Below are 115,343 nucleotides of genomic sequence, written 5' to 3'. Positions count from 1 at the left end.
GACGACGACAGTGCTGCCGGCCTTGGCGCACACCTCGGCGATGCCTGCACCCATCGTGCCGCCGCCGACTACTCCAACTTTCTCCACGAATATGCTCCTTCGTCGCACTGTGAGCACTTGACGAGTCTCTGGACTCGTCAAGTGCTCACAGGGGGTTGTTACTTGCCGAGCAGCGCGCGGGACATCACGACGCGCTGAATCTGGTTGGTGCCCTCGTAGATCTGCGTGATCTTGGCGTCGCGCATCATGCGCTCGACCGGGAAGTCGGTGGTGTAGCCGGCGCCGCCGAACAGCTGCACGGCATCGGTGGTGACCTCCATCGCGACGTCCGACGCGAAGCACTTGGCCGCCGACGAGATGAACCCGAGGTTCTTCTCGCCACGCTCGGCACGTGCGGCCGACGTGTAGACCATCAGGCGCGCGGCCTCGACCTTCATCGCCATGTCGGCGAGCATGAACTGCACGCCCTGGAACTTGCTGATCGACTGGCCGAACTGCTTGCGGTCCTTGGTATATTCGATCGCCGCGTCGAGCGCACCCTGTGCGAGGCCGACGGCCTGCGCGCCGATCGTGGGACGCGTGTGGTCGAGAGTCTGCAGCGCGGTCTTGAATCCGCTGCCCTCGGCACCGATGATGCGGTCGCCCGGGATACGGCAGTTCTCGAAGTACAGCTCGGCCGTGGGCGAGCCCTTGATGCCGAGCTTGTGCTCGAGCGGGCCGACGACGAAGCCCTCGTCGTCCTTGTGGACCATGAACGCGGAGATGCCGTTGGCGCCCTTCTCCGGGTCGGTGACGGCCATGACCGTGTACCAGGAGGACTTGCCGCCGTTGGTGATCCAGCACTTGGAGCCGTTGAGGATCCAGTCGTCGCCGTCACGCTTGGCGCGCGTGCGCATCGATGCGGCGTCGGAGCCCGCCTCGCGCTCGGAGAGTGCGTACGACGCCATCGCCTCGCCCGACGCGAGCGACGGCAGCACCTGCTGCTTGAGCTCCTCCGAGCCCTGCAGGATCAGGCCCATCGTGCCGAGCTTGTTGACAGCGGGGATGAGCGACGACGAGCCGCACACTCGCGCGACCTCTTCGATGACGATGCACGTGGCGACCGAGTCGGCACCCTGTCCGCCGTATTCCTCGGGAACGTGGACGGCGTTGAAGCCGGAGTTCACGAGCGCCTTCAGCGCCTCCTCGGGGAAGCGCGAGTTCTCGTCGACGTCCTTCGCGTAGGGGGCGATCTCCTTCTCGGACAGCGAGCGGATCGCGGCGCGCAGTTCGTCGTGCTCTTCGTTCAGCTTGAACAGGTCGAAGTCCGGATTTCCGGCCATGATCGGGATTCACTCCTCGTTCGGTCGAGTGTCGGGCACCGCCGTCGTGATGACACCGAGTGCCAGGGTGGTTCGGGGCTCGCTGCCCGCAGTGGGCACAGTTGGGCCACTCTTCTTCAGTCAAGCACGGCACTGAGTGCCAGTCAAGTGGATCGCTGTCGAGGGTGACGCACGAGACGCGCCGCTGCCTGCACACCGAGGGCGGCGGGCACCAACAGGGCGACGCCCGTCACGTACGGCGCGGAGCCTTCGTCGAGCACACCCTCGCGCCGTAGGCGCGCACGCGCCCACACGCTGTACGGCCACACCAGCACAACCGCGCTGACCACCCCCGTCGAATACCCGCGCAGCACCACCGACGACGCGATGTGTGTGAACACGTGGCCGTGCAAGCCGGCGAGTACTGCCTGGAAGAATCGGTCGCGGCCGTCGGTGCGGGCACCCCGTGCCGCGGCGACCGCGACCACCGGCGCCATGAGGGCGATCGAGACCCGTGCGTCTGTGGCGTCCATCCGTACGTGCGGGGCGAGTGCGCGCAGCGGCCGCACCCGAGAGTGCGCGAGCAACTGTGCGACGCGCCTGCTGGTGTGCGGCATCGTCGCCGCTTCCTCGGCATCGTGCAGCAGCCATGTCGCGAACAGGCCCCATGCGGCGGCCCGGGCGGTCACGACTCGCCCCCGAGCCGCGACCGCACCGCTGCCGCGATGTCGTCGGGTGACGTGCCGGGTGGATAGCGCACCACGACGATCTCGGCCTCCGCTGCATCACCCGTGTCGGGAGCGACGCCGTACGTGCGGCGCAGGTCGAGGAGTGCGTCGGCGAGTGCGTCGGACGTCGCGTCCGGGTCTCCCTTGGTCATGCCCCGCAGCAGATAGTTGTGGCAGGCAGTGACTGCGGCCGCGAACCCGACGACGCGGACGACGCGCTCGCCGGGCAGTGCTCCGCGTAGATACTCCGTGAACAGCCGTTCGTAGCTGTATCCCGTGACGAGTTCGCGTTCGCGCAATGCCGCGACTCGCTGTACGACGCGGAAGCGGCGTACCGAGAGGTCTCGGTTGGCGCGGAAGTGCTCGAACACCATCTTCGCGGCGGTGCACACCGCGGTCCACGGATCGTCGTGCCCCACTGCGAGATACGAGTCCAGCTCGGCGAGCAGGTCGTCGTGATCGGCGAAGATCACGTCCTCCTTGGACCGGAACTGCCGGAAGAACGTGCGCCGCGACACCCCCGCGGCGGCGGCGATCTGGTCGACGGTGGTGGATTCGTAGCCGTTCTCGGCGAACAAATCGATCGCCTGGCGGACCACGTGCACCCGGAATTCGGGGTCCGGGCCTGCGCCCTCGGTCCGTTCGGTCATGCGGCAAGTATGGCACCGGCGGGACGGTCCACGTGCTCATGTCGCTCGCTGCGTCGCACCCGGGACCTTCGACCGCGCGAAGCCCGACGGGACAGCGCGTCGACGGGAGAGTACAGTGACTGGCCGGCCGAGGAGCGGTACACGCTCACGACGACAGGCGTCCGGCGAGGGAAGAAACGGAGGTGTGGCATCGCATGAGTAGCCAGCCTCCGAGTGCCTGCTGAAACCGCGTCTTTCCGTCCGGGCCACGGCTCGTGGGCGGTGTCGGGCGCGGTTTCACCGCGTCCGCTCCCCGTCCTTCCGAGACCGAAAGCCCGTGTGTCATGCGCGAAACCCGTTCCGTCCGTAATCTCCTGCCCCGCCGCGGGGCCGCCATCCCGCTTCGCTCGGCCGACCTGTCCGATCGTGTCGCGGCGCATCCGTCGCGTCGCGGCGAGTGCACTCCCGAGGAGTCGGTGGTCGACCTCGGCGTCTATCGCGGTGGCGTGCGGGTGTGTACTCCACCGTCGCTCGCCGACGCCTTCGCGCGCCGCGCCGAGCCGGGATCGATGGCATGGATCGGCCTCTACCGCCCGACCGACGCGCAACTGTATTCGGTGGCAGAGCATTTCGGCTTGCACGAGCTCGCGGTCGAGGACGCGATCAAGGCGCACCAGCGCCCGAAGCTCGAACGCTACGGCGACACCCTGTTCGTCGTGCTGCGTGCCGCGCGTTACGACGACGAGAGCGAACAGGTGCAGTTCGGCGAGTTGCACGTGTTCGTGGGCCCCGACTTCGTCCTCACGGTGCGGCACAGTGAATCTCCCGACCTGTCGGCGGTGCGCCGAAGGCTCGAGTCGGATCCCGAGCTGCTCGCGCTCGGCCCCGAGGCCGTGCTGTACGCGATCCTGGACACCGTGGTCGACGGCTACGCACCCGTCGTCGCGGGTCTGCAGAACGACATCGACGAGATCGAAACCGAGGTCTTCAGCGGCGATCCCGGGGTCTCCCGGCGTATCTACGAGCTCACACGCGAGGTGATCGAGTTCCAGCGCGCCACCAAGCCGCTCGCGGCCATGCTGCGGGGGCTCACGTCGGGCTTCGACAAGTACGGCACCGACGAAGAGTTGCGCCGGTACCTGCGCGACGTGGGCGATCACGTGACGAGCATCGTCGAACGCGCGGACGGCTTCCGGCAGTTGCTCGGCAACATCCTCACCGTCAACGCGACTCTCGTGTCGCAGGAACAGAACGAGGAGATGCGCAACCTCACGCGCGCGAGCTATGCGCAGAACGAGGAGATCAAGAAGGTGTCGGCGTGGGCGGCGATCCTGTTCGCACCCACTCTGATCGGCACGGTGTACGGCATGAACTTCGACTCGATGCCCGAGTTGCACTGGGCGGGCGGCTATCCGTTCGCGCTGTCGCTCATGCTGTTGATCTGTGTCGGCTTGTACGCGATCTTCAAGCGTCGAGGCTGGCTCTGAACGTCATTCGGCGTCGACGATGCACACGACGAATCGGCGGTCGACGTACTCGAAACCACCATCGGCCGGTCGCGGGCAGTCCTCGGCGGACGTCGTGCCGCTCAGGATGTCGGTGACCTCGACGCGGTCGACGGCGCTGCGGTCGGCGCAGTCGATGCGCCGCGGCTCGTCGCCGCCGAGATCCATGCAGCCGCCCGGCACCCAGTCGATGTCGAGGCACACCGCGCCCTGTTCGACGTCGAAATACATTTCGTAGTAGTAGGAGTCGGCGTCGGGGGAGCACTGGGTCTTCGACGGCGCGGTGGCCACGACACGGTAGTTGGCATCGGCGGCCCCGCACGGCGCCGATCTGATCTCGGCGGCCTCGGCGGCGCCGCCGAGGTGCACGCACTCGCCGACCGTGACGTCGGCGTCCACGTCGCCCGTGTCGTCGCCCAGCTGGTATTCGGAGAAAGGAACGTCCGCGCCGGTGGTGGGCCCGCGGTCGTCCGCTGCTACCGCGCGTGGCGTGATGGTCTGCCCGCAGCCGCTCAGCGCCAGGACCGCGGCAGCGGCGCATACCGCGGCCGCCGCGCGTCCGATCCGCACAGGCACGGTCGTCATCGCTGTTCGTCCTCCCGACACCGCCCTCCCCGACGAAGGACTGCCGCCACCCTAGAGGGCGGTGCGGCCGGGTACCAGACGGGAGGGTCGCGCGTTCGCCCGTGCGTGTCGGCCGGTGCTGTCACTATGGATTCCGTGGATCTCCCGGTGATGCCACCACTGCAACCGATGCTCGCGAAGGCCGCGCAGGCGGTGCCCGCGCAGTCGACGCCGCGTGACGCGTGGTCGTACGAGCCCAAGTGGGACGGATTCCGTTCCCTCGTGTTCCGTGACGGCGACGAGGTCGTCATCGGGTCCCGCGGCGGCAAGGATCTCGCGCGGTACTTCCCGGAGGTGGTCGACGCGGCGCGCGCCGAGTTGCCTGCGCGGTGCGTCGTCGACGGGGAGATCGTGGTGCCCAAGACGGTCGACGGCACCACCCGCCTCGCGTGGGAGTTGCTGTCGGAGCGGATCCATCCCGCCGCGAGCCGCATCCGGATGCTCGCGGAGAGCACGCCCGCGCAGTTCGTCGCGTTCGACCTGATCGCGTCGGGCGACGCGGACCTCACGGCCGAGCCGTTCGAGCGGCGCCGCGCCCTGCTGCTCGACACGGTGGGCACGGGGCCGGTGTGTCACGTGACGGCGGCGACGCGCGACTCCGACCTCGCGATGACGTGGTTCGAGACCTTCGAAGGCGCGGGTCTCGACGGTGTCGTCGCCAAGCGTCTCGACGGCCCGTACGTGCCGGGCAAACGCGAGATGGTCAAGCTCAAGCACGCGCGCACCGCGGACTGTGTGCTCATGGGCTATCGCCTGCACAAGAACGGGCAGGGCGTCGGCTCGCTGCTGCTCGGACTGTACTCGGGCGAGCAGCTCGTCATGGTCGGGGCCGCGTCGGCCTTCACCGACAAGCGCCGCCGCGAACTGCTCGCCGAACTGCAACCGCTGCGCGTGGGCGACGACGTCGTCGCGGCGGGCGAGCCGTCGCGGTGGCGGGCGGCCGGCGACCACAGCTGGGTGCCGCTGCGCCCCGAACGCGTCCTCGAAGTCGCCTACGACCAGATGGAGGGCATGCGGTTCCGGCATTCGGCGCGATTCCTGCGCTGGCGGCCCGACCGCAACCCCGACGAATGCACGTACGACCAGCTCGAGGTGCCGGTGCGGTACGACCTCGCCGACGTCCTCGCGGGAGGTGGCTGACATGGCCGAAGCCGAAGAACTCGACGTCGACGGCACCCCGGTGCGGTTGTCGAATCCGGGCAAGATCTACTACCCACGCCTCGGGCCCGACGGCGGCAGCAAACGTGATCTCGTCGAGTACTACCGCACGGTGGCCACCGCGGGCGCGCTGACGCGGGCGCTCGCCGACCGGCCGACGCACCTGCAACGGTTCCCCGACGGGATCGAAGGCGAAGAGGTCTATCAGAAGAGGGTTCCTGCCAAGCGTCCGGAACACGTGCAGTCGTGTGTCGTCACCTTCCCGTCGGGTCGCACGGCCGACGCGCTGCGCGTCACGTCGCCCGCCGACATCGTGTGGGCCGCCAACCTCGGCACCGTCACCTTCCACCCGTGGGCGGTGCGCTGCCCGGACGTCGACCGTCCCGACGAACTGCGGCTCGATCTCGATCCGCAGCCCGGCACGGATTTCGCCGACGCGCGCGCCGTCGCACTCGACGTCGTGCGCCCGTTGCTCGCCGAGCTCGAGCTCACGGGCTATCCCAAGACCTCCGGCGGCCGCGGCCTGCACGTGTACGTCCCGCTCGTCGCCGACCACGATTTCGTCACCGTGCGACGAGCAGGTATCGCGCTGTGCCGCGAGATCGAACGCCGCAGCGACGGCCGCGCCACCACGGCGTGGTGGAAGGAGGAGCGTGGCGAGCGGCTGTTCCTCGACTACAACCAGAACAATCGCGACAAGACGATCGCATCGGCGTACTCGGCACGCGCGACGCCCATCGCGACCGTCTCGACACCCGTCACGTGGGAGGAGCTGCCCGACGTCGACCCGGACGACTTCACGATCGCGACGGTGCCCGGCCTGCTCGCCGAGCGCGGCGACCCGATGGCGCGGATGCGGGAGACGCTGTGCAGCGTCGAGGCCTTGCTCGAGATGGCCGACCACGACGAAGCCGCTGGTCTCGGCGATCTGCCGTACCCGCCGAACCACCCGAAGATGCCGGGCGAACCCAAACGGGTGCAGCCGAGTCGCGACCGCGACCGCAAGCACCCCACGTAGGCTGCGAGGCGGGTCGGGGTCGGTGCGGGAGTGACGGGAGTGACGGGCGTGAAGCGTGTGACGAGGATGGCTGCGGTCGTCATGGCGGCAGGAGCCGCGGTTCTCGGATCGAGCCTGTTCGCCGCGCCGAGCGCGGAGGCCGCGGTGTGCATCGCGCGGCCCACCACCGACACCACGATCGTCGACGGCCCCGACGCGTGCCGGTCGGTCGCGGACATGTCGAGCGGGGCGGCCGCGTTCAGCGCGGGTGGGGTCGCTGTCGCCGACGCGGCGGGCCGCGGCACCGGTCTCGGTGTCGGGGTCGCGGGTGGCGTCGGCGCGGCCGAGGTGCGCGACGGCACGCTGGTCGCGGTGGCCGTCGGGCCCGCGAGCGTGTCGATCGGGTCCGTGACGGAGCCGCTGTTCGGCGTGGTCGCGAGCGGTCCGTCGGGCCAGGCGCTGGTCACCGACGACCAGGCCGAGTGCGCGGGCACCGGCGTGGCGGTCGCGTGGAATGTCGCGACCGGAGCGGCGTGCGCACACGACGGGTTCCACACGTGGGCGGTGCCGGGGCGTTCGTGACACGCCGCGAATCGGCCGAAAACGGGCTGTTGGCAGAAATGTGAAACACGTTATAGTTTTCGCATGGTGTACGTGATCACACAGCCGTGCTGCAACGACGCGTCGTGCGTCGACGTCTGCCCGGTCAACTGCATTCACCCGAGCCCGGACGAGCCCGAGTTCGCGACCGCGGAAATGCTCTACATCGACCCCGCGACGTGCATCGACTGCGGTGCGTGTGTCGACGAGTGCCCGGTGTCGGCGATCAAGGCCGACAACGAACTCGACGAGGGCGAAGACGTATACCTCACGGCGGCCGAGGAGTTCTACGACCGCCACCCGATCGGCCCCGACTGGCCCGAACCGCCGACGACGGCCAAGATCCCCGCCGACCTCGGCACGCTGCACGTCGCGATCGTCGGCTCCGGACCGTCCGCGTGCTACGCGGCGATGGAACTGGCGTCCAAACCCCGCGTCGAGGTCGACGTCTTCGACCGGCTGCCGACGCCGTACGGCCTCGTGCGCGCGGGCGTCGCCCCCGACCATCCCGGTACCAAGGGCGTCACCGACCAGTTCCGGTCGGCGCTGCGCCGCAAGAACGTCGCCTGCCACTTCGGCGTCGAGGTCGGGCGCGACGTCAGCCACGACGAACTGCTCGCCCACCACCATGCCGTCGTGTACGCGGTCGGTGCGTCCAGCGACCGGCAACTGGGTGTGCCCGGCGAGGAACTCAGCGTCGCTGCCACCGAGTTCGTCGCGTGGTACAACGGCCACCCCGACTACGCCGACCGCACCTTCGATCTGTCGGGTGAGCGCGCCGTCGTCGTCGGCAACGGGAACGTCGCGCTCGACGTCGCCCGCATCCTGCTCGCCGAGCCCGACGAACTCGCTCGCACCGACATCGCCGACCACGCCGTCGAGGCATTGCGCGCGAGCAATATTCGTGAGGTCGTCATCCTCGGCAGGCGCGGTCCCGCGCACGCGGCGTTCACCACGCCCGAGATGATCGCGCTCAGCCGCATGGTCGACATCGTGGTCGACCCCGCCGAAGCCGAGCTCGACCCGGTCAGCGCCGACGAGCTCGAGAAGGCCGAACCGTGGATCCGGCGCAAGGTGTCGATGATCCAGGGTTTCGCCGAGAATCAGGTCGACCCGTCGCGCAAGCGCATCGTGCTGCGCTTCCTCGCGTCGCCCACCGAAATCCTCGGCACCGACGCCGTCGCGGGCGTGCGCGTGGGCCGCAACCGACTCGTTGCGGGCGACGGTCAGGCGCTCGTCGCCGAACCCACCGGCGAGTCCGACACCCTCGACGCCGGCCTCGTGCTGCGCTCGGTCGGTTACCGCGGCGTCGCGGTGCCCGGTGTCCCGTTCGACGAGCGTCGCGGTGTGCTGCCCAACGAGCACGGCCGCGTCGTCGATCCCGACAGCGGCGAGCCGGTGCGCGGCGTATACGCGGCGGGCTGGATCAAGCGTGGCCCCTCCGGAGTCATCGGTACCAACAAGTTCTGTTCGGCGGAAACCGTGTCGATGCTGATCGACGATTTCGTGGCGGGCAGGCTCGACTCACCCGGCGACAGGGAGGGGTGGCCCACGCTGCTCTCCGAGCGCGCCCCGGAGGCCCTCGATTTCGCGGCGTGGGAGCGTATCGACGCCGCCGAACGCTCGGCCGGGGCCGATACCGGCAGGCCGCGTCGGAAGCTCGTCAGCATCGCCGAGATGCTCGCGAGCACACGTAGCTGACCGCTTGCCGGGCAGGGGGCAGCTGCCGTCTGCTCGGCGCACTGTGGCTTAATTGCAGACAAGTGCAGTGCGCGTATGGACGTCGGGGACGCGCGGGCAGAGACGTCGAACGAGAGATGTGGCCATGAGAAGTGGTGCCCGTAGCAAGAGCGGTGTGCGTGGCGGAGGCCGTCCCCGGCGAGTCGCGGTGTGCGTCGCGGTCGCAAGCCTGGCCGCCGCCGCGTTCGCGGCCCCCGCGGCCGCAGCTCCGTTGTTCCCCGGCGGCCCCGAGATCCCGGCCCTGCCGTCCGTTCCGGGTTTGCCCGGCGTGCCCGCCGAGCCGACGATCGGTCCCGCGAACTTCGCGCCGCCGTCGGTGAGTCCCGGCAACGGCGACGTCGTCGGAGTCGCGCAGCCCGTCGCGATCCGTTTCACCGACCCGATCGACGATCGTGCGGTGGCCGAGAAGGCCATCCGCGTCACGGCCGAGCCGCCCGTCGACGGCTCGTTCTACTGGATCAACGACTCGCAGGTGCGTTGGAAACCACACGAGTTCTGGCCGGCGCACACCACCGTCACCGTCGACGCGGGAGACACGCACGTCACGTTCTCGATCGGCGATGCGGTGGTCGCGACGGCCGACGACGAGACGAAGCAGATCACCGTCACCCGCAACGGCGAGGTGGTGCGCACGATGCCGACGTCGATGGGCAAGGCCGGACACGAGACACCCAACGGCACGTACATCGTGGGCGAGAAGTACCGAGACATGTTCATGGACTCGTCGACATACGGTGTCCCGGTCGATTCGCCCGAGGGGTACCGCACGTTCGTCGAGTACGCGACGCGCATGTCCTACAGCGGCATCTTCGTGCACGCCGCACCGTGGTCCGTTGCGCAGCAAGGCTATTCGAACGTGAGCCACGGTTGCCTCAATGTGAGCACCGAGGACGCCGAGTGGTTCTACGAGAACGTCGGCAAGGGCGATGCCGTCGTCGTCCGGGGAACCGCGGGTGGCACGCTCAGCGGTAGCGACGGGCTCGGCGACTGGAATCGCTGACCGCGCCCCCTCGTGAGCACTTTGCGAGTCCAGGCACGCCTGAAATGCTCACGAGGGGAGGGGGCTACCAGATCTTCACTCGCTGCCCCGGCTCCAGGTAGAGCCCGTCGCCGGGTTCGAGTGCGAACGCCGTGTGGAACGAATCGAGATTGCGCACGACGCCGTTGCAGCGGAACTCGGGTGGCGAGTGCGGATCGACGGCGAGCCTCCGGATCGCCTCGGCGTCACGCGCTTTCGTGCGCCACACCTGAGCCCATCCGAAGAACACGCGTTGCAGGCCGGTGAGCCCGTCCAGCTCGGGTGGCTCGGTACCTTCGGTCGCGATCTCGTACGCCGACACCGCGATCGACAGGCCGCCGAGATCGCCGATGTTCTCGCCGATCGTGAAACTGCCGTTGACATGGTGTCCGGGAAGGGACTTCGGCTCGAATGCGTCGTACTGTTCGATCAGTGCGGTGGTCCGCTTGCCGAACTCGGCACGATCGTCGTCGGTCCACCAGTCGTGCAGATTGCCGTCGCCGTCGTACTTGGCACCCTGGTCGTCGAAGCCGTGCCCGATCTCGTGGCCGATGACGGCGCCGATGCCGCCGTAGTTCGCGGCGTCGTCGGCGTCGGGATCGAAGAAGGGTGGCTGCAGGATCGCGGCCGGGAACACGATCTCGTTCATACCCGGGTTGTAGTACGCGTTGACGGTCTGCGGCGTCATGAACCACTCGTCGCGATCGACCGGTCCGCCGAGCTTCGCGAGATCGCGGTCGTACTCGGCGGCGTAGCCGCGCCGGTAGTTGCCGACCAGATCGTGCGCGTTGATCTCGACGGCCGAGTAGTCGCGCCACTTGTCGGGGTACCCGATCTTGGGAGTGAACTTCTCGAGCTTCTCCAGTGCACGCGTGCGCGTGGCCGGGCTCATCCATTCGAGATCGGAGATGTTGCGCCGGTACGCCTCGATCAGGTTGTCGACGAGCTGCTGCATGCGGACCTTCGAGTCCGGCGGAAAGTGCTCCTCGACATAGAGTTTGCCGACGGCTTCGCCGAGCAGCGTCTCGACGAGCGATACGCCGCGCTTCCAGCGTTCGCGGTTCTCCTCAGTGCCGCTGAGCGTCCTGCCGTAGAACGCGAAGTTCTCGTCGACCAGTGCCTCGGTGAGATACGGCGCGCGCGAATGCACCACGCGCCACGACGCCCACGCCTTCCAGTCGTCGAGCGACCGGGATGTCCAGAGCTGAGCGAAGACGTCGAGGTAACTCGGTTGGCGCACCACCACTTCCGCGAACTGGTCGGCGGTGGCCTCGGCGCCCGCGATCCACTCGCCCCACTCGAAGCCGGTCGGCAGCTCGGCGAATCGCACGAGGTTGTAGGTGAGGTCGGCGTCGCGGCGCTTGACGACGTCCCAGTGCCCGGCCGCGAGCTCCTTCTCGACCGCGAACACGGTGTCGGCGTCGTAGTCGAGGCCCGCGAGCGCGAACATCTTCGCGATGTGCGCGACATAGGCGTCGCGGATCTCGGCGTAGTCGTCCTCGCGGTAGTACGACTCGTCGGGCAGCCCGATGCCGGACTGCGCCAGGTGCATCAGATAGCGCGCCGAGTTCTTCGAGTCGGTGTCGACGTAGTGTGCGACGCCCCCACCGACGCCGGTGCGCTGCAGCGACCCGAGCACCCGCGCGAGCGCCGCGGTGTCGGCCGCGCCCCGGATCGCGTCGAGCTCCGCCGCGATGGGGGACGTCCCCAGCGACTCGACCTCGGCAGCGTCCATGAAGCTCGCGTAGAGGTCGCCGATCTTGCGTTCGACCGTGCCCGACGGCGTCGCCTCCTCCGCGGCCCGGACGATGATGTCCTGGACGTCCTGCTCGGCCCGGTCGTAGAGCATGCGGAACGCGCCGTCCACCGCGCGGTCCGCGGGAATCTCGTAGTCGGCGAGCCACCGGCCGTTGACGTGCTCGAACAAGTCGTCCTGCGGCCGGGCGGCGTCGTCGACGTGGGTCAGGTCGATACCGGAGTTCGTGACGGTGGTCATGGCTCCATCCTTACACCGCCCTCGACCTTCGTGCGTCCGTGCGCGGTTATCGCAGTTTGATGCTGCCGCCGTCGACCATGAGCGTCTGACCGGTCATGTAGCTCGCGTCGTCGCTCGCGAGGAAGACCGCGACGCGTCCGATGTCGTGTTCGGGATCGCCGAGCCGATGCATCGGTGTCTTCGAGAGCATCGGCTCCTCGACCTCGGGATTCGCCGCGATGTACGCCTGGATGCCCTCGGTGAGCGCGAGCGGCGAGATCGCGTTGACGTTGATGCCGTCGGTGGCCCACTCGTTGGCCGCGACGCGCGAGATCGCGCGGATCGCTTCCTTCGCCGCCGCGTACGAGCCCTGCGTCGGCAGGCCGTCGATACCGGCACCCGACGCGAAGTTGATCACCGACCCGTTCGTCTCCTTCAGCTGCTCGTAGCAGGCCTGCATGAGCCACAGTGTCGGGTAGAAGCCCGTGCCGAACGACAGGTCGAGCATCTCCTGGGTGACCTCGATCAGCGGGGCCTGCCGCGACGCGTGCGCATTGTTGACCAGCACACTGACCGGGCCGAAGGCCTCGTTCGCGGCATCGCGGATACGCGACGCGTTCTCGTGCTTCGAGATGTCGATGCCGAGATACCGCGCTTCGCCGTCGAATTCGGCCTCGAGTGCCCGGCCGGCCTCGTCGTTGATGTCGACGACGAGCACCCGGGCTCCCTCCTTGACGAACGCGCGGACGATGCCGCGCCCGATTCCGCCCGCGCCACCCGTGACGACGGCAACCTTCCCGTCCAGCCTCATCATGCCCCTCTCGTTCCGCATCGACTCCTTGCCCGTCAGTGTGCGCCTGTCGCGGGGCGTCCGTTGCCACGATGCCACTGGATGGGTGCGACGCGTCGGCGGCGAGCCCCACGGCCCGTGGTCGACTCCTGCGCTTCCCGGTCAGTGGGCGAAGACCCTCTTTCCCGATGTGTGGTCCAGGACACTCTCACGATGTCCCATGACTGCACTCACGGAGCGGGCAGTCGACAACTCGACACGGACAACTCGACACGAAGGGATGTGTGATGACGGAACCGTCGGGCGTGGCCCACCGCACACCGACCGAACGCCGCGCGCTGCGCAGGGTCGCGTTCTCGAGTCTGCTCGGCACCACCATCGAGTACTACGACTTCCTGCTCTACGGCACGATGGCGGCGGTCGTCTTCGGCAAGGTCTTCTTCCCGTCGTCGGATTCGGCGCTCGGCACGATCGCCGCATTCGGCACGCTCGCCGCCGGGTACGTCGCGCGTCCGCTCGGGGGTGTGATCTTCGGCCACTTCGGCGACCGCCTCGGCCGCAAGTCGATGCTCATCGTGACGATGACCGGGATGGGCATCGCGAGCGCGTTGATCGGGGTGCTCCCGACGTACGAGAGCGTCGGGATCGTTGCACCGATACTGCTCGTGACGCTGCGTGTGCTGCAGGGCATCGCGGTGGGCGGCGAGTGGGGCGGCGCAGCACTCATGGTGGTCGAGCACGCGGACCCGCACACGCGTGGCAGGTGGGCCGGGATCATGCAACTCGGCACCCCGTTCGGTTTCCTGCTCTCGACCGGGGTCGTGTCGCTGATGACCTCGTTGCACCCCGAGGCGATGCTCACGTGGGGCTGGCGCGTTCCCTTCCTGTTCAGTGCAGTCCTGCTCGTCATCGGCCTGTACGTGCGTCTGCAGGTCGTCGAGAGCCCGATCTTCGAGGAGGCGGCAGAAAAGCACGAGCAGCGGCGCGTGCCTGCCCTGCAGGTGCTCGCGCGACCCGGGCGCGTGCTGATCGCGATCGCGGCGGGCGTCGGACCGTTCGCGCTGACAGCGCTCACGAGTTCGCACATCATCGCGTACTCCACCAGCATCGGCTACGAGACGGCCGACGTGATGAACTGCCTGATCGCGGTCGTCGCGGTGTCGATCGTGTTCATTCCGCTGTTCGCGGCGTTGTCGGACAAGCTGGGTCGGCGCCGCGTCATGCTGTTCGGCTGCGTCGGCACCATCGCGTTCGCGTTCCCGCTGTACATGCTGGTCAACACCGGGACGATCGCCGGTCTGCTCGGTGGCCTGATGTTCGCTCAGTTCCTGCAGAATGCGATGTACGCCCCGTTGACGCCGCTGCTTTCCGAGCTGTTCCCCACTCGCATCCGCTACAGCGGGGTGTCCATCTCCTACCAGTTCGCGTCGTTGATCGGTGCCGGGTTCACCCCGCTGATCGCGAGCAGCCTCGTCGCCTCCTTCGGCGGCTCGAGTGTGCCGCTGAGCCTGATCGCGGGCGTCACCGCCTTGGTGAGCCTGCTGGCCCTCGCGATCACCCGCGAGACCACGGGCAGGGCGCTCGACTGGGAGGAGGGGGCGGACACTGTGAACGCTCCGGCCCGGTCCGACACCGTGAAGCCGTCGCGAGCATGACCGGTGGGGTGGCGAACTAGGCGCCCTCGCGCCGCCGGACCATCTCGGCGATCCAGGTCGGCGCGTACGGAGACGTGCAACCGGGCGAGGTGGGGTAGTCCTCGAGGACCCGCAGCTCTTCGCCGATCGCGATCGCCCGGGACCGGTGCTCGGGGTGGTGGATTCCGATCGTCGCGAGGCATTCGTTCATGGCCCACTGCAGCGGGTCGGGCGCGTCCTTCATGCCGTCCTCGATCGCGTCGAGCAGGCCCGGCAGGTCGAGGCCGTCGGGAGACTTCGCGACGCGCGTGCTCGTGAGCGCCCATCCCGCCGCGGCGACCGCCGGGTCCGGGTCGTCGAACCATCGGATGCGCAGGTTCTCGGCGTGCGGACTCTTCTTCACGACGTAGCCGGTCAGCCAGTCGCGCACCTTGGGCACTCGGGCGTCGCGGAGCATCGCGTCGAGCTCGTCCTCGGTGAACGCCTTGGGCCGGGCGACGAGGATCGCGACGAGCCGTGCCGACGCGTCGCCCGTCTGCCACAGCTCGCGTGCGAGTTCGTGCTGCGTCTTCAGCCGCTTCGCGACCGCACGCAGCTTCGTGAGATTGACGCCGTGGTCGTCGCCGTGCCGTTCGTTGACCGCGCGGATCTTGGGATCCTCCAGCGCGGCCAACTCGGCCAGTACGTCGTCGACCGTCGTTGCCGGTGAGCCTGTGGGCACACTCGTCTCCTCTACACGTCGATACCGAGGTTGACAGCCGCAAGATACCCGTCGGCGGTCTTGCGCACGGTCAGCAATCCTTCGTCGTGGTAGATCGAGTCGGTGTCGTTGGTGGTGTCGCGGCCGGTGTGCTCGCTGTACGGCGCCACCTGGTACGCCTCGTCGATCACCGATTCCTCGAAGAACAGCTGCGTCGTCAGCACGGTCGTCTTGTCGACGTGCACCTTGAGGTGGATGTGCGGGGTGCGGCCCCTGTACCAGCCGGGGAAGATCGTCGTGAACTGCGCGACGCCGTTGCCGTCGGTGGCCTGCGCGCCGCGCAGATACGTGCCGTCGTCGGTGGTGGTCGCTTCCTGTTCGCCGACGCTGTAGGAGCCGTCCGACGTCTCGCCCGAGCCCGCGCCGTCAGGCCCGCCCATGCCGCCGGGCGGCATACCTTCCGGCGGTTGCCCCATGCCTTCCGGCGGCTGCCCGCCCTGCGGCGGCTGCCCGCCCGGTCCGCCCGGTCCGCCGCCCGGATTCGCGGCTTGCGAACCCGATTCGAAACCCGAGTACACGCCGCCTGCGTCGCAGTGCCAGATCTCGACGACCGCATTGGTCACGGCGGTCCCGGTGCCGGGCGCGCATCCGGTGACGTCCTGCACGCGCAGCGCGAGTTGCAACGTCGTGCCGGGACGGTCCTCGCGGATGTCGCTGCGGATCGAGTCGACGTCGAAGTAGTACGGGCCCTGCGTCTCCTCCACGGCCATGACGCACTGCGGCGCCTCGTCGAGCAGCGCGAGGATGTCGTCGGGTGCGGTGCCGGTCGCCGCCGCCGTGGCCGTCGGCGACGTGGAGGCGGTTGCGGTGGTCGAATTGCCGTTGTCGCCGCCCGCACATGCGGCGAGGAAACCGCCGAGCCCGATCGTGCCGCCGATCGACAGCGCGCGGCGCCGGCTGACCCGCCGCCTGCTGGCCAGTACTTCTTCGTTCATGGAGCCTCCTCGTGACGGTGCGATGAAGCCAGCATGAGGGAGCATCCTGCGCGGCGGATGGAAGTCGGCTGTGAAACGGCTGGGAAGGAAGGGAAACGGCTGGGAACGAGGGAAGGTCGTCAGCCCCCGAGCCGTGAATGCATCTCCCACACGAGGATCTCGGCACCCGCCTCGGTGCTCACCTGTTGGCCGCCGGACGCGGTGAGCCGCACCGCATCACCCTCGGCGAGCGCGCCGACGCCTTCCATCACGACGCTGCCCTGCGCGACGAACACGTGTACGTAGGGCGCGGTGGGCACCGTGACCGGTGCGCCGGGCCGCAGCCGCGCGACGTGCAGGGACGCGTGCGTGTTGTTGATCCGGATCGCGGAGTGGTCGCGGTGCTCGGGCCGTCCCGACGCGACCGGCACAAGCCCGCCCTTCAGGATCTCGTCCTCGATCTCGAGCTGCTCGTAGCCGGGTGTCGCCCCCGCGTCGTCGGGCACGACCCACATCTGTACGAAGCGCACGGGGTCGGTGCCGTCCTCGTCGGGCCGCAGGTCGCGCTCGCCCGAGTGCGTCAGGTGGTCGTACCGGAAGGCATCGTTCTTCTCCGAGTGCAGGATGCCGGTGCCCGCGCTCATGCGCTGCGCGAGGCCCGGGTAGATGACGCCCGCGTGACCCATCGAATCCTGGTGCACGAGCGAACCGCGCAGCACCCACGTCACGATCTCCATGTCGCGGTGCGGGTGCGTGTCGAAGCCCTGCCCGGGGCGGACGGTGTCGTCGTTGTTGACGAGCAGCAGCCCGTGGTGCGTGTTGTCCGGGTCGTAGTGGTGGCCGAACGAGAACGAATGCTTCGAGTCGAGCCAGTCGATCTCGGTTTTCAACCGGTCTCCCGCGCGCCGCACGTCGACGGTCGGAGTGGTCAGCGCAGCCATCGGAAACTCTCCTCGTGAACGTCCTGTCGGGTCTACGACCAGGGTAGAGAGAATCGCTCACCGACGCGGCGGCGCCCAGACGCCCACGAACGACCCGCACGTGACGACGCGTCCGTGCACGCGGTCGAGGACGCCACGGGCGATCCCGGAATCGTCGACGACCTCGGTGCCCGCGAACGCGGTGCGACGCCCGCCGGTGCCGTCGTGCCCCGCACTGCCGTCGTGGGCGATCGTCTGGAAGAGCACGAGGAAGTCGTCGTCGAGAGCATCGGCCGCCGCGTCGAACCGGTCCCGTGAGTCCGCGACGAGCTCGCCGGTCAACGGCCAGTCGAGCGGGAACGGGTTGCGAACACCCAGCGCGGGATACACGAATGCGTTGTCGGGCAACACCGCGACGCGGTCGGCGGGATACCGCTCGACGCACCGCGCGAGGTCGCCGACGTAGTCGGCCGTCTCCGGCGACGTCCGCACCCAGCGCATCGACGGGATCGAGGTACCGAGATCGGCGGTGAGCTCGTCGTACGGCCCGTCCCGGTACGAGTGTTCGGCGCGCTGCACGCCCATCCACGCGAGCGTCACGACGCACACGGTCACGGCCGCAACCACCCCGGCGGCACGGGGAGCGCGCACCGGCGGCATCTCCCGCGTCAGCACGTCGACCGTCAACAGTGCGAGGCTGCCGCCGAGGAGCGTCGGCGAGTCGTAGCCCCACGACAGCGACGCCATGACGCCGAGCGCGAGCAGCCCCGCGGCGCGCCACGGGACGCGCCGGCGGGCGAGCGCGTGCACCGCCACGACCACCGCAAGCACCCACCACAACGTGATGCCCCAGTCGCCCGCGCGTTCGAGCCGGCCCGTCGCGATCACGAGCACGACGGCCGCGCACCCCGCCACGACTGCGGCCGCACGTACCGCCGGCCGGCGCACCGTATGCGCGAGCACCGCGGCCACCGCCACGACCGCGAGCACCGGCAGCGCACCGGGGACCCCCGTCACATCCAGCAGGCGCAGTCCGACGTCCGAGGACGCGCCGCCGAGTTGGGCGAGCATGTCGTGGACGCCACCGCCCGCGGCGACCACCGCGACATAGGCCGCAGGGACGGCGAACAGCACCGCGACGTCGGGGATCAGCTGCGCCGGGCGCCGCCTGCGCACGACGAGCACGACGAGCGTGATCAGGAGCGCGGGCACGAACGACTGTTTGACGATCGCCGCGACACCGATCGCCGGCAGGCCGAGACGCACCACGACGTCACGGTCGCGGCGCATGCCGACGTCGAGCGCCCACCAGCCGGCCGCCACCGCGAGGATGCCGTCGACCGTGTGCCACGCATTCATCGGGAACTGGTGCAGGTTGACCACCGCGGCGGTCGCGACGACCGCGGTACGCGCGACACCCCACCGAGTGGGGCCGACGCCGCTCGTCCATGCCGCGAGCAGCACGGTCGCGGTGACGAGTTGCAGCGTCGCGACGAAGATCGAGGACACCATCAGCGGCGCGGGCAACGCGAAATCGAGCGTGTGCAGATACGCCGAGCCGAGCGGGCGTGCCGACACGACGTCGCTGTGGGGCATTTCGCCGTGCAGGATGCGCCACGACTGCGCGAGCACGAATCCCTGGTCGGTCGGGTCGAAACCGAAGCGTTCGACGAAGGCGGTGAGCGCCGCCGACAGTGCGACGACCCAGCCGACCTGCGCCGCCACGCGACGCCCCGAGGGGTGAACCGCGGCCGGGCGTGCGGGAGTGGTGTCGCGCTGAGCTACCCGAGAAGACGCCACCGATCCGAGTGTCCTGCACCTCGCGGCCCGCGTCAGGCGGTTCACACGAGGTGTCGGTTTTCGCCGAGACGATCCCTACCCGGGGCGTCGCTGACAGCCGTGAGACAGACCCCCTGGTAATTTCGGCTGCGAACGCCCGCCTGCCGAGCATCGACACCCGGGGCGCACGGGAACCGAGGAGACAGCGTGAGGGGGCACGACTCGCCGCCGTCGGACACTCCCGAGGCAGGACACACACGGAAATCTCCGCGGCTCCGGACGCTGCTGATCGTGCTCGCCGGTTGGGCCGCGCTGTCGGTCGTTCTGCTCTTCGCGACTGTCGATCCGCATCTGGACGGGGCAGGCATTCTCGCCGGGGGAGCGGATTTGTACGTGTACCGCGAAGGTGCCTGGCGGACGCTGCACGGGCTGCCGCTCTACACCGAGCGGTTCGTGCTCGACCTGCTGTACACGTATCCGCCGTTCTCCACATTGGCGTTCATTCCTGTCGAGCGGATTCCCGGCGTCTACGTCGATCAGGTCTGGATGATCGTCAACCTCGGGACGCTGTATGCCTGTGTCCTGGCGAGCTGGCGGATGCTCGGTTACCGGCTGACCGCGTCGGTCTGGGCGGTGAGCGCGCTGCTCGCCGCCATGTGCCTGTTCCTCGAACCCGTGCGCACCACGCTGTTCTACGGGCAGATCAATCTGGTGCTGATGTTGTTGGTGCTGTTCGACTTCACTCGCCGCGAGCGAGGGCCGCTCCGGGGCATCGGTATCGGGATCGCCGCCGGGATCAAGCTCACGCCCGCGTATTTCGTGGCGGTGTTCGTCGCGCTGCGTCAGTGGCGTTCGGCGGTGACGGCGGTGGCCGTGTTCACCGCCACGGTCCTGTGCGCCTGGATCGTGGTGCCGGACTCGTCGTTCCGGTACTGGACCACCACATTCTTCGAGTCCACGCGCATCGCCGAGGACACGCACCCGTCGAACCAGTCCCTCCGCGGTGTCGTCGCCCACCTGACGGGCGCCGCCACGCCGCTGTGGTTGTGGCTCCTGCTCGCGGGCCTGGCGACAGCTGTCAGTCTGGTGGTCACGGTCCGGCTGTACCGCAACGGGGAGAAACTGCTCGCCGTCACCCTGTCCGGGTTGACGGCCGCGGCGGTGTCCCCGTTCTCGTGGAGCCATCACTGGGTCTGGTTCGTACCGTTGACGGTGTACCTGGTGCACCGGTCGTTCACCAGGCCGCGGTGGTGGGTGGCGGTCGTGCTGCTCTGGGTCGCGGCCGGGGCGTGGCCGTATCACTGGAGCGAGACCAGCGTGGTGATCGGGCTCTTCCTGTTCCCACCCGAGTGGCCGGTGATGCCGATACTGACGAACATCTACGCTCTCGTCTTCGTCGTCGTACTCGTCGGCGCGGCGCGGCGCGCGTTCGGCAGGAGGCCACCACGATCCCCGGAGGCGGCACGGGACGAGGACGGCGGTGACGACGAAGGCAGCACCGACGGGGAAGCCGGTCTCACGGCGGCGGCGGTCTGAAGGTGGCCCGCCGCCGACTCGCGGCGCGCACCGCGTGCTCGGCTAGGGTGCGGCACAGCAGTTCCACGCGACGTACCGAGGAGAACACGCATGATCCTGAGCCTGGGCGACCAGAAACCCGACGTCGACGACACCGCGTGGGTCGCCGACTCCGCGACGGTCGTCGGCCGCGTCACGATCGGTGCGGGCGTCGGCGTGTTCTATTCGGCCGTCGTGCGCGGTGACATGGACGCGATCGTGATCGGCGACGACAGCAACATCCAGGACGGTGCCGTCCTGCACGCCGATCCGGGCAAGCCGCTCACGATGGGCAAGCGGATTTCGGTGGGACACAACGCCACCCTGCACGGCTGCACGATCGAGGACGACGTGTTGATCGGTATGGGGGCCACCGTGCTCAACGGCGCGAAGATCGGTGCAGGCTCGCTGATCGCGGCCGGTGCCCTCGTCACGGAGGGTGTCGAGGTGCCGCCGGGCTCGCTCGTCGCGGGCGTGCCCGGAAAGGTGCGCCGCGAACTGGGCGACCCCGAGCGTGACGGCATCGTCCTCAACGCGCAGGTCTATCGCGAGCTCACCAAGCAGCACGCCACCGACACGCACTCCTGAGACACGCGCCCGTCCGGCCGCCCGCGGCGATAGCGTGGACGGATGACCGTCGAGGAGATCACGGGAGACGGCGTCCACGGCTGGCTGCACCGCCCGGACGGCGACGTCCTCGGTGGGCTCGCGTTCGCGCACGGTGCGGGCGGCGATGCGGGAAGCGCACTGCTCGTCGCGCTCGCCGAAGCGTTCGCGGAGCGCGGCGTGCTCACCCTGCGCTACGACCTGCCGTACCGGCAACGACGGCCCAAAGGCCCACCGCAGCCGGCGCGCGCCGAGGCCGACCGCGCGGGCGTCGCCGCCGCTCTGGAGGTGGTGCGCGAGCTGTTCGACGGGCCGCTCGTCGCGGGCGGTCAGTCCTACGGCGGCCGACAGACGTCGATGCTCCTCGCCGAACAGCCCGGCCTGATCGACCGACTGACGCTCACCGGCCTGCTGCTCACGTCCTACCCCCTGCACGCGCCGGGCAAGCCCGACAAGCAACGCACGGAGCATCTGCCGGACCTGCGCGTGCCGACGGTCGTCGTGCACGGGTCGAAGGACACGTTCGCCACCACCGACGAGATCGAACGTGCGCTCGCGCTGATCCCGGCACCCACGACGCTCGTCGACATAGCGGGCGGCAGACACGATCTCGCGCCCGGCAAGTCCGACGTCGTCGCTCGAGCCGCCGAAGCGGGTCTGCGCCTGTTCGAGTGACGCGTCAGGCGGGATGCCCGGGCGTCAGGTCGCTGATCGCGGCCGCACCCAGCAGGGTGCCGGAATGCCGCACCTCCGCCTCGATCGGCTGCAGCAGACAGCCCACGTGATCGCCGAGCGGGACGCGTTCGAGGATCGCGCCGCAGAACCATCCCGCCACGTCGTCGAGGATCGGGACTCCACCTGGCCCGGGGCGCCACCTGCACTGCGCGAACTTGTCCATCACGTCGCCGGTGTGCGCGCCGAACAGCTCCGCGAGCTCGCACTGGTCGTCGCGGAGCACGTGCACCGCGAGATACCGTGCCTGCGACGCGACGGTGAACGTGTGGTTGGCCCGTGAGATCGCCGCGAGGAACCGGTGCGGGCCGATGCTCGCCGGCATCGCGTACGTCATGACGCACCCGGCTCGATGTGTGCCGGCGGCGGTCGTCACGATGTACACGGGCGAATCGAGCATGTCGGTGATGCGCTGGTACTCGTCCTCGGCGGGTCCGTGCGCGGTCATCGCGCGGCCACCCGAACGGGGCCGCGTACAGCCGCGGGATAGGTTCGGACGATGAGCGACGACGCACCCCGCTGGTTCACCCGGGCACTCGCAGCCGATGTCGACACGGGAGAGGTGGAGGTCGACGGCGCGACCGTCCGATATCGCGCGTGGGGCCCGGTCGGCGCACCCGGCCTCCTGCTCGTGCACGGCGGTGCGGCCCACAACCGCTGGTGGGACCACATCGCGCCGTATCTCGCGACCGGGCGCCGCGTCGTCGCACCCGACCTCACGGGCCACGGCGACAGCGACCACCGCGGCGCGTACTCGCTCGAGACCTGGGCCGACGAGGTGCTCGCCGCGGCCCACGCAGGCGGCATTGCCGGCCCGCCGACCGTCGTGGGGCACAGCATGGGCGGACTCGTCGCATATGTCGCGGCGCGCACGGTGGGCGAGCAGCTCGGCGGCGTCGTGATCATCGACTCTCCCGTCTTCGGGCGCACCCCCGAGGACGAGGCTGCGCGGAACCATCGGGCCTTCGGCCCGATCAAGGTGTACCCGGACCGCGACGACGCAATCGCCCATTTCCGCTTCGTGCCTGCGCAGGACGCCGCGGTCCCTGCGGTGTTCGCGCACGTCGCGGAGACCTCGCTACAGGCCGTCGACGGTGGATGGTCGTGGAAATTCGATCCGACGATGATGGCGCGCTCGGGCGACGACCACCTGGGCGAGGCGGGCGCTCGCTGCCGGCTCGCGTACTTCCGGGCCGAGCACGGGATCATCGGCGACGACGCCCTCGCCGAGATGCGCACCCGCTTCGGGCCCGCCGCGATCGTCGCGGAACTGCCCGACGCCGGGCATCACGCGATGATCGACCGGCCGCTGTCGCTGATCGCGGCCGTGCGCACGGTGCTCGCGGCGTGGGACGCGGCCGACGCGACGTCCTGACCGGACAAGGTAGCGCGCAAGCCCGGTCCTTCAGGGCCGGGTTAGCGCATCAAGTGTGTCGGTGGTCAGGAATAGGGTTTGCCTGTGCAGTTGCGATACCAGTTCCGCGTCTATCCGACGCCGGGCCAGCAGGACATGCTGGCGCGGTCGGTCGGGTGTGCGCGGGTGGTGTTCAACGATGCGCTGCGCGCACGACAGGATGCGTATGCGGCCGGGGTGACGCTCTCGGATACCGATGTGCAGAAGCGGGTGGTCACCGAGGCGAAGAAGGCCCCGGAGCGGGTGTGGCTTTCCGAGGTGGCGTCGGTGGTGTTGGTGCAGGCGTGCCAGGACGCTCGGCGCGCGTCCCGGAACTGGTTCGACTCGATGTCGGGGAAGCGTAAGGGCCGCAGGGTCGGGGCGCCGCGGTTCCGGTCCCGCAAGGACAATCGGCAGGCGATCCGGCTCACTCGCAACGGCTTCTCGATCCGCCGGAACCGGAAGCTGTATGTCGCGAAGGTCGGCGAGCTGAAGGTGGCGTGGTCGAGGGATCTGCCGTCGGTGCCGTCGTCGGTGACGATCATCAAGGCCTCTGCGGGCCGGTACTTCGCGAGTTTCGTCGTCGAGGTCGACCAACAACCACTGCCGGAGATCAACACCGAAGTGGGTATCGACTTGGGGCTCGCCACGTTCGCTGTCCTGTCGGATGGCAAAACGATCACGTCGCAGAAGTTTCTGCGACGCGCCGAGCGCAAGTTCCGCAAGGCTCAGCGGACCCTTNTTCGCTGTCCTGTCGGATGGCAAAACGATCACGTCGCAGAAGTTTCTGCGACGCGCCGAGCGCAAGTTCCGCAAGGCTCAGCGGACCCTTTCCCGCAAGGAGAAGGGCAGCAACAACCGGGCCAAGGCGCGCCTGCGTGTCGCCAAGGCGCACGCCCGGGTGGCCGATTCGCGTCGCAACTTCGTGCACCAGCGGTCCACGGCGATCATCCGCGACAGCCAAGCGGTGTTCGTCGAGGACCTGGCGGTGTCCGGGTTGGTGCGCACTCGGTTGGCGAAGTCGGTGCACGACGCGGGATGGGGCATGTTCATCCGGATGCTCGAGGAGAAGGCCGCCCGGTATGGGCGGACGTTCGTGAAGGTGGATCGCTGGTTCCCGTCGTCGCAGCTCTGCTCGGCGTGTGGAGTGGTCGACGGGCCGAAGCCGCTCTCGATTCGAGAGTGGACGTGTGCAGCGTGTGGTGCGGTCCACGACCGCGACCTGAACGCCGCGAAGAACATTCTCGCCGCAGGACGTGCGGAGAGGTTAAACGCCTGCGGAGGGACCGTAAGCCCTGCCGCGTAGCGGAAGGCAGGTCCCGGTGAAACAGGAACCCACCGAAGCGGCGCACCGTGCCGCTGTAGGAATCCCGGTCGTTCACGGCCGGGAGGACGTCAATCTGCCGTCCTTGCGGCCGTCAGCGGCTGCGTACCGCGGCGACGAACTTCTCGATCAGTGCGACGTCCTTGACGCCGCGCGCACTCTCGACGCCGCTCGACACGTCGACACCCCACGCGCCGGTCGCGTCGAGTGCGGCGGCCACATTGTCGGCGTCGAGCCCGCCCGCGACGATCCAGCGCCTGCCGGTCGGTGCACCGCTCGACCAGTCCCACGTGCGGCCCGCGCCCGCCACCGCGCCGTCGATCAGCAACTCGTCCGCACCGAAGGCGTCGTGCGCGTCGGGGCTGTGCGCGACGACGGCACGGACGACGTCGAAGCCCGCGTCGTGCAGCCGTGCGACATCGGTGCGGCCGGTCAGGTCGTGCACCTGCACCGTGCGGATTCCGGCGCGCGACGCGACGGCGACGATCTCGTCGACGCCGCTGCCCTTGAACACCCCGACGGCGCGTGTGCGCTCGGGCAGTGCCGCGACCAGCTCCGCGGCGTCGCCGGGATCGATGCGGCGCGCGCTGGCCGCGAACACGAAGCCGACGGCGTCCACCTCGAGCGCCACGGCCGCGTCGACCGACTCGCGGTCGCGTAGGCCGCAGATCTTGATGAACGTCACTCCTCGAGGGTACCGGCGTGCGCCTACCCTTCCGGTTGTGGACTGGCTCACCGCTCTCGACATCCTGTCGGGCCCCGTGCCGGTGGTCGTCGACGTGCTCGGCGTGGCAGGGGGCCTGTGGCTGCTGAGCGGGCGACCCCGGTGGTACCGGGTGAGGGTGCTGCCGGCGTGCCTGGTCGCGTCGGCAGCCGCGACGGCAGCGCTGTACGTGCTCGTCGAGAAGGTGCTGCGCCCCTTTCCCGACCCGATCGCGCCCCGCGTCTACGGGTGGATCGGTCTCGGGATTCTCGCGCTCGCGCTGACCGTCCCCCGTGTCCTGGTGGGGCGCCGCGTGCGGTCGGTGCTCGCCGCGGTACTCGCTGCGGCCGCGGTCGTCGCGTCGTGCGGGCTGCACGTGAACAAGGTGTTCGACGCGTACCCGACGCTCGGGACACTGTGGGGTGCCGAGGCATTCGACCGTCTCGCCCTGTCGGACGTCACGACGCGGATGCCGCAGACCGTGCAGGGTGTACCGCTCGAATCGGTGTGGTCTCCGCCGTCCGATCTGCGCGGCACCGGTGCGGTGGTCACCGCACCGATCCCCGGAGCGGTGTCCGGATTCGCGGCCCGCGAGGCCCAGATCTATTTTCCACCTGCATATTTCGCGGACCCGCGGCCCGAGTTGCCGGTGCTCGTGCTGCTCGCCGGGCAACCGGGCAGCCCCGACGACTGGCTCGTCGGGGGCAAGCTCACCCAGACCATGAGTGAGTTCGCGTCCCGGCACGCCGGTCTCGCGCCCGTCGTGGTGGTCGCCGACGGCACCGGAACGCAGATCGCGAACCCGCTGTGCGTCGACTCGCCGCTCGGCAACGTCGCCACCTACCTCGCGAAGGACGTCCCCGACTGGGTGGCCACCCACCTCCAGGTGGACACCGACCCCCGGGCGTGGGCGATCGGTGGCCTCTCGTACGGCGGCACGTGTTCACTGCAGATGGCCACGAACCATCCCGACGTGTACCCCACCTTCGTCGACATCTCGGGTCAGGAGGAGCCGACGCTCGGCGACCGCCGGCGCACCCTCGATGCGGCATTCGGCGGCGACGAAGCCGCGTTCGAGAGCGTCGACCCGCTGCATGTCATGGCACGCACGCGGTTTCCCGACTCGGCCGGCTTCTTCGTCGTCGGCAGCGACGACCGCGAGTACAAGGCCGGTATGCAGAAGGTCGCCGCGGCCGCGCAGGCCGCGGGAATGCAGGTCGAATACCGTGAACTGCCCGGTGGGCACAGCTTTTCGGTGTGGTCGGCGGGCCTGCGGGAGTCGATGGACTGGCTCGGTGCCAGGCTCGGGCTGACCGACTGAGAAACGCGCGTTCCCCGACTCACGTACGGTTCAGGAATGGCGCGAGCACGCCGAGTACCTCCGCCGAATGCGCAAGAGTCGTAGCATGATCGGCGCCCGGCACGATCGAGAGCACGGCATCGGGAATCGTCGTCGCGAGGTGCTCGCAGTCCGCGAGCCGCTGCCGGTCCCGATCGCCGACGAACACGAGCGTCGGCACGTCGATCGCGGCGAGCGCGTCGTCCGGTATCCCGGGTTCGACGTCGCTGCGGCTCATGTACGCCGCGAGCGCTCGGGAGTCGTTGGCACGGAATGCTGCTCGCGTGCCGGAGTCGATCGGAGCATCACGCACGAGTTCCCAGCGACGCAGGAACTCGTCCATCCCGTCGCGCGCGAGCGCCGCGGCCGCGCCGTCGAAGAACAGCGCGTCGAAGCTGCCGCGCTGCGGGCGGCTGCTCGCCCCGCCGAGCGCGAGGCTGCGCACCCGCTCGGGGTGCGCGACCGCCGTGGTGAGTGCGGTGCGGCCGCCGAACGAGTACCCGCACACGTGCGCGCGCTCGACATTCGCCGCATCCAGCACCGCGACGACATCGGCCGCCACGACATCCATCGCATAGCGTTCCTCGTCGTGCGGCTTGTCGCTGCGCCCGTGCCCACGCTGGTCGACGAGGATCAACCGGTAGGTCTCGCGCAGCGCGCGCACGTAGCCGAACGCACGCCAGACGCCGCGGCTGAGCGCACTGCCGTGCAGCAGCACAAGCGGATCGCCCGATCCGACCACGTCGTAGTCGATCTCGACGCCGTCGAGTGGGTTGATCGCGCGCATGCGACCAGTCTCCTCTCCGGCCGGTGTTCCCGCTGTCACCGGGCGGCTTCGGCCAACCCCTGCTCACTCAGCTCGAGCCCCCGAGTGACGCCGATGTCGGTGAGGAACCGCGGGTCGTGGCTCACGACGACGAGCGCACCCTGGTAGCCGGCGAGCGCATCGGTGAGGTGCGCCAGGCTGGGCAGGTCGAGATTGTTCGTCGGCTCGTCGAGCAACAACAGCCGAGGGGCGGGCTCGGCCAGCAGAAGCGTCGCGAGGGCAGCGCGCAATCGCTCGCCGCCGGACAGCGCCCGCACCGGCACGTCGGCTTCGCGGCCCCGGAACAGGAAGCGAGCGAGATGAGCGCGCACGTGTTCGTCGTCCGCATGCGGCGCCGCCCCGGCGACATTCGCCGCGACCGACGCGTCCTCGTCGAAGACGTCGAGGCGTTGGCGCAGGGTGCGCACCGGAACGAGCGCGGCACGCTCGATCGCGTCGAGCAGAGTCGTCTTGCCGATGCCGTTGGGCCCGACGAGCGCGACCCGTTCCGGGCCTGCGATGGTGAGCGACACCGACTGCCCGGTGCGCAGCACGCAGTCGAGTTCGAGCACGCGCGCACCCGGATGCACATGTGTGCCGGGTAGCACGAGCCGGATCTCGCGGTCGTCACGCACGGCGTCCTCGGTGTCCGACACGCGTGCGCGTGCGTCGTCGAGCTTCGCGACGTGGTTGCCGCGCAGCTTGCCCGCCGACACCTGCGCCTGCCGTTTGCGTTCGTTCATCACCGCCTTCGGTTCGCGGGTGTTCTCGAACATCTTCTTGCCGTAGCGGACCCGCCGGTCGAGCTTGATGCGGGCCTGTTCGAGCTCACGTTTCTGCTTCGCCATGTCCGACCTCGCCTCGCGCACCGCAGCGCGCGCGGCCTCCTGCTCGGCCGCGACGGTGGCCTCGTACGCGTCGAAGTTGCCGCCGAACATGCGGACCCGTCCGTCGCGCACCTCGGCGATCGAATCGACGATCGCGAGCAACTCACGATCGTGACTCACGACGAGCAGGACTCCATCGAACTGCCGCACGATGTCGTAGAGCCGCTCCCGCGCCGCGCTGTCGAGATTGTTGGTCGGTTCGTCGAGCAGCAGTACGTCGGGTCGCGCGATCAGCTGGGCCGCGAGGGCGAGCAGCACGGTCTCGCCACCCGACAGCGTGCCCACCGTGCGGGCGAGCGCATCGACGTCGGGCACCAGATGCTGCAGGCCCAGCCGGTGCAGTAGCGCCACCGACCGCTGGTCGACATCCCAGTCGTCCTGGACCACCTCGAAATCGGCATCCTCGCCGACGCCGCTCTCGATGCGGTGCAGCGCACGACGTGCCCGAGCGATGCCGAGGACGTCGTCGACGCGGCGCATCGTGTCGAGGGTGACGTCCTGTGGCAACAGTGCGACGCGCCCGGCCGCGCGGATCGAACCCGAAGCGGGGACCAGCGTGCCTGCGAGCAGGTGCAGCAGCGTCGTCTTGCCGGAGCCGTTGAGACCGACGACCCCCGTGCGGACGGCGGGGAACCGGATGTCGAGTGCGTCGAAGACCACGGTGCCGTCAGGCCACGAGAACGAGAGATGCGACGCGGTGAGCGAGGAAGAGGGCAGGGATGTGGACATGGCGGTCCTCCGGGAGGGTGCGAACGGATGTGCGCGACTACCTCGCAGAGAGCAACGGTCCGTCTCCTGACACTCGGGAACTGTCGACGTCCGACGGTAGTACCACCGCGGGCCGCGGGCAACGGATTTTCTCGTCACCCCCGCATCCGCGATCTCGGGCATCATCGAGAGCGTGCGCATCAAGGCAGTGACCCTCGTGACCGTGCTCGCCGCGACGCTCACCGCGTGTGGGCTGGGCGGACCCGACCAGCCGGACACCGTCGCCCAGCAGTTCGCGGATGCTCTCGCGGCCGAGGACGTGCCCGCGGCCGCCGCGCTGACGACCGACCCGCAGGCTGCGACCGACGCGATCACGGCATTGTTCGACGGCCTCGGCGACGGCGGCACCTTCACGCCCGCGAACCCGGCGGAGACGGACGGCGGCGGCACCGTCGACTTCGACGTCGCGTGGACTTTCGACGAGCCCCGGCCCGAGGATCAGGCCGAACCGGAGCAACAGGCCGAACCCGCGCCGCAGACCCCGCCGCGCGAATGGACGTACACGACGCGCGCCGATGTCGTCGAGGACGGCGACGACTGGCGCATCGACTGGGATCCCGCGGTGCTCGCACCGGGGCTGACGGCCGACTCGGCGGTGCGGTACACGCCCACCCAGGGCACGCCCGCGGCGGTGCGCTTCGCGTCCGGGCAGCCGCTCATGGAGCAGCAGACGGTCACGGTCGTGCAGTACGACCAGTCCGCCGATGTCGCGGCGCTCGCCGCAACGGTCCAGGGCGTCGCGCCGACGATCACGGCGGACTCGCTGCGCACGCAACTGGCCGAGCACCGGGATGCGCCCGCCACCGCGATCACACTGCGTGCCGACGACTTCGCACCCCTCGAACCGGCACTGAGCGCGATGCCGGGTGTCACGCTCGTACCGCAGACCCGGCTGCTCACGGTGGACAAGTCGCTCACCTCGCCCGTGTTCGGCGGGCTCGTCGAGGACTGGCAACGCAACAACGACGCGGCGGCGGGCTGGGCTGTGCAACTCGTCGGGCCGGACGGCACGGCGGAGACCGTCGCCGGTGCGGACCCGGAAACCGCCCCCGACACGGAGACGACGTTCGACGCGCAGCTGCAGAGCAAGGCGGAGTCCGCACTGGCGGGCATCCCGCAGGACGCGGCGATCGTCGCGCTGCGGCCGTCGACGGGCGAGCTGGTCGCGGCCGCGCAGAACGCGCCCGCCGATGCGCAGGGTGCGCTGGCGCTCACCGGGCTCTACCCGCCGGGATCGACGTTCAAGACGGTCACGACGACGGCCGCGCTCGAATCGGGTGCCGTCACCCCCGACACCGTCCTCCCGTGCCCCGGCACCGAGAACATCGAGGGCAGGCAGATCCCCAACGACGAGGAGTTCGATCTCGGCGAGGTGCCGCTGCACACCGCGTTCGCCCGCTCGTGCAACACGACGATGGGCCGGCTCGCCGTGTCGATGGCCCCGAACCAGCTGCACGACACCGCGCTGCAACTCGGCCTCGGTGTCGATTTCGTGACGCCAGGACTCACGACGGTCACGGGCTCGGTGCCGTCGGCCGACACGCCCGCCGCGCGCGTCGAGTCGGCGATCGGTCAGGGGCAGGTCACCGCGTCGCCGTTCGGGATGGCCGTCGTCGCGGCGTCGATCGCACACGGCTCGGTGCCCGCACCCACGGTGCTGCGCGGTCAGCCCGGCACACCGGACCAGACGCCGCCCGCCGTCGACCCCGCCGTGCTGTCGGACGTGCGGTCGATGATGCGTGAAACAGTCACGGGCGGAACGGCGACTAGTCTTCGGGACGTCCCGGATCTGCTCGGCAAGACCGGCACCGCCGAGGACGGAACCGGTTCGGCGCACGGATGGTTCGTCGGCATCTCCGGCGATCTCGCGTTCGCGGTCTTCGTGGCCGACGCGGACAGCTCGGGGCCCGCTCTGCAGGCAGCAGGGTCGTTCCTGAGATGACGCGGATCGCGCGGTCACGGTCGTGTGCTCGTCGTAGCTCAACCGTGACATCTTCGTAGGCAAAGCGCGCCCGCGCGGCACGGGAGGGGTAGCAAGATAGCCACCATGGGGTACCGACGGCAACGGGGGAACACGCGATCACGGCTTCGCCGCCGTCACGTGTTCGCACTGGTGTCGGTCTCGGTCACCGTTCTCGCGGTCGTCCTCGCGTCGTGCGTCGCGACCGCCAAGCCGGACACCGCCACCGCGCAGTCGGTCGCCGACGCATTCGTCTCCGCGCTCAACGAGGGCGACGTCGACGCGGCAGCCGAGCAGACGTCGTACCCGAACGCCGCCAAGGAAGCGATCGGGCAGATGTTCGACGGGCTCGACCCGAAGGACGCGACCTTCAAGGTCAGCCAGTTCATGGACCTCGGCACCACGACGAGTTTCTTCACGATGAGCGCGAACTGGAACTTCGGTCCGGGCCGCGACTGGGCGTACGAGGTGCAGGGCAGCCTGCGCAATCTGTCCGTGGGCTGGCGAATCTCGTGGGATCCGGCCGTCGTCGCCCCCAACCTGACAGGCGATCGCTCGGTGCGTTACGACCGCACCGACGCCGCGCCGCCCACCGTGCTCGACGCGGGCGGCGGCGTGCTCATGAACGAGCAGATCATCAACACGATCAAACTCGACCCGGCCACCATGCCCGACCCCGCCGACACGACGCGTCGGCTCGCGGACGTGCTCGCGCCGGTCGCGCCGATCATCAACGCCGAGTACATGACGAACGAGATGCGCGCGCATCCGGGCGAACAGGTCGAGGCGGTCAAGCTGCGCGACCAGGACTACAACTATCTCGGGCCCGAGAAGTTCGCGCTGCCGGGCGTGATCGTCGAACGCACGCCCACCCTCATCACCGCCGACCGACGCATCTCGACGCCGCTGGTCGACCCCTACCGCACGGTGTGGCAGGCCAACCGCGACGCGACGGCAGGCTGGGCCGTGCACACCGTCGGCACCGACGGCACCGTCATCCCCGAGGCAGGCTTCCAGGGCCCGCCTGGCCCCGACATCCGCACCACGCTCGACACCCGGGTGCAACTCGCGGCCACCGAGGCCGTCGTCACCGCGGGCACCCCCGCCGCGGTCGTCGCGATCCAGCCGTCGACCGGGGCCGTGCTCGCCGCCGCGCAGAACAACCAGGCCATCGAGAAGGGGCCCATCGCGTTCACCGGGTCCACGCCGTCCGGCAACTCCCTCGACCTCGTACGCAGCGCGGCCGGGTGGTCGCGCGGCGTCGAACCGAAGGACGTGTCGGTCGAGGACGTCGAGGTCACCGGGCACAGTCTCGGTCTCGGCCGCAACTACGACATCCCCGGTCTCGAACAGAAGACGGCGCAGTTCACGTCCGCGCGCGAAGGCATGGACCAGGCGATGTCGCAGCGCGACGACGACCTGCCGGCTGTCACGCCGTTCGGCCTCGCGGTACTCGCCGCGTCGATCGCACGCGGCGCACCGGTCGAGCCGCGGATCGTGCAGGACCAACCCGCCACCACCGACGTGCGGGCCGACGCGCTCGCACCGGACGTCACCGAGCGGCTGCGGGCGGCGATGCGCGAGAGCGCCGCGCGTGGTCCCGAACAGCTCCGCGCCTTCCCGGATCTGATGGGCGGCGGCGCGCAGCGCGACACCGACCGCTGGTACTTCGGGGTGCGCGGCGACCTCGCGTTCGCGGTCTTCGTCGAGAACGCCGACGGCGGCGACCGCGCGGTTCAGATGACCGACAAGTTCATGCAGGAGTTGTCGAAGCCCGCACCGTGACGGCAGCACTCGCGCCGGTAGGTTGATACGACGTGACGCTGCTGGACCTCGGTTTTCTCGTGCTCGCCGGCTATTTCGCGGGCCTGGTCGGGTTCGTCACGGGCCTCGCGTCGATCGTGTCGTATCCCGCGCTGCTCGCGGTCGGGCTCTCGCCGGTCGCGGCGAACGTCACCAACACGGTCGCGCTCGTCGCGGTCGGCGTCGGTGCGCTGGCGAACTCGACGCGCGAGGTGGCCGCGACCGGTCCACGGCTCGTGCCGTGGGCGGTGGTGTCGGCGGCCGGCGGCGTGGTCGGTGCGGTCTTGCTCCTCGTCGCACCGGAAGGCTCGTTCGAGGCGGTCGTGCCGTTCCTCGTGGCGTTCGCGGCGCTCGCACTGCTCGTGCAGCCCCGCATCCGGCGCCTCGCGGGCGGCGGCGAACTGCCTCGCTCGTTCCTGGTGGTGTTGTTCGCGGTCGCCGTGTACGGCGGGTACTTCGGTGCGGGCGCCGGGGTCATCTTCCTGGCCGCGATGCTGATCTTCACGTCCGAGACGGTGTGGCGCGCGACCGTCCTCAAGAGTTTCCTGCTGGGGATCGCGAACCTCGTGGCGGCGCTCGGCTTCGCACTGTTCGGCCCGGTGCACTGGGCTGCGGCGGGTGCGATGGCGGTCGGTGCGCTCGCAGGCGGCTGGAGCGGTCCGCCACTCGTCAGGCGGGTACCGCCGACGCTGCTGCGCTGGGTGATCGCGGCCGCGGGCTTCGGGCTGGCGGCGTGGCTGTGGCTGTCCTCGTGAGCACATCGCGAGTCCAGGTACGCCTTTTTCGCGCACGGTACGTCGTGGCGCCTCGGAAAGTCAGTGCACGCCGCGCATCATGCGGCGGATCCACGGTGACGCGACCGCGATGAGCACACCCACCACGATCGACGCGCCGCCGACCACGACGAAGTAGGTGACCTCGCTGTCCTCGTCGTAGTAGCCCGCGAGGGTGCCTGCGAACGACGTGCCGAGCGCGACGGACAGGAAGAACAGCGCGACCATCTGGGTGTGGAAGACCTTCGGGGCGAGCTTCGTCGACAGCGACAGCCCGACAGGGGAGATCAGCAGCTCGGCGATCGTGAACAGGAGCAGGATGCCGGCGAGCCCGAGCAGTGGCGCACTGTTGGCGCCGCCACCGGACATCGGCACGAACGCGAGGAACGCGAGACCCATCACCACGGTGCCGCCCGCGAACTTCATGGGCGACGACGGCTGACGCGGCCCGAGCCGCGTCCACAACGCCGCGAAGATGCCCGCGAACACGATGATGAACACCGGGTTGATCGACTGCACCCAGGTGGGCGGGAAGTCCCAGCCGAACAGGTCGCGATTCAGCCGCTTGTCGGCGTACACCGCGACGGTCGTGAACTGCTGTTGGAACAGGGACCAGAATGCGGCGCTCGCGACGAACATCGGGATGAACGCGATCACGCGACTGCGTTCGTCGCTGCTCACCCGCGTGCTGGTGAGCATCACCGCGATCAGCACGACCGCGCCGATCACGGTGAGCACCACGACGACGCTCGACATGTTCGACGCGGTGACCAGGCCGGTCAGGCATGCGACGGCGATGACGACGACGGCAACCGCGCCCACCGCGAGCGCGACGGTGCGTTCGCGGCCGGCGAGCGGGTTGGGCACGTGCGAGCCCACCCCGTGCAACTGCCTCCGACCGACCGCGTACTGCGTGAGACCGATCGCCATGCCGATCGCGGCGAGCAGGAAGCCCGCATGGAAGCCGATCTCGCTCTGCGCCCACCCGGTCAGCAGCGGTCCGACGAGCCCGCCGATGTTGATGCCCATGTAGAACAGCGAGAACCCGGCGTCGCGGCGCTCGTCGCCCGCCGCGTAGAGGTCGCCGACGAGGGAGGTCGCATTCGCCTTGACGCCACCGCTGCCGAACGCGACCAGCACCAGGCCCACCCCGACGCCCCACGCGCCGGGCAGCACCGACAGCGCGATATGTCCCGCCATCACGAGGATCGCGCTGTAGAAGAGGGTGCGCTCGGAGCCGAGGACGCGGTCGGCGATCCAGCCGCCGAGGATCGTCGACAGGTAGACGGTGCCGCCGTACGCACCGACGATGCTCGTGGCCGACGCCTCGCTGATCCCGAGGCCGCCGTCGGACGCCGAGTAGTAGAGGTAGTAGATGAGGATGCCCTGCATCCCGTAGAACGAGAAACGTTCCCACATCTCGACTCCGAACAGGTGCGTCAGCGCCCAGGGCTGGCCGAAGAAGCCGCGTTCGCGGACGTCCGGTCCGGTGCCGGACGGCGATTCGGGCTCGCGGGGAGAGTTCGCATCGGGCATGGGAAAACTGTGCCACCGCGCCCGGTGCCGGTGGGGACGATCGGCTACCGCGTGGCGCGGCGGCGCGCGAACGCGGCGGCCACCGCGCGCCAGCCGATCAGGAACAGCCCGGTGAACACTGCCGCCACGATCACGAAGCTGAAGGCCGTGCCCTGCCCGACGACGACACGCGCCAGCATCCCGACCACCAGCGTGCACAGCCACACGATCACACCGGTGGGCACGACACGCAGCGCGTCGAACTTGTCGCGGTACAGCGCGAACGTCGCGCCCCACCCGACGACGGTGCCGAGCAGGAACGGCCATGCGGTGGTCGCGAGCCCGACGAGGGCGTTCGCCTCGCCGTGACTGCGGCGGCCGATCGCCGCGAAGATCACGATCACGACGACGTCGAGCAGGAAGGCGAGGAGGCGCTTGTTCACGAAGACGAGCCTAGGCGTTGCGGGCCGGACGATCAGATGACGCCGAGCGCGGTCATCGCGTCGGCGACCTTGACGAAGCCGGCGATGTTCGCGCCGTGCACGTAGTCGCCCGGCATGCCGTACTCGTCGGCGGTCTCGATCGTGCGCTCGTGGATGCCGACCATGATCTTCGCGAGCCGCTGATCGGTGTACTCGAACGACCACGAGTCGCGCGACGCGTTCTGCTGCATCTCGAGGGCCGACGTCGCGACACCGCCCGCATTGGCGGCCTTGCCCGGGCCGAATGCGACACCCGACTGGCGGAAGGCGGTGACCGCACCCGGCGTCGCGGGCATGTTCGCGCCTTCGGCGACGATGCGCACGCCGTTGCCGATCAGCACCTTCGCGGCGTCCTCGTCGAGCTCGTTCTGAGTCGCGCACGGCAGCGCGACGTCGCACGGCACGTCCCACAGCGACCCGCCGTCCACGTAGGACGCGCTCGGCACCGCGTCGACGTACTCGGAGATGCGGCCGCGGCGGCGTTCCTTGATGTCGCGGACGATCTCGAGGTCGATGCCCTTGTCGTCGACGATGTAGCCGCCCGAGTCGGAGCACGACACGACGAGGGCACCGAGCTGCTGCATCTTCTCGATCGCGTGCACCGCGACGTTGCCGCTGCCCGACACGACGACGCGGCGGCCCTCGAGGCCGTCGTGCGCGGTGCGGGCCATCTCGTCGACGAAGTAGGCGAGGCCGTAGCCGGTCGCCTCGGTGCGCACCTGCGAGCCGCCCCACGCGAGGCCCTTGCCGGTGAGCACGCCCGACTCGTACGAGTTGGTGAGGCGCTTGTACTGGCCGAACAGGTAGCCGATCTCGCGGGCGCCGACACCGATGTCGCCCGCGGGGACGTCGGTGTACTCGCCGACGTGGCGGTGCAGCTCGGTCATGAACGACTGGCAGAAGCGCATGACCTCGGCGTCGGTACGGCCCTTGGGGTCGAAGTCGGAGCCGCCCTTGCCGCCGCCGATGGGCAGGCCGGTGAGCGAGTTCTTGAAGATCTGCTCGAAGCCGAGGAATTTGACGATGCCGAGGTTGACGCTCGGGTGGAATCGCAGGCCGCCCTTGTACGGGCCGAGGGCGCTGTTGAACTGGACGCGGAAACCGCGGTTGACGTGCACCTTGCCGTCGTCGTCCATCCACGGCACGCGGAAGATGATCTGCCGTTCGGGCTCGCACAGCCGCTCGACGAGGCCGGACTCGGCGTAGTGCGGGTGCCGGTCGACGACGATGCGCAGGGAGTCGAAGACCTCGGCTGCGGCCTGGTGGAACTCGGGCTCACCGGCGTTCCGTGCGCGCACCTGCTCGAAAACCGCTTCGATCCATTCGCGCCCGGTCATGCTGTAGGTCCACCTTCCACTCGGCTGTCACGCCTATTCCGGCTGTTGAGCCGTTAACACGTCGTTAACACTTCGACTATAGGGAGCGATCGTGCGCGGCGGTCACCCCGGTACCCGTAACGAGACAGGGCGCGACCGGAACCGGTCGCGCCCCGTCGACGTGAATGTGCAGGTCAGGCCTGCTGAAGTGCCTCGATCTCGAGAGTGATTGTGATCTTGTCGCCGACGACCGCCCCGCCGCCTTCGAGAGGCATGTCGATCGAGATGCCGAAGTCCTTGCGGTCGAGGACCGTGGTGGCCTCGAAACCGGCGACCGGGCCCTGGCCCATTCCCGCGTTGACGCCGTTGAACTCGAGCGACAGTTCGACCTGCTTCGTGACGCCGCGCAGCGTGAAGTCGCCGGTCAGGACGTAGTCGTCACCCTTGGGGGTGACCGACGTCGACGTGAAGGTCGCGGTGGGGAACTCCTCGACGTGGAAGAAGTCGGCCGACTTGATGTGTGCATCGCGGTCGGCGTTCTTGGTGTCGATCGAGTCGACGTCGATCCGGGCCGTGACGGACGGGGTGCCGTCCTCGGCGACGGTGATCGCGCCGGTGAAGTCGTTGAACGTGCCGCGGACCTTGCTGACCACGAGGTGGCGGACCGAGAAGCCGACGGTCGAGTGGACCGGGTCGATCGCCCACGTGCCGGGGGTGAGGTTCGGAAGGGTGGTGGTGGCGGTGGTCATGACGCTCTCCTGCGACGACGGCCGGCGAAAGTCCGCCGGTACTTGAACGTTCAATTTCAACTGCGTGCAACGGAGGCGTCGCCGGGATGCTTCCCGACGGTGATGTGATGTGGGCCACACAGCCGTCTCGGCCTGCACGGAGGCCGGACGAGTGCGGGTCATTCGGTCGCGGGGATCCCCGACGACTCGTCCCGGATGTCGTGCCGAGCCGACTCGTCCGGGACGTCCCGGACGTCCTGCCGCCCGGACGTCGGCGTGCGCTTGCGCCGCGGGAACGGTTCGACGCCGCGGCCGTACTCGAGTTCGATCGCCTCGTCGTCACGGTGCGTGCTGCGGTAGAGCACGAAGAACACGAGCCACCCGGCGACGGCGACGAGGATGTAGCTCGCGATGCGGTACACGAACACCGCGGCCAGGGCCTGCGGCGCCGTCGTGCCCGCGGCCGTGAGGGTCGCGATGAGTGCGCCGTCGACGAAGCCGAGACCGCCGGGCGCGAGCGGCACACTCGCGACGGCCTTCGCGGCGGCGAACGAGATGAGCAGGCCCGCGAACGACGGCTGCGCGCCGATCGCCCAGCACGCGAAGCCCAGGCATGCGAGGTCGGCGACGCGGTGCACCGCCGACCACCCGAACGCGATCGCCGAGTCGCGTCGACGCAGTTCGACCGACTCGAGCTGTTCGAGTACGGCATGCCACGCCGCCATGCCGTGGTCGGGGTCGTTGCCGCGGAGCGCGTTGTACCTGCCGAGGACCCAGCGACCGACGCGGTCGAGCGAATCGGGATTCTGCGACACGTAGCGCAACAGGAAGAACAGGGCGAGCGCCCCCGCCGCGGTGAGCAGCAGGGTCACCGGGCTCACCCGCGTGCCGACGGCGATCGCGCCGATGCCGCCGAGCGCAGCGAGGCTCGCGGTGGAGATGACACCGGACACCGCGAGCTGCCACGACGCGACGACGGGGGTCGCACCCCACTTGCGGGTCTGTTTGTAGGTGAACGCCGTGGAGAACACCTGCCCCGCGGGCAGCGTGACCGCCATCGCGGTGCTCGCGAACACGACCGAGGTCGACTTCGGGTGGCTGATCCGCAGCCCGCCCGCCGCGAGCAGTCGTTGCTGCACCGCGCCGAAACCGGCCAGCGACACGAGCTGTACGCCGATGCACGCCGCGACCCACCCCCAGTGGATCTCGGTGAGTGCACGCCACGACTCGTGCAGAGTCGGCCACAGGTATGCGGCTTCGGCGGCGAGCAGCGCGACGAGCGCACCGACGAGTACCCACCGGAACCACGACCAGCGGAAACCCTTCACACGAAACAGTCGGGCCCGCGATGTCGAGGGAGAATCCTCGACGGGGTCGGGAACCGATCCGGGCGCAGCCACCCGGCCAGCGTAACGAACGCCCGTATGGCTACCCGCGCATCGGGGCGGTGGGTGCTGTCAGGGATGCTCGATCGGCCACGCGAGATGGGTGTCGCGGCTGCGGCCCCGAAGCTGCACGCGGTCGCCCAGATTCCAGTGCGCCTGTTCGTCCTCGTCGGCGAAGTAGAGGGCGCTCGTCGACGCGAGGACTCGGCTCGGTTCGAGTTTCGCGAGCTCGGTGAGCCGGGACGCCTCGTTGACCGGGTCGCCGATCACGGTGTACTCGAAGCGCTCGGACGCGCCGATGTTGCCTGCCACCGCGAGGCCCGCCGAGACGCCGATACCGATGTCGAGGCCGACGATGCCGGCGAGCGCGAACCGCAGCTCGCGGGCCGCGGCGAGCGCGGCCGTCGGCGCGTCGGGCCGATCGAGCGGGGCGCCGAAGATCGCGAGCGCCGCGTCGCCCATGAACTTGTTGACGAACCCGTGGTGCCGATCGACGACGTCGACGACGACGCGGAAGAAGTCGTTGAGCATCGTGACGACCTCGCCCGGAGGCTTCTCGGCCGCGGCCCCCGTCGAGCCGACCATGTCGACGAACAGCACCGCGACGAAGCGTGTCTCGCCGCCGAGCTCGGTGCCGAACTGCAACGCCCGCCGCGCGACGTCCTCGCCGACATGTTGACCGAACAGTTCGCGCAGCAGCTTGCGCTCGTCGGATTCGCGCATCATCCGGTTGAAGCCCACCTGCAACCGGCCGATCTCGCTGCCGTCGAAGACTTCGACGCGCACGTCCGTCGCACCCCGCTGCACGCGTTCGATCGCCCGGCGCAGCTGGCGGATCGGGTCGGAGATCTGGCTCGCGGTGAGCATCGACAGCGCGAACGCCTGCACGACCGTGAGCAGCGCGATGAGCAGGATCGTCCACGCGAGCGCCTCGGGCGACAGCACGAGGTTGGTGGTGAGCTGCGTGACGCACAGCAGGATGATGCCGATGACCGGCATCAGCGTGCCGAGGCCCCACGTCATGCCCATGCGCGTACCGACGCCCGGCGCCATGGTGCGGTCGAACTGGCCCTCGCTGAGCGCTTGTGCCGCGACGGGACGCAGGATGCGTTCGCCGAGCATGTAGGTGAAGCCGAACGTGGTGGTGGCCGCCATGCCCACCGTGACGACGACCGCGATCGCGAGCGACGGCATCTCGGTGACCGTGAGCAGCGTGAAGATGACACCGCCGCCGATCCACAGTGCGAGGTGCACGATCGCCTGGCGCAGCGGCGCGTGCAGTGCGGACATCTGCTCGCTGCGGCGTGGCGGGCCGCCGCGCAACTGCCAGCGCACCACCGAGCGCAGCATCATCGCGGCCGCGGTGAGGCTGACGATGCCCGCGACCGCCAGGTACGCGCCGAAGATGACGACATTGCGGACGTGATCCGCGATGATCGCCTCGGACTCGGGGATGGGCAGGCCGTAGCGGATGAAGGCGAACACCATCAGCGCGCCGAACAGGTTCGCGACTGCCATGGAGAGCATGTACAACGGCCATCGGCTGCGGATGGTGACCGCGATGGCTCGGTATGATCTCCGCACGGCGTTCAATCTAGCGGTGGCCGAGGTCACGACGCTCATGCCGTTCCCACTTTGCCCGTCCGCGCACGGCCCCCGTGACGCGGAGACGCTCGACGAGAGAGTTCCGACGTGCCGTCAGTCCGACTCCGGCCCCGCGCACTCGCCGTCGCCGCCCTGCTGATCGCGGCGACGGGGACAGCCGGGTGCGCAGGCACCGACTCGACCCCTCCGACCCACTCGGACATTCCCTCATCTGTACCCGACACCGCCGCCGAGAGTGCGGTGCCGGCCGGTTCGGGGGAGACCGTGTCGCTCGCGGCAGGCGGGCAGGCGCGCGTGAGCCTGCCGGAGAGTGCCGGCACCGGCTACTCGTGGACGCTCACCGACATGCCTGCCGCGGTGCGAGTGGTGGACGAGCAGTACGAAGACTCGTCGACGGGCGCGGTCGGGGGCGGCGGCACGCGGGTCTTCGTGCTGACCGCGACGGAACCGGGCACCTACGAGGTGGTGGCGTCGCTCGCCCGTCCGTGGGAGCAGACCCCCGCCGAGACCCGCGCGATCGCCGTCGTCGTGTCCTGACGGCGCACGCCTCGCGTCGATCGGGGCGACGCGTGTCGGGTGCGCCACTATTGTTGTGCGTATGGAAGCGAGGAACCTGCGGGTGTCCGATGCCGAGCGCGAACACGTCGGCGAACTGCTGCAACGCGCGGTGGGGCAGGGCATGTTGTCGCTCGGCGAGTTCACCGAACGGATGGACACCGCCCTCGCGGCGCGCACCCGCGGCGAACTCAACGCGGTTCTCGCCGACCTCCCCGGCATGACGATCCAGCCCGAATACCTGCAGAACGAGCACGCCGCGCTGCAGCAGCAGCCGGGCGGCGTTCCCGCCGGGCCGTACCCGGACGCGTCGGCTCAGCCTGCGGGCACCACGATCCGCGGCCGGATGTCCACCATCTCGCGCAAGGGCCAGTGGCAGGTGCCGCCGATGTTCGCGATCGACACGCGCATGTCGAACGTCTCGCTCGACTTCACCCGTGCGGTCATGACGACGCAGGTGGTCCGCATCCGTCTCGACGACGCATTCGGCACCCTGTCACTCGTGCTGCCGCCCGAGGCCACCGCCGATCTCAACGGCATCGAGACCACCGGTGCGAACGTCGACAACAAGGTGAACACCGGCCCGCCGTACGGCCCGCTGCACATCGTCGTCACGGGCCGCACCCGATTCGGCACGGTCACCGCGCGCTACCCGTTCGGCACGCGCATGCGCTGGTTCATGCACGGCTGACGGGGCCGTATCAGCGCTGCCGCTTCTGTCGCGCGAGCAGTTCGCTCACGCTCACTGCGTTGGGGTTCGACGCGTGCCTGCCGGTCGGGTCGTCGTCCTCCGGTTCGGCCGCGCGGCGACGGCGTCGACGCGGCTCGTCGGCAGGCTCCTGACGCGCCGACGGCTGCTCGTCGTGACCGGGCCACGACGGTTCCGGGTGCTGCGCGTCCGGCCGCACCGGTTCGGGCCGCTGTGGTTCGGGCCGCTGTGGTTCCGGCCGCTGTGGTTCCGGCCGCGGGGCGTCGACCCTGCGCTCCGGCGCGGCGGTGGCTTCGCGGCGCGGCAGCGGCGGGCGGGCGACGTCGGCACCGTTCGGGACGCTGCCGTTCGGGACGCTGCCGTTCGGGACACCGCCATTCGTGGGGCCGACGGATCCGTTGCGCGGCCCGGGCGCGTGCGGAGTCGTGCCGTTGTGGCCGGCGCCGTTCGGGCTCGTGCCGTTGGTACCCCGGCGGACGGGGCGGGGCGTCGAATCGGTGTGCGGACCACCCGACGTTCCGCGGTGGCCCGTCGTCGACCGCAGGTCGGCGAGCCAGCTCTCGATCGGCCGCGACTCGGTGGGCGGGCCCGCGGGGCTCGCGGTCTCGTTCGGCACCGGCGGCTGCGGCCCCCCGGACTGCGGCCCCCCGGACTGCGGCCCCGACGGGTGTGGCCCCGACGAGTGCGGAACAGCTGGCTCGGCGGGTGCCTCGTCGAACTGCGCACGTTCCTCGGGGGCACGTGCGGGCCTGCCGGTCGCGGACCGTCGGGCCTCGGTGTCCGCGCGGGTCGCGCGGCGTCGTGCTTCCTGGGCCTGCTTCGAGCCGCCCGTGGTGGCGGCGAGGGGGATCGGTTCGGTGAGCGGTTCGTTGCGGCGAGCGGGCGCCGCCGCGCCGGGCCCGGGCGGAGCCGCGACGGGTGTGAGCTCGGGGACGTCCGCGGGTAGCAGCTCGCTGTCGAGGATCGGCTCGGCGAGACCGATGCGCTGCTGGATGCGCTTCATCCAGCGTGGTGCCCACCAGCAGTCGTCGCCGAGCAGCTTCATGACGGCGGGCACGAGACCCATGCGGATGAGCGTCGCGTCGATGATGAGTGCCGAGATCATGCCGTACGCGATGTACTTCATCATCACGAGCTCGGAGAAACCGAATGCGCCGGTGACGACGATGAGGATGAGCGCGGCGGCGGTGATGATGCGCCCGGTGTGTGCAGTGCCCACCCGCACGGCCTCGGTGGTACTCGCGCCCTGGGCTCTCGCTTCGACCATGCGTGAGAGCAGGAACACCTCGTAGTCCGTGGACAGGCCGTAGACGATCGCGATGATGAGCACGAGCACCGGCGACATGATGGGGCCTGGCGTGAAGTTCAGCAGGCTCGCGCCGTGCCCGTCGACGAAGACCCACGTGAGGATGCCGAGCGTGGAGCCGAGGCCGAGCGCGCTCATCAATGCGGCCTTGATCGGCAGTACGAGCGATCCGAACGTGAGGAACATCAGGATCGTGGTGAGGCCGACGACGAAGACGACCATCATCGGCAGCCGCTCGAGCAGCGCCGCGATGCTGTCGTGCTCGATGGCAGGGGTGCCGCCGACGAGCACCTCGACATCGTCCGGCGTGTCCATGGACCGCAGGTACTCGATCGTCGAATCGGACTCGTTGCGGTCGGTGAGGCCCGCCTTCAGGACGATGATGCCGTCCTTGGACGTGCCCTCGGGACTGAACCGTTCCACCAGGCCGGGCGCGCCGCTCGCTTCGCGGATGACCTGGTTGAGCTCCTTGTTGTCGGCATTCGACACCACGAGCTTGACGGGCTCGGTGCGCATGCCGGGGAACATCTCGTCGAACTGTTCCTGCGCGACACGGGTGTCGCTGTCCGGCGGCAGATAGGTCTCGTTGATGCCGCCGAACTTGATGCCGGTGAGCGGCGTGATGAGCAGCAGCAGGCCGATGACGATCGGGATCGTGACCTTGAGCGGGTTCTTCATGACCCACTGCGTCATGCGGGCCCAGCCGCCCGACTCGATCTCCTCGGTGCTCTTGGTCTGCCGGACGCGGTCGAAGCTGAGGGCGTCGACGCGTTTGCCGAGGATGCCGAGCAGCGCGGGCAGGATCGTGATCGAGCTGAGTGCCGCGAGGCCGACCGTCGCGATCGCGCCGTAGGCGACCGACTTGAGGAAGCCCTGCGGGAACAGCAGCAGGCCGCCGAGGCTCGCGACGATCATCGTCGCCGAGAACACGACGGTGCGGCCCGCGGTCATGACGGCTCTGCGCACCGCGGCAGGTGTGTCGTAGCCGTCGGCGATCTCTTCGCGGAAGCGACTGACGATGAACAGGCCGTAGTCGATCGCGAGACCGAGGCCGACGAGCGACACGACGGGCGCGACGAACGAGTTGACCTCGGTGAAGTTGGTGAACAGCCGCACGATGCCGTTGGCACCGACGACGGTGAGCCCGCCGATCACGAGCGGCAGCGCGGCCGCGACGACGCCGCCGAACACGAAGAACAGCAGGATACCGACGGCGGGGATCGCGAGGATCTCCATGCGGCTGATGTCCTCGGCCATCGTGTCGTTGAGCGCGCCCGCGACGGGTTGCAGGCCCGCCAACTGCACGTCGAGGCCGTCCGCGTAGAAGGCGTCCTTGACGTCACGGAAGTTCTGCGTGACCTCCGTGTCGTTGTCGCCTGCGATCGCGATCGACTCGATCCCGTACTGCTTGTCCGGGCTCGCGAACGCGGCGAGCTTGGGGGCGTCACCGACCTCGAAGAAGCCGCCGTTCGCCTTCAGGATCTTGTCCGGATGCTCCTCGACGACGCGCGTCAGGCTCTCCGAGACCTGGGCCTGGAAGTCCGGGTCGTCGACGGTCTTGCCGTCGGGCGCCTTGTACATCGCGAGGACGTCGCCCTGCGTGTCGCGTCCGAAGGTGGTGTCCGCCAGCTTGGCGGCGGCCACCGACTCCGAGCCCGGATCGTCCCACCCGCTCTGGCTCAGATGATCCTGCAGGGACAGGCCGTACGCAGCGAGCCCGAGCAGCGCCGCCACCATGACGCCGATGACGGTGAATCGAGCTCGGTAGACGAGGCTTCCCCAGCTGGCGAACACTGATCAACTCCTACTCGGCGGCAGTTTTCCGCCCGACGAGCAGGGCGGACAGCGGTCGGAACGGCTGCAACCAGGCGCCTTCGTCAGGCAGCGTGTCGAGCCCGATCCGCGGCAAAGGCTCCCGGAAGACGCCAGGTATGTCCTCGAGATCGACGAAATCGATCACATCGGACGTCACCGCCCAGCTGGCGTGCTCCCGGAAGCCCAGAACCTGGACCGGAATACCGGTTGCCGCGATCTCCTCCAACGGTTCGCGAAACGCTTGACCGTCGGCCGACGCCACCATGACGCCCGCCAGCCCTTCGCGACGCCGCAGCTCGATGTGGGCCAGCATGTCGGAATCGACATCGCTGTCCTCGTCGACCTTCGGCTTGGCGAACACCGCGAAGCCCACATTACGCAAGGCTTCGACCCACGGACGGACGACATCGGCGCTACCAGGGGCGATGTTGGTGAAGACGGTGGCCTCGGGCTCGAGATCGGTTAGTGTCGCCGTCCCGATCTCGGCTGTGCGGCCGAGGAGCCAGCGGCCGAGCGCGTCGAAACGCGGCCGGTACGCGGCGGTGGGGCGGCCGCCGAGGATCGCCCCGAGACCCATGTCGAGATTGGGCGCGTCCCACACCAGCAGCACCCGCTGCGCCGTCGATTCGGGTTCGTCGCGGAGCCCGGGGGTGCGCGGGTACCCGGGGCCGACCTGTTCGCTCACGCTCATGAGGCGATCCTGCCCCAGATCAGCTCGGTGACGCCGCGACCGACGTCGCGCGCCTTGCCTTCGAACTTCGTGACAGGACGTTCGTGCGTCATGGGCGACTCCCAGTCGAGTGTCGTCAGGCGCGGCTCGGCATTGCCGGCCTCGGCGATGGCCTCGGCATATTCGGCGTGGTCGGTGGCGACGTGCAGCACGCCCCTCTCCTTCAGCCGGTCGGCGATCAGCGCGAACGTCGCAGGCTGCAGCAGCCGCCGCTTGTGGTGGCGTGCCTTGGGCCACGGGTCCGGGAAGAACACCCGCACGCCCGTGAGGGACGCCGGCGGCAGCATGTTCTCGAGCACGTCGACTGCGTCGCCCCGCAGGATGCGGATGTTACGGATGTCCTCGCGTTCGATCTGCTGCAGCAGCTGTGCGATGCCCGGGCGGTACACCTCGACGGCGAGCAGGTTGACGTGCGGTTCGGCCTTCGCCATCGCGGCGGTCGCGGTGCCGGTGCCGGAGCCGATCTCCAGGATCAGCGGCGCGTCGCGCCCGAACCACTCGGCGGCGTCGAGGCGGTCGTCCGACACGTCGGCGCCGATCGTGGGCCACAACCGGTCCCACGCGCCCTGCTGTGCGTCGGTGAGCGACCCTCGCCGCGACCGGAAACTCGTGACGCGGGGATAGAGGCGGGAGCCGCGAGATTCGGGGCTCGGCCCGCCCTCGTGTCGAGCCTGGGTTTCCTGGTCTGCGTGGTTCACCGGACCATTGTCACGTATAGCCGCGAGTTCTCACACGCAGCTCTCGACCGGAGGTCGAGACTTCGGGCGGGTACTCCCTGGTCGGCGGGCACTGTGACGCTCCGCGCGTGAGGCAGGTCTGACACAATCTCACCGCGAAAGGGCCCGGAACACGGGCCAGGGGGACACGGGACGTGCGAGAGGGGGAGTCGGCGATGAGCGAGCCGGTGGGCGTCGTGTGCGAGCGGGCCGCGAGCGAACTCGACGCTCTCGCCGCTGCCTTGCCGGGTGCCGACGCGCACGCCGCGGCGCAGGCCGCGCACGTGCTGCGTGCCCCGGTGCGGATCCAGATCGCAGGCCGTGCGGGCGTCGGGCGCACGACTCTCGCCCGCGTGCTCGGAACCCGCCGCGACGCGCACGTCGAGGTGGCCGCGCCGGTCGACGCACCCGGTGCGCCCGATCCCGTGCTCGATGCCGAGGTCGTCGTGTACGTGTTCGTCGACGGTGTGCGCGACGCCGACCGCGCCGCGCTGCGGAAGCTCGATCCCGCGGGCGCGATCACGGTGCTGGGCAAGGTCGACACCATGCCCGATCGTGCCGCGGCCGATGCCGCCGCCGACGCGTGCCGCGCCGACGTGGGAATTCCCGGTTTCGCCCTCGACGCCCGCGGGGCGGGCACGAGCGCCGAGCGCCACGAGTCCGGCTTTTCCGCGGTCGCTGCCGCCGTCGACGTGCGAGTCCGGCGCGCGCTCGCCGCACGCGGTGCGCGGATCGTGCGGGAACTGCGCGCCCGCGCCGTCGCGTCCCGGGCCGGGCGGGACGCGCTCGAATCCTTCGTGGCGGGCGACAGCGCCGTCGAACTCGAGGCTGCCGACGCACGCGGTGCATTCGACACCGACGCGCTGGGGCGGGGGTCCGTGGGTGACGAGCCTTACGACGACGGCACAGCGGATGCGGCGCTGCGCCAGGCCGCATGGTGGCGTGCGCGGGACGCGTCGGCACGGTCGGCGGCCGACGCGATCGTGCGTCAGCGGGTGCGGCTGTGGATGCACCGCATCGCGCCCGCGCCGTCGGTCCGGGTGCGTGGGCGGTGACCGCCCTCGAACCGGTGCCGCCTCCTGCGGTGTTCGACGTCGTCGAAAGATGGAATCCGCGCGCCGCGCGCAGGCTCGCGCGGGGTGACGGCGCCGTCCGGCTGTTCGTCGCCGGGCCACCGGTGCCGTTCACGCACGAGTTGCGCCGCGACCTCGATGCGGCAGGTGGCCGGGGAGTCGAGGTCGTCGACACCGCGGGCCGCGCGGACGTCGTCGTCATGGCACTCGACGGGGGCTCGCCGCTCGGCCGCGAAGAACTGTCGATTCTCGACGCGGCCGCGCCCGCACCGGCGGACGTCGTCTTCGTGCTGACGCGCACCGAGGTGCACGCGAACTGGCGCGACGTCGCCGAACGCGACCGCGCTCTGCTCGCCGGGCACGACGCGCGCTTCGAGCAGGTCGAGCTGCACCCGTTGAGTACCGACTCGGCCGTCGAACGCGTACTCGCCGCGGTCCTGGCGTGCCTGCCCGGATCGGTCGACGACGTCGTCGACGCGACGCGCGCCGCGATCGAGCGGGCGGCACGGCACGTGCGGGCCGACACCGACGCGGCGGCGCTGCGCGACGAGCGGCGCGGTCTCGTCGCGGGCCGCGGCACCGGGCGCTCGGAACACGCGACGGCGCTGCGCAGCCGTGTCCAGATCGCGAAGGTGCGTTTGCTGCACGACGTCGGTGCGCGAGCCCGCACCCTCGCGGCCACCGCGCGTGCCGAGATCGACGGCGCCGACCGCGCGGAACTCGCGGGTTTCCCGAAGCGATGGAACGAGCTGGTCCGCGACGCGACCGTCGACGTCGACGCCGCCGCCACAGCGGGCCTCGCCGAACTCGGCGTGACCGCCGCGGGGTCCGGCCGGCCGCCGACCGAGGCCGAGCCGCCCGAGCCGCGGCATCGCGGCGTCGAGGACAAGCTGACGATCGCCGTCGGTGCGTCCGCGGGGTTCGGGCTCGGCAGGCTCGCGGTGTCGCCCCTGTCCCTCGTGCCGGTGCTCGACCTCGCGACGATGCCCGTCGCGCTCGCACTCGGCGCGTCGGCGGCATGGTGGATCTCGCGAGCGCGCGGCCACCTCGCCGACCGCGCGCACCTGCGGCAGTGGGTCGGCGACTCGTCGGCGCACGCGCGGTCGGAGTGGGAGCAGGCGGTGCTTGCGCGTCTGCTCGAGGCGGAGGCGACGCTCGCGGGCCGCGTCACGAATGCCGCGCGCGAGCAGGCGAGCTCGGTGTCGGCGCGCGTCGCCGAGATCGACGCCGAACTGCGCAGGCTCGAGTCGGTGCGTGCGGGCAAGCTCGCCGCGTGCGAGCGCGACCTGCACACGCTCGCCGCGGGCTGACGACCAGGGGGGCACGCCCGGCGGCACGCCGTGCCGGTATCGGTGGGCACGGAGCGTACTGTTCGGTAAGCTCCCGGATCGGTACGACCACACCGGGGCGCACGCCACACCGAAACAGCGAGAGGGAGACCGATGGCCACCACCGACGACTTCCTGCTCGCCGATCTCGCGGCCGATCCCGAACACTTCGGTCCCGACTCGGGTGTCGTCGGCCTCACCCACCCCACGCTCGACATCGACGGCGACGGCGCGCTCGACAGCGTGGTCGCCGAGGGCGAGCACGCCACGGTGGTGGCGACCGACGTCGACGGGGACGGCGACGCCGACCGCATCACGTTCTTCGCGGACGACGGCGCGTTCGACGCGTGGGAGTTCCACAGCGACGCGCAGGGCAACGCACATTGGGATCGCATCGACGAGGGGTCACTCGACATCTCCTGAGGAACCGTCCGACCTCGCCGCCGGAGGAGCCTCCGACATCTCCCGCGGAACACTCCGGGGTCCCGAACGGTTAACAAGAACGCATCGGATCAGTACAGTCACGATTCCGAACGCACCCGGTTGCCGCAGCAGCGAGCAGCCGGGTTAACCTCTATGAATAGGACACCCGGCGCCGAGTCTTCTGTGCGGTAGCGACGAGCCGTCGTTGCAGGAGGCCAGGCTGGACCCCGACCAGGAGGGGAAATCGGAGCTCGCGGCATCCGCTGACCTAGGCAGCGGCCGTCCGTCGTACTCCGATTCCGGCTCACCCCAGGAGAGTTTGATGACCTCAGCGACCATTCCCGGTCTGAACGGAACTGACGGCACGCCCCCCACGGAGCACAGTGAGCTGCTTGCCTGGGTACAAGAGGTTGCTGAACTCACCCAGCCCGACCGCGTCGTGTGGGCGGACGGGTCCGAGGAAGAGTGGGAGCGCCTCACGACGCAGCTCGTCGAGGCCGGGACGTTCACGAAACTGAACGAGGAGAAGAAACCCAACTCGTTCCTCGCGACGTCCGATCCGTCCGACGTGGCGCGTGTCGAATCGCGCACCTACATCTGCACCGAGACCGAAGAAGGCGCGGGCCCCACCAACAACTGGATGGACCCGGCCGAGATGAAGTCGATCATGACCGACCTCTACCGGGGCTCGATGCGTGGACGCACCATGTACGTCGTCCCGTTCTGCATGGGTCCGCTCGGTGCCGACGACCCGAAGCTCGGCGTCGAGATCACCGACTCCGAGTACGTCGTCGTGTCGATGAAGATCATGACCCGCATGGGCAAGGCCGCGCTCGCGAAGATGGGCAAGGACCGCCCGTTCGTGCGTGCGCTGCACTCGGTGGGCGCGCCGCTCGCCGAGGGCCAGCAGGACGTGCCGTGGCCCTGCAACGACACGAAGTACATCACGCACTTCCCGGAGACCCGTGAGATCTGGAGCTACGGCTCCGGCTACGGCGGCAACGCGCTGCTCGGCAAGAAGTGCTACTCGCTGCGCATCGCCTCGGCCATGGCGCACGACGAGGGCTGGCTCGCCGAGCACATGCTGATCCTCAAGCTCATCTCGCCGGAGGACAAGGCGTACTACATCGCGGCGGCGTTCCCGTCGGCATGTGGCAAGACCAATCTCGCGATGATCCAGCCCACCGTTCCGGGCTGGCGCGCGGAGACCCTCGGCGACGACATCGCGTGGATGCGCTTCGGCAAGGACGGCCGTCTGTACGCGGTCAACCCCGAGTTCGGCTTCTTCGGTGTCGCACCGGGCACCAACCACGCGTCCAACCCGAACGCGATGAAGACGATGGAGGACGGCAACACGCTGTTCACCAACGTCGCGCTCACCGACGACGGCGACGTCTGGTGGGAGGGCCTCGAGGGCGATCCGCAGCACCTGATCGACTGGAAGGGCAACGACTGGACGCCCGAGTCGGGCGAGAAGGCCGCGCATCCCAACTCGCGGTACACGACGCCGATGTCGCAGTGCCCGATCCTCGCCCCCGAGTGGGACGACCCGCAGGGTGTGCCGATCTCCGCGATCCTGTTCGGTGGCCGCCGCAAGACCACCGTTCCGCTCGTCGCCGAGTCGTTCGACTGGCAGCACGGCACCTTCCTCGGCGCCACGCTGTCGTCCGAGCAGACCGCCGCGGCCGAGGGCAAGGTGGGCACCGTCCGCCGCGACCCGATGGCGATGCTGCCGTTCATCGGCTACAGCGCCGGCGACTACATCAACCACTGGATCAACGTGGGCAAGAACGCCGACGCCGAGAAGCTCCCCAAGATCTTCTACGTCAACTGGTTCCGCCGCGGCGAGGACGGCCGGTTCCTGTGGCCCGGCTTCGGCGAGAACTCGCGCGTGCTGGAGTGGATCGTCGACCGTGTCGAGCACAAGGCCGGCGCGCAGACCACGCCCATCGGCTACGTGCCCACCGCTGCCGACCTCGACCTGAACGGTCTCGACGTCGACGCCGCCGATGTCGACGAGGCCCTCGCGGTCGACGTCGACGAGTGGAAGGCCGAGATCCCGGGCATCGAGGAATGGTTCGAGTTCCTCGGCGATCGCCTGCCGTCCGCGGTGCGCGACGAGTTCGAGGCGCTCAAGCAGCGCCTGGGCTGACCGCCTCACAACGAAGATCGGGCCGCGGGGAAACCCGCGGCCCGATTCGTCTTCTCAGGTGTTCTTCCAGGTCAGATCGTGTATCCGGCAGGCATGAGGATCGACTTGGTCTCGCAGAACGCCTCGAGGCCCTCGGGTCCGTTCTCGCGGCCGATGCCCGAGCTCTTGTAGCCACCGAACGGCGAGCCCGGATCGAAGGCGTACCAGTTGATCGCGTAGGTGCCGGTACGCACCTTCTTCGCGACCTCGATGCCGTGCGGCACGTCCGTCGTGTACACCGAGCCGGCGAGCCCGTAGTCGGAGTCGTTGGCGATCTTGATCGCCTCGTCCTCCGAGTCGTACGCGATGACCGACAGCACGGGGCCGAAGATCTCTTCGCGCGCGATGGTCATCGTGTTGTCGACGTCGGCGAAGATCGTGGGGGTGACGTACCAGCCGTCGCCCTCCGGACGCGTGCCGCCGAGGACGACGCGTGCGCCCTCGGACTTGCCCTTCGCGATGTACTCCTCGACGCGGTCACGCTGGCGCTCGTTGATCAGCGGTCCGAGCTGGGTGGCCGGATCCGACGGGTCGCCGACCGCCATCAGGCCCGCGGCCGCGACGAGCGCGTCCACCACCTCGTCGTAACGCGCACGCGGGGCCAGGATGCGGGTCTGCGCGACGCAGGCCTGGCCGGTGTTCATCAGGCCGGACATCGCGAGCATCGGCATCGTCGACGCGAGGTCGGCGTCTTCGAGGATGATCGCGGCCGACTTGCCGCCGAGCTCGAGCGAGCAGCGCTTGAGATTCTGCGCCGCGATCGCACCGATACGACGGCCGACGGCGCTGCTGCCGGTGAACGTGATCTTGTCGATGTCGGGGTGCGACACGAGGTACTCACCGGTCTCGGCACCGCCGGGCAGCACCGAGATGACGCCTTCGGGTACGCCGGCCTCGGCGAAGATCTCGGCGACGGCATGGGTGCTGAGCGGCGCGTCGGGAGCCGGCTTGAGCAGCACGGTGCAGCCGGCGAGCAAGGCGGGCGCGAGCTTGTTGACGGCGAGGAACAGCGGCACATTCCAGGCGAGGACGGCGGCCACGACGCCGACGGGCTCGCGCACCACGAGGGTCTGCCCGAACACGCCGGTGCGGGTCTGCTCCCACTCGAACGTGTCCGCGAGGCCGGCGTAGAAGTTCAGCGTCGCGAGTGCAGGCGTCTGCTGCATCATGTTGACCATCATCGGCGGCTGGCCCATCTCGGCGGAGATGAGTGCGCACAGGCTTTCGCTGCGCTCCTCGATCAGCTTGGCCGCCTTCGCGAGAATCTGGCCACGCTCGGCGTGCGTGGTGCGCGACCACGGGCTGTCGTCGAATGTGCTGCGCGCGATCGCCACTGCGGAGTCGATGTCGGCGTCGGTGGCGACGCGGCAACTGCCCACGACGTCGCCGGTGGCGGGCGAACGCACCTCGAGCACCTCGCTGCCCGCCGGTGCGGCCCATGTGCCGCCGATGTAGAGCTTGTCGTAGTCGGTCATCGCTTCCCATCCCCTTGTCGATTGCTTGGTCGATTGCTTGGTCGGTTGGTGAGTCGGTCGGTTGATGCGGGTGGCTGGTCAGGGTGCCGTGTCGGTGAAACTCTCGAATCCGGACGGCGCGTGTGGCCCGATCGCCGCCACCTCGAAAAGGCCCGTCCCGCCGAATGTGTCGTCACCGTCGCGGAGGGTGAACCGAGCCATGTTGTCGACCGGGCAGAACATGCGGAGCGTCGCGTCGATGTCGGCCACGGCGCGCCGCACCTCCTGCACGACGAGCGGGCCCTGCCACATGCCGTGCCGCCAGTCGGCCTCGAGCCCGTAGCCGGTGCCGATGCCGATGTAGTTGGGCAGCACGAGAGCGACGTCGACGGTGACGGTTTCGCCGGTCGGCCGGTGGAAGGACAGCGACGCGCCGGTCACGTCCCGGGTGCCCGGCGCGAACTCGAGCCGGTGCTCGGGACGTCCGAGCCATTCCGGTTCGCCGCCGTCGCGCGGGATGCGCACGGCCTCCTCGACGAGGCGCCTGCCCTGTTCGTCCTCCTGCAACACGACCGAGACCGTGAAGTCGTCGAACTGCATCACCGAGTAGATCCAGAAGAAGTTCGCGGGGCCGCCGGCGGCGCGGCGGCCGGGCGGCTCGGCTTCGCCGACCGGGCGCACTCCCCACGAGCGATCCCTGTTGCCGCGCAGCGACTGTGCGTCGAGGCTCGTGCCGTCGAGGGTGACCGTGCCGGTCCACGTGCCGGTCTGCACGAAGCGCATCGTGTCGAAAGTGACGCGCTCGAGTTCGCGCCGGAAGTGCCTCGGTTCGAGCGTCGCGGGGACGTTGCCGTCGAAGGTGAGATCGACGGACAGGCCGAGTGCGTCGTCCGGCGCGAGGACGACCCGGAGCCGTTGCAGCCCTTCGAGGATCTCGATGCGGAACGGCCCGACCGTGGTGGCCGAGCGGTCGGCGCCGAGGGCTGCCGAGGCACGGGCGACGACGTGGTCGTCGCCGCGGCGCAGCACCGCGAACGCGTCGGTGACGCCGAGATTGGGGTACTGCCCCATGCCGACGACGAGGAAGAACTCGGGGTCGTCGCCGGACGCGGGCAGCGGGTAGCAGTTGAAGTAGTAGCGATCGTAGAAGTTGCGGTCGGATGTCGCGACGCGGCGCACCGGTTCGGCGACCTGGTGGATCGGCAGGTCGTCCATCGGCGAGAGCGGGCCGGTCATCGCAGCTTCTCCCAGTAGTCGCCCGCGAGCATCTCTTCGAGACTCGCGCGGTGCAGGATCGCGTCGTCGGTGTCGGCGGGCGCGGTGGCCTGCCCGAAATGCACCGAGCGCGTGTGGATTCGGAGCATGATCGTGGCGTGCCGCAGTGCGGCGTACGCGACGTGGAATTCGAGATTGCGCGGTGCGTGGCCCGTGTACTCGGTGTATGTGGTGGCGACATCGGGCAGCCGCAGGAAGTCGGGCAGCCCGTCGAGTCCAGCAGTCTCGGCGAGGTCTTCGAAGAACCTGTGCAGGAAGATCATCCACGCGAGATCCATCTCGCGCGGGCCGAAGGTCGCCATCTCCCAGTCGAGGACCGCGACCGGGCGATGATCGCGGTACATGATGTTGCCGATCCGCGCGTCTCCCCACGAGAACACCGCGGGCGTCGTGTCGTCGGGCATGTTCGCGTCGATCCAGTCGAAACCGCGCTCGATCAGCGGCGAGCGCGGGCCCGTGCGGGTGGTCCACTCGTAGTAGTCGCGTTCGGCGCGCACGTGCCGCGCGAGTGCCTGCGATGCGGTGGCGTCGGCATCGGCGCCGGGCAGGAAAGAGAACGCCGTGGCGGGATCGGCGATCGCGTGCAGGTCGGCGAGGACCCGTACCGACGCGTCCTGCAGATCGCGACGAGCGTCGTCGTCGGCCTCGCTGACCCACGAACCGAAGTTGTAGGGCATGACGTCGGGCGGCGTGATCCCGTCGGCACGGGCCATGACGAAGAACGGAGCACCGAGATGCTCGGGATCGTCTTCCGACCAGTAGACGTCCGGCACCGGAACGCTGGTGCGTGCGCCCACCTCGCGCATCACCCGGAACTGGGTGTTCAGGTCGTACGACGGAAACACCGGCACCGTCGATTCGGCGGGCGCGACGCGCGCGACGAGCGGGTGGTCGGTGCCGTCCCACCGCGCGTCGAACAGCACGGTCTCGCTCGACATGCCGTTCGTGTCGGGCAGTCGGACGTCGGTGACGACGGGCGCGTCGGTGCGCGTGGCGAGCCACGCTTCGAGGCGGCGGCGCAGGTCGTCCGGATGACGCTGCGACACGCTCGGACGCGCGACCTCCGCGTAGTGCTCTCGGTCGGCGGGTGTCGTGCTCACGTCACCTCCCAGATCGATGCCTTGTGACCCAGAACACTAGAACACGTTGCAGATTTAGGGAAGGGGCTGCCCCGTCGCGAGGACTGCCGCGCCCGCGAGGCTCGCGTCGCCGCCCAACTCGGCGGGCACGATCCGCAGCGGACGCGTGAACGACAGTCGTGCGTGCAGACGCGCGGCCTCGCGCATCGGTTGCCACAGCCGCGGCCCGGCGGCCGAGAAGCCGCCGCCCACGACGACCAGGTCCACGTCGAGCAGTGCCGCCGCGGACGCGAAGGCCTCGCCCAGCGCGGTCCCCGCCCGTGCCAGCGCCGCCGTCGCCAGATCCCCGTCGTCGCGGGCGAGGTCGATCCCCGTCTCGCCCGGCCAGCCGCGCTCGCGCGCCCATCGCACCGACGCGGGACCGCTCGCGACCGTCTCGAGGCAACCCCGTCCACCGCACGTGCACGGGGAGTCCTCGCCGTGCACGACGACATGCCCGAGATGGCCCGCATTGCCGGTGCGGCCGAACACGGGACGGCCGCCCAGCACGAGACCGGCGCCGACACCGGTCGACACCACCACGGCGAGCAGATCGCGGGTGCCGCGGCCCGCGCCGTGCCGGTGCTCGCCGAGCGCCGTCGCGGCGCCGTCGCCCACGAGCTGCACGTGTGCGCCGCGAAACAGGCCGCCCGCCGCGTCGGTGATCGCGAAACCGTCTGCCCACTCGGGAATGTTGATCGGGGCGACCGTCCCTGCCGTGGTGTCGACCGGCCCCGCGGAGGCGATCGCGACGGCGTCGACGCGGCGGCCGTCGGCGACCTGGACGAGCAGTCGCGCGCAGGCATCCCACACCCCCGGGTGGCCGGACGGCGTCGGGACCCGCACCGGACGCGTCACCCGGCCGTGCTCGACCACGCCCGCCGCGAGCTTGGTGCCGCCGACGTCGAGTGCGAGTTGCACGCTCATGGAATCCGGGATACCACCCCGGGGGCCGGCCGAGTTCACACTTTGCGGAACACCAGCACCAGATTGCTCACCAGGAACTCGCGCAGCACCGGCACGCGCACCATCCACCACGCCCACCGCGGGTGGTAGCGCGGGAACGCAGCGACGAGTTCGCCCGATGCCGTCGACCGGGCCCAGCGCAGGCCGTCGGCGGCGCCCACCGGGAACAGGGACCTGCCGAAGCGGTTCTTCGGCTCGTGGCCGTGCACGCGCCGGTACCGCCGGGCCGCGTACTCGCCGCCGACGTAGTGCTGCCACAGCCCGGTCTCGTGCCCACCGAACGGGCCGAGCCACACGGTGTAGGACACGACGGTCAGCCCACCCGGCTTGGTGACGCGGAGCATCTCCTCGCCCATGTCCCACGGCCGCGGCACGTGCTCGGCGACATTCGACGAAAAGCACACGTCGACCGACGAGGTGCGGATCGGCAGTTCCATCCCCGATCCCCGGATCGAGTCGCCGGGTGCGCGGCCCGCGGCGTGCATCTCGGTGGGATCGGGTTCGACGGGCACGTACCGCGCGCCCGCGGCGCCGAACGCGTCGGCGAAGTATCCGGGACCGCCACCCACGTCGAGGACGGTCGTGCCGTCGAGCGTGGCACCGGTCAGCCCGGCGTACAGGTCGCCGACGAGTTCGACGGAGTCGCGGGCGAGCGCGCCGTAGAAGATCTCGGGTGCGCTCTGCTCGTAGCGGAAGTCGCCGAGCAGCGCGAACGACCGTTTCAGGGTGGCCCGGCGGGCGAACGGGCGGGCGACGGGAGGCACGGTCACGAGCGGCCACTCTAGTTGTGGCGAGTCTGTGGTTCGGACGAGGATGCTGACCCGTCGGTAACCGACCGTTAGTGTGGTGCCCGGACGTGTCCCGCCTCCCGGGCGCCGGTCCGTCGTCGTTGTCGTCACACAGGGAGTTCACGAACGTGCACGAGGTTCTGCTGCTGTGCTGGCGCGACACCGGCCACCCGCAGGGTGGCGGCAGTGAACGCTATCTCGAACAGGTGGGCGCCGAACTCGCCGCGCGCGGCATCCGCGTCACCTACCGCACCGCACGTTACCCCGGCGCACCGCGTTCGGAGACGATCGACGGGGTGCGTGTCAGCCGCGGTGGCGGACGTTACGGCGTCTACCCGCGCGCGTTGCTCGCGATCGCCGCCGGCAGGTTGGGCTTCGGGCCGCTCAAGGGGATCCGCCCGGACGCCGTGATCGACACGCAGAACGGCATCCCGTTCTTCTCGCGCGTCGTCGCGGGTGCTCCCGTGACCGTGCTGGTGCACCACTGCCATCGCGAGCAGTGGCCGGTCGCGGGCGCGCTCGTCGGACGGCTCGGCTGGTGGGTCGAATCGACGCTTTCGCCGCGCGTGCACGCCCGCAACCAGTACCTGACGGTGTCGCTGCCGTCGGCCGACGAGCTCGTCGACCTCGGTGTCGACCGCGAGCGCATCGCGGTGGTCCGCAACGGTGTGGATCCGACACCCACCGCCGACGCCGACGCGTCGCGCACGCCCTACCCGAGCGTGAGCGTGCTGTCCCGGCTCGTGCCGCACAAGCAGATCGAGGACGCGCTGGACGCGATCGCGTCGCTGCGTACCCAGGTGCGCGATCTGCACCTCGACGTCATCGGCGGCGGCTGGTGGGAGGACAACCTGCGCGAGTACGCGGCGGGCCTCGGTATCAGCGAGTCGGTCACCTTCCACGGGCACGTGAGCGAGGAACGCAAGCACGAGCTGCTCGCCCGCTCGTGGGTGCACGTCATGCCGTCCCGCAAGGAGGGCTGGGGGCTCGCGGTCGTCGAGGCCGCGCAGCACGGCGTGCCCACGATCGGATACCGCAGTTCCAAGGGGCTCACCGACTCGATCGTCGACGGCGTCACGGGGGTGCTGGTCGGCAGCGCGGCCGGTCCCGACGGCCCGGCAGGCCGGGCGGCGGACGTCGCGGAACTCACCGACGCGATCGGCGCGCTCCTGGGCGACACCGACGCGCGGCGCGTGCTGGGCGAGAAGGCCCGCGAGCGGGCCCGCGAGTTCTCGTGGCCGCAGACCGGCCGCGGCGTGCTGAGCGTGCTGGAACAGTCGGCGGCGGGCCGCTTCGTGTCAGGTCTGGTGTCGTCGGCCTTGCCTGCCCGTCAGGACTGATCCCGCCGCACCGCCGACCAGGACGAGCGCCCACAGCACGTGCCCCGATCCGACCGCCGCGCGCGCACTGCGCGTGGCACCGGTCTCGGGCACGTCGCCCGGCACCCGGTACAGCGTGAGGTCGTCGTCGGCGAACCGTTGCTCGAGGCCGGCGAGCGTGCGCGACGACTCGCCGAGCGGCCCCGGCGTGCCGTGCTCGACCAGCACCCAGCGCACCCCCTCGTCGGCGAGAGTGCTCGGGGACGCCCCCGCGAGCAGCGCCTCCTCGACCCGCGCGGCCCGCGCACCTTCACCCGCGACCGATCCGCCCGCGACCGGCAGCGCGCCGGTCTGCAGCACGTCCGACGGCAGCATGCGTGGCGCGGGATCGAGCACCGGGAACTCGCCCCACTGCCGGAACATGCCGCCGGGCAGCACCGCGACGTCCCCCGGTTCGTCGCGCACCGCGGCGGTCACGCCGTTCCATGCGGCCGGATACTGCACGGGCCGCAGCGTCCCGCCGACGCCCCACGCGAGGTCCGGCAGGGCGGCGACCACCGCGAGCGCCGCGACGGCGGACAGCGCGGGCCGGTACACGGCGCGCAGCGCGTGCACGCCCGCGGCAGCGGCGAGCGCGTAGAACGGCACCGCCAGCGCGACCCACTTCTGCGCGTCGCGCAGCAAGCCCGCGCCGGGCACGGACTCGACGGCCCACCGGCCTGCCGCGAGCCCGGGCGGGGTCGCGGCGAGCGCGACCCCGACGATCACGACGACCGCGAGCACCGCGAGCCCCGCGACGACGGGTTCACGCCTGCGCCGCCACAACGACGGCAACCCGCATGCGACGACGCCGAGCAGAACCGCCGTGCCCGCGATCGCGAACAGCGACGTGCGGGTCGCGGGTACCGCGTCGGCGTTCCAGATGCCGCCGAGGCCCGCGAGCGAGCCGAGCGTCGCCAGGCCGGGCTCGGCGCGGGCGGCGAATGCCGCCACTCCGGCGGGGTCGGACGTGCCGCCGCCGGCGACCACCGTCGCGGCGAGCCAGGGCGACGCGCTCGCACACCACAGCACGAATGCGGCGCACAGACCGCGCCACGAGCCGCGGGCCCGGAGGACTGTCGCGGCGACGAACACCGCGGCCGCGGCTGCCGCGACGAGCAGCGAACCCGTCGGCGTGAGCCCCGCCGCCGCGAAGCACACCGCGAGGCTCCACCACGCGCGCCGTTCGCCGCGCACCAGCGCGAGGACCGCGCACACCGTCCACGGCAGCGCGGCGTAGCCGGCGAGCAGGCTCCAGTGGCCCTGCAACAGTCGTTCCGCGACGTACGGGTTCCACAACGTCACGGTCGCCGCGACCAGTTGCGCGCCGACGCCGGCACCGCGCAGCACCGTGCGCGTCAGCACCGCGGCGCCGAGGCCCGCGAGGGTGAGTGCGACGAACATGATCGCCTTGACCACGATCCCGCCGTCGACGACGGTGCTCAGCACTGCGATCGCGGCGTCCTGCGGCACCGCGCGCGCCGCGGCGTCGGTCAGTCCGAGCGCCGAGTCGGTGACGTACGAACGGGGCGTGCTGACCGCGTCGCGCAGCAACAGGTACCCGGGCCCCAGCAGCGGTCCGAGGATCACGGCGGTGAGGACGGCGCTGTAGGCGGCGGCAAGCCACGACTGCCGGTGCGCGCCCGGCTCGCGGCGCACCTGTGTCTCCCGGTGCACCTCCATGGGCCGCCACCCTACGCAGTCCGCACCGCCCGGACCGTCGCGGCCCGCGGCGTTCAGCCGACATGGCGTCCAGCGTTCAGCCGACATGGCGTCCAGCGTTCAGCCGCCAGGGCACCCAGCCGGTCGTACGGCATGCGGCATCATGATCCCCATGGCACCCACGCGTCCTCCCACACAGTGAGCTCGCGCGTCGCACGTCCCGCCGTCGCAGGTATGACGATGGTCACGGCGGGGTCGATGACCGCCAATGTCGCGTCGTACGGGCTGCAACTCGTCGCGAGCTGGTGGCTCGGGCCTGCCGGCTACGGCGAGTTCGCGAGCCTCCTCGCGGCCCAACTCGTGCTCGCGGTGCCCGCGCTCGCGCTGCAGACGGTCGTCGCGCGCGAACAGGTGCACGGTGCGCCGGTGCCTGCGCTGCGCCGGCTCACCTACCGCACGGCGGCAATCGTGGGCGTGCTCGCGCTGGTTGCGGTGCCTGCGGCTGCGTGGGCCCTCGACACCGGCGTCGTCGCCACGGCGGCCGCGCTGCTGAGCGCGCCCGTGCTCGTGCTCCTGGGGGGCGAACAGGGACTGCTGCAGGGTCAGGCGCGGTTCGCGGGGCTCAGCGTGGTGCTCGCGGGTGCGGGTGTCGCCAAGGTCGTGCCTGCGGTGGTTCTGCTCGCCCTCACGTCGTCGGCGGGGCCTGCACTGCTCGCGAGCACGCTGGGCACCGCGCTGCTCGTCGTCCTCACCCGCGTGTTCGCGCACACCGAGCACGCAGGCTCGACGGCGGGCCACGTCGTCGGTGCGACGGCCGTGCTGCGCGCGTCGCAGGTGCAGCTCGCGCTCATCGCGATGTCGTCGGTCGACCTGTTGATCGCCCGCATCGTGCTCCCGGTCGACGACGCGGGGCTGTACGCGCTCGGCGCGGTCGCGACGAAGGCCGCGTTCTGGCTGCCGCAGGCCGTCGGCGTCGTGTTGTATCCGCGGATGGCCGATCCGGCGCAGTCCGGGCGTGCCGTCCGCTCGGCGCTCACCGTGCTGTGCGGTATCGGCGCGCTCGTCGTCGCGGGCGCCGCGATCGCGGCGCCGCTGCTCCCGCTCGTGGTGGGAGACGCCTATCGCCCCGTGCAGTCGCTGCTGTGGGCGTTCGCACTGCAGGGCGCGTGCCTCGCGGTCGTTCAGGGCGCGCTGCTGTCGGCCATCGCCGGTGGGCGCACGCGGCTCGCGGCTGTCGCGTGGGCCGCGCTCGCCGTCGAGGTCGCCGTCATGTTCGCCGTCGCGGGCACCGTGGGGCAGCTGATCGCGATCGCCGCCGTCGCGGCCGCGCTCACGGCGGTCGCGGCGAGCGTCCTCGCGCTCCGCGCGGCACGCTGACCCGCCCCCGTGAGCGATTTCGGCGCACCTGGACTCGCAAAGTGCGCACAGCGGGGTGGGTACCGAGCGGGCACCGAGCGACGACGAACGAGTCTCGAGTCCCCGGAAACACCGATGCCCCCGTCCCATGAGGGACGGGGGCATCGGTGAGTGCTGTTACCGGTCGCGATCGGGATCGGTACGCGGGATCTGCTGAGTCGTCTCGGAGTCGCTCGCACCGTTCCAGTCGCGCGGGATCTCGGTGGTCTCGGCGTCCGAGTCCGCGGAACCGTAGTTGCGGTCGGCGTAGTCGGAGCGGCCGAACTGCTCGGTGGGTGCTGCCGCGGTGTCGTCGCCACCGTTCGGCGGAACCGGGCCACCCGCGGGGACGGGCTCGCCGTCGCGGCCTCGGCCACTGCGCAGGCCGAGCACGACGCCGCCGATCAGGGCGATGACGCCGACGATGCCCGCGACGATCGGCAGCGTGCGTGCGAACGTGTTGAGCTGGTCGATGCCGTCGCGTGCCTGCTGCGCCTGGAACTCGATGGTCTCTTCGTTGAACGGCAGCGAGACGTCGAGCACGTCGATCTCGGGCCGCGCCTTATTGCGCGCGTAGTACTGGTGGATCTGTTCCTGGCCCTTGACGACGACGCCCGTCTCCGGCTCGACCCACAGGTCACGCGTGTTGGTGTACCAGCGGGTCATCGTGATCGGCAGCTCGCCACCCTCGACGCCCCACGCCGATGCTGGCAGCTGCAGCTTGTTCGTGGGAGCCGACGGATCGGCCTTCGACAGGTCGAACGGGCCCACTTCCTGGCTGTAGTGGTAGACCTTCAGGCCGTTGATCTCGGTCTCCTCGACGAAGTCGATGGGCGACGATTCGCGGGCGTTGAGATCCCAGTACGGGTAGGTCTCCTGCTTGGAGTCGAACGGGAACTTGTACTGAAGGCCGTCGCGCTCGACCTCGAGCGCGGGCGCGTCGGCGGACGTCTGCACCGTGCCGACCGGATCGTTCGTCGGCATCGACGACTTGCGGTCCATCGTGACGCGGTCGACCGACGCCGTCAGCAGGCCGGTGTCGCCCTGCTTGTCGGTGCGGCGCACCGTCTGGCCCGCCTGCACCGTGATGTCGTCGGCGTTCGACGGGTCCTCGGTGGTGACATAGCGCTGCGCGATGATCGGGACGTCCTCGTCGACCTTCGGGCCGGGCTCCTGGTCGGTGAGAGACTTGGCGTCGAGGACCTTGCCCGTACCTTCGGCGATCGTGGTGACCTCCAGGTCGAGCGGTGTCTTCGCGAGTTTGCCCTTGCTGTATACGGGTACAAGAATTGCAACGGCCAACAGGAAGACACCGAGGCCAACCAGGATCAGCGCGATTACCCGGCTCGGCCCAGAGCGCTCCGCCATGCTGTCTCTCCTTAACATCAGGGTTGTCGATATCGACGTTTCCTCACCGGCAGCCGGGCCGCACGGCTCGCATGGAGCCCACATCGACGCCACGTGAGGCAGAACACTAACAGCCGACAGGCTGCACGCTCCCTACCGGATAGTAAACGGACGAGCGTGACGATGGTGATCCAGCCGGGGTGGGCCCCGGCTGACCGGCGGTTACGGGCACACTGGTGCGGTGACCGCTACCGACGTCGTCGACGCCCGCGACGCGGGCCGCGTCCCCGCGGGGGCGCGCGAGTTCGTGCCCGCGCTCGAGGGGATGCGCGGTCTCGCGGCCCTCGGCGTCGTCGTCACGCACGTGGCGTTCCAGACGGCGACGCACGACCCCGCCGTCGTCGGGCGCGTCCTCGGCCGGTTCGACCTCGCGGTGGCACTGTTCTTCGCGCTGTCGGGTTACCTGTTGTGGCGGCCGCACGCCGCCGCGGCCCGCGGCATGGGCACGCCGCGTCCGATACTGCGCTACTGGCTCTCGCGCGCCACGCGAATCCTGCCCGCGTACTGGGTGTGCGTCACGCTCGTGCTGCTGTTCCTGCCGAACGCGAACGGCGGCAGCCTGCGCACGTGGGCCGCGAATCTCGGTCTGCTGCAGGTGTTCGTGCCGCTCACCCTCACCGACGGCCTGACACAGATGTGGAGCCTGTCGGTCGAGGTGGCTTTCTATCTCGTGTTGCCGTTCATCGCGCTCGCATTCGTCCGGCTGCGCGGGCCGGCCGCCCGATGGCGCATCCCGGTGATGCTCGCCGTGATGGCCGCGAGCCTCGTGTGGGGTTACCTGCCGATCCCGACGCCCGAGCACATCACGCACCACAACTGGCTGCCCGGCTACCTGCCGTGGTTCGGCGCGGGCATGGTGCTCGCCGAGCTGGTCGTGAGCGCGCCCGGATTCGTGCACCGCATCGGGTCGCATCGCGCGGTGATGACGCTCGTGGCGGCGGTCGCCTTCGGCCTCGCCGCCACCGAGCTCGCGGGCCCGCCGGGGCTCGCGGACCCGGAGCCGTGGCAGTACTCGATCAAGATCGCGCTCGGTGCGGTGATGAGCTTCACACTGCTCGCGCCGCTCGTGCTGGGCGAGGGCACGCACCGTTTCCTCGCGAGCCCGGCCGCGCTCGCGATCGGCCGTTGGTCCTACGGCATCTTCGTGTGGCATCTCGCGGTGCTCGCGGTCGTCTTCCCGATGTTCGGGGTGCGCGCGTTCGGCGGCAACTTCGTGGTGGTCCTGGCCGGCACGGTGGTGCTGAGCATCGCCGTCGCGTCCGCGAGCTACGCCTTGGTCGAGGAACCGGCCCGCCGCGCCGTCAACCGCTGGATCAGCAGGCGGGATGCGGGCGCGACGGCGACGCCGAGTGCGGCGAGCGCGACGAGCAACGGGAACTGAACCCAGAACGAGTGCCCGACGTACCCGTCGGACGACCGCCACGGACCGGTCGAGAGCACCGCGAAGCCGGCGCCCCCTGCGAGCCCGGTGAGCACGACGAGCCCTCGCGCCGCGACCGCCTTACCGCGGGTGCGGGCCACGAGCGCCGCGCCCGCGGCCACCACGAGTGTCGTCACGACCCCGGGGACGCCCGCGACGATTCCGGTCGTCGCGAGCACGCCGAGCAGTGCGACGAGAGTGCTGCGCCACGGCCGCGGCGCAGCGCCGTGACCGCGCGGCCTGCGCGACGGCCACAGCGCCGACACGAGCAGCGGGATCAGGAGCGCGAGACCACCGAAGACCGTGCCGCGATACCACGTGTCGGCCGTGTACTCGAGCGTCACGGTGCCGTGCGTGCCTGCGGGCAGCACCCAGCCCTGCTGCCAGCCGTCGACGACGACCGGTACGAGTTCGCTGCCGTCCGGTGCGGATGCCTTCCATCCGACATTGGTCGATTCGGGCACCACGAGCAGTTGGTCGCGTTGCGCGTCGACCGTCACCTCGCGGTGCTGGTTGCTCCACGTGGTGGTGTCCGCCGGGACACGCTGCGCGCCCGTGCCGGAGACGGCGCCGCCGTCGGGGCGAAGGTCGAGTGCGTCGACGAAGAATGCGGGCGTCGGGTCGACCGACACGTCGACGCGGCCCTGGGCGAGCGCGAGCGGGGCCGGATCGCACGCGGTGGCGGCGACCGGACGGCCCGCGAGGAGGTCGTCGACCGTGCCGCTCACCGACAGCCGCACGGTCTGCTCGCCGACCCGGAGCGTCGGCCCGGTCTCGCACGGCACCGTGACGACACGCGCGCCTGCGTCGGCACGCGGGCCCGAGCCCGCGACGGGCTGCCCGTCCGGACCGAGCACGGTGACCTCGGCGACGCCACCGGGCTGGCGCTCGTTGTAGCCGAACGGGTTCGGTCCCCACACCTCTTCCGACGACACGAGGCTGAGCACGATGCGCTGCGTCACGTGCGGCTCGAGGTCGACTCGGTCGTCCTCGACGTCGCGCACCTGCGTCCCGGAGCCGAGGTCGACCGCGACACGGGTGGGTGCGGCGGGCAGCTTGCCGAGACTCGGGGCGAGGTCGAGCGCGGCGACCTCGGTGGGTTCGGGTAGTTCGATCGTGAGGGTCGGCAGTGGTCCGCTGCCGCCGACGGTCTTCTGCTGCGCCGTCCACGCGGTGCGCACGTCGCCGTCCGTCGCGGCGAATGCGGCGCCCCGCAGGTCGGCGACGTCGCTCGGTCCGGTTGCGCTCGCGCGGGACGGATCGGCGAGCAGTTCTTCGAGGCGGGCACCCGCATGTGCGCGCACGGTCAGCCCTGGCGAGACCGTCGTCGCGTCGGGCACCGACAGCGTGCGTTCGAACGTGCCGCCCTCTTCCGGGGGCATCGGGAAGGCGCCGCCGCACCGCACCCGGTCGGGTGCGTCGGCACACGCGCGCCTGCCCGGGAACTCCTGCGAGAGGTGCCAGCCGTCGACGCGGGCGCCGTCGGGCGTCGGTGGCAGCGCCGTGCGGTGCTCGATCGGCACCATGACCGGTGCGGCCCGGTCCGAGAAGTCCTCGACCTGCACGTCGCTGATGCCGAATTGCACGCCCGCCGACCCGTTCTCGGTGCGCATCGCGGTGATCTGCACCCACGGCGTCGAACCGCCGGGCAGCGACACGGTGACCGGTTCGCCGGGCTTGTCGATCTTGACGGCGGTCGACCCGTTCGGTGTCGACACCTCCATCCACTTGACGGGTGGGCCGAGCGCGTTCGGGCTCGTCGTGATGTGCAGGAGCCCGCTGGGCACCGGATGGTCGAGGTCGACACGCAGCCACTGGCCGCGTGCGGTCTCGCTGAGATTGCTGAACCACCCGGTCGCGGGGTCGCCGTCGACGGTTGCCGCGGCGCTCGCGCCGGGTGCGGCGCCACCGAGCTGGGTCGCGTCGGAAGCCGAACTGGACGTCGTGATCGTCGCGCCGCTCCACTCGCCCTCGACGCGGGGAGTGTCCGGGACCGCATAGTCCGGGACCTCGTTGAACGTGCGGCGCGGTTCGTCCGGCGAGCGCAGCCCCGAGCTGTGGTTGTCGACCTGCCCGTAGTCCGTCTCGCGGTTGCGGGGAGTGTCCGTGACGAGGACGTCGTCGACGGGCAGTCCCGCGCGGGCCGCATCGGCGGCGGTCAGGACGGGACCGGCTATCGCGTCGCTCTCGTGCAGCCGCAGCAGCGACTCGGGCCCGCCCTGCACGCGCGCCACGTCCGCGAGCTCGCTCGTGTAGGGACCCACGGTCGCCGTCTCGCCGGAGACCGGATCGCCGACGCGATAGATCTCGACGGCCGGATAGGCGGGCCGCAGGTCGCCGTCCTCGACGACGTCGTGGGGTTCCTGTCCGTCGACGGGGTCCCCGAATTCGGCGACCTTCTCGAACCCGGGAGAACCGTTCACGGCCTGGTGCACGAGCATCGGCCGCGCCGACCGGGAGGTCTCCGGGTCGAGGTCGTTACGGACGACGAGGTAGGAGATGCCCTGGCCGAGCAGGGTGCGCGCGAGGCCGTCGGAGGGACGGCCGTCGACGAGCAGGCGCTGCACCGAGTCCATCGCCCGGATCGCGCCGGGCGGCGTGAGCGGCACCGAGTCGCGCACCGTCCACGGTGTCGACGCGAGCGCCTGCAGGGGTTCGTCGCGCGTGAGCCCCCACGTCTGGATGCCGAACGGCGCGCCCGGTGCGACGAGGGCGCGCTGGGAGGTCGCAGGAGAGTCGCCCGACGCGTGGTCCTCGAGCCACTGCGCCGCGTCGTGCCAGTGCTGGGGTACCTCGGTGTAGGTGCCGCGCGGCGCGAGCTTGCCGGTCCACACGAGCGACGTCGACAGCACGAGCGCGACGAGTACGAGCGTCGCGAAGGCCACCGACTTCTCGCGTTCGGGATGCGCGAGCGCGCTGCGCCACCGCTGTGTGGGCACCGAACCGGGCAGCGGCACCCGCGCGAGCAGGTGCGCGAGGCCGAGTGCGATCGGCAACCGCACGAGCGGTTCGAGCTTGTGCACATTGCGCAGCGGCGCGCCCGCTCCGTCGAGGAAGACGCGGACGCTCTCCGCGAACGGCCCCGCGAGCTCGCCGACATAGCCGATGGACAGGCCGGCGAGCCCCACGAACAGGACGAACACGAGCCGGCCGCGGGCGGGCATCGCCCGCATCGCGAGACCGGCCAGACCCGCCGCTGCGACGACACCCGTCGCGACCACCGCGGCGGGTTGCGTGACGAGCACCGCGCCCGCGATCCGTTCGGGGGACACGAACGGCGTCCAGCTGCCGGTGCCGCGCAGGATCTCGCCGAGAGAGGCCCACTGCGTCGTGACACCCGACGACTCGATGTAGTCGAGGAACGGCGGCGACACCGACCCGAGCAGCAGCAGCGGCACGATCCACCAGGCGACAGCGAGCGCGACGAACAGCGCCCACCACCCGGTGAACACCCACCAGCGACGGCTCGGGCGGTGCGCGAGCCACCACACGACGGCGACGAGGCACGCAGCGAGCGTCGCGACCGCGTTGACCGCGCCCATCAGTGCGACCGCGACCGCCGACCGCGCGGCGAGGCTGCGCATCGACCGGGGCGGCTCGCCCGGCCGCAGCGCCACGACGACGGGCAGCAGCACCCAGGGCGCGAGCATCATCGGGAGCGTCTCGGACGAGATCGAACCGAGCGTCGTCACGACCCGCGGCGACAACGCGAACGCGGCCGCGGCGACGACACGGGACGTGCGGCTGCCGACGCCGATCGCTTCCGCGAGGCGGACGATGCCCCAGAATCCGACGATCAGCAGGACAGCCCACCACGCGCGCTGGGTGATCCACGCCGGGATCGACAGCAGATCACCGAGCGCGAAGAACGCGCCGTGCGGGAAGAAGTAGCCGTACGCCTGGTTCTGCACCTGGCCCGTCGGGGCCTGGCTGCTCCACAGGTGCGCGGCACGCCCCAGGAAGCCGAGCGGATTCTCGGTGAGGTCGTACTTGGTGTCGGCCGCGATGCGGCCGGGTGACTGCGCGAACGAGACGACGAACGCGATCACACTCGCCGCGGCGAGCCAGCGCCTGCTCAGCGGGCGTCGGTCGATCCGAGCCCGCAGCGGGCGGGAGGGAACGTGTTCTGCGCCGTCAGCGGCTGCCGTATTCAACCTGGTTCAGCAGCGACGAGTCGGCGTTGCCGCTGCGGTCGATCTCCGGGCGGGTGTTGTCGGATGCAGCCGCGGTCACGCCGAAGACGGCGACGACGCCGAGGACCGCTCCCACCGCAGCGCTGACCACACCGGGCATCAGGAACTTCGGCATTCGTGTCTCCCACCGTATTGCTCATCGGCGTGCGCGGAGGAGCCGCGCACGAAATATCACGGCCAAGGTATCACCCGTTGACGAATCCGTGACTGCGCGGTGTGGCCCACGCCTCGCCCCGGCGCACGAAGCGAGGTGGTGGGCGGCAGGCGCAGGTGCCATCAGTCGTCGCGGCCCGGCGGCACGATCAGGACCGGCCGATGGCTGTGTTTGAGCACGTGGTCGGCGACGCTGCTCTGCAGCAGCGCGCGGAGCCCGGTGAGCCCGCGCGTGCCGCTCACCACCAGATCGGCATCGATCTCGTCGGCCGCTTCGACCAGCGCATTCCAGATGGTCGTGCTGCATTCGGTGCACTTGCCCTCGGCATCGAGGCCCTCGGCCCGTGCGAGTGCGACGCCCTCGTCGTTGAGGGCGCGGGCGTCGGTGAGAGCGACGTCCTCGGCTTCCTCGTCGGGCACCCATTCGGGCTGCAGTACGCCGGAGAGTCCCGACATGCGCGCGGCCTGGCGGACCATGGGCTCCCATGCGGTGACGACGACGACGCGACGGGTGCCGAGAAAACGGGCGGCGTACCGAACGGCGCGCTTCGCGTTGTCCGTTCCGTCGTAGGCGATCATCGCCAGATCGGCGGGCATGACGACACCTCCCGGTGGTTCCAGCCGGTGCGGCCGGTGGTTCGCGGCCGGCAGGGGAACCGGCCCGACGACACGCTCAGATTAACAACAGAAGGCCCGGTCACCAACGATCTCAGGCGCGCACGGCGAGCCGGTTCGGTCCGGCGTCGACGGTGTGGGCGGGGTGACGCGGGTCTCCCCGGCGCGGCGCGTCGTTATCTTTCCGATACCGTCGGAGTACATGAGGTTCAAGTACGCGCTCGCCCTGTCCGCGTGCGCCGGTCTGTTGGCGGGCTGTTCGGCAGGTGGCGCTCAGACGCCCGACCCGCAGCCTTCGTCCGACGCGCCGCCGTCGCGCACCGGCGACGCGGCGACCAGCGCGGCGGCCCCCGAGCAGTGCGGCGCCGACCTGCTGTCCTCGCTCACCCGGCGCCAGCAGCTCGCGCAGATGCTCACCGTCGGTGTCACCGACACCGACGACGCGGTGTCGGTGGTGCGCGACGAAGGAGTGGGCGGCGTGTTCGTCGGCAGCTGGACCGACGAGTCGATGCTCGCGAACCGCGAGGTGCCCCGGGTGCAGGCGGCGTCCGAGCTGCCCGTCATGGTGACGATCGACGAGGAGGGCGGACGCGTGTCGCGCGTCGAGGACCTACTCGGGGCCGACCCGTCGGCCCGCGAAGCGGCGCGCACGATGTCCGCGGACGAGGTGTACGAGATGGCGCTCGAACGGGGACGCGGACTCGCGAGCCTCGGTATCACCGTCGACTTCGCGCCCGACGTCGACGTCAGTGCGCAGCCCGACGACGCGGTCATCGGCGACCGTTCGTTCTCCGACGATCCCGCGCTCGTGACGCACTACGCAGGCGCCTACGCGCAGGGTCTGCGCGATGCGGGAATCTTCCCCGTCATCAAGCACTTCCCGGGCCACGGCTCGGGTTCCGGTGACTCGCACCGTGGTTCGGTCACGACGCCGCCGATCGACGAACTGGTCGAGAAGGACCTGCTGCCGTTCCGTGAGCTGGCTCATACCGGGGTCGGGGTCATGGTCGGCCACCTCGAGGTGCCCGGGCTTACCGAACCGGGCACCCCTGCGAGCATCAGTCCTTCGGCGATGTCGTTGCTGCGTAACGGTTCCGGCTACGGCGCCGACCCCTACGACGGCATCGTGTTCACCGACGACCTGAGTGGCATGCAGGCGATCACCGACCGGTACGACATCACCGAGGCGGTGTCGGCGGCGCTCGAGGCCGGGGCCGACTCGGCGCTCTGGCTCACCACCGAGGACGTGCCGCGCGTGCTCGATCATCTCGAGGCGGAGATGGACTCCGGCCGGCTCTCGCAGCAGCGCGTCACGGACGCTGTGACGAGTATCGCAAGGACGAAAGGGCTGTTGTCCTGCTAACGTCCTCTGCGCAGAATTTGTTGCGTAGGGGAGGTTTTCGTGTCGGTACGTGCAATCACGGCTAGCCGTGTCGTTGCCCGCGTCGCTGCCGGAGGAACGCTGGCGGCGGGTGCGCTCGTGGTGGGCGCGGTCGGGCTCGCGGCACCCGCGGCCGCCGTCACGGCCACCTGCCCGGAGGGTCACGTGTGCGCGCCGCAGCCGCCCGAGTGCCCGTACGAGTGGAAGTTCGATTGGGGCACCGGCACGTTCGCGTGGACTCAGAAGGGCTACTGCCTCGATCCCACTGCCGTTCCGGACGCGAACACGCAGGCCTACATGGAGCGTCAGTACGCGTACAACGCGGGCAATCCGTACTGAATCGTTTCTGCCCTCGGCGTCGTTCCTGCTCTCGGCGGCGACCGCACCCGTGCTGACCAGGCCTTTCCTACCGTAGGGTAAGATCGAGTGGTTCACTACGGTTTGGAGGGCGAATGGCAGGCGGTACCAAGCGATTGCCGCGCGCAGTCCGCGAGCAGCAGATGCTCGACGCTGCCGTCGCAGTGTTCTCCGAACGCGGCTTCCACGAGACGTCCATGGACGCGATCGCGGCCCGCGCCGAGATCTCGAAGCCGATGCTGTATCTGTACTACGGCTCGAAGGACGAACTGTTCGCCGCGTGCATTCAGCGCGAGGCCGCGCGATTCGTCGAGGCCCTCTCGCCCGCAGGCGATCCCACGCTCACGCCGCGCGAACAGTTGCGAGTCGCGCTCGAGTCGTTCCTCGGCTTCGTCGGCGAGAACCGCGATTCGTGGATGGTGCTCTACCGGCAGGCACTCGGGCAGCAGGCGTTCGTCGGCACGGTGCAGACCAGCCGCGACCGCCTCGTCGAGCTCACCGCGCACCTCATCGAGTCGAGCACCAAGGAGCCGTCGCCCGACCAGGACTTCCGCATCTTCGGTGTGGCCCTGGTGGGCGCGGGTGAGGCGGTCGCCGACCGGGTCGCGGGTGGCGAGATCTCCGTCGAGCACGCCGCCGATCTCCTCGAACAGCTCGCGTGGCGTGGCCTCGCGGGCAGCAAGAAGAAGTCCGACTGATCCCCGGCCGCAGGCCGCAATGTCACCCCTCGGCCGCAGGCCGCAATGTCACCCCCCGGCCGCAGGCCGCAATGTCACCCCTCGGCCGCAGGCCGCAATGTCACACCGTGTGCATCGAGCGCACACGGTGTGACATCGTGCCCGGCCGGCTGGGTCAGCGCAGCGTCGCCGTGAGGTGCGGATAGCCCTTCTTCGGGTGCCGCACAGCCAGATTCCACCCGTCCGACGTCTGATCGGCGTACAGGTTGAGGGTCGCAGGCAGGACGATCGGCTTGCCGAACCGCACGCTGTAGGTCACGGCATCGGGCACGCGGCCCTCGACGGTCGACAGCACCGCGGCGGCGGTCCACATGCCGTGTGCGATGGTCTTCGGGAATCCGAATGCCTTGGCGCCCAGGGAAGACACGTGGATCGGGTTGCGGTCGCCCGACACCGCGGCGTAGCGGCCGATCGTCGTCTGGTCCACTCGCAGGGTGCGCAGCGGAGGCGGCGGCAGCTCGTCGGCCTTGGGCTCGGGGCGCGGCGCGTCGGACAGTGACGTGCGTTGCTGCCGAAGGAAACTCGACGTCTGTCGCCACACGAGCTCGCGGCCGACGCTCACCTCGCTCACGACGTCGATGAGCATGCCCTTGCGGTGCTCACGCAGGTTCTCGGCGTGCACCCGCACATCCAGCGGCTCACTCGACGAGATGGGGCGCAGCTGCTCGATCACGTTCTCCGCGTGCACCGAACCGATCGCGGGGAACGGGAAGCCTTCGGACACCATGAGTTTCATGACCACGGGGAACACGAGCGTGAACGGATAGGTGATCGGCAGCGAGTCCGACAGCCGTAGCCCGGTCACCTTGGTGTAGCCGGCGAGGTTGTCGGGGTCGACGCGCAGCCCGTCCACCGCGATCGTGGTGGACGGGGCCGTGGTGCCGTGGGCGCCGACGACGGGCAGCGCGCTGCGCACCGCGCGCGCGTAGATGTCGAGCGTGCTGGGGAGCCGGTCGAGGTGGACCGTGTCGCGTGCCATCACGCGCCCAGGAAGCCCTGTCCGCACACGCGGACGATCTGGCCGGTGACGGCATTCGATGCGGGGCTGGCGAAGTACGCGACGGTCTCGGCGACGTCGACGGTCTGGCCGCCCTGCAACAGCGAGCTCATGCGGCGTCCGGCCTCGCGCGTCGCGAACGGGATGGCCGCGGTCATCGCGGTTTCGATGAAGCCGGGAGCGACGGCGTTGATGGTGATCTTCTTGTCGGCGAGCACCGGAGCCTCGGCCTGCACGAGACCGATGACGCCTGCCTTGGACGCGCCGTAGTTGGTCTGGCCGCGGTTGCCCGCGATGCCTGCGATCGACGACACGTCGATCACTCGGCCGTTCTCGCGCAGCACGCCCTTCTCGACGAGCGCGTTGGTGATGCGGTGCGGTGCAGCGAGGTTGACGCCGATGACCGAGTTCCAACGGCCCTCGTCCATGTTGGCGAGCAGCTTGTCGCGCGTGATGCCCGCATTGTGCACGATGATGTCGATGCCGCCGTGGCGTTCCGTGGCGTGCTCGGCCAGCTTGTCGGCCGCGTCGGGCGCGGTGACGTCGAGTGCGAGCGCCGTGCCGCCCACCTTGTTCGCGGTCTGCGACAGCGCTTCTCCCGCGGCGGGGATGTCGGCGCAGATGACGTGTGCGCCGTCGCGCGAGAGCACCTCGGCGATGGTCGCTCCGATGCCGCGCGCCGCACCGGTCACGACGGCGATCTTGCCGTCGAGCGGCTTGTCCCAGCTCGCGGGGGCGACCGAGTCCTTGTCGTCGGCGTGGATCACCTGGCCGTCGACGAAGGCGGACTTGGCGGACAGCACGAACCGGAGCGTCGACTCGAGGCCCGACGCGCCGGGGGTGGCGGCGGGCGACTGGTAGACGAGCTGGACAGTCGCACCGCGGCGCAGTTCCTTGCCGACGCTGCGGGTGAAGCCTTCGAGTGCGCGCTGCGCGATGTGTGCGTCGACGCTGCCTGCCTGGTCGGGCGTGGTGCCGACGACGACGAGACGCGCGCACGGTGCGAGGCTGCGCATGTGCGGCTGGAAGAACTCGAACAGCTGCACGAGGTCGTCGATCGTCTCGATGCCGGTCGCGTCGAACAGGAGCCCGCCGAGCTTGGTGTCGTGCGGCTGCGCAGCCGGGTAGTCGGACAGCATCTCGCGCAGCGGCTCGACGAGCCGTCCGCTGCCGCCGATCAGCAGCGGGCCGGGCAGTGCCGGCTCGCCTGCCCGGTAGCGGCGCAGCGGCTCGGGCTTGGGCAGGCCCGCCTTGTCGGCGAGGAAGCCGCCGGGGCCGGAGGAGAGGAATTGCGAGTACAGGTCGGGCGCTTGTTTCGCTGCCACGTTCCCACCTTTACGTTTCGAGACTGCGTGTGGTGTCGAGCGGAGTGGTGTCGACAAGTAACTTACTGCTGAGTAAGAATAGTAGCGGACCACGTGCCACACCACCCGCCTCAGTTTCGGAAACCGATGGAGACACCAGTGACCAGCAAAGCTCGCGCGACCACGAAGAACACGGCCTCCGCGGCCACGGGCAAAGCCGGCAGGCAGCTGCGTCCCGTCGCCATCGTCGGTGGCAACCGCATCCCCTTCGCTCGGTCCGACCGCAAGTACGCGCACGCGTCCAACCAGGACATGTTCACCGCCACGCTCGACGGCCTGGTGAGCCGGTTCAACCTGCAGGGCGAGCGGCTCGGCATGGTCGGCGGCGGCGCGGTGCTCAAGCACAGCCGCGACTTCAACCTGATCCGCGAATGCGTCCTCGGCAGTGCGCTCAGCCCCTACACCCCTGCATTCGACATGCAGCAGGCGTGTGGCACTGGTCTGCAGTCGATCATCGCGGTGGGTGACGCGATCGCGTCGGGCCGCATCGACTCGGGCGTCGGCGGCGGCGTCGACACGACGTCGGACGCGCCGATCGGTGTCGGCAACGACCTGCGCGAATTCCTGCTGTCGCTCAACCGCGCGAAGTCGACGGGCGAGCGCGTCAAGCTGCTCGGCAATGTGCGTCCGTCGATGCTCGGCATCGAGATCCCGCGCAACGGCGAGCCGCGCACGGGCCTGTCGATGGGCGAGCACGCCGCGATCACGGCGAAGGAGTTCGGCGTCTCGCGCCAGGCGCAGGACGAACTGGCCGCCGCGAGCCACCAGAACATGGCGAAGGCGTACGACAGCGGCTTCTTCGACGACCTGGTCACGCCGTTCCTCGGGCTCACCCGCGACGACAACCTGCGCGCCGACTCGACGGCCGAGAAGCTGGCCAAGCTCAAGCCGGTTTTCGGCACCAAGCTCGGCGACGCGACGATGACGGCGGGCAACTCCACGCCCCTCACCGACGGTGCGTCGGCGGTCCTGCTGTCGACCGACGAGTGGGCCGCCGAGCGCAGCCTCCCGGTGCTCGCGCATCTCGTCGATTCGGAGACCGCAGCCGTCGACTACGTGCACGGCAAGGACGGCCTGCTCATGGCCCCCACCTACGCCATCCCGCGCCTGCTGCAGCGCAACGGCCTCACGCTGCAGGACTTCGACTACTACGAGATCCACGAGGCGTTCGCGTCCGTCGTGCTCGCGACGCTGCAGGCGTTCGAGGACGACGCGTACTGCAAGGAGCGCCTCGGTCTCGACGGCGCGCTCGGCTCGATCGACCGCAGCAAGCTCAACGTGCACGGTTCGTCGCTCGCGGCGGGGCACCCGTTCGCCGCGACCGGCGGCCGCATTGTGGCGTCGCTCGCGAAAACGCTCGCCGAAAAGGGCTCGGGACGCGGCCTCGTGTCGATCTGCGCGGCAGGCGGCATCGGCGTCACCGCGATCATCGAGCGCTGACCTCCCGCATCGGACGCGGTTTCCGTTTCAGGACGGAAACCGCGTCCGAACTGCGGTTCTTCGGGGACCCGGCAACGAGGGGTGGCCGGGTCCCCCGCTTTTTTCCGTGAGGGTGTAACGCCTTGCGCGTCGCTCCGATACACCTCATAGCCCCGTGTTGCTGCCTGACCCCCGACCTGGCAGCAGCACGGGGCTCTTTCGTGTCGACCGGTATGGTTGCAGGCGGGGTGGGTTCCGTGAGGCGTGCCGTCTCGGCTGCACGCTGCGCGCGACCGCGTGTCGCGTCGCCAACCGACGATCCGCTGAGAGGTCCAGATTTTGACTGAGGACGACGGCGAGAGCCGCACGCCCGACAACACGCCGCGCGCGTCCGACGCGCCGCGCGACGACACCGAGGCGCAGACGCCGCACGAGGCCGCCGAGGCGCAGACCGAGCCGGTCCACCGCACCGAGCAGCACCGACAGTCCACCGGGGACGGCAGCGAGGACGATACCCGCGTCATTCCGGTGGTGCCGAGCGACGCTCCACTCGCTTACTCCGAAGCGCCGACCGCGGGCGCGCCGAGTGCAGGCGTGCCGGGCGCCGACGCGACCCAGCAGTACGCCGCGCCTGCCGAGCCGCAGACGCCGGACACGGCACCGGGCCGGCTCGGCGCCGCGCCGTGGGCCAAGGTCGCGGCCGTCGCGGGTGGTGTCGTGGCGCTGCTCGGCATCGGCTACGCGGTCGACGTCATCGCGTCGTCCGGCAAGCTTCCCCGCGGTGCCACGGTTGCCGGGGTCGACGTCGGCGGGCAGTCGCGCGAGGCCGCCGAGGCCACGCTGCGTGCCGCGATCGACCCGCGCGCCGACCAGCCGGTCGCGGTGCACGCGGGCGACGTCGACGGCGAGATCGTGCCGTCGGCCGCGGGCCTCGCGGTCGACTGGGACGCCACGATCGACCATGTGTCCTCGCAGCCGCTCAACCCGTTCACCCGTCTTGCGTCGTTCTTCACCACCACCGAGCAGGGCGTCGTGTCGTCGCGCGACGACATCGCGCTCGCCGCGTCGATCGACACGCTCCGCGGGACGGCCGACCGCGCGCCGCGCGAAGGCACCATCGTGTTCGAAGGTGCGAACCCCGTCCCGGTGTCGCCGGCCCCGGGCCAGAGCATCGACGCCGCAGCGGCCGCCGACGCCTTCGCCGACGAGTGGGCCTTCGGCCGCGCCGTCGAGCTGCCCGTCGAGTCGGTCGACGTCACCGTGTCCCAGGACGCCGTCGACCGCGCGCTGCACGACGTCGCGATCCCGGCCACGTCGGCCGACCTCGTCGCACACGGCCGCGACGGCCTCGAAGCCCGCATCCCACGCGAGCAGATCGGCGCGGTGCTCTCGTTCGCGCCGGACGGCGACGGTGGGCTCGCGCCGGCGTTCGACGCGGAGGCGGCCACCGGGATCCTCGCGCCGCAGCTGAAACCGAGCGAGGTCGAGCCGCGTGACGCGAAGATCGAACTGTCGGGCGGGGCGCCCACCGTGGTGCCGTCGATCGACGGCAACCTCGTCGCGTGGCCCAGGACTCTCGAGCAGCTGCCGCAGGCCGTCGTCGACACGCATCGTCTCGACGTCGTGTACGAACCGAAGCCCGCCGCCCTCACCACGGATGCCGCGAACAAGCTCGGCGTGCGCGAGGTGATCGGCGAGTTCACGACGGGTGGCTTCGCGGCGGAGTCGGGTGTCAACATCCGGCTCGCGGCGAGCGAGATCGACGGTGCGTTGATCAAGCCGGGAGAAACGTTCTCGCTCAACGGTTACACGGGTCCGCGCGGCACCGCCGAGGGCTACGTCGACGCAGGCATCATCAACAACGGCAGACCGGACACCGCGGTCGGCGGTGGCGTCAGCCAGGTTGCGACCACCCTCTACAACGCCGCGTACTTCTCGGGCATGGAGGACGTCGACCACACCGAGCACTCGTACTACATCTCGCGCTACCCCGAGGCGCGCGAGGCCACGGTCTTCGAGGGCGCGATCGATCTGAAGTTCCGCAATCCCTCCGACACCGGCGTTCTCGTGCAGGCGATCGGTGGCAGCTCGGAACTGACGATCCGGTTCTGGGGCACCAAGACCGTCGACGTGCAGTCGATCACCGGCGAACGCTCGAAGTTCACCGAGCCCAAGACGATCCGTCTGCCCGCGGGTCCCGACTGCGCGGCATCGTCGGGCGCGCAGGGTTTCACGACGAGCGACACCCGCGTTGTCTCGGATCATGCGACGGGCCGCGAGATCTCACGCGACACTCGCACCGTCCGCTACGACCAGCAGCCGACGGTCGTGTGCGAGGAGCCCGACAAGCCCGCCGCGGCAGCCGAATCCGCGTCGGAAACGACGTCCGCGGCACCGACGTCGTCGTCGGCACGACCCACCACGACACGCCGCTCGAGCCGCGACGACGGTGAGTAGCCGCGCCGCGTCATAGCCGGGTGTCGCCCACAGACGCACCCGTTCTTGCCACACGCACCCCGATTCGCCCGGCGAGTCGGGGTGCGTGTGCATAGCCGGGGTGCGTCTGGCGGAGGTTGTCCACAGATCGCCCGACGGGGGTGGTGCGCTGCGTCGGCGCCACGCATGATCTGCACGTGCATCCGATCAGGCGCGAGAGCGCGCTCGCAGGTGGGTTGTCCGACGCGGAGATCCGCCGCGAGTACACGCGGGGACGGTGGCGCAGGCTCGGGCACGGCGCCTACCTCGACGAGGCCGTGTACCGGACTCTCGACGTGGACGGCAGACACCGCGCCGCGATCGACGCAGTGCTACCCGCGATGTCCGGCGAGGCCGTCGTGAGCCACCAGTCCGCGGCCGTGGTGTTCGGCCTGCCGCTCTGGGGCGTGCCACTCGGCAAGGTGCACGTCAGCAGGCACCGCAAGGGTGGCGGGCGGGTCAAGAGGGGGCTCGTGGTGCACTGCACGGCGCTGGACGGCGACGTCATGTCCTTCGGCGGCGTCCGCGTCACGACACCCGCACGTACGGTAGTCGACCTCGCGTGCACTGTGCCGTTCGAGCAGGCGCTCGTGACGGCCGACGCCGCTGCGTCGCGTTTCGGTCTGTCACAAGCGGAGTTCGATCCCGTGCCGGCGGCGGCGAGGGGCAGACGGGGCGTCGCGGCCGCGCGTCGCGTCGCCGTGCACGTCGATCCCGCGAGCGAGAGCGTCGGCGAATCCCGTAGTCGGGCGCTGTTCGCGTCCCGCGGGCTGCCGCCACCTCGCACGCAGTGGGAGATCCGCGATCCTGACGGCGCGTTCGTCGGTCGTGTCGACTTCCTGTGGGAGAGCGCGGGCGTCGTCGGCGAGTTCGACGGGCGCGTCGAGTACGGCCGGTTGCTGCGTCCCGGCCAGGTACCGGGCGACGTCGTGTTCGCGGAGAAGGTCCGGGAAGACGCGATCCGCGATCTGGGCTATCGCGTGGTGCGCTGGACGTGGGCGGATCTCGACGAGCCGGAGCCGTTTCTCACCCGCCTCGCATCGGCTCTTGCGGGTATCCGCACCCGCACTGTGCAGCCGCACCCCTGATCGTCGACGGCCACGCGTGCGTCTGCACAGCAGGGGTGCGGATACGGGAAACGCCCCGGACCGTGACGGTCCGGGGCGTTCCCGCGTGGTGCTCAGGCGATCAGAATGCCGCTTCGTCGAGCTCCATGATGTCGTTGTCGATGTTCGCCAGCACACCCTTGGTGGCGGTGAGCTCGGGCAGGACGTTCTTCGCGAACCAGGACGCGACGGCGACCTTGCCCTCGTAGAACGGCTTGTCCTTGTCCGATGCGCCCGCGTCGAGGGCCGCGATCGCGATCTCGGCGCCGCGCAGCAACTGCCAGCCGACGAGCAGGTCGCCGACCGAGAGCAGGAAGCGCACCGAGCCGAGGCCGACCTTGTACAGCTCGGACGGCTGCTCCTGCGCACCCATGAGGTACTGGGTGAGCGTCGCAGCCATGCCCTGGACGTCCTCGAGCGCCGTGTTCAGCAGGGCACGCTCGCTCTTGAGACGACCGTTGCCCGCCTCGCTGTCGATGAACTTCTTGACCTCGCCTGCGACGTGCGCCAGCGCGACACCGCGATCGCGAGCGATCTTGCGGAAGAAGAAGTCCTGCGCCTGGATGGCGGTGGTGCCCTCGTACAGCGAGTCGATCTTCGAGTCGCGGATGTACTGCTCGATCGGGTAGTCCTGCAGGAAGCCCGAGCCACCGAACGTCTGGAGGGACTCGGTGAGCTTGCCGTAGGCCTGCTCGGAGCCGACACCCTTGACGATGGGGAGCAGCAGATCGTTGACGCGGTGCGCCATCTCGGCGTCGGCGCCCGACACGAGCTTGGCGGTCGCGGCGTCCTGGTGCGCGGCGGTGTAGAGGTACACCGAACGCAGGCCTTCCGCGTACGCCTTCTGGATCATGAGCGCGCGGCGCACGTCCGGGTGGTGCGTGATGGTGACGCGCGGCGCGGTCTTGTCGGTCATCTGCGTCAGGTCGGCGCCCTGGACGCGCTCCTTGGCGTAGTCGAGCGCATTGAGGTAGCCGGTGGACAGCGTCGCGATGGCCTTGGTGCCCACCATCATGCGTGCGTGCTCGATGACGTCGAACATCTGGCGGATACCGTCGTGGACCTCGCCGACGAGCCAGCCCTTGGCGGGCACGCCGTGGCCGCCGAAGGTGACCTCACACGTGGCCGAGACCTTCAGGCCCATCTTGTGCTCGACGTTGGTGACGAACACGCCGTTACGGTCGCCGAACTCCTCGGTCTCGAAGTCGAAGTGGATCTTCGGGACGAAGAACAGCGACAGGCCCTTGGTGCCCTGCTTCGCGCCCTCGGGGCGCGCGAGCACGAGGTGGAAGATGTTCTCGAACAGGTCGTCCGAATCGGCCGACGTGATGAAGCGCTTGACGCCCTCGATGTGCCACGAGCCGTCGTCCTGCTGGATGGCCTTGGTGCGGCCCGCGCCGACGTCGGAGCCCGCGTCGGGCTCGGTGAGGACCATCGTGGCGCCCCAGCCGCGTTCGACGAGAGTCGCGGCCCACTTCTTCTGCTCGTCGGTGCCGTTCTTGTACAGGACGTCGGCGAACGCCGGGCCCGCCTGGTACATGTGCGCGGCCGGCTGTGCGCCGAGGATCATCTCGCCGATGGCCCACACGAGGGCGCGCGGCACGGAGACGCCGCCGATCTCCTCGGTGAGGCCCATGCGGTACCACTCGGCGTCCCACATCGCGCGGAACGACTTCTTGAACGACTCGGGGAGCGTGACGGTGTGGGTTTCGGGATCGAAGACCGGCGGGTTGCGGTCGGCGTCGGCGAACGACTCACCGAGAGGGCCCTCGGCCAGTCGCGCGACCTCGCTCAGCATGTTGCGCACGGTGTCGGCGTCGAGGTCACTCCACTCGCCTTCGCCCAGCAGCTGCTCCAGTCCCAGGACCTCGAAGAGGTTGAACTCGAGGTCGCGGACGTTGCTCTTGTAATGGCCCATTTCTCAGTGATCTCCCGGTGAGAGGTGCGGTCTGTCCAACGAGTACCGCCCAAGTTTATTACTCGTCGGTAACATCTATCGATATTACGCCCGAAATCTGCGGGTGCCAAGAAGGGGGCCGTCGCGGGGCGGCGGCCCGCGTGGCGCCTCGTCGCGCGCCTCGTGTGGCGCGTTCTCGGGGCGGGCGCGTGGCCATGACGGATGTGATGAAAAATGTTGCAGCAAGGGAGATTCGAGTAAACATGTGGGCTCCCTCATGTTTGCCCGCGTGGGCAAGAATCATGAGGATTTCGTCAGGTTTGCGGTGGAGCTTATGGCGCTCTTCACACCGCTTCCCGAGCGCGTCGCGGGGCGCTGCAGTGGTGCCGCCGTGGACGCGCGGCAACACACAGGCCCGGCCGGGGATGTACTCCCCGGCCGGGCCTGTGGACTACTCGTACGACTTCTCGTCGACGGTGACTAGCGCGCGAGCGACGTGTGCATCAGCAGCACGTTGTAGTTGCTGTGCACCGTGGTGAGGAAGTAGAGATCGGGGCCCGACGACCACGGGTGGATGTACGCGCCGTACGCGCTGGGCAGCTCCCGCGTGTCGACGAGTACCTCCGGCGGGCCCCACGGCCCGGTCGGGCTGGGCGAGCGGCGCATGACGACCGAGTTGTTGTGGTCGGTGGTGAGCATCAGGTACTGGCCGAGGAACTCGTTGTAGGCCACCGAGATCTCGCCGACGCCCTGGTCGGTGACGGGCTTGGCGACGTCCGGGTTGCCTCGCTCCCACTTGCCGCCGTCCCAGTACTCGTAGGCACCGAGGTCGGACATCTTGTCGGCGGGCACACGCGCGACGTGGACCATGCTGCCGCGGCCGGACGGCGTGCCGTACTGGTAGACGTAGCCGCCGTCCTTCATGAACGCGCTCATCTGGAAGTTGGCGTTGCCGCCCGCGTTGGGCCGTTCCGTCTCGGGCGCGAGGGTCCAGTTCTCGCCGTTGTCGTGCGAGAACGCGAGCTGCGACCAGTTGGTCTCCCACGTGCCCGCAGGGCCCCAGTTCTTGACCGACATGACACTCATGACCTGGGTGTCGCCGACGGCGACGCCCGCGGTGGGGATCTTGCTGATCTCGACGCCCGGGATCTTGGGGCTCGGCAGCAATTCCTTCGACGCACCGAGGTCGTCGCGCGGCGTGGTGGTGAAGTTCATGCCGTCGGCGAGGTTGCCGTCATTGCTGCGGAACAGCACATTGCTCTTCCACGCCCACACACTGCCCGACAGCAGGTTGGGGAAGCCGAGGCCCGCGGAGTCGCCGAACGCGGTGAGCACTTCGCCCCGGCCGTTGTCCCACATGACGCCGAGGTCGGTGCCGAGGACGTTCGTGTCCTGCGTGTGATTGTCGGAGAGCATGCCCGTCATCTGTGACACGGCGCGAGCCGGGCCGGTGAGATTCGGCAGGCCCGTCGTGCCGTTGAGACCTGGGATGGGGTTGACGGCGTTCGGATTGGCCGATGCCGGATTGGTGAAGACGAGAAGTGCCGCACCGACTGCGGCAGCGACGACGACGGCTCGGGTTCGTTTCACCAGTGCATTTCCCATTCTCTCGGCAGTGTGCAGGGGGCCCGGACCGAAATCCCCACGGCCGGACCTGATTCTGCTTCGAAATCACGCATTCGAAACGTCGAAATAGTAGCAATACGTGACCGCGGGCACACAAAGATCCGTACCTGCGGGTCTGCTTTTCGTGAGACTCCACAGCGGCCGCGGTGCGCGCCCGGCCGTGTTACCGCTGGGTAGACGGCCCACCCTGAGGCCGCGGATCACGGCCGACGTACCGTGTCGGTAACGACGCGACCTCGGTGAGAGGCGCAGCACCGAGAGGGAGACCGAACGATGGGAACGCAGATCACGATGCCCGCCGGCGTCCGGCAGGCCGCGATGCTCGGACTCGGCGTCCACCGGCCCGAGCGGGTCGTGTCGAACGACGAGATCTGCGAGCTGATCGACTCGAACGACGAGTGGATCCGCACGCGCACCGGCATCCGCAACCGCCGCTTCGCCGAGCCGAAGGAATCGGTCATCGACATGTCCGTCCCGGCGGCGCAGAAGGCGCTGGAGGCGGCGGGCGTCGAGCCCGAGCAGATCGGCGCGGTGATCGTCGCGACGTCGACGTACGTGATGCAGACGCCTCCCGCCGCGGCCGTCGTCGCGGACCGGCTCGGCACGAAGGGCCCCGCGGCATTCGACCTCGGCGGCGGCTGCGCGGGCTTCTGCACCGCGCTCGCGCTCGCGTCCGACATGGTGCGTGGCGGGTCGTCCGACAAGGTGCTCGTCATCGGTGTCGAGCAGATGAGCGTCACCACCGACCCGTACGACCGCTCGACGCGCTTCATCTTCGGCGACGGCGCGGGTGCCGTCGTCGTCGGTGCCACCGACGCCGCAGGTATCGGCCCGGTGTCGTGGGGTTCGGACGGATCGCAGGCCGACGCGATCGTGCAGGAACCGGGCTGGCTCGATTTCATCGACAACCCGACCGGTCCGCGTCCGTTCATCAAGATGGCGGGCACTGCGGTGTTCCGCTGGGCGGCCTTCGAGATGGGCAAGGTCGCGCTCGATGCCGTCGAGAAGGCCGGGCTCTCGGTCGACGACCTCGACGCCTTCGTGCCGCACCAGGCCAACGCGCGCATCACCGAGGTCATCGCGCGCAGCATGAAGCTGCCCGAGACGGTGCCGGTCGCCGACGACATCGAGGAGACCGGCAACACGTCGGCCGCGTCCGTGCCGCTCGCGATGGAAGCGATGCTGCGCAAGGGCGAGGCGAAGGCCGGCGACACCGCGCTGTTGCTCGCGTTCGGCGCGGGCCTGTCGTACGCGGCCCAGGTGGTCACGCTTCCGCCGCTGCAGTCCTGATCGTCCCCGAACGGGCGGTTTCCCAGACGGTCACTCGACCGATGGCTGGGAAACCGCCCGTTCGGCGTCTACGACGACAGGAGTGGGAGCAGCAGGCTGCGCGCGAACTGCTCCAGGTGCTCGCGCGTCGCGAGGGGTACGAGCGCGTGCGGGGTCAGGATCACCGAGTGCGCGACGCGCACCAGCACCTCGGCCTTGCCGGGTAGGTCCCGCGTGTCGGTGAGCAGGCCCGCGTCGGCGGCGTCTTCGAGTATCGCGACGGTCGCGGCGATGGACGCGACGAGGATGTCCTGGCCGTCGACGGTGAGCCGCAGCAGCGAACTCTCGGGTTCGAGGGCGAGCATCCGGTTCCACACGGGGTGCTCGCGCATGCGCTCGACGGTGGTGGCGAAGACCGACCCGATCATGGTGTCCAGCGTGTCCGCCTGGTGCGCGACGGTCCGGATCTCGTCGATGAGCCGCGCCGCGCTGCGTGCCGACACCGCGTGTGCGATCTCGTCGCGGCCGCCTACACGTCGGTAGATCGTGACGCGCCCGACGCCCGCGCGGCGCGCGATGTCCCCGACGGTCGTGAGCTTGAGGCCGACGTCGGCGAACTGCGCTTCCGCCGCGTCGAGGATCGTCTCGACCTCGGGGGGATTGGACGCGCCGACGTGGAGCGCGCGGGACGCGTCCTGCGCGCCGGCACCGACTGACATGTGCTCAGCCTAACGGTCCCGGAGTGTCCGCCCGTCGAAACTCTGAAACACTGAAACATTGATACTCCCACTGTTTCGCAGTACCGTTCGATCATCGGCGTGGCCATGGGCCACCCGGCGTTCGCACCGACAGTCGCCACACGCTCGAGACGAGGGAGACGGGCATGACCACCGGAGTTCCGGCCACCTACCGCGACGAGGCGCTCGCCATCACGGCACGCAACGTCCGCTTCGACTGGGCGGGCGTGCCCGTGCAGTACATCCCCGGCGACGCGTACGCGACGCAGTTCTGGAACGTCATGCACCTCGTGCTGCCCGAGGGCGAGCGGGCGATGGCCGACGTGTTCGCGCGCGCCCTCCCACTCGTCGACGATCCGCGCCTGCACGAAGAGGTCGTCGGCTTCGTCGGCCAGGAGGCGACGCACGCCGGCGCACACGAGAGTTTCCGCAGGTACCTCCAGGCGCACGACGTCGACGTCGCGGCGCATGTCTCCCGTATCGAATACATCGTCGGCCAGGTGTTCGGCGATCACGGGCTCACCGGCCGCGCCGGCCGGTTCTGGTTGCGCGAGCGGCTCGGCCTGTACGCGGCTGCCGAGCATTTCACCGCAGTCGTCGGCGAATGGCTGCTCGACAACGAGCCGTTCGACCGCCGCGGCGTCGATCCCACGATGCTCGACCTGCTGCGCTGGCACGGCGCCGAAGAACTCGAGCACCGCAATGTCGCGTACGACGCATTCCAGTACGTCGACGGCAGTTACGCGCGCCGCGTGCGGACGGCGTTCGTCGCGTTCGCGGGCCTGGCCACGCTGTGGTTCAGCACCACCGCCCGGCTCTACCGCGACGACCCGGGCCGGACGCGGCGGTGGTGGCCGCTCGCGTACCTCGGGTCCGCTCGCACCTCGATGATCCCGAGCCTGACCTTCCTCGCGAAACAGATTCCGCCATACCTGCATCCGCGATTCCACCCGTCGTCGATGGGTGACATCGGCAAGGCGGTGCGCTATCTCGCGCAGTCGCCCGCGGCTCGGGCGGCGCAGTCGTGACCGCGACGACGGCGGGTCCGGCCCCGTCACGCACCCTGGGACTGCTGATGCAGGCTGCACGGGGATATTCACGAGTGTTCTCGGAAAGCCCGGTGGCACCGCTGTTGTCGAGACCGAGCCCGGTGCGGCGCACCGGCTTCGAGCGCGACGTCCGGGTCGAGCGGCGCGTCGACGAGGCGGAAGGCGTCGTGTCCCTCACGTTCGCCGACACGTCGGGTGGTGTACTGCCGCGCTGGGAACCCGGTGCGCATCTCGACGTCCGACTGCCGTCGGGCGCATGGCGGCAGTACTCGCTGTGCGGCGATCCGGCCGACGCCTTCCGCTATCGCATCGCGGTGCGCCGGATCGCGGACGGCAGCGGCTCGGGCGAAATCCACGACGCTGTCGGCGAGGGCGCGGTGCTGCGGATCCGAGGACCACGCAATGCGTTTCCGTTCGCGACCGCGCGGTCGTACGTGTTCGTGGCCGCAGGCATCGGCATCACCCCGATCCTGCCGATGGTGCGGGCAGCCACCGCGGCCGGGTCGCGATGGCGACTCGTGTACACCGGGCGCTCGCGTGCGAGCATGCCGTTTCTGGACGAACTGGGGGAACTCGGGGGCGACGTCCGCATCCGGCCCGACGACGAGTACGGCACGCCCACCGCCTCGGACCTTCTGGGCGACGTGCCGCGCGACGCGCAGATCTACGTGTGCGGCCCGCCGCCGCTGCTCGACGCGGCCCGCGCCCACGCCGGATCCGGTGCGCTGCACACCGAACGGTTCTCGCCGCCGCCCGTCGTCGGCGGGTCGCCGTTCGAGGTGCACCTCGCCCGCACGCGCACGACCGTGCGGGTCGCGCCCGACGAGTCGGCGCTCGACGCGATCCGTCGCGCGGTGCCCGGCACCGTGTACTCGTGCCGGCAGGGCTTCTGCGGCACTTGCAAGGTGCGCGTGCTCGACGGGGCCGTCGATCACCGGGACACCATGCTGCCGCCGGACGAGCGCGCCGATTCGATGCTCGTGTGCGTCTCACGCGCACGCGATTCCACACTCACGATCGATCTCTGAGGAAGGCCGGACATGACGACTCATCTGCGCGTCGGGATCATCGGCGCCGGATTCGGTGGGCTCGGCACCGCGATCCGGCTGCGGCAGGAAGGGATCGACGACTTCCTGGTCTTCGAGCGGGCCGACGAGATCGGCGGCACGTGGCAGGCGAACACCTATCCCGGTGCGCAGTGCGACATCCCGTCGATCCTGTATTCGTTCTCCTTTGCCCCCGAACCTCGGTGGAGTCGGCTGTACCCGCTGCAGGCCGAGATCAAGAGCTATCTCGAGATGTGCACCGACCGCTTCGGGATCCGGTCGCGGCTACGGCTCGGGCACGAGGTCACGCGCGCCGCGTGGGACGACGACGCGCAGCGCTGGTGCATCGACACCGACCGCGGGTCGTGGACCGCGGACGTGCTCGTCGCGGCGATGGGACCGTTCAGCGAACCCGCCGTGCCCAAGCTGCCGGGTCTGGACACCTTCGCGGGCACCGTCTTCCACTCGGCGCAGTGGAACCACGAGCACGACGTGACGGACCGCCGCGTCGGCGTCGTCGGTACCGGAGCGTCCGCGGTGCAGTTCATTCCGCGGCTGCAGCCGAAGGCCGGGCACCTGACGGTGTTCCAGCGGACTCCGACGTGGATCATGCCGCATCCCGACCGGCCGATCCACCGAGCGGTGCAGCGACTGTTCGCCCGCGTACCCGGGGTGCAGAAGGCCGCGCGAAGAGCACTCGATCTGGTGCAGGAATCGCTGGTGCCCGGCCTCGTGTACCGGCCCGCGCTGCTCACCGGCGCGGCGGCGGTCGGGCGCAGGCACCTGCGGCGTCAGGTGTCCGATCCCGCACTGCGCGAGGCGCTCACGCCGTCGTACTCGTTCGGGTGCAAGCGCCCGACCTTCTCGAATGCCTACTATCCCGCGCTCGCGGCGGACAATGTCGACGTCGTGACGTCGGGCATCGCCTCGGTCGAGGAGAACGCGGTCGTGACGGACGACGGCCGGAGACACGAGATCGACACTCTCGTGTTCGGCACCGGGTTCGAGCTCACCGGCAACAGCGGATTCGGCACACTCGTGGGGCGCGACGGCCGCACGCTCGCCGAACAGTGGGCGGGCGGTGAGATGAAGGCGTATCTGGGTACCACGATCGAGAACTTCCCCAACATGTTCATGCTGCTCGGCCCCAACTCGGTCGTGTACACGTCCCAGGTGGTCACCATCGAGGCGCAGATCGACTACGTGCTGTCGGCGCTCGCGGTGCTCGGCGAGCACGACCTCGGCAGCCTCGAGGTTCGGGCCGACGTGCAACAGGATTTCGTCGAGCGCACCGACGACGTCCTCGCGGGGTCGGTGTGGAACTCGGGCGGGTGCAGCAGCTACTACCTGAGCCCGTCCGGCCGCAATTTCACATTCTGGCCGGGCTTCAACGCGTCGTTCCGCAGACGCATGCGCGCCCTCGACGTCGCCGACTATCGCGTCCGGCCGCGCAGCCACGCGGATGCGGTGGTGCGCGGATGAGCCGGCGGTGGCCCGTCGCGGGCAGCGTCGTGCTGGTCACCGGTGCGGCACAGGGAGTCGGGCGTGCACTGGCGCACGAATTGCATGCTCGTGGTGCGCGACTGGTGCTGACCGACCTCGACGACGACGGGCTGGCGGCGGTCGCGGCCGAACTGAGGGGTGATGCCCTGACGGTGCCGGCGGATGTGCGGGACCGTGACGCGATGGCGAGCGTCGTCGACCGTGCGCTCGCGCGGTTCGGGCGGCTCGACGGGATCGTCGCCAATGCGGGTATCACTCCGCCGCCCGCCACCATTCGGCGCATCGATCCCGCCGACTTCGACCGCGTGATCGACGTCAACCTGACCGGTGTGCTCAACACCGTGCACCCCGGGCTCGACGAGGTGATCCGAAACCGCGGCCATGTCGTGGTGGTCGCGTCGGCGGCGGCGTTCTGCCCCGGGATGGGCGGGTCCGCGTACATGGCGAGCAAAGCGGCCGCCGAGCAGTTCGGTCGCGCCCTCGCGCTCGAACTCGCGCCGTACGGGGCGAGCGCGGGCGTCGCGTACTTCGGTTTCGTCGACACCGCGCTCGCCCGCGCGACGCTCGACCTCGACCCGCTCGGTGCGCGGGTCGGCGCGCTGTTGCCGTGGCCGTTCGCGCGCCGCGTCAGCGCCGAGCACGCCGCGCGCGTAGTGGTGCGCGGCCTCGACCGCCGCGCGGCACGCACCGTGACACCGCGAGTGTGGTGGGGTTATTCGCTCGCACGTGGCATTCTGAATCCCGTGATCGACGCGGTGGTCCGCCGTCGACGGTCCGTGCTCACGCTCGTCCGTGACCTCGATGCGCGCTCGGCAGCCGCGAAACCCGGATCCCACGAACAGGAGTCGGCATGACGCCCGGAAAGCACCGTCTCGCCCCCGTGGACGACGCATTCTTCGCACGCGCGCGCGTCGCCGCCACGGTCGTCACGGAGTTCTCGGTGCCCCGGGAGACCGTGTGGCGCGCACTCGTCGCCGACGACTCCGTGCAGGCATGGAGTCGCGTCGCGACCCGGGCACGCTGGCACGGCTCTCTGCGCGAGGTGGGCGCGGTCCGCGACGTCACCCTCGCGGGAGCGGTCACGCTCACCGAGGAGTTCTACCGGTGGGACGACGGGCACCGGCTCACCTTCGGTGTGCCGTCGGTCAACCTGCCGTTGTTCTCGCGATTCGGCGAGGATTTCGTTCTCGACGGCACTCCCGCGGGCTCGCGGCTCACGTGGACCGTGGCGACCGATCCGCGTGGCCCGCGGTTCGTCGACCCGGTTCTGCGGGCGATCCTCGCGACGAGTCTGCGTGATCTGTCGCGTGGTCTCGTGCGCGTCGTGCGTGACTCAGGCGACGGTGTGCAGAGCGGGCACGAGTAGTTCGTCGTCGGTCAACGCACCGTGCTGCCCGACGAGCGACGACATTCCCGGCTCGGTGCTGCGGCGCACCAGCGCGAGGCCGTCGCGGGCGACGACCACGAGATCGCCTATGCGCCTGACTGTCTCGGCAGAAACCGACGGCCCGTACAGCCCCGACGCGATCGCCTCGGCACGAGTCGTGATCCACACCCGGTCGCCCAGCGCGGCCCGCCACCGCGCCGCGACGTCGGCTTCCGCGCCGGACGCGACGTGCAGTGCGCGGCATCGCGGCTCGCCTGCCACGGCCTGCACGCCGTCGAGTAGGTCGGGCCGGTCGTCGAGGTCGATCTTGTCGTCGTCGGCGACGGTCACCATGCCGTGATCGGCCGTCACCAGCAGCCCGGTGCCGGTGGGCAACTCGGCGCGCAGCGTCGCGACGAGCTCGTCCACCGCGGCCAGTTGGTACCGCCAGCCCGCGGTGCCCGGGCCGTACACGTGGCCGACGGTGTCGAGCTCGCTCACGTAGGTGTAGACAAGACCCGGCGTGCGCGCCGCGTCGACCGCGTGCGCGACGAGGTCGCCGTACGCGATGCGGGCGCGGAACTCGGCGCCGCGCAGCGCCGCGCGGGTGAGGCCGCTGCCTGCGAAGTCGCCCGGAAGCACCGTCGTCGCCGCGACCCCGTGCGACACGGCCCGCTCGAACACGGTCTCGTGCGGCTGCACGTCCTCCGGCACGATGCGCGCGCGCTCGTCGCGGCCGCTCTCGCCGCGCCACGACAGCCAGTTGAGGACGTCGTCGGCCTCCGAGAGGTAGGTGCGGTAGCCGGTCACCCCGTGCACCCCCGACGCGGCACCCACACCGATGCTCGTGATGCTCGTGGCCGTCGTCGTCGGGAAGCCCGCCGCGATCGGCCCGCCGGCGAGCGCGGCGAGCGTGGGCGCCGCGTCGGCATGCGAGCGCAGCAGGTTCCAGCCGAGACCGTCGACGACGAGAACGACCCACCGCGACGCATCGGGTAGGCCGAGGGCGTCGTGCGTGCCGGGGACACCGAGGACCGCGAGCGTGGACGGCAGGACGTCGGCGAGGGTGGTGCGCGAATACACGTCCGGGTGCGGTGCGGCCATGACTCCACTGTATTGACCGATGCGGGGTCGCGCGGGCGTGTGGAATGCTCTCGGCAGTCGAAGTGGAGGGATGAGCGATGTCGGTCGGCCTCGAACGTCAGAACGTGATCTACCGGGACGGAGTCCACGGGAGGGCGCCGCGCGTCCCCACCGACTTCCCGTCACTCGAGCGTGCCGCGCGCAAGGTGATGTCGCGCAAGGCGTGGGCGTACGTGCACGGCGGCGCGGGCATCGGGCGCACGATGGACGCCAACCGCGCCGCCTTCGACCGCTGGCACATCGTGCCGCGGGTGCTGCGTGACGTGTCGCAGCGCGACATCTCGATCGACCTGTTCGGCCGGACCCTGCCCGCACCGGTGCTGCTCGCGCCGGTCGGTGCGAGCGAACTCGCAGGCCCGGGCGCCGACGTCGACATCGCGTCGGCTGCTGCGGAACTCGGTGTGCCGTACATCTTCTCGAACCAGGGCTGCACGCCGATGGAGGACAGTGCGGCCGCGATGGGCTCCGCGCCGCGCTGGTTCCAGCTGTACTGGAGCAAGGACGACGACCTCGTCGACAGCCTGCTGGCGCGCGCCGAGGCGATCTCTGCCGACGCCGTCGTCGTCACCCTCGACACCACGATGCTCGGCTGGCGCCCGGAAGACCTCAACCTCGGGTCGTTGCCGTTCGCGCGCGGGCAGGGGATCGCGCAGTACACGTCCGACCCGGTGTTCCGGCGCATCGTGCGCGAACGCGTCGCGGCGGCGGGGGAGAAGGCCCGCGACGAGGTGTCCGTCGCGGCGGTCAAAGCGCTCGTGTCGATGACCAGGCGCTTCCCGGGGCGGTTCCTCGACAACATCCGTTCCCCCGAGCCGCGCGCGGCCGTCGAGACGTTCCTCGACATCTATTCGCGTCCGTCGCTCGCGTGGAGCGACATCGCGTCCTTGCGTGAGCGCACGTCGCTGCCCGTGCTGCTCAAGGGCGTCCTGCACCCCGACGACGCGGTGCGCGCGCTCGACGCGGGCGTCGACGGCCTGATCGTGTCGAACCACGGCGGAAGGCAGGTCGACGGCGCGGTGTCGTCGCTCGACGCGCTCACCGACATCGCGCCCGTGGTCGGCGGCCGCATGCCACTGATTCTCGACAGCGGGATCCGCACGGGCGCAGACGTCTTCAAGGCGCTTGCACTCGGTGCGTCGGCGGTCACGCTCGGCCGGCCGCACCTGTACGGGCTTGCCCTCGCGGGCCGCGACGGTGTGCGCGACGTGACCGCGAATCTGATCGCCGAGTTCGATCTGACGCTGGGGTTGAGCGGGTTCACGTCGGTCGCCGAGATCGACCGCACCGCCCTCCGCTCGTGAGCACCCAGCGAGTACAGGTACGCCTCTTTCGCGCACAGCGGTGCGGGGCTTTACCCGAGCGACCCGATGCCGCTAGCGTGACGTGCATGACGACCGGGACGGCCTCAGGCCACGAGCGGACGGGTGACCCGGCGGGCACCTGAGCGCCCGCGCGCCTCCTGGCGGGACAGACCACATCGGCCCTGTTCCACCACAACACCCGGGAGGTTTCGTGCCTGCACAGTTCAACCACACCATCATCGCGGCCAGGGACGCCGCCGAATCCGCACGCTTCCACCGCGACATCCTCGAAGCCGAGGACGCGCCGTCGTGGGGAGTGTTCACCAACCTGCTGATAGGACACGGCGTGCTGCTGCAGTTCGCCGAGCCACCCGTCGAACACATCCAGATGCAGCACTATGCATTTCTCGTCGACGAGGACCACTTCGATCGTGCGTACCGGTTGCTGGTCGACCGGGACATCGCGCATTCGGCGGACCCCTTCGGCGAGCAGCCGGGACAGATCAATCACGGCCACGGTGGTCGGGGCGTGTACTTCCACGACCCGGCGGGCCACGGTATCGAGCTGCTCACCAGCCCCTACGTGTAAGGGGCGTTACTCGCACGCGATTCCGTCGCCGTCTCGGTCGAGATGAGTGCCGTAGCCGGGGTCGCCCGCGTGCACGGGTGCCGCGCCCGCGGCGCGCGCGGCGGCGCAGTTCGCGAAGGACACCGGCGCGGATGCGGCGGGTGCCGGTGCCGGTGCGGGTGCCGGCGCGGGTGCCGGTTCCTCGACGGGCGCAGGTGCGGCCGCGGCCTGGCCGCCGCAGTCGCCGAGGATCGCGGCGATCGCGTCGTGCTCTGCCTGCGTCACCCACAGCCCGTACGTGGACTTCACCGCCACCTGGTCGGCGACGTACGTGCAACGGAACGCCTTGTTCGGCGGCAGCCACGTCGCGGCGTCGCCGTCGCCCTTCCGCGAGTTGGTCGGGCCGTCGACTGCGCGCAGATTGCGCGGGTCGTTGGCGAGGTCGGTACGGGTCTGCGTGTCGAGCTGCTGCGCGCCCTTCTGCCACGCGTCGGACAGCGCGACCACGTGGTCGATCTGCACTGCGGTCGACGTGTCCTGCCCACGCACGAACGCGATCTCGGTGCCGGTGTACGGGTCGTGCAGAGTTCCGGTGGCGACGACGCAGTCGCGCGTGCCCGGCTTGTAGGTGACGTCGACGAGGTCGCGGCGCAGGATGTCGTTACGCGTGTCGCAGCCGTTGTGACCACCGCCGACGCGCACGTCGTCGGCCCACGCCTGTCCGAACAGATCGCGACTGTAGCCGGTCTTGGGCGCGCGGCCCTTGATTGCGAGCGTGTCCAGTTGCGTCAACGCGGCCGACGCGGCATCGACGGTGCCGACGTCGGTATCGGCGATCAGGTCGGGCGACGACGGCGCCGAGTCGCCCGGGGCGGCCGCGTCGCCCGTCTCCGCGGAGGCGACCGAGCCGGGCACCGTCGTGTCGGTCGCGGCGCCATTCGTGTCCGTGCCGCAGCCCGCGAGGGCAACGGCGACTGCGGCGGCGAGTACGCCCGCGCCGTAGAGACGTCGGCAGTGAGGGTGGGTGCCCCGGCGGTTCATGCTGTTCCTCTTCGGTCCGTCGCGCCTCCCGCATCGGCGGGCGCCTGTGCAGCGTACCGCCGGCGGATTGCCCGGACTTCCGGCTCCGCCTGTGACACGGTTGACAGACGGTTCCGGTCCGCGAGCTCGACGAGGGGGCTTCCATGTCGCACACGATCGTGATGACGGGCGCGAGCCGCGGGATCGGGCGAGTCGCCGCCGACCAGCTCCTGCATCGGTCGCGAGGCGCCCACCTCGTCGCCGTGGTGCGCGACGCCGCCGGGTTACGGTTGGGCGGCAACGCCTCGTCTGTGGTGGCGGATCTGAACTCGCTCAGCAGTATCCGTGCGGCAGCCACCGAGATCTGCGAGAGACTGGACCGGGGCGATCTGCCGCCGCTGAGATATTTCGTCGGCAATGCCGGCATCCAGCACACCGACGACCTCACCGCCGGACCAGACGGGCTCGAGTCGACGTTCACCGTCAACGTGCTCGCCAACCACATGTTCGTCCGCGCCTTCCGAGACCGTTTCACCGCCGGTGGCCGGATCGCCATCACCACCAGCGACACGCATTTCGGCGATCTCAGGCACAACATGGCGATGGTGCCTGCGCCTGTCTGGCGGGAGCCCGAGGTCCTCGCCCGCACCGCAGCCTTCCCGAGGCCGGAGACCACCCGCGCAGGCCGCACCGCGTACTCGACGAGCAAGCTGGCCGTCCTCTACCTGGTGCACGAGTACGCGCGCCGGCTACCAGCAGGCGTCGACGTCGTCGCCTTCAACCCCGGCTTCGTCCCCGGTACCGAACTCGCGCGCAATGCGGGAGTGATCGATCGCTTCCTGATGCGCAACATCCTTCCGCTGCTGACACATACCCCGTTCGGAAGCAGCCCCGAAGACGCCGGCCGCCGGCTTGCGGACGCGGTGCTGGGCGACGCCGTCACCGGCTCGTACATCGACCGGGACCGCCCGGCACGCTCGTCCCCCGAGTCCACCGACGTGCAGCGCGAACGGAAACTGTGGGAGGCCGTCGAACGCCTCGTCGCGTCGGACCCGGCGATGTGACCGGTGCCGACTCACGCGCGGTGGGCGGGCAGCAGTGCACGCACGGCGTCGATCGTGTCGGCTTCGCGCGGGTCCTTGTCGGGGCGATAGCGCAACACCCGCGCGAACCGCAGCGCGAGACCGCCGGGGTAGCGCGAGCTGACCTGCACACCGTCGAGTTCGATCTCGACGACCAGTTCCGGGCGCAGGTACACGGTGTGCGCGTCGCGATGCGACTCGTGGCGCGGGAACTCCTCGGTTTGCCACCGCAACAGTGCGTCGGTGAGCCCCTTGAACGTCTTGCCCACCATGATCGGTGGACCGCCGTCCGGATCACGTGCTCCCAGATGCAGATTCGACAGATAGCCGGTGCGGCGCCCGTAACCCCATTCGGCACCGAGCACGACCAGGTCGAGGGTGTGCTCGGGCTTCACCTTCTGCCAACTGCGTCCGCGCCGCCCCGCCGCGTACGGCGACGCGAGCGACTTGATCACGACGCCTTCGTGACCGTGTGCGAGAGCATCGCCGAGTTGCGCTTCGGCACCGGCGAGGTCGGGCGAGAGGGCTGTCGGAATGCGGTGCTGCGCGGCGACCGACTCGAGCGCGTCGAGGCGCTCGGTGAGCGGACGGTCGAGCAGATCGTTGCCGTCGAGGTGTAGGCAGTCGAAAAAGTATGGCCGTAAGAGCAGTTCGCGCTCGCTGGACGCGCCGAACCGGCTCATCGTCTCCTGGAAGGGGCGCGGCCGGCCCGCATCGGTGAGGGCGAGCGTCTCGCCGTCGAGTACAACGCTGCGGCACGGCAATGCCTTTGCGAGCTCGACGAGTTCCGGTACCCGAGAGGTGATCTCACGAAGAGTGCGAGTGAAGATGCGGACGTCGTCGCCGTCGCGGTGCACCTGGATGCGGGCTCCGTCGAGCTTGTACTCGACCGTCACCTCGTGGCCCAGTTCGTCGAGGGCGGCGGACGTCGACTCGGCCGGCGACGCGAGCATCGGCCGGATCGGGCGGCCCACCTCGAGTCGGAACGCCGCCAGGGCGTCGGCACCACCACTGAGCGCGGCGGCCGCGGTGACGGGCAGCCGGCCCGACAGCATGAACGCGCGCCGCACCACATCCAGCGGCTGCGCCGACGCCGCCGCGATGGCTTCGGTCATGATCCCCTCCAGCGCGCCCTGGCGCAGCTCGCCACCCAGAATCTGGACGAGAAAGCGCTGCTCGTCCTGGGTTGCGCGCGCGAACAGCGACTCGAGGAGGCCGCGGCGCGCGGCCGTCGAGCCCGACCCGGTGGTGACCGCGAGTTGCCCGAAGACACTGTCGATTTCCGGCACAGTGAGTGTCCCCGTCGCGCTCGGTGGGACGTCCGCGCCGGACAGAGTGCGCCAGCCCACCCCGATGCGCCCCTGCAACAGCTCGCCCGACAGCCACGCCACGACCGGCTCGACCTCGTCGGCGGCAGCGTCACGCAGCAGCCCGTCGAGCACTGCGACCTTGGTCTTGCGTGAACGGGTGGCCGCGACCGCGCCGGACGCCTCGACCACCCGCGACAGCAACATGTCTCGACCCTAGCCCCGGGATACGACAGAGTGTGGCGGGTTGCAGTGGGCGGATACTCACGATGCCCGACCGGCAGCCGCGATGTGACGGTGTGTGCGTTGGGTGCACGCGATGTGACATTGTGACCGCGGGGTGGGGGTTGTGTTGGGCGGCAGTGTGGTTGGCGTGGGTGTGGTTTCTGAAGATTGTTTCGCGGAACCGTTGACTTCGAATCTGTGTTCGAACTAAGGTTCGTTCATGGGGTCGGGGGAATCAGTAGTAGACGCATCTGGCGGTGAGCCGTGGCGGTCGAGGGACGCCGAGTTGCTCGCGGAGGCGGTCGAGTTGTCGCGGGTGATTGCGGGGTTGCAGGCGCGGCGTGTCGCGGGGAGGGGGGAGGTCGAGGTGCGCCGCGTGGCGGTCGAGGCCGGGTATCGCGACGGTGCGGCGTGGTTGGCAGCGCACACTCTGTTGGAGATCGGCGAGGCACGCGCAATCGTGGCCCTGGCGGGGTCGTTGTTGCGGGAGCCGGAGATCGCCGAGGCGGTCGCCGGCGGTTCGGTGTCGGCGCGGCACGCACAGATCATGTGTTCGTTCTTCGAGAGTCTTCCTGGCGGGTTCCCCAACGCAGTGGACGAGCCGGAGGCGTACGCCGAGGCGCGTCGGGAATGCCGCGAGGCGTTCTTCCTCGCCTCCGGCATCCGCGGGACAGTGGGTGGGATGCGGCGGGTGAAGGACCCCCTGGACGCGACGTTCGACACCGGCGAGGTCCGGCATTGTGAACGCACCGATCTGAATCGGTTCGACCTCTCACGGACATTGAACGGCCGGTATGTGTTGCGGGGTGATCTGGATGCCGAGTCGGGTGAGTTGCTGCAGGCGGCGTTGTCGAAGCTGTCGGCGCCGCGTCCTGCCGAGGACGGCACCCGTGATCCTCGGCCGCCGGCGCAGCGGCGTGCCGACGCCCTGACCGAGGTGGTACGCCGGTTCCTCGGTGCGGGGCTCACGGGTGACGAGGCCGGCGAACGCCCACACCTGACGGTCGTCATCCGGGAACGAGACCTCCGCGAACAGGGCGTGCACATTCGGTCGGAAGACGATGGACCCGAGGACACCAGAGACAGCGACAGACACAGCGGCAGACACAGAGACAGACACAGAGACGGCGGCGTACGTGTGCCCTGGACACCGTGGGGCGGAACTCTGTCGATCGCGGCTGCCCGGAAGACCGCGTGCGATTCCGACGTGACACCGGTCGTGGTCGACGACGCGGGGGTGCCGTTGTGGATGGGCCGCACCACCCGCCTCGTCACACAGTCCCAGCGTCGGGCACTGCGGGTGCGGGACCGTGGGTGCGCCTTCCCGGGGTGCGGGGCACCGACCGGGTGGACCGAAGCGCATCACGTCGTGCCGTGGATCGACGGCGGACCCACCGACCTCGACAACCTGGTGCTGCTCTGCACGCATCATCACCGGTTCGTGCATCACAGCGGCTGGAGGGTCGATATCCACGACGACGACAAGATGCCGTGGTTCACGCCACCACCGACACCGCTCGGGCCGAGTGAACCACTCCCGGCACACCGCAATTCGATACCGATGCTGGCATGAGGGGCAGCACCTGGGGTCAACCGAACACCGATTCCAGGATCGTCTGATGCGCCACGAACCATGCCGGCGACATCGCGTTGCCGAAGTCGCCGTGCCCGGCGAACGGCAGAATCTGCACCGACGCGGGATCGCCCGCGATCCGTGCGGCGTCGACGAATCGTGTGCTCTGGTCGGCAGGCACCGTCAGGTCGAGTGCACCGTGTAATGCGTTGACGCGCAGCCCGAGTGGCAGGTGCAGGATCGGTGATGCGACGGCATATCGGTCGGGCACGTCGGCGGGTGCACCCAGGAAGGCGGGCAGGAAGCGGTCGCCTGCCGAGTATGCGCGCGACAGATCGAAAACGCCTGCCATCGTCGTCAGGCTCACGGCGCGGATATTCGGTTGTGCCCCCGGCGCACTCGTCGGCAGGTTGTGACGCGACGCGACGTACGCCGCGAGCTGCCCGCCCGCCGAGTGACCGGCGAGGTGCACACGTGCCAGATCGAGGCGTCCGCCCGCCGCACCTTGCACGGTGCCGGCGAGCGCCTCGACGGCGTCGTTCGCGTCGGCAAGCGTCATCGGCCATCCACCCGCCCCGCCCGTCCGTCGGTACTCGATGTTCCACACCGCCACGCCACGGTCGACGAGCGACTGTGCGAGCGGCGCAAAGTACGTCAGGTCGCGCTTCTGGTGCCAGCCGCCGCCGTGGATCATCACGACGACCGGGATCGCGCGTGCACTCGTCGCAGGCAGGTAGAGGTCGCCGAACTGGTCGGGCTCGGTACCGTACGCGACGCGCACCGTGCTCGCGGGGACGACCGGCGCGGGCGTGGACGCGGCCGAACTCTCGGTGAGTGAGGCGCACCCGGACACGAGAGCGGCGGACATGAGCACAGCGCAGGTCGTCGTCAGCACGAGAGCGGCCCACCGCAGGCTTGTCATCGCTCGTGATGATGCCAAAATCGCGACGACCACGGTGAGTATTCAGCGTCGTGCGATTCGCCACTGCCTCGGACTACTGTGCGCGTTTTCGGCGTGCCGGGACTCGTGAAGTGCTCACAGTGCCCGCGAGCAAGCTCACGACACCAACACGACGTCGAGATTGCGCGGCCCGTGAACACCGGCCACGCGCACGAGTTCGATGTCGACTGTTGCGGACGGCCCCGACACGAAGGTCATCGGGCGCCTGCCGTCGAGCCGCGCGATACCGGCGGGCAGGTTGCGCACCACCTGATCGGCCGTCACGACGACCACCATCGAGTCGGGCACGAGCGACAACGCACGTCTGCCCTGTCCGGAGGACCCGTCGAGGACGAGAGTGCCCGAGTCGGCGACCGCAACGGCCGCGGTCGTGACGACGCCGTCGACGGCATCGAGCTCGCCGACGGTCAGCGGCGGTTCGTCGCGCACCCACTCGGCTCCTTCGGCGGGCAGGTGATCGTCGGGAAATCCGGGCGGCACGACGACCCGCCGCGCCCCGCGTTCGCGCAGCGCCGCCGCCACCGCTTCCCGGACGCCGTCGCCGGACACACGGCGTACGACGGCGTCGTAGCCGCCGAGGCGCTGTGCGAAGAGGTCGAGGACGTCGGCCGACCCGGTGTCGTCGCTCGGCGGCTCGTAGTCGCGGGGAATCGAGATCTCGGCGGGATCGGCCTGCGCCAGCGCTTTCCGTACCCGGCCGAGAATGATGTCGCGACCGGACTGCGCGGTGGTCGGCTGGTCGGCAGTCATCAGTGGTCGCCTCCCGGGACCTCGCCGGGGCGGTGCCCGTGGCGCGGCTTGTCGTGGTCGTCGCGTCCGCCGTCGGTGCGCTCCCACCAGCCGCGGAAACTCTCGGCAGGCGGCTCGCCGATGTCGCGCGTCGAGAACCAGCTGCCGAATCCGGGCACATTCGTGATTCCACGCTCGCCCCTGATCACTTTGTGCGACAGGCCTGCCAGCTTCTCACCGAGCCCGAGCCGACCGGGGGAGTCGAACATCGCGGCCGCGGCCTTCATCGCGACCCGTTCGGGTGACGGCGGGAAGGTGCGTTCGCGGTCGACGACGTCGGCGCGCAGTTGCACGAGCACCCGCGGAATGTTGATCTCCATCGGGCACGCCTCGTAGCACGCACCGCACAGCGACGACGCGTACGGCAGTTCCTGGTCGACCTTGTCGCCGAGTCCACGCAGCATCGGTGTGAGTATCGCCCCGATCGGCCCGGGATAGACGGAGCCGTAGGCATGCCCGCCCGCGCGCTCGTACACCGGGCACACGTTGAGGCACGCGGCGCACCGGATGCACCGCAGCGCTTGACGTCCCACTTCGTCGGCGAGAACGTCGGTGCGATTGTTGTCCAGCAGGACGATGTGGACGTTCTGCGGGCCGTCGCCGTCGTGTACCCCGCTCCACACCGACGTGTACGGGTTCATGCGCTCACCCGTCGCCGATCGCGCGAGCAGTTGCAGATAGATCTCGAGGTCGCGCCACGTCGGCACGAGCTTCTCGATGCCGACGACGCTGACCAGGGTCTCGGGCATCGTGACGCACATGCGGCCGTTGCCCTCGGATTCGACGAGCAGCAGCGCGCCCGACTCGGCGACAGCGAAATTAGCCCCACTGACCGCCATTTTCGCGCTCAGGAACTTCTCGCGCAGGTGCCTGCGTGCCGCGTCGGCGAGTTCGCGCGGCTCGTCGCCGAGGTCGTCGGGCGCGGGTCTGCCGAAGTTCTTCATGTTGCGGGTGAAGATCTCGCGGATCTCCGACCGGTTGCGGTGGATCGCGGGAACCACGATGTGCGACGGGATGTCGCCGGACAGCTGGACGATGAGCTCGGCGAGATCGGTTTCGTAGGCGTCGATGCCCGCGGCCGCGAGCGCTTCGACGAGCCCGATCTCCTCGGTGGCCATCGACTTCGCCTTCACCACCTCGGTGACGCCCTGTTCGATCGCGATCTCGGTGACGATGCGGTTCGCTGCATGCGCGTCGGGGGCCCAATGCACGGTCGCGCCCGCCGCGGTCGCAGCATCCTCGAACTGCTGCAGGTACGTGTCGAGATGCAGGAGCACCTCGTTCTTCGCGGCGGCGCCTGCGGTGCGCAGGGCGTCCCAGTCGTCTTTCTCGGCGACGAGCCGGTTGCGTTTGCCGCGAATCGTGTGCGTCGCGTGCTCGAGGTTGATGCGCTGCTGGCTGTTGCGTAGTTGTGCGGGTGCGGCTTCCGGGAACGGCGGCATCCCGAGGTACTGCTGCTGCGGCGGGATGACGGCGGCGGCGCGGTCGGCGGGGCCGGTGCCCGCGCGCGGCTTTTCGGCGAATGTGGTCATCGCGTGCCCCTCGCGTATTCCTGCACGGGGCGTTCGACGGTGGGGATCGGCTCGCCCGTGTCGTACGGCTCTTCTTCGGTGGACGCGAGGATCTCGGCGTAGTGCAGCGGCCGCAACCCGGCCCGCGACCGCGACAGGATGCCGCCCATGTGCATGAGGCACGAATTGTCGGCGGCCGTGACGATCTCGGCCTTCGTCGCCATGACGTTGGCGATCTTGTCGGTGCCCATCGCGGACGACGTGTCGCCGTTCTTGATCGAGAACGTGCCGCCGAAGCCGCAACATTCCTCGGCATCCGGGAGGTCGACGAGGTCGATCTCGGAGACATTGCGCAGCAACCGGATCGGCCGGTCGCCGATCTTCAGCATCCGCAGCGTGTGGCAGGTCGGGTGGTAGGTGACGGTGTGTGGGAAGTACGAGCCGGTGTCGGTGACGTCGAGGACGTCGATCAGCAGCTCGGACAGCTCGTAGACCCGCGAGCCCACCGAGTCGACGCGATTCGCGAGCGCCGTCGAGTGCTTCCGCTGCGCGAGGGCCGGGTAGTACTCCTTGACCATCGACGCGCACGACCCCGATGCGGCGAGCACGACGTCGTACTCGTCGAAGGTGTCGCAGAACCGTTCGGCGAGGGGGATGCAGTCGTCCTGGTAGCCGGTGTTGAAGTGCATCTGGCCGCAGCATGTCTGGGACGTCGGGAACACCACCTCGTGGCCGAGTCGCCGTAGCAGCCGCACCATGGCTTTGCCGGTCGTCGGATACATGACGTCGTTGAAGCATGCGATGAACAGGGCGATGCGCATCGGCGATCCTCTCGACCGGTGGTGCGAGTGGTGACGACAGTCAGTATGGCCCCGTCGACGGGCGGTGCATCGCGGTTTCGCGAGGCCCACCGTGCGTGAAAAGGGCGTGCCCGGACTCGTCAAGTGCTCACGAGACCCGTCGAGTGTTCACAAGGAGGCGGAGTTGAGCCGCGCCAGCAGCGTCGCGAGCAGTTCGATGTCGTCGGTCGGCCAGCCGGCGAGGCGCTCGCGCAGGCCGGCCTCGTGCGCCGACCGCGACGACCGGAGCGCACGCCTGCCTGCGTCGGTGACGTGCAGGCCCTGCGCGCGGCCGCGCTCGTGGACGGCCTCGACGAGCCCGCGCGAGCGCAGCCCGCCGAGCTGGCGCGAGATGGTCGAGCGGTCGAGGTGCAGATGCCGCGCGATGTCGGCCGCGGTGACTCCCGGGTGTTTGGTGACGAGGTCGACGAGCGAGTGGTCGACGAGCGTCAGGGTCGCGTCGCCACCGCGGGCGCGGACGGCGGCACGTCGATTGACGACGGCGAGCTCGCTGAGCACCGCCCGGATCGCGTCGCCGTGGTCGGGTGATTCGCTCGTCGCACGCCCGTCACCAGCAGGTTCACCGTCCATTTGCGCAGAATACCGCCGCGGCGAGTATGTTGCAGTTTGCAACATAGATCAGCGTGCACCGCCCGGAGGCTCGATGACCCAGCACGACACCGTCCGAACCCGCAGTCCGTGGGTGCTCTCCCTCGTCCGCAGTTACGGTTCGCACATCCTCGTGCCGCTCTTCCTCGCCGCGGGCATGGCGCTCGCGTACCTCGGCGCGTTCCACCACCCGCAGCCCCGGCACCTCGAGGTCGCGGTGGTCGGCGAGGGGCCGCAGACGCAGGTACTCGCGCAGACCCTCACCGACGGCTCGGACGGCGCGCTGATCGTGCACGCCGTCGGCAGCGTCGACGACGCCCGCGCACAGATCGCCGACCGCACTCTCGCGGCCGCCTACTCGGCCGACGCCGACCACGCCGAACTGCTCGTCGCGTCCGCGTCGTCCGAGACGACGGCGCAGATCGCGGGCCGCGTGTTCCAGCAACTCGCGTTCGATCAGAATCTGCCCTTCCGCACGGTCGACGTCGTGCCGACGGGCGCCGAGGATCCCACGAACCAGGGCCTGTTCTTCCTCCTCGTCGCGCTCAGCGTCGGCGGCTACTCGAGCGCGCTCGCCCTCGCGGTGTACGCCGAGAAGCTCAGGCCGTGGGTCACCGCGGTCCTCGGCATCGCGACGAGTGCGGCCGTCGCCGCGATCGGTGTGCTGGTCGCGGGACCGCTGTACGGCGTGATCGACCACGGTGTGTGGCGCATCTTCGGCCTCGCGTGGCTGTACGTCGCGGCGATCCTCGCTATCGGTGTCGCGCTGCACCCGGTCCTGGGTCGTTGGACGACACCGACTCTCACGTTGCTGTTCGTGATGCTCAACTTCACGTCGTCGGGCGGCATCTTCCAGACCGAACTCCAGCCGCGGCTGTTCGCGGGCCTCGAGTCGTTCTGGAACGGCGCGGCGTGGCTCGACGCGGCGAAGTCGGTCGCGTATTTCCCGGCGGCGGGCATCGGTGGCGACGTCGTGCAGCTCGTGGCGTGGCTCGTCGTCGGTGTCGTCGCGGCCGGCGTGACGCGCGTGCTGGTGCGCAGGCACCGACCGGCCGCCGAACTTCGCGGGCCGCTCAGCGAGGAGGAAGAAGTGGTGGCCGCGTAAACGTGCCATAGCAGCCCGCATCCCCGGAAATCTTCGATTCGCGCGAAACGCCGCGAGATTTCGTGGTTAGCGGTTCCATGAGTGGGTGACGTCGGGAACCCGGATCGCCGCCAGTTCAGGGCAGCAGACATTCAACCTCGTCCTCGCGACGTGGGTGTCTGCCATCAACTTCTGGGCGTGGAACATGATCGGCCCCCTGTCCACGTCGTACGCCGAGGGGATGTCGCTCAGCAGTGCGAAGGCGTCGTCGCTCGTGGCGATGCCGATCCTCGTCGGGTCGATCGGCCGCATCGTCGTCGGCGCCCTCACCGATCGCTACGGCGGGCGTGCGATGTTCATCGCTATCTCGCTCGCGTCGATCCTGCCGGTTCTCGCCGTGGGCGTCGCGGGCGAGGCCGACTCCTATGTGCTGCTGCTCGTGTTCGGCTTCTTCCTCGGCATCGCCGGCACGATCTTCGCCGTGGGTATCCCGTTCGCCAACAACTGGTACGACGCGTCGCGCCGCGGTTTCGCGACGGGCGTGTTCGGCATGGGCATGGTGGGTACCGCGCTGTCGGCGTTCTTCACACCGCGTTTCGTCGACTGGTTCGGTCTGCTGGCGACGCACATCGTCATCGCCGTCGCGCTGGCCCTGACGGCGCTGCTGTGTGTGTTCTTCATGAAGAACGCGCCGCTGTTCGAGCCCAACCACGACCCGGTGGTGCCGAAGTTCGTGTCGGCGCTGAAACTGAAGGTGACGTGGGAGATCTCGATCCTGTACGCGATCGTGTTCGGCGGGTTCGTCGCGTTCAGCAACTATCTGCCCACGTACATCAAGAACATCTACGACTTCTCGCAGGTCGATGCGGGCACGCGCACTGCCGCGTTCGCGCTCGCGGCGGTTCTCGCCCGCCCGATCGGCGGCACGATCGCCGACCGCATCGCACCCAAGTACGTCGTCCTGTTCTCGCTCGCGGGCACCGCGGTCATGGCCGCGATCGCGATCACGCAACCACCCGCGGACGTGTGGTCGGCCGCCACGTTCATCGCGCTCGCCCTGTTCCTCGGCGTCGGCACCGGCGGCGTGTTCGCATGGGTGTCCCGGCGCTCGCCCGCGTCGGAGGTGGGCAGCGTGACGGGCATCGTGTCGGCCGCGGGCGGTCTCGGCGGCTACTTCCCGCCGCTCGTGATGGGCGCGACCTACAACCAGACCGACAACAACTACACGATCGGTCTGCTGCTGCTCGTGATCGTCGCGGCGGTTGCGTTCCTGTACACCGCCTTCCGGATGGGGGCGAAGGAGAAGCCCGATCCACCGGGCCCCAAGGCACCGGTGAGCGCGTAGGAGATCTGCCAGCAAGTAGGAGAGTGCATGCCCGACAACAAGACCGGCGGAACCCTCGAAGACCTCATCTACACCAGCGGGCGCTTCTTCACCCCGGGCACGATCTCGCCCGACGGCCGAGTCGTCGAACGTCGCGGCGGACGCGAGGGCGACGTGTTCTACCGCGACCGGTGGAGCCACGACAAGGTCGTCCGGTCGACGCACGGCGTCAACTGCACCGGATCCTGTTCGTGGAAGATCTACGTCAAGGACGGGATCATCACGTGGGAGACACAGGAAACCGACTACCCCAGTGTGGGTCCCGACCGCCCCGAGTACGAGCCGCGCGGGTGTCCGCGTGGTGCGGCATTCTCGTGGTACACGTATTCGCCGACGCGCGTGCGCTATCCGTACGCGCGCGGCGTGCTCGTCGAGATGTACCGCGAGGCACGGCGCCGTACCGGCGATCCCGTGCTCGCGTGGGCCGACATCCAGGCAGATCCCGAGCGTCGCCGCCGCTACCAGCAGGCGCGCGGCAAGGGTGGCCTGATGCGGATCTCGTGGGACGAAGCCACCGAGATGATCGCGGCGGCGCACGTGCACACGATCAAGGAGTACGGGCCGGACCGGCTCGTCGGCTTCTCCCCGATCCCCGCGATGTCGATGGTGTCTTTCGCGGCGGGGTCGCGGTTCGTCGAGTTGCTCGGCGGCGCGATGACGTCCTTCTACGACTGGTATGCCGACCTGCCCGTCGCGTCGCCGCAGGTCTTCGGCGACCAGACCGACGTGCCCGAGTCGGGCGACTGGTGGGACGCCGCGTACCTGCTGGTGTGGGGTTCGAACGTGCCGGTCACCCGCACGCCCGACGCGCACTGGATGGCCGAGGTGCGTTATCGGGGAACGAAAGTGGTCAACGTCAGCCCCGACTACGCGGACTCGACGAAGTTCGCCGACGAGTGGATGCCGTGCGCCGCGGGCACCGACGGTGCGATGGCGATGGCGATGGGGCACGTGATCCTGAAGGAGTTCTTCACCGACCACGAGCAGCCGTTCTTCGCCGACTTCGTGCGCCGCTACACCGATCTGCCGTTCCTGATCGAGGTCGAGGAGCGCGACGGGCACGTCGTGCCCGGCAAGTTCGTCAGCGCGGCCGATCTGGGTGACGAATCGGAGAACGCCGCGTTCAAGCCGGTCGTGTTCGACGCGGCGACGGGCGCGACGGCCGTGCCGAACGGCTCGCTCGGCTTCCGGTTCGGCGAGGAGGGCGAGGGCAAGTGGAACCTCGACCTCGGCGATCTCGCTCCCGCACTCACGATGAGCGGCCCCGACGGGGCGCCCACCGAGGTCGAGCTGCCCACCTTCGACACGGTCGACGGGCACGGCACCACGGTGCGGCGCGGCGTGCCGGTACGCACGGTCGCAGGTCGCAGGGTCACCACGGTGTTCGACCTGATGATGGCGCAGTACGGCGTGCAGCGCTCGGGCCTGCCGGGTGACTGGCCCACCGGCTACGACGACGCGTCGATCGGCTGCACGCCTGCGTGGCAGGAACCCATCACGGGGGTGTCCGCCGAGCAGGTCGTCCGCATCGCGCGCGAGTTCGCGCAGAACTCGATCGACTCGGGCGGCCGGTCGATGATCATCATGGGTGCGGGCATCTGCCAGTGGTTCCACGGCGACGCGACCTACCGGGCAGTCCTCGCGCTGCTCATGCTGACCGGCGCGATGGGCCGCAACGGCGGCGGCTGGGCGCACTACGTCGGGCAGGAGAAGTGCCGTCCCGTCACGGGGTGGACGGCCGTCGCGATGGGCACCGACTGGAGCCGTCCACCGCGGCACATGGCAGGCACGTCGTACTGGTACGTGCACACCGACCAGTGGCGCTACGACGGCTACCGCGCCGACGCGCTCGCGAGCCCGATCGGGCGTGGCAACTTCCGCGGCAAGCACACGATGGACGTCATGGCGTCGGCGGTGTCGATGGGCTGGACGCCGTTCTACCCGCAGTTCGACCGGTCGAGCCTCGCGCTCGCCGACGAGGCCGAGCAGGCGGGCAAGGACGTGAAGGAGTACGTCGCGGACGAGCTCGGCTCGGGCAGAATGAAACTCGCGATCACCGATCCCGACGACCAGCGCAACTGGCCGCGCGTGCTCAGCGTGTGGCGCGCCAACCTGCTCGGCTCGTCGAGCAAGGGCAACGAGTACTTCCTGCGCCATCTGCTGGGCACGTCGTCGAATCTGCAGGCGTCGCCGACGCCGGAGGACACCCGCCCCACCGACGTCCGGTGGCGCGACGACATCCCGGAGGGCAAGCTCGACCTGCTGATGTCGGTCGACTTCCGCATGACGTCCACGACGTTGCTGTCGGACGTCGTGCTGCCCGCCGCGACGTGGTACGAGAAGTACGACCTGTCGAGCACCGACATGCACCCTTATCTGCACGCGTTCAACGCCGCGGTCGACCCGCCGTGGGAGACACGATCGGATTTCGCGGCGTTCGGCGCGATCGCGCGCACGTTCAGCCGGCTCGCACGCACCCACCTGCCGGGCGTGTACAAGGACGTCGTCGCGACGCCCTTCCAGCACGACACCCCCGGCGCCATGGCGTACCGGTCGGGCCGCCAACAGGATTGGCGTGCCACCGGCGACGACCCGGTGCCGGGCAAGACGATGGGCCCGCTCGCGGTCGTCGAGCGCGACTACAGCGCGATCTACGACAAGTGGTGTGCGCTCGGGCCGCTCGTCGAGAAGGCGGGGCTCGGGACGAAGGGCGTCACGTACAAGCCCGACCGGGAGGTCGAGCGGCTCGCGGCACTGCACGGCGTGTGGGACACCGGCGCGGCGGCCGGGCGCCCGGTGCTGGACTCGGCGCAGAAGATGGCCGAGACGATCCTCGAACTGTCCGGCACGTCGAACGGCAGGCTCGCGGTGCAGGGTTACCGGCAGCTCGAAAAACGCACCGGGCAGCCGCTCGCGCACCTCGCGGAGGGCAACGAAGAGCGGCGGATCACCTTCGCGGACACGCAGGCCCAGCCGACGCCGGTGATCAGCAGCCCCGAGTGGTCGGGCAGTGAGCACGGCGGCAGACGGTACGCACCGTTCACCGTCAACATCGAGAACCTCAAACCGTTCCACACGCTCACCGGACGCATGCACTTCTATCTCGACCACGACTGGCTGGAAGAGCTCGGCGAACAGCTGCCGGTGTACCGGCCGCCGCTCGACATGGCGCGCCTGTTCGGCGAACCCGAGATCGGCAGCGCGCGCGACGGCGTCGGCCTGACGGTGCGGTACCTCACGCCGCACAACAAGTGGTCGATCCACTCGGAATACCAGGACAACCTGCTGATGTTGTCCCTCTCCCGAGGCGGGCCCACGATGTGGATGAGCCCGGCCGACGCGCAGAAGATCTCGGTGCACGACAACGACTGGGTCGAGTCGGTCAACCGCAACGGCGTCGTGGTGTGCCGCGCCGTCGTGTCGCACCGCATCCCGGAAGGTGTGGTGTTCGTGCACCACGCGCAGGAGCGCACGATCGACGTGCCGCTCACCGAAACCACCGGAAAACGCGGCGGCATCCACAACTCGCTTACGCGCCTGCTCGTCAAACCGTCCCATCTCGCAGGCGGATACGCGCAGACGTCGTTCGCGTTCAACTACCTCGGCCCGACGGGAAACCAGCGCGACGAGGTGACGGTGGTCCGCCGTCGCTCGCAGGAGGTGACGTACTGATGCGTGTCATGGCCCAGATGTCGATGGTGATGAACCTCGACAAGTGCATCGGATGCCACACGTGCTCGGTGACGTGCAAGCAGGCGTGGACCAACCGCGCCGGCACCGAGTACGTGTGGTTCAACAACGTCGAAACCCGTCCCGGACAGGGCTATCCGCGCACCTACGAGGACCAGGACAAGTGGCACGGCGGCTGGGTGCGGGACAGCAAGGGCAGGCTCCGGCTGCGTGACGGCGGCCGGCTGGCGAAACTGTTCAAGATCTTCGCGAGCCCCAAGATGCCGTCGATCCAGGACTACTACGAGCCGTGGACCTACGACTACGAAAATCTGACCAACGCACCCGCGTCCGAGCACTTTCCGGTGGCCCAGCCGCGCAGCCTCATCAGCGGCGAGCCGATGAAGGTCGAGTGGTCGGCCAACTGGGACGACGACCTCGGCGGCAGTCCCGAACTGCTGTCGGAAGACCCGATCCTGAAGAAGGTCAACGACGACATCAAGCTCGAGCTCGAGCAGACGTTCATGTTCTACCTGCCGCGCATCTGCGAGCACTGCCTCAACCCGTCGTGCGTCGCATCGTGCCCGTCGGGCGCGATGTACAAGCGGAGCGAGGACGGCATCGTGCTCGTCGATCAGGACAAGTGCCGAGGCTGGCGCATGTGCGTCACGGGCTGCCCGTACAAGAAGGTCTACTTCAACCACAAGACCGGCAAGGCCGAGAAGTGCACGTTCTGCTATCCGCGCGTCGAGGTCGGGTTGCCGACGGTCTGTTCGGAGACCTGCGTCGGGCGGCTGCGCTACATCGGTCTCATGCTGTACGACGTCGACAAGGTGGCCGACGCCGCCGCGACCGAGAACGAGCAGGATCTGTACGAGGCGCAGCTGGATGCGCTGCTCGACCCGTTCGACCCCGAGGTCGTCGCGAACGCACGGCAGCAAGGCATCTCGGACGAGTGGCTCGACGCGGCACAGCGTTCGCCCACCTACGCGCTCATCAAGAGGTGGCGGGTCGCGTTGCCGCTGCATCCGGAATTCCGCACGATGCCGATGGTCTGGTACGTGCCGCCGCTCTCTCCCGTCGTCGACGCCGTGGCGCGGGACGGCGGCGACGCCGAGGATCTCGGGAACCTCTTCGGGGCCCTGGACGCGCTGCGTATCCCACGGGAGTATCTCGCGGGGCTGTTCACCGCGGGCGACGTCGGGGTGATCGATTCGGTGTTGCAGAAGCTCGCGGCGATGCGGTCGTACATGCGCGACATCAACCTCGGCCGCGAGCCGCAGGAGTCGATTCCGCTCGCGGTCGGGATGAGCGAGTTCGACATCTATGCGATGTACCGTTTGCTCGCGCTCGCGAAGTACGAAGAGCGGTACGTCATCCCGACGGCCTACGCCACCGAGGGGCACCGGCTCGAGGAGACCGTCACCGACTGCCCGCTGGACTTCGACGGCGGCCCCGGCCTGTACGAGTCGGGTCCTCTCGGCGAGGCGAGCGGCACGCCGGTGCCCGTCGCGGTCGAGACCTTCCACGCGCTCAAACAGCGGCAGACGTCGGAGGGTCAGTCGGCCAACAGTACGCAGCCCTCTCGGGTCAACCTGCTCAACTGGGACGGACAGGGTGTCCCGACCGGCATGTTCCCCGAACGTGAACCAGCCGATCGCGACCCGTCCGGGCACACGGGGGACGCACGCTCATGAGACTGTTCCGCTCGGCACCCGACACGCGCGTGACCGACCGCGCGACATGGGCTGCGTGCGCGCTGCTGCTCGACTACCCGGGCGCCGACCTCGACGATCGTCTCGCACAGGTGGACCTGCTGTGCGGGCATCTGCCGCGCACCACGCGCGACGCACTCGCACCGCTGCGCGACCATCTCGTGGGTGAACGGGCGCTCGTCGAGCAGCGGTACGTCGAGACCTTCGACCTGCGCAGGCGCACCACGCTCTACCTCACCTACTGGACGGCGGGAGACACCCGCAATCGCGGCGCCGAGATGCTCACCTTCGTGCGCACCTATCGTGCGCACGGCGCGGACGCGCCGCGCGGCGAATCACCCGACCATCTCGCCGTCGTCCTCGATTTCGCGGCCACCGTCGACGCCGACGCGGGGCGCACCCTGCTCGACGACAATCGCGTCGGGCTCGAACTGTTGCGGTCGGCACTGCGCGACGACGCCTCGCCCTATGCAGGCGCGCTCGACGCGGTGTGCGCCACGCTGCCGCCCGTCACCGATCAGCAGTCCCGGCGGGCGGCGCGGCTCGCCGCGGCCGGCCCACCGGGCGAGGCCGTCGGCCTGCAGCCGTTCACGTTGACCGTGCCGCCGCGTCGTGAGGCCGCGGCCGCCCGACAGGAGGGTGCGTGATGTCCGCCGCCGAAATCTACTGGGACATCGTCCCGTACGTCGTCCTCGCGATCGTGGTGATCGGCACGTGGTGGCGCTACAAGTACGACAAGTTCGGTTGGACCACACGCAGTTCCGAGCTGTACGAGAAGCGGATCCTGCGGGTCGCGAGCCCGCTGTTCCATTTCGGCATCCTCGTCGTCATCGTCGGCCATGTCATCGGTCTCGTCATCCCGGAGTCGTGGACCGACGCGATCGGCATCTCGGAGCACGCGTACCACATCCAGGCCGGGGTGCTCGGCGCGATCGCGGGCGTCGCGACCCTCGTCGGAGCGGGTCTGCTCGTCTACCGGCGGCGCACGCGCGGCCCGGTGTTCATGGCGACGACGCTCAACGACAAGATCATGTATCTCGTACTCATCGCGGCGATCGTCGCGGGATTGGCCACCACCTTCCTCGGAATCGACGGCAGCCAGGGCAACTACCGCGAGACGGTCTCGCCGTGGTTCCGGTCGATCTGGATCCTGCAGCCGCGCGGCGACCTGATGGCCGAGGCGGCCCTGTCGTACCACGTCCACGTCACGATCGCGCTCGTGCTCTTCGCGCTGTGGCCGTTCACGCGGCTGGTGCACGTGTTCAGCGCGCCCGTCGCATACCTGTTCCGCCCGTACATCGTGTACCGCTCGCGCGAGGACGCCCGCCCCGGCGAGCTGATCGGCTCGGAGCCGCGCCGCCGCGGGTGGTGAGCGCGTTCAGTCGAGGTCGACGGCTGCGTCGGGTCCGGATTCGCCCGCGGCCTCGTCGCGTTCGGCCCACTCGAGCAGTTCCTCGAACGAGAAGACGGCATCGTCGATGCCTGCGTGCAGGTCGCCGAGTTCCGCGAACCGTGCGGGCACGGTCGCGATCGTGAAGTCGTGGGGGTCGACGTCGGGGATCTCGTTCCACCGCACGGGCGTCGACACGCGCGCATCCGGCACCCCGCGTACCGAGTAGGCGCTCGCGATGGTGTGGTCGCGCGCGTTCTGGTTGTAGTCGACGAACAGCTTCGACGCGTCCCGGTCCTTGCGCCACCACGTCGTCGTCACGTCGGACGGTGTGCGACGCTCGATTTCGCGCGCGAACGCGAGTGCTCCCCGGCGGACGTCGTGGAAACCCCAGCGCGGCGGGATGCGGACGTACACGTGCATGCCTTTGCCGCCGGACGTCTTCGGCCACCCGACGGCACCGAGTTCGTCGAGCACCTCGTGCACGACGCCCGCGACGCGCTGCACGGTCGAGAACGGGCATTCGTCGCCCGGGTCGAGGTCGATGCGCCACTCGTCGGGCGATTCGACGTCGGCGCGCCGCGAGTTCCAGGGGTGGAACTCGACGGCGGACATCTGCACCGACCAGACGACGTCCGCGAGTTTGGTGACGCACAGTTCGTCGGCGGTGCGGTGGAACCGTGGGAAGGTGACGTGCGCGGTCTCGACCCAGTCGGGTGCGCCCCGCGGGAGGCGCTTCTGGTGCACCTTGTCGCCTGCGAGGCCTTCGGGGAAGCGGTGCGTCATGCACGGGCGTTCGCGGAGTGCGCGCACGATGCCGTCGCCGACGGCGAGATAGTACTGGGCGAGATCGAGTTTCGTGGCCCCGGTTTCGGGGAAGTACACGCGGTCGGGGTGGGTCACGCGCACGGTGTGTTCACCGACGTCGAGTTCGACGGCGGACGCGGCGTTCTTGTCTCCGGCCATCGGCTCCCAGCGTAGCCAGCGCGGATCGTCGCCACGGTCGAAAGCCGCGAAACGCCCGAACTTCCGGACGTACCGGACGCAACGGACGTGCACGTCGGCGGGGTTCGGTACCGGCGTCTACGGTGCCGAGTAGAGCAGTCGGGGAGAGGAGTGCACGTGGCCGCAGCCGCGACGCAGCAGCCGGACGAACCGCCGTCGCTGGGCAAGAGCCTCGAGCCGCGGCACATCACGATGATCTCGATCGCGGGTGTCATCGGCGCGGGGCTGTTCGTGGGGTCGGCGACGGCGATCGAGCAGGCCGGTCCCGCGGTGCTCGTGTCCTACGCGCTCGCGGGCACGCTGGTCGTGATGGTCATGCGGATGCTCGGCGAGATGGCCACCGCGAACCCGGACACGGGCTCGTTCTCGGTGTACTCCGAACGCGCACTCGGACATTGGGCCGGGTTCACCGTCGGCTGGCTGTACTGGTGGTTCTGGGTGCTCGTCATCCCGGTGGAGGCGACGGCGGCCGCCACGATCCTGGACAGCCTGATCGGCGGCGAACAATGGATGTGGGCGCTCGCGGTCACATTGCTGCTCACCGTCACCAACCTCGCGAGCGTCGGCAACTACGGCGAGTTCGAGTTCTGGTTCGCGCTGATCAAGGTCGTCGCGATCGTCGCCTTCCTCGTGATCGGCGTCCTCGCGATCCTCGGCGTCTTCCCGGGCTCCGACGTCAGCGGCGTCGAGCACCTGTGGCAGCCCGACGGTTTCCTCCCCAACGGGTACACCGCGGTGATCGCGGCGATGCTCACCACGATGTTCTCGTTCATGGGCACCGAGATCGTCACGATCGCGGCGGCCGAATCACCCGATCCGAAGCGCGGTATCACGCGCGCCGTCAACTCGGTGATCTGGCGGATCTCGCTGTTCTACCTGGGCTCGATCTTCGTCGTCGTGGCGTTGCTGCCGTACGATCGGCTCGACAACGGCTCCTACCAGAGCGTGCTCGACGCGATCGGCATCCCGCACTCGGCGCGCATCATGGACGTCGTGATCCTCACGGCCGTCGCGTCGTGTCTCAACTCCGCGCTGTACACGGCGTCGCGGATGTTGTTCTCGCTCGGCGTGCGCCGCGACGCACCGCAGGTGGTGCGCAAGCTGAGCCGGCAGGGGGTGCCGCGCGTCGCGGTGTCGGCGTCGATGATCGTCGGATTCGTCGCGGTGATCGGCAACTACGTTCTGCCCGACCGCATCTTCACGTGGTTGTTGTCGACGAGCGGTGCCGTCGCGCTGTTCGTGTACCTCGCGATCGCGGCGAGCCAGCTGCGGCTCGGTCGTCGGATGCGCGAGCAGGGCGAACGTCCGCCGGTGCGGATGTGGCTGTTCCCGGGTCTGACCGTCGTGGTGATCGCGTTCGTCGTCGCCGTGCTCGTGCTCATGGCGTTCGATCCCGCGCAACAGCAGGCGATCGGCTTCTCGGTGGCATCGGCGCTCGTGATCGTCGCGATCGGGCTCACCGTGCAGCGCAGGCGTCGCGCCGAACGTCAGTCCTTGTCCTGAGCGGTCTCGTCGGGGTGCGCGATGCCCTCCTGGATCCGCGCGCGATCGACGAGCTCGGCGACCGTGCGCGACACGTCCTCGATCTGCGTCACGACGTCGCGCGACAGGTTCTCGCGTTCGGTGTCCCCGAGTTCGGGGCCGTTCGGTTCGCTCGCCGACACGAGCAGTTCGAGGTTGGTGCGCAAGGCGGTGAGCGGTGTGAGCAGCTCGTCTCCCGCGTCGGCGACCAGCGCGCGTTGCCGCTCGCGGGAGTTGCCGAGCGACGCGAGCATCGTGTTGTAGCGCTCGGACAGCTGGGCGAGTTCGTCGTGTCCCACGACCGGCACCGGGTCGAGGAGGTCGGTGCGGGCGACGCGTTGCATTCCCGCGGTGAGGCGCCGCACCGGCCGCAGTCCCGTGCGGGCGACGGCCGAGCCCGCGAGGATCGCGCACGCCGTCACGATGCCGCCGAGGACCGTGAGCGCGACGAGCAGTTTGCGCAGCAGCGACGCGGTGGGTGCCATCGCCTCCGCCGCGACGACGACGCCGCTGCCCGGCGACTGCTTCGCAAGCAGCTGGTAGCCGTCGAGCACCGTGGTCGCGGGCCCGGCCGACAGGTCCGCGTCCGCGAGCCACGACGTGATGTCCTGCGGGTCGTCGAACGGCTCGCCCCACGCGCCGACGGCGGTGACGATCTGGTTGTTGGGGGTCACCACGGCGACCTTCGACGACACCGCGGGCGAGAACACCCACGGCGGCCCGCCGTACGACGCGGTCCCGATCACGGCGTCGGCGGTGCGCGCGAGCCGGTCGTTGGTCTGCATGTGCAGCGAGCGTTCGGTGACGAGGTAGATCGCCGCCGTCGACGCGACGACGGCGACCGCGGCGACGAGCGCGGTGACCGTGACGATGCGGGCGTGCAGCGACTGCCGCGACAGCATGATCAGGTGCGTCACG

97 protein-coding genes and 1 pseudogene (1 of these 98 running past the window's edge) are annotated in these 115,343 nt (G+C 69.8%); 49 read left to right on the top strand and 49 right to left on the bottom strand.

The features are described 5' to 3' along the window. The 4 genes from HCA44_RS13300 to HCA44_RS13285 all read right to left on the bottom strand — a co-directional run. Positions 1 to 87 carry the 5' portion of a 3-hydroxybutyryl-CoA dehydrogenase gene (locus HCA44_RS13300; protein ID WP_169649050.1) on the bottom strand. It extends 762 nt beyond the left edge of the window, so 87 of the gene's 849 nt are visible here — the first part of the coding sequence; the start codon lies at positions 85 to 87; its stop codon lies off the left edge, out of view. A gap of 71 nt (positions 88 to 158) precedes the next feature. Further along, positions 159 to 1,322 (bottom strand): acyl-CoA dehydrogenase, encoded by a 1,164-nt coding sequence (locus HCA44_RS13295; protein ID WP_169649048.1) that lies wholly within the window; start codon positions 1,320 to 1,322, stop codon positions 159 to 161. Positions 1,323 to 1,465: 143 nt separating this feature from the next. Further along, positions 1,466 to 1,990: an HXXEE domain-containing protein gene (locus HCA44_RS13290; RefSeq protein ID WP_169649046.1), complete on the bottom strand. Its 525-nt coding sequence runs from the start codon at positions 1,988 to 1,990 to the stop codon at positions 1,466 to 1,468. Beyond that, positions 1,987 to 2,679 carry a TetR family transcriptional regulator gene (locus tag HCA44_RS13285; RefSeq protein WP_169649044.1) on the bottom strand — a complete coding sequence of 231 codons (693 nt, stop codon included), beginning with the start codon at positions 2,677 to 2,679 and terminating at the stop codon, positions 1,987 to 1,989. The genes HCA44_RS13290 and HCA44_RS13285 overlap by 4 nt, the downstream gene beginning before the upstream one ends. Positions 2,680 to 3,002: 323 nt before the next feature. Between HCA44_RS13285 and corA the strand changes: the two genes are divergently transcribed. Next, entirely contained in the window at positions 3,003 to 4,145 is a 1,143-nt protein-coding gene (gene corA / locus HCA44_RS13280) for a magnesium/cobalt transporter CorA (RefSeq protein WP_169649042.1), read from the top strand. A 3-nt stretch (positions 4,146 to 4,148) separates the two neighbouring features. Here corA and HCA44_RS13275 read toward each other — a convergent pair whose 3' ends face one another. Continuing rightward, complete coding sequence (locus tag HCA44_RS13275) at positions 4,149 to 4,748, bottom strand: hypothetical protein (protein WP_169649039.1); 600 nt, start codon at positions 4,746 to 4,748, stop codon at positions 4,149 to 4,151. 135 nt (positions 4,749 to 4,883) lie between these two features. On the opposite strand from HCA44_RS13275, the gene HCA44_RS13270 reads away from it, so the two are divergent. From HCA44_RS13270 to HCA44_RS13250, 5 genes are all read left to right on the top strand, one after another. Next, the gene (locus HCA44_RS13270) at positions 4,884 to 5,927 is read left to right on the top strand and encodes an ATP-dependent DNA ligase (RefSeq protein ID WP_169649037.1); all 1,044 of its coding nucleotides are present in this window, start codon (positions 4,884 to 4,886) and stop codon (positions 5,925 to 5,927) included. 1 nt (position 5,928) lies between these two features. Continuing rightward, on the top strand, positions 5,929 to 6,963 hold the full coding sequence (locus HCA44_RS13265; RefSeq protein WP_169649036.1) for a DNA polymerase domain-containing protein: 1,035 nt from the start codon (positions 5,929 to 5,931) through the stop codon (positions 6,961 to 6,963). Positions 6,964 to 7,011: 48 nt separating this feature from the next. Continuing rightward, the gene (locus HCA44_RS13260) at positions 7,012 to 7,524 is read left to right on the top strand and encodes a DUF6764 family protein (RefSeq protein ID WP_169649035.1); all 513 of its coding nucleotides are present in this window, start codon (positions 7,012 to 7,014) and stop codon (positions 7,522 to 7,524) included. 63 nt (positions 7,525 to 7,587) lie between these two features. Continuing rightward, positions 7,588 to 9,243 (top strand): FAD-dependent oxidoreductase, encoded by a 1,656-nt coding sequence (locus HCA44_RS13255; RefSeq protein ID WP_169649034.1) that lies wholly within the window; start codon positions 7,588 to 7,590, stop codon positions 9,241 to 9,243. Positions 9,244 to 9,367: 124 nt separating this feature from the next. Further along, positions 9,368 to 10,282, top strand: a complete 915-nt coding sequence (locus HCA44_RS13250; RefSeq protein WP_169649033.1) for an Ig-like domain-containing protein — start codon at positions 9,368 to 9,370, stop codon at positions 10,280 to 10,282. Between the two features lie 64 nt (positions 10,283 to 10,346). Here the strand turns inward: HCA44_RS13250 and HCA44_RS13245 are convergent, their stop codons facing one another. After that, positions 10,347 to 12,296 carry a M13 family metallopeptidase gene (locus HCA44_RS13245; RefSeq protein ID WP_169649032.1) on the bottom strand — a complete coding sequence of 650 codons (1,950 nt, stop codon included), beginning with the start codon at positions 12,294 to 12,296 and terminating at the stop codon, positions 10,347 to 10,349. Positions 12,297 to 12,342: 46 nt separating this feature from the next. Then, on the bottom strand, positions 12,343 to 13,086 hold the full coding sequence (locus tag HCA44_RS13240) for an SDR family oxidoreductase (protein ID WP_169649145.1): 744 nt from the start codon (positions 13,084 to 13,086) through the stop codon (positions 12,343 to 12,345). A gap of 266 nt (positions 13,087 to 13,352) precedes the next feature. On the opposite strand from HCA44_RS13240, the gene HCA44_RS13235 reads away from it, so the two are divergent. Then, positions 13,353 to 14,720 (top strand): MFS transporter, encoded by a 1,368-nt coding sequence (locus HCA44_RS13235; protein ID WP_169649031.1) that lies wholly within the window; start codon positions 13,353 to 13,355, stop codon positions 14,718 to 14,720. A 16-nt stretch (positions 14,721 to 14,736) separates the two neighbouring features. Here the strand turns inward: HCA44_RS13235 and HCA44_RS13230 are convergent, their stop codons facing one another. The 4 genes from HCA44_RS13230 to HCA44_RS13215 form a co-directional block, all read right to left on the bottom strand. After that, on the bottom strand, positions 14,737 to 15,420 hold the full coding sequence (locus tag HCA44_RS13230; RefSeq protein ID WP_169649030.1) for a DNA alkylation repair protein: 684 nt from the start codon (positions 15,418 to 15,420) through the stop codon (positions 14,737 to 14,739). Positions 15,421 to 15,431: 11 nt separating this feature from the next. Then, positions 15,432 to 16,394, bottom strand: coding sequence for a protocatechuate dioxygenase (locus tag HCA44_RS13225; RefSeq protein WP_169649029.1), 963 nt, complete (start codon positions 16,392 to 16,394; stop codon positions 15,432 to 15,434). A gap of 119 nt (positions 16,395 to 16,513) precedes the next feature. Then, a complete protein-coding gene (locus HCA44_RS13220) occupies positions 16,514 to 17,314 on the bottom strand; it encodes a pirin-like bicupin family protein (RefSeq protein WP_169649028.1) in 801 nt (266 codons plus the stop codon). A gap of 57 nt (positions 17,315 to 17,371) precedes the next feature. Next, positions 17,372 to 19,018 (bottom strand): hypothetical protein, encoded by a 1,647-nt coding sequence (locus HCA44_RS13215; RefSeq protein ID WP_169649027.1) that lies wholly within the window; start codon positions 19,016 to 19,018, stop codon positions 17,372 to 17,374. Between the two features lie 261 nt (positions 19,019 to 19,279). Between HCA44_RS13215 and HCA44_RS13210 the strand changes: the two genes are divergently transcribed. From HCA44_RS13210 to HCA44_RS13200, 3 genes are all read left to right on the top strand, one after another. Continuing rightward, positions 19,280 to 20,608 (top strand): glycosyltransferase 87 family protein, encoded by a 1,329-nt coding sequence (locus tag HCA44_RS13210; RefSeq protein WP_346764703.1) that lies wholly within the window; start codon positions 19,280 to 19,282, stop codon positions 20,606 to 20,608. A 90-nt stretch (positions 20,609 to 20,698) separates the two neighbouring features. Next, positions 20,699 to 21,214 carry a gamma carbonic anhydrase family protein gene (locus HCA44_RS13205; protein ID WP_169649026.1) on the top strand — a complete coding sequence of 172 codons (516 nt, stop codon included), beginning with the start codon at positions 20,699 to 20,701 and terminating at the stop codon, positions 21,212 to 21,214. A gap of 42 nt (positions 21,215 to 21,256) precedes the next feature. Beyond that, positions 21,257 to 21,907, top strand: a complete 651-nt coding sequence (locus HCA44_RS13200) for an alpha/beta family hydrolase (protein WP_169649025.1) — start codon at positions 21,257 to 21,259, stop codon at positions 21,905 to 21,907. Between the two features lie 4 nt (positions 21,908 to 21,911). On the opposite strand, the gene HCA44_RS13195 is transcribed toward HCA44_RS13200, so the two are convergent. Further along, positions 21,912 to 22,412, bottom strand: coding sequence for a flavin reductase family protein (locus HCA44_RS13195; protein WP_169649024.1), 501 nt, complete (start codon positions 22,410 to 22,412; stop codon positions 21,912 to 21,914). Between the two features lie 51 nt (positions 22,413 to 22,463). Between HCA44_RS13195 and HCA44_RS13190 the strand changes: the two genes are divergently transcribed. The 3 genes and pseudogenes from HCA44_RS13190 (at position 22,464) to HCA44_RS21035 (ending at position 24,663) form a co-directional block, all read left to right on the top strand. Beyond that, positions 22,464 to 23,339 carry an alpha/beta hydrolase gene (locus HCA44_RS13190; protein ID WP_169649023.1) on the top strand — a complete coding sequence of 292 codons (876 nt, stop codon included), beginning with the start codon at positions 22,464 to 22,466 and terminating at the stop codon, positions 23,337 to 23,339. Positions 23,340 to 23,474: 135 nt separating this feature from the next. Then, positions 23,475 to 24,047 (top strand): annotated as a pseudogene (locus tag HCA44_RS21040) (transposase); the annotation flags it as partial. After that, the gene (locus tag HCA44_RS21035; RefSeq protein WP_240945501.1) at positions 24,025 to 24,663 is read left to right on the top strand and encodes a transposase; all 639 of its coding nucleotides are present in this window, start codon (positions 24,025 to 24,027) and stop codon (positions 24,661 to 24,663) included. The pseudogene HCA44_RS21040 and the gene HCA44_RS21035, both read left to right, overlap by 23 nt. A gap of 112 nt (positions 24,664 to 24,775) precedes the next feature. On the opposite strand, the gene HCA44_RS13180 is transcribed toward HCA44_RS21035, so the two are convergent. Beyond that, positions 24,776 to 25,366: a phosphoribosylanthranilate isomerase gene (locus tag HCA44_RS13180; RefSeq protein ID WP_169649022.1), complete on the bottom strand. Its 591-nt coding sequence runs from the start codon at positions 25,364 to 25,366 to the stop codon at positions 24,776 to 24,778. Positions 25,367 to 25,403: 37 nt separating this feature from the next. Between HCA44_RS13180 and HCA44_RS13175 the strand changes: the two genes are divergently transcribed. After that, positions 25,404 to 26,705 (top strand): alpha/beta hydrolase-fold protein, encoded by a 1,302-nt coding sequence (locus HCA44_RS13175; RefSeq protein WP_169649021.1) that lies wholly within the window; start codon positions 25,404 to 25,406, stop codon positions 26,703 to 26,705. A gap of 19 nt (positions 26,706 to 26,724) precedes the next feature. On the opposite strand, the gene HCA44_RS13170 is transcribed toward HCA44_RS13175, so the two are convergent. Beyond that, positions 26,725 to 27,510: an alpha/beta fold hydrolase gene (locus tag HCA44_RS13170; protein ID WP_169649020.1), complete on the bottom strand. Its 786-nt coding sequence runs from the start codon at positions 27,508 to 27,510 to the stop codon at positions 26,725 to 26,727. A 35-nt stretch (positions 27,511 to 27,545) separates the two neighbouring features. After that, positions 27,546 to 29,144, bottom strand: a complete 1,599-nt coding sequence (locus HCA44_RS13165; RefSeq protein ID WP_169649019.1) for an ATP-binding cassette domain-containing protein — start codon at positions 29,142 to 29,144, stop codon at positions 27,546 to 27,548. Positions 29,145 to 29,322: 178 nt separating this feature from the next. Here HCA44_RS13165 and HCA44_RS13160 point away from each other — a divergent pair, with 178 nt between their 5' ends. From HCA44_RS13160 to HCA44_RS13150, 3 genes are all read left to right on the top strand, one after another. Further along, a complete protein-coding gene (locus tag HCA44_RS13160; RefSeq protein ID WP_346764707.1) occupies positions 29,323 to 31,125 on the top strand; it encodes a penicillin-binding transpeptidase domain-containing protein in 1,803 nt (600 codons plus the stop codon). 105 nt (positions 31,126 to 31,230) lie between these two features. Further along, complete coding sequence (locus HCA44_RS13155) at positions 31,231 to 32,928, top strand: NTF2-like N-terminal transpeptidase domain-containing protein (protein WP_169649018.1); 1,698 nt, start codon at positions 31,231 to 31,233, stop codon at positions 32,926 to 32,928. 32 nt (positions 32,929 to 32,960) lie between these two features. Next, entirely contained in the window at positions 32,961 to 33,701 is a 741-nt protein-coding gene (locus tag HCA44_RS13150) for a sulfite exporter TauE/SafE family protein (RefSeq protein WP_169649017.1), read from the top strand. Between the two features lie 60 nt (positions 33,702 to 33,761). Here the strand turns inward: HCA44_RS13150 and HCA44_RS13145 are convergent, their stop codons facing one another. From HCA44_RS13145 to HCA44_RS13120, 6 genes are all read right to left on the bottom strand, one after another. Then, the gene (locus HCA44_RS13145; protein ID WP_169649016.1) at positions 33,762 to 35,255 is read right to left on the bottom strand and encodes a peptide MFS transporter; all 1,494 of its coding nucleotides are present in this window, start codon (positions 35,253 to 35,255) and stop codon (positions 33,762 to 33,764) included. A 44-nt stretch (positions 35,256 to 35,299) separates the two neighbouring features. Further along, positions 35,300 to 35,677, bottom strand: a complete 378-nt coding sequence (locus HCA44_RS13140) for a DUF3054 domain-containing protein (protein ID WP_169649015.1) — start codon at positions 35,675 to 35,677, stop codon at positions 35,300 to 35,302. A 32-nt stretch (positions 35,678 to 35,709) separates the two neighbouring features. Further along, positions 35,710 to 37,053, bottom strand: coding sequence for an NADP-specific glutamate dehydrogenase (gdhA, locus tag HCA44_RS13135; protein ID WP_169649014.1), 1,344 nt, complete (start codon positions 37,051 to 37,053; stop codon positions 35,710 to 35,712). Positions 37,054 to 37,226: 173 nt separating this feature from the next. Next, positions 37,227 to 37,781 (bottom strand): YceI family protein, encoded by a 555-nt coding sequence (locus HCA44_RS13130; protein ID WP_169649013.1) that lies wholly within the window; start codon positions 37,779 to 37,781, stop codon positions 37,227 to 37,229. A gap of 158 nt (positions 37,782 to 37,939) precedes the next feature. After that, positions 37,940 to 39,097, bottom strand: a complete 1,158-nt coding sequence (locus tag HCA44_RS13125) for a YbhN family protein (RefSeq protein ID WP_169649139.1) — start codon at positions 39,095 to 39,097, stop codon at positions 37,940 to 37,942. 120 nt (positions 39,098 to 39,217) lie between these two features. Further along, complete coding sequence (locus tag HCA44_RS13120; protein WP_169649137.1) at positions 39,218 to 40,672, bottom strand: adenylate/guanylate cyclase domain-containing protein; 1,455 nt, start codon at positions 40,670 to 40,672, stop codon at positions 39,218 to 39,220. Between the two features lie 165 nt (positions 40,673 to 40,837). Between HCA44_RS13120 and HCA44_RS21185 the strand changes: the two genes are divergently transcribed. Next, positions 40,838 to 41,287 (top strand): protease inhibitor I42 family protein, encoded by a 450-nt coding sequence (locus HCA44_RS21185; RefSeq protein WP_169649012.1) that lies wholly within the window; start codon positions 40,838 to 40,840, stop codon positions 41,285 to 41,287. Positions 41,288 to 41,348: 61 nt separating this feature from the next. Further along, positions 41,349 to 41,996, top strand: a complete 648-nt coding sequence (locus HCA44_RS13110; protein ID WP_169649011.1) for a DUF1707 domain-containing protein — start codon at positions 41,349 to 41,351, stop codon at positions 41,994 to 41,996. A 10-nt stretch (positions 41,997 to 42,006) separates the two neighbouring features. Here HCA44_RS13110 and HCA44_RS13105 read toward each other — a convergent pair whose 3' ends face one another. From HCA44_RS13105 to trmB, 3 genes are read right to left on the bottom strand one after another with little or no spacing between them, the layout of a single operon-like run. Further along, positions 42,007 to 45,114, bottom strand: a complete 3,108-nt coding sequence (locus HCA44_RS13105; protein WP_169649010.1) for an MMPL family transporter — start codon at positions 45,112 to 45,114, stop codon at positions 42,007 to 42,009. A 10-nt stretch (positions 45,115 to 45,124) separates the two neighbouring features. Then, complete coding sequence (locus HCA44_RS13100) at positions 45,125 to 45,826, bottom strand: NYN domain-containing protein (RefSeq protein ID WP_240945500.1); 702 nt, start codon at positions 45,824 to 45,826, stop codon at positions 45,125 to 45,127. Continuing rightward, positions 45,823 to 46,581: a tRNA (guanosine(46)-N7)-methyltransferase TrmB gene (trmB, locus tag HCA44_RS13095; protein ID WP_169649135.1), complete on the bottom strand. Its 759-nt coding sequence runs from the start codon at positions 46,579 to 46,581 to the stop codon at positions 45,823 to 45,825. The genes HCA44_RS13100 and trmB overlap by 4 nt, the downstream gene beginning before the upstream one ends. A 176-nt stretch (positions 46,582 to 46,757) precedes the next feature. On the opposite strand from trmB, the gene HCA44_RS13090 reads away from it, so the two are divergent. From HCA44_RS13090 to HCA44_RS13075, 4 genes are all read left to right on the top strand, one after another. After that, entirely contained in the window at positions 46,758 to 47,636 is an 879-nt protein-coding gene (locus HCA44_RS13090) for a hypothetical protein (protein ID WP_169649008.1), read from the top strand. Beyond that, entirely contained in the window at positions 47,585 to 48,964 is a 1,380-nt protein-coding gene (locus HCA44_RS13085) for a hypothetical protein (RefSeq protein WP_169649007.1), read from the top strand. The genes HCA44_RS13090 and HCA44_RS13085 overlap by 52 nt, the downstream gene beginning before the upstream one ends. Positions 48,965 to 49,096: 132 nt before the next feature. Beyond that, a complete protein-coding gene (locus tag HCA44_RS13080; RefSeq protein WP_169649006.1) occupies positions 49,097 to 49,405 on the top strand; it encodes a DUF6802 family protein in 309 nt (102 codons plus the stop codon). Positions 49,406 to 49,727: 322 nt separating this feature from the next. Further along, positions 49,728 to 51,557 carry a phosphoenolpyruvate carboxykinase (GTP) gene (locus HCA44_RS13075; RefSeq protein ID WP_169649005.1) on the top strand — a complete coding sequence of 610 codons (1,830 nt, stop codon included), beginning with the start codon at positions 49,728 to 49,730 and terminating at the stop codon, positions 51,555 to 51,557. A 71-nt stretch (positions 51,558 to 51,628) separates the two neighbouring features. Here HCA44_RS13075 and HCA44_RS13070 read toward each other — a convergent pair whose 3' ends face one another. The 5 genes from HCA44_RS13070 to HCA44_RS13050 form a co-directional block, all read right to left on the bottom strand. Further along, complete coding sequence (locus HCA44_RS13070) at positions 51,629 to 53,071, bottom strand: aldehyde dehydrogenase (protein ID WP_169649004.1); 1,443 nt, start codon at positions 53,069 to 53,071, stop codon at positions 51,629 to 51,631. Positions 53,072 to 53,149: 78 nt separating this feature from the next. Beyond that, a complete protein-coding gene (locus HCA44_RS13065; protein ID WP_169649003.1) occupies positions 53,150 to 54,286 on the bottom strand; it encodes a hypothetical protein in 1,137 nt (378 codons plus the stop codon). Continuing rightward, positions 54,283 to 55,425: a phosphotransferase family protein gene (locus HCA44_RS13060; RefSeq protein WP_169649002.1), complete on the bottom strand. Its 1,143-nt coding sequence runs from the start codon at positions 55,423 to 55,425 to the stop codon at positions 54,283 to 54,285. Before HCA44_RS13060 ends, HCA44_RS13065 begins: the two co-directional genes overlap by 4 nt. 54 nt (positions 55,426 to 55,479) lie before the next feature. Further along, positions 55,480 to 56,370, bottom strand: coding sequence for an ROK family protein (locus HCA44_RS13055; protein ID WP_169649001.1), 891 nt, complete (start codon positions 56,368 to 56,370; stop codon positions 55,480 to 55,482). A 35-nt stretch (positions 56,371 to 56,405) separates the two neighbouring features. Next, positions 56,406 to 57,179: a class I SAM-dependent methyltransferase gene (locus HCA44_RS13050; protein ID WP_169649000.1), complete on the bottom strand. Its 774-nt coding sequence runs from the start codon at positions 57,177 to 57,179 to the stop codon at positions 56,406 to 56,408. A gap of 146 nt (positions 57,180 to 57,325) precedes the next feature. Here HCA44_RS13050 and HCA44_RS13045 point away from each other — a divergent pair, with 146 nt between their 5' ends. Beyond that, positions 57,326 to 58,537 carry a glycosyltransferase family 4 protein gene (locus HCA44_RS13045; RefSeq protein WP_169648999.1) on the top strand — a complete coding sequence of 404 codons (1,212 nt, stop codon included), beginning with the start codon at positions 57,326 to 57,328 and terminating at the stop codon, positions 58,535 to 58,537. On the opposite strand, the gene HCA44_RS13040 is transcribed toward HCA44_RS13045, so the two are convergent. Beyond that, positions 58,496 to 60,238: a hypothetical protein gene (locus tag HCA44_RS13040; RefSeq protein ID WP_169648998.1), complete on the bottom strand. Its 1,743-nt coding sequence runs from the start codon at positions 60,236 to 60,238 to the stop codon at positions 58,496 to 58,498. The two genes, HCA44_RS13045 and HCA44_RS13040, sit on opposite strands and share 42 nt — an antisense overlap. A 219-nt stretch (positions 60,239 to 60,457) precedes the next feature. Between HCA44_RS13040 and HCA44_RS13035 the strand changes: the two genes are divergently transcribed. Then, on the top strand, positions 60,458 to 61,594 hold the full coding sequence (locus HCA44_RS13035) for a polysaccharide biosynthesis protein (RefSeq protein WP_206038100.1): 1,137 nt from the start codon (positions 60,458 to 60,460) through the stop codon (positions 61,592 to 61,594). A gap of 156 nt (positions 61,595 to 61,750) precedes the next feature. Here HCA44_RS13035 and HCA44_RS13030 read toward each other — a convergent pair whose 3' ends face one another. Then, complete coding sequence (locus HCA44_RS13030) at positions 61,751 to 62,980, bottom strand: DUF3068 domain-containing protein (protein ID WP_169648997.1); 1,230 nt, start codon at positions 62,978 to 62,980, stop codon at positions 61,751 to 61,753. Between the two features lie 304 nt (positions 62,981 to 63,284). Between HCA44_RS13030 and HCA44_RS13025 the strand changes: the two genes are divergently transcribed. After that, the gene (locus tag HCA44_RS13025; protein WP_169649131.1) at positions 63,285 to 64,400 is read left to right on the top strand and encodes an acyltransferase; all 1,116 of its coding nucleotides are present in this window, start codon (positions 63,285 to 63,287) and stop codon (positions 64,398 to 64,400) included. Here HCA44_RS13025 and HCA44_RS13020 read toward each other — a convergent pair. The 3 genes from HCA44_RS13020 to HCA44_RS13010 form a co-directional block, all read right to left on the bottom strand. Further along, positions 64,286 to 68,545: a DUF3367 domain-containing protein gene (locus HCA44_RS13020; RefSeq protein WP_206038099.1), complete on the bottom strand. Its 4,260-nt coding sequence runs from the start codon at positions 68,543 to 68,545 to the stop codon at positions 64,286 to 64,288. The two genes, HCA44_RS13025 and HCA44_RS13020, sit on opposite strands and share 115 nt — an antisense overlap. Positions 68,546 to 68,573: 28 nt before the next feature. Next, on the bottom strand, positions 68,574 to 68,747 hold the full coding sequence (locus HCA44_RS13015) for a DUF2613 domain-containing protein (protein ID WP_169648995.1): 174 nt from the start codon (positions 68,745 to 68,747) through the stop codon (positions 68,574 to 68,576). A gap of 161 nt (positions 68,748 to 68,908) precedes the next feature. Next, positions 68,909 to 69,382, bottom strand: a complete 474-nt coding sequence (locus HCA44_RS13010) for a universal stress protein (protein WP_169648994.1) — start codon at positions 69,380 to 69,382, stop codon at positions 68,909 to 68,911. Positions 69,383 to 69,602: 220 nt separating this feature from the next. Here HCA44_RS13010 and HCA44_RS13005 point away from each other — a divergent pair, with 220 nt between their 5' ends. The 3 genes from HCA44_RS13005 to HCA44_RS12995 all read left to right on the top strand — a co-directional run bounded on the left by HCA44_RS13005 (position 69,603) and on the right by HCA44_RS12995 (position 71,836). Beyond that, positions 69,603 to 70,763, top strand: a complete 1,161-nt coding sequence (locus HCA44_RS13005) for a glycoside hydrolase family 3 N-terminal domain-containing protein (RefSeq protein ID WP_169648993.1) — start codon at positions 69,603 to 69,605, stop codon at positions 70,761 to 70,763. 39 nt (positions 70,764 to 70,802) lie between these two features. Then, positions 70,803 to 71,120 (top strand): hypothetical protein, encoded by a 318-nt coding sequence (locus HCA44_RS13000; protein ID WP_169648992.1) that lies wholly within the window; start codon positions 70,803 to 70,805, stop codon positions 71,118 to 71,120. A gap of 113 nt (positions 71,121 to 71,233) precedes the next feature. Next, positions 71,234 to 71,836, top strand: a complete 603-nt coding sequence (locus tag HCA44_RS12995) for a TetR/AcrR family transcriptional regulator (protein ID WP_169648991.1) — start codon at positions 71,234 to 71,236, stop codon at positions 71,834 to 71,836. A gap of 154 nt (positions 71,837 to 71,990) precedes the next feature. On the opposite strand, the gene HCA44_RS12990 is transcribed toward HCA44_RS12995, so the two are convergent. Together HCA44_RS12990 and HCA44_RS12985 are read right to left on the bottom strand one after the other, a co-directional pair. Further along, the gene (locus HCA44_RS12990) at positions 71,991 to 72,854 is read right to left on the bottom strand and encodes a MaoC/PaaZ C-terminal domain-containing protein (RefSeq protein ID WP_169649129.1); all 864 of its coding nucleotides are present in this window, start codon (positions 72,852 to 72,854) and stop codon (positions 71,991 to 71,993) included. Continuing rightward, the gene (locus tag HCA44_RS12985; protein WP_169648990.1) at positions 72,854 to 74,197 is read right to left on the bottom strand and encodes a 3-oxoacyl-ACP reductase; all 1,344 of its coding nucleotides are present in this window, start codon (positions 74,195 to 74,197) and stop codon (positions 72,854 to 72,856) included. The genes HCA44_RS12990 and HCA44_RS12985 overlap by 1 nt, the downstream gene beginning before the upstream one ends. A gap of 138 nt (positions 74,198 to 74,335) precedes the next feature. Here HCA44_RS12985 and HCA44_RS12980 point away from each other — a divergent pair, with 138 nt between their 5' ends. From HCA44_RS12980 to HCA44_RS12970, 3 genes are all read left to right on the top strand, one after another. Continuing rightward, positions 74,336 to 75,676, top strand: coding sequence for an acetyl-CoA C-acetyltransferase (locus HCA44_RS12980; protein WP_346764702.1), 1,341 nt, complete (start codon positions 74,336 to 74,338; stop codon positions 75,674 to 75,676). Between the two features lie 318 nt (positions 75,677 to 75,994). After that, the gene (locus HCA44_RS12975) at positions 75,995 to 78,112 is read left to right on the top strand and encodes a VanW family protein (RefSeq protein WP_206038086.1); all 2,118 of its coding nucleotides are present in this window, start codon (positions 75,995 to 75,997) and stop codon (positions 78,110 to 78,112) included. A 176-nt stretch (positions 78,113 to 78,288) separates the two neighbouring features. Then, positions 78,289 to 79,218, top strand: coding sequence for a hypothetical protein (locus HCA44_RS12970; protein WP_169648989.1), 930 nt, complete (start codon positions 78,289 to 78,291; stop codon positions 79,216 to 79,218). Positions 79,219 to 79,318: 100 nt separating this feature from the next. On the opposite strand, the gene HCA44_RS12965 is transcribed toward HCA44_RS12970, so the two are convergent. Together HCA44_RS12965 and HCA44_RS12960 are read right to left on the bottom strand one after the other, a co-directional pair. Continuing rightward, positions 79,319 to 81,154: an acyl-CoA dehydrogenase gene (locus tag HCA44_RS12965; protein WP_169648988.1), complete on the bottom strand. Its 1,836-nt coding sequence runs from the start codon at positions 81,152 to 81,154 to the stop codon at positions 79,319 to 79,321. Between the two features lie 459 nt (positions 81,155 to 81,613). Beyond that, positions 81,614 to 82,723, bottom strand: coding sequence for a DUF4185 domain-containing protein (locus tag HCA44_RS12960; protein ID WP_346764701.1), 1,110 nt, complete (start codon positions 82,721 to 82,723; stop codon positions 81,614 to 81,616). Between the two features lie 309 nt (positions 82,724 to 83,032). Here HCA44_RS12960 and HCA44_RS12955 point away from each other — a divergent pair, with 309 nt between their 5' ends. Continuing rightward, the gene (locus HCA44_RS12955) at positions 83,033 to 84,049 is read left to right on the top strand and encodes a beta-ketoacyl-ACP synthase III (RefSeq protein ID WP_169648986.1); all 1,017 of its coding nucleotides are present in this window, start codon (positions 83,033 to 83,035) and stop codon (positions 84,047 to 84,049) included. Positions 84,050 to 84,117: 68 nt separating this feature from the next. Here the strand turns inward: HCA44_RS12955 and HCA44_RS12950 are convergent, their stop codons facing one another. Continuing rightward, entirely contained in the window at positions 84,118 to 84,747 is a 630-nt protein-coding gene (locus tag HCA44_RS12950; RefSeq protein ID WP_169648985.1) for a TetR/AcrR family transcriptional regulator, read from the bottom strand. 164 nt (positions 84,748 to 84,911) lie between these two features. Between HCA44_RS12950 and HCA44_RS12945 the strand changes: the two genes are divergently transcribed. Genes HCA44_RS12945 through HCA44_RS12925 form a run of 5 tightly spaced genes read left to right on the top strand, consistent with a single transcriptional unit; the run spans position 84,912 to position 89,729 of the window. After that, positions 84,912 to 85,793: a metal-dependent hydrolase gene (locus HCA44_RS12945; RefSeq protein WP_169648984.1), complete on the top strand. Its 882-nt coding sequence runs from the start codon at positions 84,912 to 84,914 to the stop codon at positions 85,791 to 85,793. Next, positions 85,790 to 86,842, top strand: a complete 1,053-nt coding sequence (locus HCA44_RS12940; protein ID WP_346764700.1) for a PDR/VanB family oxidoreductase — start codon at positions 85,790 to 85,792, stop codon at positions 86,840 to 86,842. Before HCA44_RS12945 ends, HCA44_RS12940 begins: the two co-directional genes overlap by 4 nt. A 12-nt stretch (positions 86,843 to 86,854) precedes the next feature. Further along, positions 86,855 to 88,342: an NAD(P)/FAD-dependent oxidoreductase gene (locus tag HCA44_RS12935; RefSeq protein ID WP_169648983.1), complete on the top strand. Its 1,488-nt coding sequence runs from the start codon at positions 86,855 to 86,857 to the stop codon at positions 88,340 to 88,342. Next, on the top strand, positions 88,339 to 89,217 hold the full coding sequence (locus HCA44_RS12930) for a short-chain dehydrogenase/reductase (RefSeq protein WP_169648982.1): 879 nt from the start codon (positions 88,339 to 88,341) through the stop codon (positions 89,215 to 89,217). The genes HCA44_RS12935 and HCA44_RS12930 overlap by 4 nt, the downstream gene beginning before the upstream one ends. After that, the gene (locus HCA44_RS12925; RefSeq protein ID WP_169648981.1) at positions 89,214 to 89,729 is read left to right on the top strand and encodes an SRPBCC family protein; all 516 of its coding nucleotides are present in this window, start codon (positions 89,214 to 89,216) and stop codon (positions 89,727 to 89,729) included. Before HCA44_RS12930 ends, HCA44_RS12925 begins: the two co-directional genes overlap by 4 nt. Here the strand turns inward: HCA44_RS12925 and HCA44_RS12920 are convergent. Further along, positions 89,697 to 90,833 (bottom strand): alkaline phosphatase family protein, encoded by a 1,137-nt coding sequence (locus HCA44_RS12920; RefSeq protein WP_169648980.1) that lies wholly within the window; start codon positions 90,831 to 90,833, stop codon positions 89,697 to 89,699. The two genes, HCA44_RS12925 and HCA44_RS12920, sit on opposite strands and share 33 nt — an antisense overlap. Before the next feature lie 77 nt (positions 90,834 to 90,910). Here HCA44_RS12920 and HCA44_RS12915 point away from each other — a divergent pair, with 77 nt between their 5' ends. Beyond that, entirely contained in the window at positions 90,911 to 92,173 is a 1,263-nt protein-coding gene (locus HCA44_RS12915; RefSeq protein WP_169648979.1) for a lactate 2-monooxygenase, read from the top strand. A gap of 211 nt (positions 92,174 to 92,384) precedes the next feature. Next, positions 92,385 to 92,762, top strand: a complete 378-nt coding sequence (locus HCA44_RS12910) for a VOC family protein (protein WP_169648978.1) — start codon at positions 92,385 to 92,387, stop codon at positions 92,760 to 92,762. A 6-nt stretch (positions 92,763 to 92,768) separates the two neighbouring features. On the opposite strand, the gene HCA44_RS12905 is transcribed toward HCA44_RS12910, so the two are convergent. Next, a complete protein-coding gene (locus HCA44_RS12905; protein WP_169648977.1) occupies positions 92,769 to 93,782 on the bottom strand; it encodes a DUF1524 domain-containing protein in 1,014 nt (337 codons plus the stop codon). A gap of 143 nt (positions 93,783 to 93,925) precedes the next feature. Here HCA44_RS12905 and HCA44_RS12900 point away from each other — a divergent pair, with 143 nt between their 5' ends. Then, positions 93,926 to 94,825 (top strand): SDR family NAD(P)-dependent oxidoreductase, encoded by a 900-nt coding sequence (locus tag HCA44_RS12900; protein ID WP_169648976.1) that lies wholly within the window; start codon positions 93,926 to 93,928, stop codon positions 94,823 to 94,825. An 11-nt stretch (positions 94,826 to 94,836) separates the two neighbouring features. On the opposite strand, the gene HCA44_RS12895 is transcribed toward HCA44_RS12900, so the two are convergent. Continuing rightward, a complete protein-coding gene (locus tag HCA44_RS12895; protein WP_169648975.1) occupies positions 94,837 to 96,357 on the bottom strand; it encodes an ATP-dependent DNA ligase in 1,521 nt (506 codons plus the stop codon). Positions 96,358 to 96,595: 238 nt separating this feature from the next. Here HCA44_RS12895 and HCA44_RS12890 point away from each other — a divergent pair, with 238 nt between their 5' ends. Beyond that, a complete protein-coding gene (locus HCA44_RS12890) occupies positions 96,596 to 97,948 on the top strand; it encodes an HNH endonuclease signature motif containing protein (RefSeq protein WP_169648974.1) in 1,353 nt (450 codons plus the stop codon). Positions 97,949 to 97,964: 16 nt separating this feature from the next. Here the strand turns inward: HCA44_RS12890 and HCA44_RS12885 are convergent, their stop codons facing one another. The 5 genes from HCA44_RS12885 to HCA44_RS12865 all read right to left on the bottom strand — a co-directional run bounded on the left by HCA44_RS12885 (position 97,965) and on the right by HCA44_RS12865 (position 102,639). Then, on the bottom strand, positions 97,965 to 98,870 hold the full coding sequence (locus tag HCA44_RS12885) for an alpha/beta fold hydrolase (RefSeq protein ID WP_169648973.1): 906 nt from the start codon (positions 98,868 to 98,870) through the stop codon (positions 97,965 to 97,967). 135 nt (positions 98,871 to 99,005) lie between these two features. Next, positions 99,006 to 99,659: an LUD domain-containing protein gene (locus tag HCA44_RS12880; protein WP_169648972.1), complete on the bottom strand. Its 654-nt coding sequence runs from the start codon at positions 99,657 to 99,659 to the stop codon at positions 99,006 to 99,008. Further along, the gene (locus HCA44_RS12875) at positions 99,659 to 101,140 is read right to left on the bottom strand and encodes a LutB/LldF family L-lactate oxidation iron-sulfur protein (protein ID WP_169649122.1); all 1,482 of its coding nucleotides are present in this window, start codon (positions 101,138 to 101,140) and stop codon (positions 99,659 to 99,661) included. The genes HCA44_RS12880 and HCA44_RS12875 overlap by 1 nt, the downstream gene beginning before the upstream one ends. Before the next feature lie 86 nt (positions 101,141 to 101,226). After that, positions 101,227 to 102,030, bottom strand: a complete 804-nt coding sequence (locus tag HCA44_RS12870) for a (Fe-S)-binding protein (protein ID WP_169648971.1) — start codon at positions 102,028 to 102,030, stop codon at positions 101,227 to 101,229. A gap of 147 nt (positions 102,031 to 102,177) precedes the next feature. Next, positions 102,178 to 102,639 (bottom strand): MarR family winged helix-turn-helix transcriptional regulator, encoded by a 462-nt coding sequence (locus HCA44_RS12865; RefSeq protein ID WP_169648970.1) that lies wholly within the window; start codon positions 102,637 to 102,639, stop codon positions 102,178 to 102,180. 73 nt (positions 102,640 to 102,712) lie between these two features. Here HCA44_RS12865 and HCA44_RS12860 point away from each other — a divergent pair, with 73 nt between their 5' ends. The 6 genes from HCA44_RS12860 (at position 102,713) to narI (ending at position 111,881) form a co-directional block, all read left to right on the top strand. Further along, on the top strand, positions 102,713 to 103,762 hold the full coding sequence (locus tag HCA44_RS12860; RefSeq protein WP_169648969.1) for a hypothetical protein: 1,050 nt from the start codon (positions 102,713 to 102,715) through the stop codon (positions 103,760 to 103,762). A gap of 85 nt (positions 103,763 to 103,847) precedes the next feature. Continuing rightward, positions 103,848 to 105,086: an MFS transporter gene (locus tag HCA44_RS12855; RefSeq protein ID WP_346764699.1), complete on the top strand. Its 1,239-nt coding sequence runs from the start codon at positions 103,848 to 103,850 to the stop codon at positions 105,084 to 105,086. Positions 105,087 to 105,113: 27 nt separating this feature from the next. Further along, positions 105,114 to 108,797, top strand: a complete 3,684-nt coding sequence (locus HCA44_RS12850) for a nitrate reductase subunit alpha (protein ID WP_169648968.1) — start codon at positions 105,114 to 105,116, stop codon at positions 108,795 to 108,797. After that, positions 108,797 to 110,491, top strand: a complete 1,695-nt coding sequence (gene narH, locus HCA44_RS12845; protein ID WP_169648967.1) for a nitrate reductase subunit beta — start codon at positions 108,797 to 108,799, stop codon at positions 110,489 to 110,491. The genes HCA44_RS12850 and narH overlap by 1 nt, the downstream gene beginning before the upstream one ends. Continuing rightward, positions 110,488 to 111,156 (top strand): nitrate reductase molybdenum cofactor assembly chaperone, encoded by a 669-nt coding sequence (gene narJ / locus HCA44_RS12840; protein WP_169648966.1) that lies wholly within the window; start codon positions 110,488 to 110,490, stop codon positions 111,154 to 111,156. Before narH ends, narJ begins: the two co-directional genes overlap by 4 nt. Continuing rightward, positions 111,156 to 111,881, top strand: coding sequence for a respiratory nitrate reductase subunit gamma (narI, locus tag HCA44_RS12835; RefSeq protein WP_169648965.1), 726 nt, complete (start codon positions 111,156 to 111,158; stop codon positions 111,879 to 111,881). The genes narJ and narI overlap by 1 nt, the downstream gene beginning before the upstream one ends. 6 nt (positions 111,882 to 111,887) lie before the next feature. On the opposite strand, the gene ligD is transcribed toward narI, so the two are convergent. Beyond that, positions 111,888 to 112,865 carry a non-homologous end-joining DNA ligase gene (gene ligD / locus HCA44_RS12830; RefSeq protein ID WP_169648964.1) on the bottom strand — a complete coding sequence of 326 codons (978 nt, stop codon included), beginning with the start codon at positions 112,863 to 112,865 and terminating at the stop codon, positions 111,888 to 111,890. Positions 112,866 to 113,021: 156 nt separating this feature from the next. Between ligD and HCA44_RS12825 the strand changes: the two genes are divergently transcribed. Further along, positions 113,022 to 114,407 carry an amino acid permease gene (locus HCA44_RS12825; RefSeq protein ID WP_346764698.1) on the top strand — a complete coding sequence of 462 codons (1,386 nt, stop codon included), beginning with the start codon at positions 113,022 to 113,024 and terminating at the stop codon, positions 114,405 to 114,407. Here the strand turns inward: HCA44_RS12825 and HCA44_RS12820 are convergent. After that, complete coding sequence (locus HCA44_RS12820) at positions 114,392 to 115,342, bottom strand: methyl-accepting chemotaxis protein (RefSeq protein ID WP_169648963.1); 951 nt, start codon at positions 115,340 to 115,342, stop codon at positions 114,392 to 114,394. The two genes, HCA44_RS12825 and HCA44_RS12820, sit on opposite strands and share 16 nt — an antisense overlap. Position 115,343: the final 1 nt, after the last annotated feature.

This window comes from Rhodococcus sp. HNM0569, assembly GCF_012726205.1.
Classification (GTDB): domain Bacteria; phylum Actinomycetota; class Actinomycetes; order Mycobacteriales; family Mycobacteriaceae; genus Rhodococcus_F.
This window is presented reverse-complemented; position numbering and strand designations above follow the sequence as displayed.

Coding starts and splice junctions, on each gene's coding strand:
- HCA44_RS13255 (WP_169649034.1), top strand. CDS start 7,588: ATGGTGTACGTGATCACACAGCCGTGCTGCAACGACGCGTCGTGCGTC.
- HCA44_RS13025 (WP_169649131.1), top strand. CDS start 63,285: ATGCGCGGTCTCGCGGCCCTCGGCGTCGTCGTCACGCACGTGGCGTTC.
- HCA44_RS13225 (WP_169649029.1), bottom strand. CDS start 16,394: ATGAACGAAGAAGTACTGGCCAGCAGGCGGCGGGTCAGCCGGCGCCGC.
- narJ (WP_169648966.1), top strand. CDS start 110,488: ATGAGACTGTTCCGCTCGGCACCCGACACGCGCGTGACCGACCGCGCG.
- narH (WP_169648967.1), top strand. CDS start 108,797: ATGCGTGTCATGGCCCAGATGTCGATGGTGATGAACCTCGACAAGTGC.
- HCA44_RS13075 (WP_169649005.1), top strand. CDS start 49,728: ATGACCTCAGCGACCATTCCCGGTCTGAACGGAACTGACGGCACGCCC.
- HCA44_RS12930 (WP_169648982.1), top strand. CDS start 88,339: ATGAGCCGGCGGTGGCCCGTCGCGGGCAGCGTCGTGCTGGTCACCGGT.
- HCA44_RS13220 (WP_169649028.1), bottom strand. CDS start 17,314: ATGGCTGCGCTGACCACTCCGACCGTCGACGTGCGGCGCGCGGGAGAC.
- HCA44_RS12850 (WP_169648968.1), top strand. CDS start 105,114: ATGCCCGACAACAAGACCGGCGGAACCCTCGAAGACCTCATCTACACC.
- HCA44_RS13240 (WP_169649145.1), bottom strand. CDS start 13,086: ATGAGGCTGGACGGGAAGGTTGCCGTCGTCACGGGTGGCGCGGGCGGA.
- HCA44_RS13040 (WP_169648998.1), bottom strand. CDS start 60,238: ATGGAGGTGCACCGGGAGACACAGGTGCGCCGCGAGCCGGGCGCGCAC.
- HCA44_RS12885 (WP_169648973.1), bottom strand. CDS start 98,870: ATGACAAGCCTGCGGTGGGCCGCTCTCGTGCTGACGACGACCTGCGCT.
- HCA44_RS13100 (WP_240945500.1), bottom strand. CDS start 45,826: ATGAGCGTGAGCGAACAGGTCGGCCCCGGGTACCCGCGCACCCCCGGG.
- HCA44_RS13165 (WP_169649019.1), bottom strand. CDS start 29,144: ATGTCCACATCCCTGCCCTCTTCCTCGCTCACCGCGTCGCATCTCTCG.
- HCA44_RS13065 (WP_169649003.1), bottom strand. CDS start 54,286: ATGACCGGCCCGCTCTCGCCGATGGACGACCTGCCGATCCACCAGGTC.
- HCA44_RS13275 (WP_169649039.1), bottom strand. CDS start 4,748: ATGACGACCGTGCCTGTGCGGATCGGACGCGCGGCGGCCGCGGTATGC.
- HCA44_RS12990 (WP_169649129.1), bottom strand. CDS start 72,854: ATGGCACGCGACACGGTCCACCTCGACCGGCTCCCCAGCACGCTCGAC.
- HCA44_RS13155 (WP_169649018.1), top strand. CDS start 31,231: ATGGGGTACCGACGGCAACGGGGGAACACGCGATCACGGCTTCGCCGC.
- HCA44_RS13120 (WP_169649137.1), bottom strand. CDS start 40,672: ATGCTCTCCATGGCAGTCGCGAACCTGTTCGGCGCGCTGATGGTGTTC.
- HCA44_RS13205 (WP_169649026.1), top strand. CDS start 20,699: ATGATCCTGAGCCTGGGCGACCAGAAACCCGACGTCGACGACACCGCG.
- HCA44_RS13010 (WP_169648994.1), bottom strand. CDS start 69,382: ATGCCCGCCGATCTGGCGATGATCGCCTACGACGGAACGGACAACGCG.
- HCA44_RS13035 (WP_206038100.1), top strand. CDS start 60,458: ATGGTCACGGCGGGGTCGATGACCGCCAATGTCGCGTCGTACGGGCTG.
- HCA44_RS12935 (WP_169648983.1), top strand. CDS start 86,855: ATGACGACTCATCTGCGCGTCGGGATCATCGGCGCCGGATTCGGTGGG.
- HCA44_RS13245 (WP_169649032.1), bottom strand. CDS start 12,296: ATGACCACCGTCACGAACTCCGGTATCGACCTGACCCACGTCGACGAC.
- HCA44_RS13110 (WP_169649011.1), top strand. CDS start 41,349: ATGGAAGCGAGGAACCTGCGGGTGTCCGATGCCGAGCGCGAACACGTC.
- HCA44_RS12900 (WP_169648976.1), top strand. CDS start 93,926: ATGTCGCACACGATCGTGATGACGGGCGCGAGCCGCGGGATCGGGCGA.
- HCA44_RS13005 (WP_169648993.1), top strand. CDS start 69,603: ATGAGGTTCAAGTACGCGCTCGCCCTGTCCGCGTGCGCCGGTCTGTTG.
- corA (WP_169649042.1), top strand. CDS start 3,003: ATGCGCGAAACCCGTTCCGTCCGTAATCTCCTGCCCCGCCGCGGGGCC.
- ligD (WP_169648964.1), bottom strand. CDS start 112,865: ATGGCCGGAGACAAGAACGCCGCGTCCGCCGTCGAACTCGACGTCGGT.
- HCA44_RS13250 (WP_169649033.1), top strand. CDS start 9,368: ATGAGAAGTGGTGCCCGTAGCAAGAGCGGTGTGCGTGGCGGAGGCCGT.
- HCA44_RS13030 (WP_169648997.1), bottom strand. CDS start 62,980: ATGGCGGAGCGCTCTGGGCCGAGCCGGGTAATCGCGCTGATCCTGGTT.
- HCA44_RS13055 (WP_169649001.1), bottom strand. CDS start 56,370: ATGAGCGTGCAACTCGCACTCGACGTCGGCGGCACCAAGCTCGCGGCG.
- HCA44_RS13285 (WP_169649044.1), bottom strand. CDS start 2,679: ATGACCGAACGGACCGAGGGCGCAGGCCCGGACCCCGAATTCCGGGTG.
- HCA44_RS12860 (WP_169648969.1), top strand. CDS start 102,713: ATGACCCAGCACGACACCGTCCGAACCCGCAGTCCGTGGGTGCTCTCC.
- HCA44_RS13200 (WP_169649025.1), top strand. CDS start 21,257: ATGACCGTCGAGGAGATCACGGGAGACGGCGTCCACGGCTGGCTGCAC.
- HCA44_RS12950 (WP_169648985.1), bottom strand. CDS start 84,747: ATGTCAGTCGGTGCCGGCGCGCAGGACGCGTCCCGCGCGCTCCACGTC.
- HCA44_RS12895 (WP_169648975.1), bottom strand. CDS start 96,357: ATGTTGCTGTCGCGGGTGGTCGAGGCGTCCGGCGCGGTCGCGGCCACC.
- HCA44_RS12905 (WP_169648977.1), bottom strand. CDS start 93,782: ATGAACCGCCGGGGCACCCACCCTCACTGCCGACGTCTCTACGGCGCG.
- HCA44_RS12945 (WP_169648984.1), top strand. CDS start 84,912: ATGACCACCGGAGTTCCGGCCACCTACCGCGACGAGGCGCTCGCCATC.
- HCA44_RS12890 (WP_169648974.1), top strand. CDS start 96,596: ATGGGGTCGGGGGAATCAGTAGTAGACGCATCTGGCGGTGAGCCGTGG.
- HCA44_RS13090 (WP_169649008.1), top strand. CDS start 46,758: ATGAGCGAGCCGGTGGGCGTCGTGTGCGAGCGGGCCGCGAGCGAACTC.
- HCA44_RS13080 (WP_169649006.1), top strand. CDS start 49,097: ATGGCCACCACCGACGACTTCCTGCTCGCCGATCTCGCGGCCGATCCC.
- HCA44_RS12920 (WP_169648980.1), bottom strand. CDS start 90,833: ATGGCCGCACCGCACCCGGACGTGTATTCGCGCACCACCCTCGCCGAC.
- HCA44_RS13190 (WP_169649023.1), top strand. CDS start 22,464: ATGAGCGACGACGCACCCCGCTGGTTCACCCGGGCACTCGCAGCCGAT.
- HCA44_RS12915 (WP_169648979.1), top strand. CDS start 90,911: ATGTCGGTCGGCCTCGAACGTCAGAACGTGATCTACCGGGACGGAGTC.
- HCA44_RS13235 (WP_169649031.1), top strand. CDS start 13,353: ATGACGGAACCGTCGGGCGTGGCCCACCGCACACCGACCGAACGCCGC.
- HCA44_RS12880 (WP_169648972.1), bottom strand. CDS start 99,659: ATGACTGCCGACCAGCCGACCACCGCGCAGTCCGGTCGCGACATCATT.
- HCA44_RS13195 (WP_169649024.1), bottom strand. CDS start 22,412: ATGACCGCGCACGGACCCGCCGAGGACGAGTACCAGCGCATCACCGAC.
- gdhA (WP_169649014.1), bottom strand. CDS start 37,053: ATGACCGGGCGCGAATGGATCGAAGCGGTTTTCGAGCAGGTGCGCGCA.
- HCA44_RS12995 (WP_169648991.1), top strand. CDS start 71,234: ATGGCAGGCGGTACCAAGCGATTGCCGCGCGCAGTCCGCGAGCAGCAG.
- HCA44_RS12965 (WP_169648988.1), bottom strand. CDS start 81,154: ATGGGCCATTACAAGAGCAACGTCCGCGACCTCGAGTTCAACCTCTTC.
- HCA44_RS13145 (WP_169649016.1), bottom strand. CDS start 35,255: ATGCCCGATGCGAACTCTCCCCGCGAGCCCGAATCGCCGTCCGGCACC.
- HCA44_RS12865 (WP_169648970.1), bottom strand. CDS start 102,639: ATGGACGGTGAACCTGCTGGTGACGGGCGTGCGACGAGCGAATCACCC.
- HCA44_RS12955 (WP_169648986.1), top strand. CDS start 83,033: ATGGGAACGCAGATCACGATGCCCGCCGGCGTCCGGCAGGCCGCGATG.
- HCA44_RS13070 (WP_169649004.1), bottom strand. CDS start 53,071: ATGACCGACTACGACAAGCTCTACATCGGCGGCACATGGGCCGCACCG.
- HCA44_RS13130 (WP_169649013.1), bottom strand. CDS start 37,781: ATGACCACCGCCACCACCACCCTTCCGAACCTCACCCCCGGCACGTGG.
- HCA44_RS13295 (WP_169649048.1), bottom strand. CDS start 1,322: ATGGCCGGAAATCCGGACTTCGACCTGTTCAAGCTGAACGAAGAGCAC.
- HCA44_RS12870 (WP_169648971.1), bottom strand. CDS start 102,030: ATGCGCATCGCCCTGTTCATCGCATGCTTCAACGACGTCATGTATCCG.
- HCA44_RS13170 (WP_169649020.1), bottom strand. CDS start 27,510: ATGCGCGCGATCAACCCACTCGACGGCGTCGAGATCGACTACGACGTG.
- narI (WP_169648965.1), top strand. CDS start 111,156: ATGTCCGCCGCCGAAATCTACTGGGACATCGTCCCGTACGTCGTCCTC.
- HCA44_RS12875 (WP_169649122.1), bottom strand. CDS start 101,140: ATGCCGCCGTTCCCGGAAGCCGCACCCGCACAACTACGCAACAGCCAG.
- HCA44_RS13015 (WP_169648995.1), bottom strand. CDS start 68,747: ATGCCGAAGTTCCTGATGCCCGGTGTGGTCAGCGCTGCGGTGGGAGCG.
- HCA44_RS13265 (WP_169649036.1), top strand. CDS start 5,929: ATGGCCGAAGCCGAAGAACTCGACGTCGACGGCACCCCGGTGCGGTTG.
- HCA44_RS12925 (WP_169648981.1), top strand. CDS start 89,214: ATGACGCCCGGAAAGCACCGTCTCGCCCCCGTGGACGACGCATTCTTC.